This is a genomic window from Labrys sp. HAY1-8F (genome assembly GCF_056754975.1).
Map to the genome: position 1 here is coordinate 1,318,317 of NZ_JBPGWZ010000001.1, position 114,015 is coordinate 1,432,331.

Below are 114,015 nucleotides of genomic sequence, written 5' to 3' on the forward strand. Positions count from 1 at the left end.
CGCTGTCTTTCGAGGTCGACCCGAAAGGCTTCATGGGCGTGAGCGTGAATCCGGCCGCACTGCGAGAATGGCGCGAGGAAGATCGCGCGGTGCTGCTTACCTTCCCTCAAGAGCTGGCTGCCGGGCGGCGCTTGGATGACGTACTTGAGCTAGTCGGTGCTATGGATGGGCGGCTTCTCAGTGAACATCGGCGGCTTCTGTCGAAGCTGAAAGACGAGAAGGTGGCGCTTCGCAGCGGGCTATTCGCCTGCTGCTATGTCGGCAAAGCCTGGAAGCCGATGGGGTTGGCTCAAATATTCGCTCCGATACATAGCGGCTCGCTGTTCGCCGGAGCGGATGACGCGCTGGAGCTCAATCTGAAGCAGCGCCTCTCCTCCGAGAACCTCAGTCATGGTCAGCTCTATCTGCTGTTGCAACTCCATCGGTATGCCCGTCATGACGGTCCTCCGGTCGCGGATATTTTGCCTGGCGTACTGGAGCGGCACTGGCCTTTTGCGCCTTATCACCTGCGGCTGGATCTCATGGAGTGCTGCGGTTTCGCGGGTTGGACCGCCACGGATGAAGATAGGCTGGCGCTCATCAATGCGGTGCAAGCATTGCCGCCCGTCGAAAATACTCTCGTTTCGACCGCCATCATTGATGCGCTGAAGTTCCTTGGCGCACTAGGCGACGAGGAATCTGGCCATCTTGTGACGGTGCGCGCCAATATCGCCGAAGCGCTAGAAGATGAACTCGATCCGGACCGGTGCGCGCTAGCCTGGGGAATTTGGACCGGCCAGTTCGACCATCCCTTCGACGGAGCCTATTGCGAGGCTTGGCGAGAACTCTCCGACGGCGACCGAAAGAGGTTGCTCCGGATGGCGGCACGAGGGGTAGACGACATCTCTATAGGGCTGTTTTTCGTCCCTCTCATGGTCGGCATCGGATCCCAAGGCGATCCTACTGCCGGGGCACTGATCGAACCATTTGCCGCTCTCCCTGCAACCGACGCCTTCATGCCGCAAGATGCCATCCAGAATTTTACCATGGCGCATATCGTGCTAGGCTATCTCGGTTGCGCGCAGCCCGATCGGCCCTCCGAACGACTCTCTGCGGCTGCGACAGCTCTCATGGCCTGCGGTGACATTCTCTATTGGCTCAATCGGCGCGATCTGACGATGGCGCAGCGGCGCGAGAATTGTACTGTACCGCTAAGCGTGCTGTCCGATCATTCGGCCGGGGTCGCGGCAGCCGTGCTCAGTGAATTCGGTCATTCCGACTGGATGTTTTCGGAAAACCTGAAACAACTTCCGGACGCAGAAACAGCAAACGCATCGATAACCGCAGCCTTCCCGGAGGTGACCGCGGACATTCTGCGTGCTGCGCTGAAAGCTCCTGATAGGCAGTGCGGCTATTTCGACTTCTTCAATCTAGAGCACCTGATAGGAGGCTGCCTCTCGGGGCTGGGCCGCTGGGGCACGGTAGACGACATTGATCTGATCCGGCCATGGTCCCTGCATCCAAAGCTGGGTCGATCTGCCATTGCTGCGATCAAGCGGCTAGAGAGCAGACCGCCGTGGATGCAAGAAGCACCGGCGTTGCGAATGATACCATCAGCGCCCGTACCTGACCGGTTACAGTCAGAAAGCTAAATGATGAGCGGTTCAGCGGTTCACTATCTTCGGCGTCCAGGGCTTGGTCATTCGACCGAACTCTGGCGCATTGACGGACGGACTGCGGAAAAGGCCGGTATAGAGTCGGGACCTAGCCTCTTTCGCTACGAAGCACACCAAGGCGAAACTGCCTGGGATGCGATCGCACGCTGTACTCCCTGGCCCAAAGACTCATTTGTGCCTCTTGAGCGAGACCCTGGAACATATCACCCGCGTATCGCCCGGCCCCTCTTGCTTGCGGAAGATCTAACGCTCTGGTCCGCGAGTGGCATATTTGAGTCTGCGCATATCGGGTGCTGTCGCTCGCAGCTGGTTGCGTTAGTCCGGTTGTTGCAAGACATCTGTCGGACGGTCGAGCCTTCCGCGAAGACGCTCGGCGTCTACGGTCATAACATTCGCAATCTTCTAATTATTGCTGCTACCGAAACAGAAATGCATTGGCGGGGCGTTCTGAATAAGAACGGAATATTTCGCGACCGCATGTCGACAAAAGACTATGTCCAGCTCGCGGAAGTCATGCGTCTCAGAGAGTATGTTGTCAGCATCCGCGACTTCTCTAGCCTCCAGCCATTCAAGCCTTTTGAGCGCTGGGGTGTGGCTGGAGCACCGACGAAAGAATTGCCGTGGTACGAGGCTTACCACGCTGTGAAGCACGACCGGGAAAACGAATTCGAGCGCGCGACACTTGTCGCTGCAGTACAGGCGCTTGTTGCGAATGCGATTATGCTTGTAGCGCAATTCGGTATGGCAGCAGCTTTTAACTGGGAGCTTTCGAATTTCTTCCGCTTCGATCAAACGCCGACCTGGCCTGAGGGAGACGGCTATTTGGCTACCGCGGATGGATCCGATTGGGTCTCGGTAAACTACCCTACAATTGTATAGTGTTAAGGGTTTTTGCCCAAACTCTGGAAAATCTGGAATGTCACGCCAGGCCGTTGCCGTCGATTTAAACCGTTCAGGATTTGCCTTTGGCCCATCCGCGGGTCGGAATACTCAAGGACAGCTCTGGCGCCGACGACGGAAGGTCCGTTCTCCGGCCTCAAACGTGGCAAAGCGCCCTGTACGTCGGGTGCATAGACGAACCGAAACTAGGGAAGCCTCGATCTTGGTTCGTGACTCGTTGACCGCATCCGCCAAGCGCAAAAGCGCTTGAAAAAATGACAGTGGATTGGTCATTCGAACATTGCGAACGGCAGAACTGCGTGCCGGCTGTGGATCGCCGACATTTTATCCCTAAACCTGTTCCACTGGAGCGGTATTGTTCGGATCGGCGTCGGCCTTTGCATGAATCTGCAACGGTTCAATCATCATAATGACCGCGTTCTTTTTGCCTGGTGCGTCGAACTTCATGCCGAGTTCCGTGGCTGCCATTAAATTGACCTCGCTATGTGACGAACCTTCCAACTGAATTTCGGTAACGCTGCGTTCGAGGCAGTAAGTTTCGCCACACAAATAGACCGTGCAGCCCACCTTGAAAGCACCTGTCATGGCCCCAATTCCGACCATGTCGCCTTTTAGCGACTCCGTTACTTTGCCTCGCTCCTTCACATGGCTGCACGGCTTCAGCGAATACAATCCAGCGAGTTGCACTCTCTCCGCCAGAGCTTCGCACACAGCTGAAATGAAATCACAGAATTCGATCAACACATTGACATGCAAAATGTCGCCGATATCGATACTGCCGTGAGCTGCATCGTTTCGATACTTAATGAGTTCCGCCATTTGGCTCGCGGCCGACGCCGTTAGACGGTCACCGGATGCAAAGAAGCCCTTGACCGAACGGTGTTGCTCGACCCATGCTGTCACCCCATCGATGCCGCAGGCGCCCATGAAGCGTTGAAGTTCGGGAAGCCGAAGATTTTGCTCCTGCATGAGCATGGCACGCGGCTCAAGCGCATATTCCTTCCCGGTGAGAGCGCGCTCATATCCAGCTATTAGCTGTATCAAATCCAAATCGGCGAACCGGGGACCCTCCTTCTTGTCCAGAATCTTCGCGATCCCCAGTCTGTAAGAAGATCGGATTGACTCCGGGAGATCGGAGAACGAAAGTCTGCTCTGCAGAAGGCTGAGATGCTCCCGGATCATCTCGTGAGCAAACTGCTCATATATGGCGTAGATTCGAGTGACCGCCGCACAATGATCAATGATGCGCCACTCAAGTCTGTCCGGCGCTGTCTCAGTAGAGCCAAACGTAGGATCAAAGCAGGGCGTTCCTGAAACACATTTTAGTGTATCGTCGAACACCACTGCCCGGAACCGATCCGAAGTTTGAATGTGCTTCCCAAGCGCGATGATCGTCTGCTTCGTTCGCTGGAGGAAGGCATTGTACATAGTCAACCCAGGATTTCTGAAAGCATGCCTCGATAGAGGGCGATCCTGTCCTTGATGTCCTGCTTTGTATTTCCCCGACCAGTAAATGTGCCGTCTGGATGCGCTGCGAATAGCTGCTTAGTCGCCTCGATCACATCAATGGAACGCTGCTTCAGTATCAGATCGTCCGAAAGACATTCGGACAACCCAATCATGACCGCATCTTGGAACGCTCGGTGCGGTTTCGAGTCCCACGTCTCCCGTTCAGCCAAATAGGGTCGAAAAACCCAGTCAGAATAGATCTCGCGAGCAAGGTGCAGTGTACGTTGATAAAGATTTTTAAGCTGAGCAACATCCTGAGAGGAGAACTTTGCAGCACGTCTCATGTAAAGGTCGAGGAAGCCTTGCATTCCCCCCCGGTAGTGATCCACATGCCTCAGTGCGAAGAATCGCAGCACGACCTCAGCATCAGCCATCTTTGCAAAGAAGGGATCGGCGACAAGCGATTGGTTGGTCTCTATCTCACCCTCGACCCAGCGGGGCAGGCCCCAGACCTCTCTGAAGTCATCCGACCGGGTGATCTCATGGATCATGTCGTTAAACGAGCCCCGGTAAAGGGCATTCCTTATCTCCTGTCGCTCTAGCTTGACCCCGCCGGTGTTAAGCCGATCGAAAACTGTCTCACGGAGAAGCGAAGCCTCCTCTTCGCTCTCCGTCGATTCCTTGAGCAGTACAATGGAGGTGATTGATCGACGGTCGATCCCGGCGCGAATCTTCTCTGGCAACGTCGCATAAGTACGACCGTTTAGTTCTGGCCAAGTCTCCAAGCCACGCAGCTTAATAGAGTTTGCATAGAAGTCACGGATTGCGGTAATCCGTTGCTGCCCGTCCATGACCTCGTAAGAATTGTAGTCTCGCTCGTACAAAAATACAGGCGGAACAGGAATATTCATGATGAACGACTCAATCAGCAGGCTCTGCGTCCTGGCGTCCCAGCGCGGTCGCCGCTGATAGAAGGGGCGAAGATCCATGTAGTTTGGATCCTTGAGCTGGTTGATGAAGCCTGGCAATTTCTCGCGATTAGACTCGATGACAATGCGCCCCTCGCCGCGGACGTACCGTTCATTTATTGCGCGATCATCTGGGCGCTCAGCCCTTTCGCCGGGATCATCGGACCACATGTTCAGTTCTGAAGGTGAAAAGGGCATTGGCAAAATGTTCCTGACTGCGAGTGCAATATTTCTAGGCTGCTGGAGCGCATACGTCACCTTCTTTGGCGACCAACTGACGCATACGCCTCGACTACCCGGGTAGGGTCGCTCGGCGGTAATCGCCGCGAAGACGACTTCCAACGGTGTCACCACGGTGAACGCTTCAGGGGAAGGGCAAAATTTACCTCGACGGCCGACATTGGGGCGCGTAGGCCACGGTCGAATTTGCGAACCGCAAACCAAATAACCGCCTCCGGGGACCAAGTTTATAAAGCTGATATACTCTCTTTGAGAACAGATTGCGGGACGATTGATGGAATCAAGCACGCTTCGACGTTTCATTACCCCGGCATCATCAATTCATTTGTACTTTACTAAAATTTCTGATTTTAATTCTCTTTAATAAAATGTGGGGAGCATACTGTAGCGGGGGTTGGAGAGATACATATTGTCTAGCAAAGTTCTACCCTCCGCGACGCAGGCGGCTCAATTCGGCGTTCGATTATAGGCAACATCGATGCATACCTGTGAACCGCCAGCCGAAGCAATTGACGAGTGGTTATCATCCAACGCGACGATTAGGGGAGCCTACGGCCATCTGCTGCTTGAACAGAAGGTGGCGGCTGACGGTAACCTGATCGACGCTATGCGTCCCTACTTCGAGTCCGCTCATCTCGATGCGCGCGAGTACTTTCACCGCCAAATCGGCATCGACCTACATCCCGACGCCGACGCTCCGGGAGCACACGCGTGTTACCCCAGTTGCCTACCGTCCACTGCGCGACGCGGGCTCTTCGGGGAAGTGATGGCGGGTATGATGACGGAAGCGTTCCAAGCCAAATTCGTTGGGGGTCATCAGTGGTGCATACCGATTTTCCTTTTTCGACAACACGCCGACGTCGAAGCCTATCTTTGGGACCTAGCACGCAACCCTGACCGCGTTCGGCAGGTCTTTGGCCGCTTTGGCTCTGACTTTTTAGGTTTGTCCCTCAACGAAGCCGGAGAAGTCGTCAGGTTCATTGCCGGAGAGGCTAAGTGGCGCCAGCGGCTAACCAAGTCCGCGGCCGATTCACTCATGTTCGGCCCATGGGAAGAGGATGAGGAAACTGGCGAGCGCACTCGATCTGGCCGAGGGGTTTGGTTTGAGGTCAACAGGGACACCCCGCTTCCTCACGGCCTGCGGCAGCTCCAGCGCCTCCTTGAATTACGCGACTCCGACGGCCATCAAGCGGCGATTCTCTCGATCGATCGAGCTGTCCTTTTGGAAGATGCTCCACCGCTTCCCCGAACCAATCTGATCCTGATCGCCGGCAATGGGGCTCGCGATCGAAAAGCACTAGAGGTGGTTATCGGTTGGGAAAAGATGCCGGAGGAGTACACCGCCCCGCATGACCTCCAGGTCGTGGAACTCATCCTGACCGATGGCGAGCAGTTGATCGACGGTCTCTATTCAAGCCTGTGGCAGGAGGGGGACTAGTGCCCGAGTTCGACGCTGACCGTCTCGATGTTGCCGATGCCCTCCGACGCGCGCTGGCCATCGAGAATGAACTCTCGCGCCCCCAGGCGCGCGCGTATGTACGGTGCCTTCAGACCACCTGGCAGGTCCCCGCGATCCAATGGAGTGAACGCGAGTCAACTCGGCAGTTAGGGGATGCCCGCCGCCTCCTTCACGCAGCGCACATCTTCCGGGAGATCGAGGGACGATCTTCGCCCAGGGCAATCGACTGCTATCGCAGAACCGGTGAAATCTTGGAGTGGTTATCGCGCGCCAATGACAGTCTTCGCTCTGTCGTCCCTATCGAGTTGCTGGCGGCCGCGGCGTATCAACTCGGAGGCCTGCCGGCAATGGCGTCAGGGCTCCTCAGGCAAATCCCAACCGATCACGAGGGAATCGCGCTTTATTCAGCCTTTCTGAGAGCGGATTTCAATGGCGTCATTCGTCAATCATCCGCCTTCTGGATCGCTAATCCCGACTTGACGGAACGGGATGCTTCGCACCGGCTCGCCTCGGCTGGCGTCGAGGAATTCGAGTGGGACGAAGATGACAACCGGGTTACGTGGTTCTTCACCGTCGAACTTGTTCGTAGCCTCGGATTGATCTCTGACAGCCTCCGCCGCGGCGATGACGCAAGGCTAGAGATCGCAATGTCGAAGCTTTACGCACTCGACGAAATGGCAGCGAGGACATTCAGCGACGATGCCTCGCTGGTCGTTACGCTCATGCGGCAGGTCGCAGACAGCTTTAAGACATCGAGCATTTATCGGCCGCTACGTGCCCTTGCTGGGCTGAATCCCGCCCAGACCGGAAAACTGGTGGCATATGCCCGCGATCAGTTCGGCCGCGGCCGCGGAATCCTATGGACATCGCAACTACAGGGTCTTGAGCGTCTATTGCAAGACTCGTCGTTTGCGCTTTGCACGCCAACGGGATCGGGGAAGACATTGGTGGCGAACATGGCCCTCCTGAAAGAGCTTCTACTCCGGGAGCACAATGGCCTCGCTCCCCTTGCAATCTACCTGGTCCCTTCACGGGCGCTCGCAGGCGAAGTAGAAGTCAAGCTCCGCGCCGAACTCGGAAGCGAGATGACCATCACCGCGCTTTACGGCGGCGCCGATTGGGGCATCACTGACTACTGGCTCACCGGTGAGGAGCCCACGGTCCTCATCGCAACCGTCGAGAAGGCTGACGCATTGATGCGATATCTCGGCACAACAATCATGGAGCGGCTGCGGCTCTTGATTCTCGACGAAGCCCATCAAGTCGTGCCCGAAGCCGACGATAATACGCGCGTCAGTTTCTCCGACCATAGCAACCGCTCGATCAGGCTGGAGAACTTTGTCTCTCGGGTGGTTGCCCAGCGACCCAATGTTGTGCGCATCGCGCTCACAGCGGTCGCAGGAGGTGCTGCTCTCCCCGTCGCTCGATGGATCGAGGGCCGCACCGATGCAGATGCAGTGGGTGTCCGCTATCGCAGCACACGGCAAGTCATTGGCATTCTGGAGACTGCCCCCAATGCCACAGGCCAGATCCTCCTCGATATAATGAATGGGCGGACGCTCTACGTGCGTGGTCAAGAGCAACCCGTCTATCTTCCGCTACGCATGCAGCCGATGCCCCTGCTCCCGGCCACCATGCGCAACAGCCTTAATCGCTTCAACTGCCTTAGTGTACTTTGGACTGCGCTGCATCTTGTCGAAGAAGATCAGCGAATTCTAATCTCTGTCGCTCAAGAGCCTGAACAAACGATGCGCTGGTTCAAGGAGGCCCTCGAACTTGCAACCTGGGCCGCCGTCCCTCCATTCATAGCACCCGGTGGCATCGGGCGGGAGCGATTCGACGAAGCGCGAGCGGCTTGCATCGACTACTGCGGCGAAGGCTCTTTCGAACTCTTCCTCCTCGATCGAGGGATCGCTACTAGCCACGGACAGATGCCGCAGCGCTTGAGGCGGCTGATGATAGAGATGATCGAAAGTAGAATTTGCCCGATTACTGTCGCTACCGCGACGCTCACCGAAGGCGTAAATCTTCCCTTCGATCTCATTTTCCTGACGTCGCTCAAACGACGCTCGTGGGATCAGGCGAACCAAGCACAGGTCATTGCCCCGCTGTCGACCGCCGAATTTCGCAATCTGGCCGGGCGAGCCGGAAGGCCCGGCGCAGCGAAAGGGATCGAAGGCATGACCCTCATCGCGCTGCCAACACAAGTCTCGTCCACCGCGACGGCAACGATCCCTGTTCAACGAGGGCAACTTCGGGAGTTGCAGACAGATTATGATCGCTTGCGAGCTTCGCTGCTGATCGAAGAAATGGATGCGGATGAAGTCGAAAGCCCCTTGGCGCTGCTCCTGAAAGCCATCCGCGATCGAGCAGAGCGCCTACTCGGGATCGATCCGAATGACTTCCTCGAGTGGCTGGAAGCAATACTGCCCGCAAATATCAGCGGCCAGGCCGGCGAAGGCGCGTCCGACCCGCGTGCCCGTTTGGCCGATACGCTTGACGAACTTGACGGCGTCCTCTTGACCGCTATCGAAGAAGTCTCGCGCGCCGAGGCTGACGATATGACGGGCGCTAGGGCCGAGGCTCACCTCGTGGACTTGTGGGGAACGACGTTCACCTCCGCCGCAGCAGCTCAGGAACTCTGGCTTGAGCGAGCGTTCGTGCAGCGAGGCCGCGCAATCGTCGAGACCGTCTACCCGGACGCGGAAGAACGCCGACGCCTATACCAGTATGGTTTCTCACCGGTCGTCGGCCGCCGCTTTGAAGCGATCGCTCCTCGCCTTCGCGAGCTTATTGCGGCGGCAACCACATACGGCGAAAGTGACGCCACCGCACGCATTGATGTCTTCGAAGCAGTTGGTGACCTGCTAGCCGCCGATCGCGGCTTCGGCTTTCGTGTGCGCCAGACCAATACGGATCAGTCGCTCCTACGCCGCTGGGCCGACGTATTGGGATGGTGGCTGCATGAACCGGGCGCGGCAACGCCGGAAGCTGATAATCTTCGCGCCTGGCAGCGCTTCGTCGCTGACAATCTAGAATTTCGGCTTGGTGTGGCAGTTGGTGCAGTCGTTGCGCAGGCCTGGTCTGCCGGTGCGGCTGACGCGCTCGCCGTACCATCGCTGGCTGATTGGAAAGCAACCACGGGATTGCCTTGGTTCGGATTTTGGGCGCGTGAGCTTCTGAAATGGGGCACGCATGAGCCATTCGTCGCCTTCGCTCTATCGCAGAATCTCGCGCCAACGCGCGAAGCGGCCGCCGCGCGACGTGAAGAGTTCGAGGTCTGGCTGAATGATAGGTTTGAGAATATCGAATCTGAGGACCTCATCGACCCTCAGCTCTTTCTGCAGTGGCAAGGAACGCTGCCGCGCCGAGCGCGCGAAGCCGCCGTCGCACAACCTCAACCGGCCGCTCTAACCGGTACCGATGGCCGTCGACGGCGATACAACGTCATTCCTATTGCTGACGGCGCGGTCGTGCGCTGGCTCGACCCGGCTGGCTTCGAGCTTGCACGATCAGAAGACATCTTGGGCGAGTACGAAGACCCGTCGCCCACCAATGACTATGAGCTTCGCTCCGACCAGCAGGGATCGTCCATACACCGGACGTTTCCTACGAGATCTCAGGCGTAGGAGCGGTGCGGAAAAATCTGAACAGCGATAAGTTTGTTTCGCATCGTGATTGAACGGGCTCGCCATTTCGCCTAAGTATGTGGAGCTCTTGGCATGAGCATGGCACTCGCCGTTCCGAAGCTGCTGGCAGCATTGCCGTGAAATTTTCTGCAAACCCTTTCAACAAGCATTCGGCTTGAAAGGCGGTTGGCGAGTGACGCTTACGCATTCAAGCCAGGAGAATGGCTATGTTGATTGGTGACGTGCGTCCTACGACGCTCGATGGCGTCAAGAGTCTCGCTATGCAGCTCCGCAAGGAGCAAGGCATCAAATACTCCATTGCACTTGATTTGGCCGCGAAAGCCGCCAACTGCACGAATTTCCGAAATGCACAACGCATGCTCCCCAGGCGGGGAATGGTGTCTCTACACCCGTATGTGCTGTTGACTATTTATTGGTACGACAGGAGGCAACGGCACCAAGTCGGGCGCGAGACGCTCAAGATCGAGCTCTCGAAGCCTATCCTTGATATCTGTAGTAAAGCCTTGCTCAAATATGTTAGGGGCTTTGTCAATCTTCGTATGGTCGCGGACGACCATTTTGTCTGTGACACATTGGCTAATACGCAGAGCTACGCGCGCCAGTATCTTTGCACCGCCGAGCGCTCGCTTCGCTTTATGGAACACTCGGGTCTGCGCCCCTCTCGCGACTATCGAAAAGCCTATCCCAATGGTTCGATCGACGACAAGTTGCCGGGTAACGACCATGCGACTAATTGGGTCGATCCGGTGAGCGGGCAATTCATTCTTGTCGACGAACCCTATAGCGGCGTACCTGAGATGGAACGGTCCGATTGGGCCACCCGGACCGGTTGGCAGATCGTCAAGACCTCCTGGCCAGGTATGTATAGCCCCTATTCTTGCGACCTCTATGTCGCAACCGATGGCAGCTCTGGCTATGACCTCAGCGCCCTCGCGGCAAAGATAGATGCTATGCCCACACCGCTAGTCGAAGAAAATTGGCTCGGCGAGTCGTCACCGTCATGGAATACATTCGTCAGCCCCATGGCCAAGACGCCACAGGATACACGCCGCGCCCGCTGCCGAGACACAATCTATCCAGAGGCGAGCGCGAAAACCATTCCCTACAGCTACAGTCTCGGTTCGCGCCGCCGTCGCCCAATAGGGGAATTGGGAATCGCCGGACACATTGAGGCCGGGCGGATTATTAAGGCCGTACTCTTGTCGAAAAAGCTGTCTGACAGCGTATCTTGGCGTATTAATTCGTTGCGTTCTACGTTGGAGGATTGGATGAATCTCGAAATCGGCCCCGATCAACTTCAAGGGCCAGAGTTCTTCGACGTTTACTATCACGCAGTCGAGGGGGATAGCATTTATCGCGAGGCTGCGAAGTCGCACGGTGGCATGATCACAATGCTCGGTGACCTGAAACAGAAGTTGCGAGCAGCTTATTCCGACTGCGAGCCGCTTCGCCAACAACTCCGTCGCATCGACATGTCAGTGTTGTTTATAGGCAGGTCGAAGCTCGCTGATTTTTAAAGGTCAGAACGGCAGCGCGACTATTGGTGCGCTGTCCCCTTCCCTGAGCCCCGCTAACCGCGGATTCTATCGGATCGAAAAGGCAGGGCCTTTATCATTTTTCCTTGCCTTGGCATAGAATGGGCTTGCATCGGGGGCAGATGGATGAGCTGGCAACAGCACTGGATCAGATCACTAGAGCGTTGGCGATTTCGCTATCTGCCTAGCATAGTCGACATGCTTGTCGCTGCAACGACTTTGCAGGCGCAAAAAACTCTTCGCCAGAAGCGCCTTCGAGTTTTGGTCGACAACAACACGATCGGCAAAGCTGTTACACATGAGACCGGGTGGGTTTCGACCGGCCCCAAGAAGTGGGGTGACCTGGATGCTGAAACGGGCTACGCGGCGCGGATTTGTGTGTACGGTCCCGACAGTGACTCTGTCGATCACCAAAACGTGCTCTTCCTTCCCGGCATACTGTATTTGGCGCGGAAGGGATTGTTGGAGCTTTGCACCTCAGCCGAACTTCAGTACGAACAGTTTCGTCACCCCAGTGGGCGTTTTCATGGCTACGGTAGTTTCGATTATTCGCTGTTCCGGAATATTCAGCTGAAAAGCCTCGATGGTTACAAGATACCGACCATGGGCCCTTCATGGATGGGACTACCGAGTGCAAAAGAGCAACAGCAAGAGAGACTAGCCCGATCTGAAGACCCGCTTTATGCCGCACTGGTGGAGCGTCTTGGTCAGAGAAACAACCTCGACGCCTGGCACATTGCGACGGCGGAGCGGCATAGTGCAGACTATTTCCTGACGATGGACTACCGGCTCAAGCGGTTGACAGATTCATTGGTCAAAAAGCCACCGTTCAACGCGCTTAAGACAATTATTATCACGCCTGCCGAACTGGGAAAGCTCTTGCGCCTGAGGCCAATAAGTCCGCAGTTCTTCAGCTATCATGATGCAAGCTGGTTTGTGCGACCAGACTTGCACTGGCCCGATAATCGTCGCCGACCATTGAGCAGCTATCGAAAGGCTCGAGCAGACCAGAATTAGGGGCCCCTTGGCAGCTCCTGCGATCTGGGAACCACGGATCGCCTGCAGTAAAGCTGTTGCTCAATGGGAAACGCCTCCGCAAGATCGTGCCAGTGGCGGGAAATGGACGGAGTTTGTCCAGCAAGGGCAAAATTTTCGAGGCCGTTAAAGCTGTACCAGGAGCGGCTGCTATTAGAAATGCTAAATGTCGGACGTGGAAAAGATGCGAATCTCACAACGACACGACTCGCTTCCACGCCGTAGTTGGCGCCACAGCCGACTAAGTGGTCCGCCCACCTTCAAGCGCGCACAAACAAAGTTCGAACAATCGGAACGGGGCACCAAGCAGTCATACGTCCACCCCTCACCCACTGCTGTGCCAGCTACCACTGCAACGCAAGAACCGCCCGGGTCGATCAGACCGGGACGGTTAGTGACTTATGACAGAATTGGTTGCGGGGGACCGCAACCAAGTTCTACTCCGCAGCACGGCACAGTGGCCAAAACCACGATTTCCCTCGAGTGACCACGATCGAGGCGATTGGCCATGCGGCCCACATCAAATCCAACTTCGCCTGCCGCCTGGATGTCACAAGTCGGTTCAGCATGACGTCGAGCACCAAGCATGGCTGTTAACGCATGCGCCGTCGCCAATCGCTTGGTGTTTCGCCGGTCAGCTTCCTGAACGCTGCGGCGAAGGCCGTCTGCGAGGCATAGCCAAGCGCCGCAGCGACCGAGACGACTGACTCGTCGGTGTCGCGCAGCATATTCATAGCCTGCTCCAGGCGGTGCTGGCGTAGCCAGGCATGCGGCGAAAGCCCCGTACTCTCCTTGAAGGCACGACAGAAGTGAAAGCGCGACAGGCCGGCCTCCGATGCGAGAGCCGTGAGCGAGACGTCCGTTTCGCTGCTCGAATGTAGGCGATCAATGGCGCGCAGCAGGACCTTAGGCGACAACCCACCCATGGTCGGCTGGGGCGGCGTTGGCAAGCCAGTGTGCGCGGCGAGGAGGCGCGTGGCCAGGAGGTCCGTTATCTGCTGCCTGAAGAGCATATCCAAGGGTCCATTTCCGTCCAGGACATCGGCCGCGCTCAAGAGCAATCGGGATGTAATGGGATCAGGATGTGCCGTTCGCTCCAGCAAATTAACAGGCATGGCCATGTCGGCTTCGAGAGCAACGCGCTCAAGCGTCGTGTGTGGAAGATAGAGCTGAACGACATCGACAGGTTTCGGGATATCCCATCGGGAGCTCGATCCTTCCGGAATGATGATCACAACCCCCGGACGAAACGTTCCGATCGCTACCGATTTTCCCGAGCGCCGCTCGATGCGCTGCACCGTGCCGTTGTAAGCCATGATAACATGATGGGCCATTGGCGCGACCGCATCGTGCAATGGCTCATGTTTCCAGTGGGCGATCCCTCCGCCGGAGGAATCCAAAGTCATGTGAAATGGTGTGGTCCCGAGCACGCGTGCCATCTCCACATCGGGACGCCCTTCGGCAGCGGACACGCCGTTCTGCGGGACCTCGGATGTGACGGGCGAGCGCTCGTGCAGCGGATCGCGCAGGATCGGCTGATTCATGATCCTATACCAAAGTTATGATGGTGAGGGAGCCCACGCCGCGCCGGCGCGAACGAGTAGGTGAGGCGCTCGTTGACCCGGATGGAGCCTATCTCGGCAAACTTCTCGCGGAAACTATCCCGAGGGTTAGTGCGATCTATCCCTGCGGTATAGCTGGAGAAAAATAATTCGCCGAGCTGTCCGGAGAGCCCGCCAAATCCAGCGCAAGTGGCGCAGCCACAGGCCTTAGCAGCAATCGCTCTATAACGAGGGCAATCGCTCTGGCGCAGCAGCCCACCAGGCCCGGTAGACATCGTTGTGCCCACGCTAAGGGGCGGCACACGAACTCAGGGAACCAATCCTATGACCTCCGTTACCACCAACGATGGCGTCCAGATCTTCTATAAGGACTGGGGACCAAAGTCCGCCCAGCCGATCGTTTTCCACCATGGCTGGCCACTGACTGCCGATGACTGGGATAACCAGATGCTGTTCTTCATCAGCAAAGGTTACCGTGTCATCGCCCACGATCGTCGGGGTCATGGCCGTTCGACGCAGGTCGGTGACGGCCACGATATGGACCACTACGCAGCCGACGTCGCGGCCGTTGCAAGGCATCTTGATCTTCGGAATGCCGTCCACATTGGTCATTCTACCGGCGGCGGCGAAGCCGTGCGCTACGTTGCACGCCATGGTGAAGATCGGGTCGCGAAGCTGGTCCTGATCGGTGCGGTGCCGCCACTGATGTTGAAGACACAGGCCAATCCGAACGGCTTGCCCATCGAGGTATTCGATGGCCTGCGCCAGCAGCTCTTCGCTAACAGGGCACAGTTCTACAAGGACTTCGCAAGTGGTCCATTCTACGGCTATAATCGCGCGGGCACGGAAGCATCGCAGGCCGTTATCTTGAATTGGTGGCGTCAAGGCATGATGGGCGGCGCCAAGGCCCACTATGATGGCATCAAGGCCTTCTCCGAAACGGATTTCAGCGAAGACCTGAAAAGCATCACCAAGCCCACTCTCGTCCTGCATGGCGGCGATGATCAGATCGTTCCGGTCGACGACTCCGCTCCTCTGTCGGCCAAGCTGCTGAAGCATGGCACATTAAAGATTTACGATCTTCTGCCGCACGGCCTCTGCACGACACACGCCGACATTATCAATCCCGACATTTTCTCATTCATCTCGGGCTAGTCGGCGCCGATCAGGAACAGCAGAAGGCAAATGTCTCCTGTAGTGACCTCTCTCTCTGGCTGTTGAGCTCGCTGCCACACTGCATCGCGCTTTAAGACCAGCATTCTCATCACCTCTCATGGCGCTGGCGAACGCTGCTCTCACCGGAGCAGCGGCGGACGCGCACAGACTTTCGACATCTGCAATCAAGGAGCAAATCCATGCGACTGGCCATTATCGGCGCCGGCTTCGCCGGCATGTACGCCGCCCTTTCCTCTGCTCGCCTGCGCGACATTCGAGGTGTTTCGCCTGACGATCTCCAAATCGCGCTGATCGCGCCGGAGCCGACGCTGGTGGTCCGCCCGCGGCTCTATGAGCCGGAGCCGAAAACCCTGACCGCGCCGCTGCTTGACGTCCTCAAATCGGTCGACGTTGACTACATCCAGGGCAGCGCCGAGACGATCGACACCGATGCTAGAACGGTGCAGATCATGACTCCAAAGGGCGCGCGAAAGACCCTGTCCTACGACCGCCTCGTGGTGGCCACCGGCAGCCGCCTCTTCCGCCCCAACATTCCCGGCCTTGCTGAACACGCCTTTAGTGTCGACTCGCTCGATGACGCAGTCGCGCTCGACAAGCATCTGCACAGCCTAGCCGACCGACCGGCCAGCAACGGACGCGACACGGTCGTCGTCGCCGGCGGCGGCTTCACCGGTATCGAGGTCGCAACCGAGCTGCCCGCGCGCTTGCGAAATATCCATGGCAAGGAGGCCAAGACGCGCGTGATCATCATCGATCGCAACGTTGCGATCGCCCCTGACATGGGCGAAGGCCCGCGCCCCATAATCGAGGAGGCGTTGCACAGGCTTGGCGTGGAGACCCGCCTCGGGGCCGGCGTCGCCTCGCTCGACAGATCCGGCGTCACCCTGTCGACCGGCGAACACATCGAAACCGAGACCGTGATTTGGGCAGCCGGCATGCGCGCCGCACCGTTGACGGCGCAGATTCCGACCGAGCGCGACAATTTCGGTCGGCTGCTGGTAGACCGGAATTTGCGCGTGCCGGGCATCGCCGGCGTCTTCGCCACCGGCGATGCTGCACGGGCCGCATGCGACGACGAGGGCAACTATGCGCTGATGTCGTGTCAGCACGCCACGCGGATGGGCGCCTTTGCGGGCAACAATGCCGCTGCCGAACTCCTGGGCGTCTCGACCAAGCCGTATCACCAGAGGGCCTACGTTACCTGCCTCGATCTCGGCGAAGCCGGCGCGCTGTTCACGCGCGGCTGGGAGCGCAAGGTAGAGATGGTCGGCGATGCTGCGAAGAAGACCAAGCAGGAGATCAACACTGTCTGGATCTATCCCCCCCGCGCCGAGCGCGCCGCAGCGCTCGCATCGGCCGATCCGGAGCGCGTGACCGACCTCTAGACGCCTAGGCGATGGCGGCCGCACCCCTGGCCGCGCGGCCTGCTCAATCAAGATCGCCCAGAACCAAAACCACCAAACGCTTTGCCATGAAACAGGAGACAGACATGAACCTGCACAACACCTCACACTCTGTTGCAGCCAAACCCGACGACCTCGTGCCGTCGCGCTATGCCGTGCAGATCGGCGAGATCGACGTGCTGATCGTCAGCGACGGCGTGCTGCCGCTGCCGACCCAGATGCTGGGCCACAATGCCGACCCGGCCCAGCGCGCGGCCTGGCTCGACGACATGTTCCTGCCGCAGGACGCCTTCGACTGGGCGCTGAACGTGGTGGTGGTGCGCAGCGGCGCGCAGACCATCCTCATCGACGCCGGGCTGGGGCTCGACCCCGACCTCAACCTGCCGCGGGCCGGCCAGTTGATCAAGCGGCTGGAGGCCGCCGGCATCGATCTCGGCGCCGTGACCGACGTGGTGCTCACCCATATGCATATGGACCATGTCGGCGGCCTGCTGGTCGATGGCGTGAAGGAGCGGCTGCGGCCGGACCTCAAGATCCATGTGGCGGCGGCCGAGGCCAAGTTCTGGGAAGCACCTGATTTCTCCCATGTCGCCATGCCGGAGGGCTTCCCGGACGCACTGCGGGCGACCGCCACGCGCTTCGCCAAGGAATATGCCAGCCAGCTGCGGCTGTTCGAGGAGGAGCACGAGGTGGCGCCCGGCGTGGTCGTCTCCCGCACCGGCGGCCACACGCCGGGGCACAGCGTGGTTCGCCTCGCCTCCGGCGGCGACAAGCTGATGTTCGCCGGCGACGCCATGTTCGCGGTCGGTTTCGAGCATCCCGACTGGTTCAACGGCTTCGAGCACGACCCCGAGGAAGCGGCCCGCGTGCGCGTCCGGCTGCTGCGGGAGCTGGCGGGGAGCAACGAACTGCTGGTCGCCACCCACTTGCCCTTCCCCTCGGTCGGCCGCGTGGCCGTCGACGGCGACGCCTTCCGCTGGGTGCCGGTGTTCTGGGACTACTGACCGCAGGTCAAGGCTGAACTAGGGCGCGCAGGAGTTCGCCTTGGTTCAAGAGTTCGCAACCACTGTACCGTGAAAATCGAAGCGGTCGTCTCCGCCCGCTTTGACCAATTTCCAATTTTACCGCGAGATAGGTCGAACGAACATGAAGAACGAGAAAGTCATCATCATAACAGGCGGCAGCTCCGGCATCGGCCGAGCAGCCGCTCTCCGTTTCGCCAGCCAGGGCGACAAGGTGCTCATCACTGGCCGCCGCGCCGGCCCCATCGAGGAAACGATGGCCGCGCATAGGAACATCGCGGGCATCGTTGCGAATACCGCCTCTGCTGACGATGCCAGACGAACCATCGCCACGGCAGTCGACAACTGGGGCCGAGTGGATGCGCTCGTCAACAACGCCGGCGCAGGCGCCATCCTTTCCTTATCGGATGCAACAGCCGATCGGATCACAGACATCTTTGCCGTCAATGTAGTGGGTCCAAGCCTGCTGGCCCAGGCCGCCCTCCCTCACCTGAAGGCGACGCAGGGCACCATCATAAATATCTCCTCGACCTTTGGTCACCGGCCGGCGGCGGGATTATCCCACTACGCTGCCAGCAAGGCGGCACTGGAACATCTCACCCGCTGCTGGGCGCTTGAGCTCGCGCCGCTGGGGATAAGGGTGAATGCAGTCGCGGCCGGCCCCACCGAATCCGGCGCCCTGACCGGAATGATGGGACTTTCTCCGGAACAGGCAGAAGCCGTCAAGGACGCCGAGCGCGCACGCATTCCTCTCGGTCGGCGCGGCCTTCCCGATGATATCGTGGATTGGATCGTCCAGCTTGCGGGCCCCGCCTCACAATGGCTAACGGGCCAGGTTATCGCCATCGATGGCGGTTTGGGGCTGGCCTAGTTCCCTGGCGAAAATTCCACGCGCGGCCAATCGGTGAGCCGGCCCGGCCTGTTTCAAAGCCACCTGCACTTTAACACGCTCCCAATCTAGCCTTCGGGGCCGGTGAGGCGCCCATGACAGGAGCCCGGACTGAGCTGACACGGCTGCGCGCGCTCGTCGAGCAATTCGACACCGAGCCATTTCATGGATTTCCATGAGATGCGGCAGCCGCGGCAAAGGATAGAATGGGCTCGTCAATTCGACCGCTCGGACAGGCCAAGACGACGAACAGGTGTTAAACGGGGCATCGACAGGCCAAAGCCTATCGCTGCGTCGCTGGAGTAACCAATGCCGATCACTTCTCTCTTTTACGGACAGGCAGGAACGACCTTCGTGGTGGAAAGCTGAACTTCATGCTGCATGTTGGAGTGAAGGCAACGCCATGACTAGCGATGATCCTATCGTCTTCATCGTTGATGACGACATACGCCTACAGGAAGCGCTTGGCGAGTTGCTGGCTTCGCACGGCATGCGGACCATTGCTTTCAAATCGGCCCATGATTTTGTCTGCGCCGATAAGCCCGATATCCCGGCGTGCCTTCTGCTCGATATCAAATTGCCGGATATCAATGGCCTCGATCTGCAGAGGCAGATTGCCGAGGGCGATCATCCGCCAATCGTGTTCATCACTGGGCATGGCGATATTCCCTCCTCCGTGCGGGCGATCAAGCACGGGGCTGTGGACTTTCTCACCAAGCCATTCAGCGATGCAGATCTGATGGCGGCCATCCATGCGGCGATCGCCCAGGACCGGGAAAACCGGTCGACGCGCGCGGAACTTGGTGGATTGAGGCAACGCTATCTCGGGCTGACGCCGCGCGAACGCGAGGTATTCCCGCTGGTGGTGAGTGGCCTGCTCAACAAGCAGGCAGCTGCCGAACTCAGGATCAGCGAAGTTACCCTCCAGATCCACAGGCGCAACGTCATGCAGAAAATGGCGGCCGCCTCACTCGCAGATCTCGTGCGCATCGCGGAGAGATTGGAAATACCGATCACGCGTTCACGCCGAACAGGAGGCAATGGGGTGTGAGCAGGAGAAAACCGGTCGTGGCGATTGTCGATGACGACCCAAGACTGCTTGAGTCGCTGGAAAATCTTCTGGAATCCGCAGGCTACGCCGCCTGTACGTTCCACTCAGCCCGGTCATTGCTCGCGAGCGAACTGATGCAGATCGACGTGCTGATTACCGATATCGGCATGCCCGGCATGGATGGTTTTGAACTGCGCGACCTGGTGAGGGAGGCACGCCCGGGGCTGCCGGTTTTCCTGATCACGGGCCGCCACGAAATAGCAGATCAGGTTCGAGCCCGGGGCATCAGCGGATTTTTCCGCAAGCCTTTTGATGGCCAGGCTTTGCTTACAGCCGTTTATGCCGCGCTATGCGATCGAAAGATGGAGGGGGAGCATGAGAGTTGAACAGCCCTATCTGCTGGGCACGCCGCCATTGCCGCTGCACTGTAATAACGAGACGGAACAGCCCGTTGTCATTATCGTCGATGACGATGTCTCCGTGAGGCAGGCCTTGTCCGAACTGATTGCGTCGGCCGGGTTCAAGCCGATCTCCTTTGCATCGACGGTTGAATTACTCAATGCTGATGAACTGTATAGCCCCGGTTGCATGATCCTGGATGTGCGCATGCCGGGAACGAGCGGCCTCGATCTGCAGCACTATCTGGCCCGGAATGGCAATCCCAAACCGATCGTTTTCCTGACCGGGCATGGCGACATTCCCATGTCCGTTCAAGCCATGAAGGCCGGTGCCGTGGATTTCCTGACCAAGCCGGTGCGGGATCAGACCTTGCTCGACGCCGTCATTGCCGCGATCGCGGTGGATGCCGCGCGCCGAGAGCACGCGGCGGTGGTCAAACACACACTTGAACGCCTCGAAACCTTGACGCCGCGCGAGCGCGAAGTCCTGCATGAAGTGGCGCGAGGCCGGCTCAACAAGCAGATCGCCTTCGACCTTCGCATCAGTGAAGTCACGGTGAAGCTGCATCGCGGCAATGTCATGCGCAAGATGGAGGCCACCTCCATCGGTGAACTCATTCGAGCATGGGAAGCATTGCCCGCGGGAATTAGGCAGTCGCAGATGCCGAAAATTTCGGCATCCCCCGATCGGGCATCGGCCCGACTGAGCCGCTAGCGGCTATCCGAAGACCGTGGGCATGGCAAAGCCATCGCGGGCAGGGTACGACCCGACCTGCGATGGCGGATGAGGCTTGTTCAGCGTGACGCCTCGGGATTGCCTCGCGGCTTGAGCGGTATCTGCTCGCGCTCGCCTTCTTCGCTGACGGTGACATGCTTGGAAGAAAGGCCCATCACGCCAATCAGGGCTCCCGATTCCGTCGGCCCGGCAGCGACGGCCTTGACCTGCGGTCAGTAGTCCCAGAACACCGGCACCCAGCGGAAGGCGTCGCCGTCGACGGCCACGCGGCCGACCGAGGGGAAGGGCAAGTGGGTGGCGACCAGGAGTTCGTTGCTCCCCGCCAGCTCCCGCAGCAGCCGGACGCGCACGCGGGCCGCTTCCTCGGGGTCGTGCTCGAAGCCGTTGAACCAGTCGGGATGCTCGAAGCCGACCGCGAACATGGCGTCGCCGGCGAACATCAGCTTGTCGCCGCCGGAGGCGAGGCGAACCACGCTGTGCCCCGGCGTATGGCCGCCGGTGCGGGAGACGACCACGCCGGGCGCCACCTCATGCTCCTCCTCGAACAGCCGCAACTGGCTGGCATATTCCTTGGCGAAGCGCGTGGCGGTCGCCCGCAGCGCGTCCGGGAAGCCCTCCGGCATGGCGACATGGGAGAAATCAGGTGCTTCCCAGAACTTGGCCTCGGCCGCTGCCACATGGATCTTGAGGTCCGGCCGCAGCCGCTCCTTCACGCCATCGACCAGCAGGCCGCCGACATGGTCCATATGCATATGGGTGAGCACCACGTCGGTCACGGCGCCGAGGTCGATGCCGGCGGCCTCCAGCCGCTTGATCAGCTGGCCGGCCCGCGGCAGGTTGAGGTCGGGGTCGAGCCCCAGCCCGGCGTCGATGAGGATGGTCTGCGCGCCGCTGCGCACCACCACCACGTTCAGCGCCCAGTCGAAGGCGTCCTGCGGCAGGAACATGTCGTCGAGCCAGGCCGCGCGCTGGGCCGGGTCGGCATTGTGGCCCAGCATCTGGGTCGGCAGCGGCAGCACGCCGTCGCTGACGATCAGCACGTCGATCTCGCCGATCTGCACCGCATAGCGCGACGGCACGAGGTCGTCGGGTTTGGCTGCAACAGAGTGTGAGGTGTTGTGCAGGTTCATGTCTGTCTCCTGTTTCAAAAGAATTGGATGGGGAGTTCAGGACGACCGAATGGCTAGCGATCTCACTGCGAGGCCGCGGCTTCTTCGATGAGCGCCGCCACGGTGCCAGGATGCGAAACCATCACGGCATGCGATGCGCCTTTAACGACTACGGTCCTCACAGCATGTGCGCGTTCCGCCATGAACTTCATGGCGGCCTCTGGGATGTTGCGGTCGGCCGAGCCATAAACGGCATATGAGCGAATAGTCTTCCACGATGCGGCGTGCGCGGGTTCGGCGAGTGCCTCCGGCGTGATCGGGCGCTGGGTCGCGGCCATAAGGCTGGCTAGATCCGCCGGTACGTCCGCCGCGAACTGCGCGTGGAATTTTCCAGGCTGGATATAGAGCTCCTGCTTTCCGCCCGGTACGGATATCGGCAGGAGCGCGCCGCCCAACGTGCTGCCTTCGAACCGCCCTGACAGCGTGAGGCTGGATTCGCCGACGTCCGGCGCGAACGCTGCCACATAAACCAGCGCCTTGACATTCTTCTGGCCGTCGGCTGCCTCCGTAATCACGGTGCCGCCATAGGAATGTCCAACCAGGACGACCGGTCCCTGGATCGATTGGACGAGGGCTGAAACGCCAGCCGCATCGCCGGCCACGCTACGAAGGGGATTAGCTGCCGCGATGGTGCGGTAACCCTGTTTGGCTAGATCGGTGATGACACCGTTCCAGCTCGACGACTCCGCAAATGCGCCGTGGACAAGTATAATCGTCGGCCTGTTCGCGATGACCTCGGCTGAGGCATTGCTCGCCGGTACGAGCAATGTGCTAAGAGTTAATATTCTTAAGAGATTTCGCATCGTCTTTCCCGATTTGGCCGATGGCCGATGGTCTGAACAATGCGCAGAAGCGCCAATCAAAACTACGCGCCGGAAGTCTTCCTTGAGTGATGCTAAAGTCCAGAATCACCCCGCCTAAGGTTTGCGTGTGCCGATCTCGACAAGCGGAAAGGGGCAATCGGGCGCATCACCGGATAGGGGCGGCAGGCGCCAATGATACAGAAATGGAAGCAGGGCGCTGAAGCGGAGCCCGAGGAAGAAAATTACTTCATCAGAAAAAGGGACTCGTGGCGGCCTGCCTTTTGAAGCGCCAGACCGACCTATGCCATAGTATAGGTCTTCCCCACCCTTGGTGCTGTCGATCTTTAATAACCAGAAATATAGCGTCTAATTGAAATGAAGGCAGTTGGTCATGGCGGCCTCATACAGGTAATTGCAGCGGCCGGCTTGACGAGGAGACCGTGAAAAGTCTCAAGAGGGTAAGCGCCGGCGATGATTGATGACTCTCGTTTCGTGTCACTGGCGCTGATTGATGTGCTGGGGCTTACCGGTATCGTCGTCTGGCATATTCAGGGGCGCTATCGGCCGACTGCTCGCCTGATTACGCAGATCATATTCTTCACCGGCATGACGGTACTGCTGGCGCTTAACGGCATCTGGCCGCACTCAGTGGCGGAGACGGACGGCCAAGGGGCGAGAGCGATCATTTCCAAGACGGCGAGGGTCTTGTGGTGGACCCACCTGGCGTGGGCAATCATCGGCTTCATGAACATCTATCTTGCGGTCAATCGCAGACCCCGAGAAGCGCGCCTCATCCACGATCTGATCGTCGCCCTGGCATATCTCGGCGTCGTCCTCTCGATCGTGGGCTTCGTCTTCGGCGCTCCGGTCGGCGCGCTGGTTGCGACCTCCGGGGTTGTGGCGGTTATTCTCGGTCTGGCGTTGCAAAACACGCTTGGCGACGTTTTTTCCGGCATCGCATTGACGTTGGGCCGTCCCTACATTGTCGGTGACTGGATCGCACTGAGCGATGGAACTGAAGGCCGGGTGGTCGAAACGAACTGGCGTTCGACGAACCTGCTGACCTCCGCGCATAATGTCGTGGTCCTGCCCAACAGCGTATTGGCCAAGTCAGGATTGACCAATTTCAGCCGCCCTGACGAGACCCATCAGATCGCACTTAGGGTCCGCATAGCAACGACCGAGAAGCCTGAATTTGTCGTGAGCGTCATGGAAAGCGCGTTGCGGGCCAGCGAGCAGATCGCGAAGGGCGTCCCGTCGGGCGTTGCGCTTCAATCCATCGACGCCATGGCGATCGAAGTCGAGTTGTCTTTTCGAGTGGCCAGCCCATCAAGACGATCTTCCGCCAAGAACGAAGTGATCGCGTTGATATACCGTCATTGCCAGGAAAAGGATCTCCATTTGGCCCCGCCGCCGCAAAGCGCCATCGATGTGTGGCGTCGAGGACAGGACAAGGCTGCATCTGCGGCAAGCTTACATTCAGTCCATCCGCGTTAACGCGGCGTTGGCTCCTCCTGCACGACTGGGCCCAAATAAGGTTCCAGCAGCAGCCACAATATCTCATGGATTTCTATAGGGTGAGATGGAAGAAAGGACGATCTAGGGTAGAAAACTACCTCGCCGGATGCCAAGGGAAATGTGCGTCACAACGCGCCGACAGCCCTCGGCGTTTCGTGCCAGGTAGGAGAAGGCCATGACGGCAACGTTCGATACGCTTGGTGAAAGCAATCGCGAAGCCTTGCAGGCGGCGCGGATCATCGAGAACGTGGTCGGCAACGCCTGGGCAGCTGACGACGCCGGCAGATTCATCTATATGACCCCAGCCCTGCTGTCGCTGCTCGACATGACGCTGGCAGAGTTCAATGCATCGTCCGGCGAAGGGGTCTCCGGCTGGAAGCGCGTCATCCATCCCGACGATTATGACGATGCCTTCGCGATCTGGCGCCGGTGCTTGCAAACGGGCGAGCCCTTCCATGTCGAGCACCGCATGCTGCGCCGAAGCGGCGCCTATGGCTGGAGTCGGGGTTCGGGACAGCCGTTGCGTGACGACCAAGGCCGCATCATTGCCTGGTATGGCGCGGTTATCGATGCCGATGTCCCGTCCATTGCCCGGGAGCGCTTTGCCGATGACGCCAGCGCCACGCTCAAGGACAAAGCCGCCTTTGATCGGCCGCTCTCTCTGAGCCGGATCCATCCCAACGACCGGATCGTGGCCGCTCACGCCGCAGCGCGCGCTTTCTGGACGGGCGTTCCGCAGGTCACGCGGGATCGCCTGCGCCAAGCCGACGGCAGCTATCGCTGGACTGAGACCCGCTCGGAGCCGCGATACAGCGTAAGTGTTGATATCGATGACCTCGTTACCGATAGGGAGCCGCTGGCGGCGAAGGAGGCAGAAGCATCGCTCGAAAACGAAGCCGAACCAGTGCGGTCGGCCAGGATCGTCGAAAGTATATTCGGCAATGGCTGGGCCTTCGATGCAGCTGGAAGGTGGATTTATCTGCATCCCTTTGCCCAGAGCTCTCTCGGGGTGACGGTGGATGATCTCAATGCCTCGTTGAAGGAGGGTCATACCGGCTGGAAAAGGCTGCTGCATCCAGACGACTATGAGCAGATCGCCGCCACCTGGCGTCACTGCCTGGAGACCGGCGATCACTTCAATGTCGAGTTTCGCTTTCGGCGGGTGAATGGAACCTATGTCTGGGCTCGCACTGCAGCCCGGCCGACGCGCGACGGCCAGGGTCGCATCACGGGATGGTACGGCATCGCGCTCGACATCGACGTCTATAAGAAGACCGTGGCCGCCATGCGTGGTCGGGAGCGTGAACTCTCACACCTCGTCGATATGGTTCCGGTCCAGATCAGGCGCCTGTCGCCAGCGGGCGAACCGACGTTCTTCAACAAGCGCCTGCTCGACTTCTATGGTTTGAGCGGGCTGGCTGAATTGGACGCGTTCGGCACAAGCCGGCAGACGGCGGCGATGCGCAACCTCGTCCATCCCGACGACACCTATCGCCTGCAAGAGGCGGTGCGCCATTCCGTGACCACCGGCGAGCCCTATGCGATGAAGTACCGCCTGCGCCGCGCGGACGGCACCTATCGCTGGGTTGACGGCCGTGGAGAACCGCTACGCGACCAATACGGTGCAATCACGCAATGGTATGCGATTTCGATCGACATCGATGATGAGATGCGAGCGCAGGAAGCCCTGCGCGTGCGGGAGCGGGAGCTTTCACAACTCGTGGATATGGTACCGAGCCTGCTCTGGCGGCTGTCAGAGACGGGCGAACCGGTTTTCTTCAGCAAACGCATGGTCGAGTTTCTCGGCTTTGACGTCGAGGCATTCAAGCACCTGAAAGCGGAGGGCCTGGGGGGCACCATCGCGGCTATCGTCCATCCCGACGACGCGACCAAGTTCGAGGCGGTGCTCAATCATTCTCTCGTTACCGGTGAGAGCTTCTCGCTGAATTATCGTCTGCGCCGTGCCGATGGTGTCTATCGCTGGATGTCAGGCCGCGCCGAGCCGATGTGCAATGAGGAAGGAGCCGTTGTGCAATGGTACGGCCTCTCCCACGACATCGACGATCAGGCCCGTGCCGAAGAAGAGTTACGGACCAGCAAGCAGCAACTGGAGCAAATGATCGACGCCCTGCCGATCAATATTCTGAGCTTTGATGCTGCAGGCAAGATCACCTATGGCAGCAGGCGTTATCTGGACACGGTCGGCGCGCCGATGGCGCATGTTCAGGACTTTAATGCGCTGGCCGAGGACCTAGCTCATCCTGACGATTTTCCGGTGATGTTTGCCAGGGCAAAGCATGGTTTTGCCACGGGCCAGCCTTTCGTGAACCGGTTTCGCCGTCGCGACAAGCAGGGCATTTACCGCTGGATAGAGGCGCGCGCCCGCCCGTTGAGCAATGCTGATGGCGCGATCGTGCAGTGGTATATTATTTCAATCGACATTGAAGACGAGATGCTCGCACAGGAGGCTTTGCGCGAGCGGGAGCGTTTTCTTTGGCGGTTGGTCGAAACACTTCCCGCCATGATCGACTGCGCCACACCGAATGGAGAGCCAGTCTATCGTAGCCAGCAATTGCGCGAATTCCTCGGCTACAATATCGAGGAATTGGAGGGGACCGGCAAGCCCCGGCTGGACGGCACACTCGATGCCGGCATCCATCCCGACGACCTGGCAAGCTTCAAGGAGCGATACGCCCTTTCATTGGCAACCGGCGAGCCTTATGTGCGCAAGCATCGCCTGCGGCGATTCGATGGCGAATATCGCTGGGTCGAGACGCGGGCCGCGGCGATGCGCGATTCAGAGGGCGCCATCGTGCAATGGAACGTCATCTGCCTGGACATCGACAGCGAGGTCCGCACGCAGGAAGAGCTGCGGCGGGCGCAGGCGAGTCTGGCGCGCGCTAGCCAAGCAGCCAGTCTGTCGGAACTGTCCGCTTCCATCGCCCATGAGGTCAACCAGCCATTAGCCGCGATCGTGGCGAATTCCAGTGCTTGCAATCGCTGGCTCTCCGCCGATCCCCCCAATGTTGAGCGCGCCAAGATCACGGCCGAACGCATCATCCGCGATGCCAATTCGGCGGCCGATGTGGTCAGTCGAATCCGTGCTCTGTTCAAACAGTCGGTCGAGCCCACGAGCAATACGACGCTTTCGAGCGTGATCGCTGAAGCGCACAGTCTCATCGCCGAGGAAGCCCTGCGGCGGCGCGTCCGCATCGAGTTCGATGTCGAACGGGATCTCCCACGCGTGGCTCTGGACCGCGTGCACATCCAGCAGGTTTTGGTCAACCTTATCCGTAACGGTATGGACGCGATGGAAGCCATCACAGGTGATAGAAATATCGCCGTGAGAGCTTGTCGGGTCGAAAATGTCGTCCAAATCGAAATCGCCGACCATGGCGTGGGCGTTGAGTTTCCGGAAAGAATATTCGAGCCATTTTTCACAACCAAAGAGAATGGAATGGGCATGGGGCTCGCGATCTGCCGCTCGATCATTGAGCGGCATGGCGGCCGGCTATGGGCGAAAAATACCCACTCAGGCGGGGCGACCTTTATGTTCACACTGCCCGTAGAGGTGGAAGCAGCGGCTTGATCTCCAGAAAACCTATCGCAATGAGGTTCTTTGCTGGCCCTGCATAGGCTGCAGCCTCCATTTGAGTTCAGGGCCTTCCAACGCAAAACGCCATCGGGGTGGTTAGACCCAGATGGCGAGCGATTTATGACAGAATTGGTTGCGGGGGCAGGATTTAATCATTACTCGCGATCATTGCAGGCGCACTGTGGCGTACTAGAAATCCTGCTTTCCAATGATCCTAGAGGATTATTTCGTACTGTAGCCTAGCATCTTCGTATTCGAATATCGAATGTGGCGGCACACCTCCCCCGTCGGTCGCTTCGCCTGTACACTCACCTGTTGTCAGGCCATCGCAGACCAGGTTGAAGCACAAACTTGGGGTCATCGTGCGGCGGCGAGCAATGACCTACGCAGGGCGGTCTAACGATCTTGTTCACAGCTATGGACTACCCCTATCAACACCGGATTTGCCTGCGCACTACGTCCCCCTTTCGACGGAAATATGCTTCACTTATTGAGCTGTCCGAAACCGGCCGGTATGGCGGCCGCCATCGGACGGCGCCGAAGGCGCCTTGACTGACTAGCTGTCGACCACTGCCGCCGAGGGGCTCTTCTCGCGCGCCTCCCGCTCGCGGCCGAGTATCAATGCCACGTCGTGGATCGTGCGGAACAGCAGGCGGCGCACCAAGCGGCGAACCCACCAATAGACTGTCTGCCAGGGTGGGGAGTTCTTGGGCAACATCCTCCAACCTCCGCCGGAACGGGCCAGATGCCGCAAAGCGTTCTGCACCTCGCTCACGTCAATCGATAGCTTGCGCGCTTCGGCAGCAGTTGCAGCAACGAGGATCGGCCACACGGTGCCATTGGCAACAAGCCGCCGATCCTCCTGCAAAATCCCGGCGGAATACTCAGCTCACCGCCGTGATTGGAAGCCGGAAACTCTACCCTCCGGCGGTCCAGCAAATGGTCACGAATCAGCGGCGCTTGTAACTGACGGGCAGGCTCATGCCACTCCATCTTCACGGACCCTCGCAATCTCCCAATTAACATGACAAGGCCCGTTGAAAGACATCTCTTTGCGGGTCAAGCGTGTCTTGACCCAGGTTTGTCTCCATCAACCAAGCATCACGAATGATGGGCATTCCGGCAGCCGAAGGTCGACGCCAACCACAGCCGGCCTTCTTGTCACCGCCGCCAAGGCCCCGCCGTCTACCGTGCTCGGCTCGCGGCATCAGTCCTGAGCCCATCAGAGCGGAACCACCCATGAAAGCCCAGCCGCACGTCACATCAAATAGCGGCGGGCGAGATCCACTGTCCGCTCAACGAACATCGGCGTCAGTTCCTGAGCGGTTTGGGTTTCCCTACGCGTGTGTACCCAGCTGAGATAGGTGATGCTGCGAAGCAGGAGAAAGAGCGGCAATTGCGCCCAATGCGCGTCAGTAAGGGGGCGGGCGGAGCGATAGCCTGCGACTAAGGCGCTGGAGGGTTCTGTCGCAAACTGGGCGTCAACCTTGTGACGGCATGAGTGTCCGCCTCATTCAGAGGATGACTTCATGTTTTCAGGCCGCCATTTCCACCGCTCGGTGATCCTGCTGTGCGTGCGTTGGTATCTGGCCTATAATTTAAGCCTGCGCGATCTGGAAGAAATGATGGTCGAGCGCGGCATCCGGGTCGACCATTCCACGATCCACCGCTGGGTCGTTCGCTTTTCACCGCTGTTGCTGGAGCGGTTCAACCTGCGAAAGCGCACAGTCACCGGGAAGTGGCATGTTGAGGAGACGTACATCAAGGTTCGCGGCCGTTGGATGTATCTGTATCGCGCGATCGACAGCGTCGGCGACACTGTCGAATTCCACTTCAGCGAGCACCGCGATTTGATGGCCACCAAGCGCTTCATCCGCACGGCATTGAAGCGTCGCGGCAGACCCGAGTGCATCGTCATCGATGGAAGCCAGACCAACCGGCAGGCCATTATCGCCTGTGATAGTGAAAGCCGACTGCGAAGCGAGGGACGGTTGGAGCTGAAGGCTATCGGCATTCGCGCCAGCCAATATCTCAACAACCGCATCGAGCAAGATCGCCGTCGCATCAAGCGACGGACCCGGTCGATGCTTGGCTTCAAATCAATGGTCTGTGCAGTGACGATCACGTCTGGCATCGAGATGGTTCATATGATGCGCAAACGACAAGCGAGGTATTCTTCAATCCAGCACCGTCCCTTGCCGAGCAGTTCGAAATCCTCTCCCTCTGAACCGGATTAGGTCCGCCCATGCCCGTCTACAATCCAACTTTGCGACAGAGCCCGTATGTGTGCGAGGATGTCCGTGGAGCAACAACAGTGGTGGCCCGGAACCCCCATGGCGCACCCGCAACCTGGCCTCGGGCAATTCGATCATTTCCAGAGCGAACCCATCGAACATGATGACTAATTCACCGGCAGGAAACGTGAGCCACATCAGCCGACGGATCGGAGATTTCAATCCACGCCGGTGCATGGTCGCTTGCCTTTGGCCAACCACGTATCTCGCGATCAACGCCAGCGGCTTCTAGCCGATTGTTCGCGGCTGGACTCAGAAGCAAATGGTCGATGCGCAGACCAGCATTCCGTTCCCACGCCCGTCTATAGTAATCCCAGAACGTGTAAATATGCTCACCTGGATGGAGTTCGCGTAGTGCGTCAGCCCAGCCCTGCCTAACTAGATGGTGGAATGCATCGCGGACTTCCGGCCTGAACAGCGCATCATCAACCCATCTCTCCGGTTTATAGACGTCGACTTCGGCCGGCATCACGTTGTAATCGCCGGCGAGGACGATAGGAGCTTTCGTGACCAGCAACTCCAAAGCATGCTCAATAAGATGCTGGAACCATCGGAGCTTATAATCGAACCGAGGTCCTGGCGCTGGGTTGCCCTTGGGCAAATAGAGGCAGCCAATTAAAACGCCATTGACGGCAGCCTCGATATAACGGCTCTGGTTATCGTCAGGGGCACCGGGTAGCCCGCGTCTGGTTTCGATCGGAGTCCCGTTGCGGGCAAGGATTGCAACGCCGTTCCAGCTTTTCTGACCGTGCCAGATTGCCCCGTAGCCCGCTTCTTCGAGTGCGCGTTTCGGGAATTTGGCGTTCGGTGCTTTCAATTCCTGCAGGCACGCAATATCGGGTTGTGTGCGTGCAAGCCATCGCAACAATACCGGCAAGCGGCCATTGACACCATTGATATTGAAAGTGGCGATACGCATGGAGTGTTGTCTCTCTGCGAGCATTTACCATGTTTCTTTTGAGCGGCTGCCTGGAAGCGAGGCTCCGATATCCGCCCAAAACAAACGCTCTTCGACGCCGTAGTGGTGATCCGGAAACACCGCGTCAGGAGTGTTCATGCTCCCGACGGACAAACCCACCTCCTCGTGGTTATCATAAGCAATAAATAGAGGTGTTCCGCAGATTCCGCAGTGTGCTCTCGTCGCGATCGGCGAGGACCGGTACCTCACCGGTGTCCCTCCGCTCCACTGAAGGGAACCAGCTGAGAACCAAGCAAGAGTTGCAAAGCCGCCTCCTGTCCATCGTCGGCACATACTGCAGTGACAGTGATGAACGGACCGGGGAGAAGCCATTGCGGCCCACCCGATCGCGCCACAGAGGCAGTGACCGTCGAACATCTCTGCTCTCCTGTGCGGTGTTCTTTTCTAACTCTGACGTATGAGAAGAAGGGGATGGGCCGCGTGCCGAGGACAGAAGCCGGCAAGCAGCGTGACGTGATGCGAAAGGCGTTCGGCTTCGAACCCTCCGGCGGAACCCGCAGCATGTAGCGCTGTTGAGCGCCTTCTTTTGCAGTGGGCAAAGACATCCTACGCAAGAGCGTCTATCGGTGCCACAATGACAAATGCCAGTGCTGTGGCGAGAATGATTAATCTTGCGGGCATGATCAGCCTATTCTTATCTTGAAACTCCTCTTTGGGGGAGCGGCCCGAGCCGGAAGGCCGCCGAAAGAACAGCGTTGGCATAGCTGTCTGTAATAGGTGCAAAGTGCTGTATTCACTGAACGATGCGGTCTTACCGTTTATCAAAAATGCGCTTTAAAGACCGCCGTAATACGCATCGATGGCGCGAGACCGCGCCGGATCATTCCAGTCCCATTCGTCTCCCGACGAATACTTTGGACCCCCTTGCAATTGACTTTCCGTCAAGTTGGTCTGGTATCCACCCAGATCGGTGTTGTAGACGAGTGAGTTCCAAGACAGCGGGTAGTGGTCAGTACCCATGCCAAGGAAGCCACCAAACCCAAGAACCGCATACGATACTTGGCCGGATTTCTTCTCGATCATGACGCGCTCGATCGAGCCGATCTTTTCTCCGTCCGCCCCATAGACAGCCGTGCCTTCGACTTTGTCGCTACCGATCAGATTGGTGTATTCCGTGCTGTCGATCATCATGGAAGACTCCTTTTTTGCGCGCCTGAAAGAACGCTCGCAACCGGTTCCCAGTTTCAGCTCCAACAGCTCGCCGCACCACAGGGGTCAAACAGTTGCGGCGGGCGGGCGTCATTGGAGCATCATCAAACAATCCACAACGGTGTTCGTTCCGAGGCATGTCCCATCGTCGAACCTGTGCACCTGATCCCGATTTGGCGGCGCTTGGGCGACACCGGGGCGAAAAACGGACCGTTCGGGCGGCGGCGTCCGGTCTTCGGGCGGATCGCGTCCGTACTCCTGCTCCTGGCCTTGGCGCAAGTGCAGATCGGGCAAATGGTCTCACGGCACATGAGAGTACAGCCGTGCATGCGTTATACGTCTATCCACTCGGGGCGTGAGTGCCTCTATCCGGAAGCTGTTGCTATAATCAAAACAAAGGTTCGTAATCGCCCGATCGGCAGGTATAGATCGCCGGAAACAGGCCCGATAGTTGGGGGAGTATACTTACCTGGCTTTTATCATAATAACGCGCGCGCTGTTTTCGTCCCGCCGTTTCAATATGTTAAGCGTCACATCGCTTTTATGGCGATAGACGCGCAAATCGAACTGAGGCGCACCCAGTTTGAGGTTCGAATAGTCACGTCATCGAGAAAGGGCGGAAGGACAGGGTCAGTCAGCTTGATTTCATCTGTCTCCGCGGACAAATGGAGCCCCAGACACGCAGCGAGAAGCGCAAACGGAGCTGCGGCAGCCCAGGCTTGCGGCGAATAGGCTACGGGGGAGGCGATGGGCCCGCGGCGGCGCTTCCGCAAGAAGCCGCAGAAGAGCGCTGGCAAACCTGCTGACTTTGGTAGGTCGCTGTGTCGAAGATCGCCTCGAACACCCGCTCCGCATAGTGTTTCAGGCCGTAATTCCCCAGACCGAGCGCGATCAGCGCATTGTCATGCGGCCACACGGAACCGTTGTAATAGGACATCGGATTGTAGCGGGTCTCGCCGACATTCAACGTCCGGATGCCCCAGCCGCTGAAGCCGCCTTCACCCATCAGGGTTTCGGCCAGCGGAATGGCTCGCTCGGGGCGCGCAATACCAGCAAAAGGGTATATCCTGCGTGGATGAGCGCACCCTGCAGGCATTTTGTTCCCATCGAGCGCAAGCGCGTAACAGTCGATCTCTTCGCACCAGAAGGCTTAGTCGAAACGATCCCGTAACTCAGATGCTTCCTGCCGCCATGCCTGGGCGCGGGCGTCGAGGCCCAAAGCGGCTGCCATGACCGCGCCGGCCTGTTTGGCGGCGTAGACGTAAGCCTGCATTTCGACCACGGCGATCGGACCGTAGGCCAAGGACCCGTCGGCATGCGAAATCGTACTAATCCAAAAGCGGTACAGAGAAGCCCGCCGAGCCCGCATACAAACGTGATACAATTTTTACGTGTGGCACGCTGACGTGGCACATCAACCGGCTTGGCCTGGCGTCCGGCAATGCCAGGCCTTTTTGTGCTTCTCGTTATTTCACGAATTAGCTAGAGCTGCTTCCGATCAAGTTGGGTCATAGGCGTCGTAGCCGGCGGCGGCGAGATAGTTGCGGCACTCGTCAGAGGTGAAGCGGGTAAAGGCTTGCCGGATCGCGGCGCGCAGATCTGGGTCGGTGCGGGCTCCTGCGGTCCGAAGCAGCGATTTCAACAGCCGCCTTTTCGTTACAATATGACGAGTTAACTTAGTGTCACGCGAGACGATGCAGCCGCAGGCATTCGGATGCCGCGGCGGTGGCCTTTCGAGCGGCCAACGGGCGTCAAGCGGCGAGCTGCAGCGGAGCGAGGAGACGGCGATGGCGACGCCCTACAAGATCGAGATTTCCGACGACCGGCTCGCGACCATCGCGCGCAAGGTCGCCGCCTACGACTGGAGCGAGCTCCCCGACGCGGGAGGTTGGCGATCGGGCGTCGGGGTCGCCGACCTCCAGCGGCTCGTCACCTATTGGCGGGATGTCTACGACTGGCGTGCCGTCGAGCGGCGCCTCAATCGGCTTCCGAATTTCATGACGGATATCGACGGCGAGCACCTGCATTTCGTGCATTTGAAGGGCGACGGCTCGAAGCCGCCGCTTCTACTCCTGCACGGCTGGCCAGGCTCGTATCTCGAGTTCGAGCCGCTGCTGGAGCCGCTGGTGGCGGACGGTCACGACGTCGTCGTCCCGTCGCTGCCGGGCTTCGCTTTCTCGAAGCCGATCACCGGCCTCGTCGGGCCGCGGCGGGCCGCGGCGCTGATGAACGGGCTGATGGGCGAGCTTTACGGTGCCGAGCGCTTCATCGTCCAGGGCGGGGATTGGGGTAACGCCATCGCCGCGTGGATGGCGCACGACCGGCCCGACGCGCTGCTCGGCATCCACCTCAACATGGTCAACCTACACGCGGAGGATGCCGCACCGACGAGCGACGCGGAAAAGGCATTCGTCGCCAAACGGGACGAACTCTTGGAGCTGGAGAGCGGCTACAGTCACCAGCAGGGAACGCGCCCGCAAACGCTCGGCGCGGCGATGGCCGACAGCCCCGTCGGCGCGGCCGGCTGGATGCTCGAGAAGATCGGAAAATGGGCCGATCTCCCGGTGGCGCCCGATGGCAGCCCGGACATCTGGAGCAAGTTCTGCGAAGAAGAGCTGCTCACCAACATCATGCTCTACGTCGCGCCGTCCTCGGTCGTCACCGCGACCTGGATCTATCAGGGCAGGCGCTTTGAAAAGTCGAACAAGTTTCCCGCTGGAACGCGCATCGAGGTGCCGACCGGCGTCGCCGCCTTCCCCGACCCCGTATTCATCCCGCCGCCGCGCTCCTTCGCACAGAAGACCTACGACATCGTGCACTGGAGCGACATGCCGTCGGGCGGCCACTTCGCCGCTTGGGAGGAGCCGGACCTGATGCTGAGCGAGCTGCGGGCGTTCGTCGCCCTGGTCCTCGGCAAAAGCTCGTGACGTCGGCAATCTTGGCGACCGCGGAATTGGCAGCTATACTCGCGGCCCTGCCGCGGGCGTGGCGGAACTAGAGCCGTGCCCTCTCAGGTTGGGTCATAGGCATCGTATCCAGCAGCGGTGAGGTAGTTTCGGCACTCATCTGGTCGGATAGCGGCGAACGCGTCCTCGATAGCGATGGTTAGGTCGGCGGCGGTCCGCGCTGCCGCCGTTCGGAGGAGGGCTTTGACCTTGGCAAAGACCTGCTCGATCAGATTGAAGTCGGGACTGTAGGGCGGGTGGTAGAGAACCCGTGCGCCGACCGCCTCGATGGCCTCGCGCACCCCGGCGACCTTGTGGGCGGTCGGATTGTCGAGGATGACGGTGTCACCGGACCTCAGCACCGGAGCCAGGGTGTCGGTGACGTAGGCGCGGAAGCGCATACCATTCGTGGCTCCATCGAAGACGCTCCTGGCGATCAGTCCTGTGGTGCGCAGGGCGGCGGTGATGGTGGTGGTCTTGTAGTGTCCGTGGGGCACGGCGATCCGGCAGCGCTGACCGCACGGAGCACGACCATAGCGGCGGACCATCTTCGTCGTGGCGGCCGTCTCGTCGAGAAAAACCAAGCGCTCCGGATCAAGGTCGGGTTGGCGATCGAACCAGTCCTCGCGCGCGGCCCTCACATCCGACCGCTCCTGCTCGTCCGCATGGACAGCCCCCTTTTTGCGGGTGATCCCATGCCGGGCGAAGAAGCGTGACAGGCTGCTCGTGCTGGCTTGGATGCCGCGTTCCGAGAGCCTGTCGCGCAGTTCCCGCAGGAAGAGGAGCGGGTGCTCTTCGTTGAGCCGAAGGATCAGGGCGGCCTGCGCTTCCAGACGCTGCGAGTTGCGGTCGCCGCCCATGGGCTGGGCGCGATCTGCCCGTCCTGTCGGAAGCGCTCATGCCAACGGACCGCGCTGGCCACCCCGACACCGAAGCGTTTGGCCGCCTGACGCCGCGAAGCACCCGCTTCAATCGCGGCGACCACACGCTCGCTCAGATCGACCGACAGGTTGAAGGCATGGCAATCCCCATCACAAGCCCATCCAGTGAATCACACGCCAGCCAGATCGCCTACCCCAAGCGATTCAACCCGCAAGGGCACGGCTCTAGCTGCGACTCGGTCGGGTTAATTGCGGCTCGTCAGTGGAGCTAATTGGTTCTGAATGACAGCGGAGCGCTGACCCGTCCTGGCCGGCTTTAGCCTGGCATCCGGCAGAGCCGGGGCCTAATCGCGATATTTTGGCTAATGACCTATACAAGGCGGGAACGCCCGTCTCCTTCGTCCGTTTGGTGGTACCGAAACAGATTCCCAGCCTTCTATGTCGCCAAATCAGCCCCGCCTTCCCGTGCTTGTGGTCGAAGACGAAGCGCTCGTGCGTCTCGCGATCGCCGAATTCTTGTCGGACCGGCATCTCGAGGTCCTTGAAGCTGAGAATGCCGACAGAGCTCTCCAGGTTCTGGAGCAGAGACAAGATGTGAAGGTGGTTTTCACGGACATAAACATGCCAGGCCAGTTGAATGGGATCGCGCTTGCTCGTATCGTACTCAAGCGCTGGCCTCGCATTCAGGTTCTCATCACGACCGGAGCGCCTCAAAAAGATAAGCTTCCGACCGGTAGCCACTTCGTACCCAAACCTTATGACCAGGCTCAGCTAGCAGATCGCATTCATTTGCTTGCGCAAACCGACTGAACCTTGCACAGACTGACTCGCAATATCTACATAATGGGCCAACTGCGTTCGCACGCAGGTGCACGAAAGGACGCAGCGGGCTGTGGAGGAGTGACAGTGAATTTGAGGCGCTGGGATGCGGAAGCGTGGCTCGCCGCCATTATCGAAGACGCTGAGGATGCCATCATAAGCAAGGACGTCGGCGGGGTCATCATGACCTGGAACGCCGGTGCACACAGGCTGTTCGGATATAGCGCTGACGAGGCGATTGGACAGAGTATCCATCTTCTCATTCCCGAAGACCGGCGCGACGAAGAGGATGAGATTCTGCGCCAAATTCGAGCCGGCCGGCGCGTGCCTCCCTTCGAAACCGTTCGTAGACGCAAGGACGGAACATTGATCGATGTGTCCCTGTCCATTTCGCCTATTCGTGACCGCAACGGAATGGTGATAGGGGCATCGAAGCTCGCGCGAGACATCACCGATACAAAGCAGCTCCAGGAAAAGCAGGTCCTGCTCCTGCATGAAATGAATCACAGGGTCAAAAACCTCTTCACCCTGGCCGGCACAATCGTGGCCCTGTGTTCGCGCCAGGCAACAACGCCGCAAGAGCTTTCCACGGCTGTCCAGCAACGACTCGCCACCCTCGCTGCTGCACATCAACTTACGCTCTTGAACAGTGAGACGCCCCCCACCTCCGTTGCAAGCGCCACGACGCTTTCTGCGCTGATTCGTGCTATCGTGGCACCCTATCAGAACGAAAAAAATAAGCGTGTCGATATCGTCGGCCCGGATCTTCCGATCTTGCCCTCAACCCTCGTCAGCATCGCATTGCTCTTGCATGAGTTCACGTCAAACTCGGTGAAATATGGCGCGCTGTCATCCTGCACCGGACGCATCATGATCGAACTCAGCACCTCAGACGAGGAGGTAAAAATCATCTGGGCGGAGTCGGGGGGCCCCGCAATTGACCGAGAGCCGGCTGCGTACGGGTTTGGTTCGCGCCTGGAGACGCTCATCAGCAGGAGCCTAGGCGTCGAGATTCGGCGGCAATGGCTACCCGAAGGATTGAAATTGGAACTCACGGGCCCAAAGAGCAACTTTACTCACGAAAATCCTGGTGAATGAAAAGGCCAATAATCTCGTCTCTCGATAATGCGCTCGAGTTGATTGCGACTCCTCGATCGCGATAGCTGCCGCCAAGGCGCGACATTACGAAGAGATGACCTTCAGTTGGAGAACCGGTGTGAATCGGCAAGCGGCGGTGAACTGGTCGTTCGTGAAGAATTGGCAAGCCGCTGATTCAGCGAGAAATTTTTAGCTTGGCAAGTATTCGCGTTTGCCGGATTTCGTCGGTGTGGACGGCGATTTCCGGCAATTTGCATTGTTGTCCAAGGCGTGATTCCATCAGCTTGTCGAGGCGATGGCGGGGGTCGATGATGCGGCCGAAAGAGCGACGAGAGAGTGGACAGAACGACTTGTTCCGCTCGCGGCTTGACCAGATCCTGAACCTGGATCACGCGCTGGTGCAACTGGCGCGCTCGATCGACTGGAGCTTCCTGGAGCAGCGGTTCGGCGCGGTTTATGAGGATGATCCGGGCCGGCCGCCCTTATCGACGCGGCTGATGGCGGGGTTGGCCATCCTCAAGGCGACCCACAACCTGTCCGATGAAGTGCTGTGCGAGCGCTGGATCGAGAACCCCTATTACCAATTCTTCTGCGGCGAGGAGTTCTTCCAGCATCGCCCGCCCTTCGACCGCTCCTCGTTGACACGGTGGCGCCAGCGTATGGGTGAGGACAAGCTCACAGCCCTGGTGCAGGAGCGCATGGCGACGGCGGTTCGGCTCGAAGCGGCCAAGCCGGCGGACTTCACCGCGGTGATTGTCGACACCACCGTGCAGGAAAAAGCGGTCGCCTTCCCGACCGATGCCAAATTGATGCATCGGGCCCGCGAACGCCTGGTGAAGCTGGCGCGCAAGCATGGCGTGAAGCTGCGCCAATCCTATGCCCGGGTCGGCAAGTTCACCCTGATCAAGCACCAGCGCTATGCGCATGCCAAACAGTTCAAGCGGGCCAACAGGGCGTTCAAGCGCCTGCGCACCATGCTGGGCGCGGTGACCCGTGATCTCACCCGCAAGGTCGCCGATCGTCCCGAACTGGCGCAGGTCTTCGCCCTACCGCTCTCGCTCGCCCGACGCGTCAAGGACCAGCGCCAGCGCGAACGAGGCAAGAAGGTCTATTCCTTGCATGCGCCGGAGGTTGAATGCATCGGCAAGGGCAAGGCGCACAAACCCTATGAGTTTGGCGTGAAGGTGAGCCTCGCCACCCTCAACCGCTCGAAGGGCAGCCAATTCGCCGTCCATGCCAAGGCACTGCCAGGCAATCCCTATGACGGGCATACCTTGGCAACCGTCATCCCACAGATCGAGAATAGCATCGGCGTCGAGATCAAGAAAATCGTCGCCGACGCCGGCTATCGCGGCCACAACGCGCCCAAGGACAAGGGCCGGCATGAGGCGAGGCCTGACCGATGCCATCAAACGCGCCTTCCGGCGCCGTGCCGCCATCGAACCTGTTATCGGCCACTGCAAGAGCGACCACCGTAGGGGTCGCAACTTCCTCGCCCACGCCTCGGGCGATGCCGCCAACGCGGTCCTCGCCGTCGCCGGCTACAACTTCAGCCTGATCCTTGTGTGGTTGCCGTCCGTCGTGCAAGGAGTTTTTGACCTTCTGAACGTGCGATCGAGTGCGGTCTTCTGTCAGGCCTTTGAGTACGGCACTTGTTGAAGCCGCTGGCCGGTATGGTGATCTGCGGATCGGGTCCAAATCTCAAATCCGAGCTCTAAAGGTCACAGGAGCAGACTGGTTTCCCCTATCCGGATCGGTTCGATCATACGCCCATTCAGGTCATCGCCTTCTCACGCCCCATACCGAGTTAACCATCCATGCTGCCCAACGGGTCAAGCCACGGCGGCCAACGCCGGATCTCGATAATCTTCCTGTTTCGTCAGCATGGCCCAGATCCTGCGGGCCATCTTGTTCGCCAGCGCGATCGCTACCAGCATGCGGGGTTTCCTCGTCAGCATCCGCTCCAGCCAAGATCCCCGCGCCGGAGGCTTGCGACTCGCCCAATTCACTCGGGCCATCGCGCCGATAATCAATGGCCATCGCGATCATCGGCCCCACGCCCGGCATGGTTTGAAGACGCCGCGCACGATCGTCTTGCCTGGCGAGATCCGCGATCTTCTTCGTTTTGTCCTCGATCCTCACCGTCTTCTCGGCGATCTGGACCAGAAGATCACGGCACTCAATGCCCAGAGGGACGACGTGACCATATTCATAGAGCACGGGGCACCCGCGCGTCAGGGGCGTCCTCCTGGTGGAGGTAAACTGGCTGGAGTTGCCGGTTTCCTGATCGGTGTTGTGGAAGCAAGACCCGACATCACCATGCCGGAACTGGCCGCACGGCTCGGAGAAGTCCACAATTTGCGGGCTGCTCCTGCTGTGCTGTCGCGCTTTTTGTGCCGAAACGGCTTCACATATAAAAAAAGCGCTGATGGCGTCGGAACGCGCACGCGCACACATCCAGGCCGAACGTCATCTGTGGATTGACTATCGCCAGCCGCGCATGCGGCTGGAACCGCATCGGCTGGTGTTCGTGGACGAGACGAGCGTGAACACCAAAATGGTGCGGTTACGCGGCCGCTGCCCGCGCGGCGAACGGCTCCATGCCCAAGCACCGTTCGGCCATTGGCAAACCCAGACCTTCATCGCGGGCTTGCGCTGTCATGGGCTGACCGCACCCTGGGTGGTCGACAAGGCGATGGACCGGCAAGCCTTCGACGTCTGGATTGAAACCCAACTGGCGCCCACACTCTCCAGGGGCGATGTCGTCATTCTCGACAATCTCGCCGTCCACAAAAGCACCAATGCCGCACAATGCCTGAAGCAGGCCGGCGCCTGGTTCCTCTTCCTGCCGCCCTACTCCCCCGACCTCAATCCCATCGAGATGGCCTTTGCCAAACTCAAAGCCCATCTGAGGGCGGCTGCCGCTCGAACTTTCGAACAACTCTGGAACGCAATCGGCGATATCTGCGATCTCTTCACCCCAAAAGAATGCTGGAACTATCTTAACGCCGCTGGATATGCGTACGATTAAATGTCCGATGCTCTAGATCGGCCGGAGGTGGCCTGCATTCGATTTGCCAGTACGGCGGTCAGCTAGAAGCTCGTAGCTCACTTTCTGGCCTTCACGCAGGGTGGCGAGGCCGGATCTTTCCACCTCTCGAATATGGACAAACACGTCGGGGCTGCCGTCATCGGGGACGATGAAGCCGTATCCCTTGTCTGGGTTGAACCACTTGACGACACCCGTGCTCATCAGGAAGCCTTTCCAGTGCGATAGCGTCGGTTTGCAAGGTTCGGCCCCCGAACCATCTTGCCTCTTTTGGCACCAGCACGGTTGAGTGGCTGGAGGTCGCCTAGATCACCAACCCGCTCATCTGGAACAATCTCTACCGTTTCCTCGATGACACGGCCGCCGATGCGACTGATCGCATCCCGGGTGCGCTTATAGCGTGAAACCGACAGGCCACCAGTGTCCGGATCGAAGGTTTCATAGCTGAACACCCTTACCATGGCCGCCCTCATGCAAGGCTTCAGAAGCTGGCATTGTCGCGCCAGCCCGGCATATGTTCAAGAGATGAAACGCCCAGGCTGCAATTAATCGGCTCACTGGCGTGGTGGCACTTCGCCTCGAAATTTTTCGCAACCCGCCCTTGGTCGCGCAGCTATTTCGGTCAGCGAGTCGCAATTAATTCGAGTGAGTCGCATTCATTCGAGAAATGAGAGGCCGGCCGGCACGCTGCGCAGGCTGATAGCTCCGCGCGCCGGCCTCTTGCCACCCACCAACACCAAGGCTCAAATCTGACGTGCCTGACGTGCCCCCGTTGAATCGGACCGTTTTGAGCTGGAATTTTCCAACTATGATCCCTGGATGGGAGAAGGAGAGTTCCATGAAGGCATCGAAGTTCTCAGAGGCGCAAATCGCTTTCGTTCTTCGGCAGGCTGAGGAGGGAACGGCGATCGCTGAGGTCTGCCGGAAGGCAGGTATATCGGAGGCGACGTTCTACAATTGGCGCAAGCGCTATGGCGGCTTGATGCCATCCGAGATGAAGCGGCTGCGCCAGCTCGAAGAAGAGAATGCCAAGCTCAAGCGGATCGTGGCCGACCTCTCGTTGGACAAAGCCATGCTGCAGGACGTTCTGCAAAAAAAGCTCTGAGGCCTGCCGGTCGGCGCCAGCTTGTCGATCAGGTGCGGGAGGCTTGGAAGGTGTCGGTTCGCAAGGCCTGCGAAGCCCTGCGGATCGACCGGTCTCTCTACACCTACAAGTCCCGGCGCGGCGACCAGGCCGCCTTGAAGCAAAGGATCAAGGATATCTGCCAGACGCGGGTGCGCTATGGCTACAGGCGCTTGCACGTCCTCCTCCTTCGAGACGGCTGGCCAATCAACATCAAGAGAACACGTAGACTTTACAACGAGTTAGAGCTAAAGTTGCGTAACAAGACCCCGAAACGGCGTGTGAAAGCCAAACTCAGAGAGGACCGATCGGAGGCGACGAGATGCAACCAAACCTGGGCGATGGACTTCGTGCATGATCAACTCGCCACCGGCAAGAAGCTGCGGATTCTCACTATTGTCGACACCTGGTCACGGTTCTCGCCGGCGCTTGATCCGCGCTTCAGCTATCGCGGCGAGGACGTCGTCACCACGCTCGAGCGGGTGTGCCGTCAGCATGGCTATCCGCAATCGATCCGTGTCGACCAAGGGTCCGAGTTCATCTCCCGCGATCTCGATCTTTGGGCCTACCAAAAGGACGTCGTGCTTGACTTCTCGCGGCCGGGCAAACCGACCGATAACTCGTTCATCGAGTCATTCAATGGCAAGTTCCGCGCGGAGTGCTTGAACGCCCATTGGTTCCTGACGCTTGACGATGCCCGCCAGAAGATGGAGCAATGGCGTAGAGACTACAATGAGTTTCGTCCTCATAGCGCCATCGGCAACAAAGTGCCGATTTCGCTCACAAATGGCTCTGGCGCATCCCATCCGCCATGAGCCTTTCAGCCCGGAAAATCCTCCAGCCGGGCGGTCCAAATTCGGGGAGCACCTCAAATCAACCCAGGACTCTCGTTATGGCTGGATGAGAAATGGGGGTCACGTCACGACGACAGGCTCTCTGTAACGGTCCTTGGCGTCATGATTGCCCTCTTCGCAGGGTTCGAGACAGTTGCCACAGCCGAGTTCAGCGCCTTCCTATGACGTTTCGAGACTGTACTGCGCAAGCGGCACGGTAGTGCCTTCAACGGGTAGCCAACTGACTACCGATGGAGCAATGAGGCTGCCAGCTAGCCCAACAAGGAATTTAATTGCATTCCGGCACCAATCTACGTCTTTTTGATTATCAACATACGTCCTTCGATTGATTCCCAAACGGAAATGCTGTTGAGTTAGGAGAGGTCATTGGTGAGCCATTACGATGCCGCATCCCAGGTTCATTGTGCTGCTCCAGGGACCGGTGGGGCCCTTTTTCTCCGAGCTTGCGCAATCGCTCCTGGCGCGTGGCGACAGAGTCCTCAAGATCAATTTCAATCTCGGAGACCGCATCTATTCCAGGCGGATTCCGTTCGTCATGTTTTCCGACAGCCTGTCGGCTTGGCGTGGCTGGTTCTCACAGTTCCTGCTTGGCCAGAAGCCGGACAAGGTAATCCTGTTCGGTGACCAGCGCCCCTATCACCAGGTGGCCGTGGCCCTGTGCCGGGAGCTTGGTGTCGATGTCTGGTGCCTCGAGGAAGGCTATATCCGGCCCGATTATGTGACCGCCGAGCGAGAGGGCAACAATGCGGCCTCACCCCTACCGCGGGTCCTGTCGGCCTATGACCGCACCAAGGTGACCTCCATCGAGGCGCCGGTGACGATCCCGGCGACGAGCTTCAAGCCCATGGCTTGGTGGGCCTTCAAGTATTACGTGGCGATGTCGGCCGGCAATGTGGTGTTCCGACAATACTCGCATCATCGCGAGCGTTCCTTGCTCGGAGAGGCGATGCTCTGGAGTCGCAATGCCATCCGCAAATACACCGATCGCTGGACCAATGCGAAGAAGATCATCGACCTCGTCGATCATTTCGACCGCAAATATTTTGTTGCGGCCCTTCAGGTCCACGATGATCTGCAATTGCGCGTCCATGGGGCGGGCTGGACCATGGAGCGCATGATCGAAGCCACGATCCGCTCCTTTGCCAAGCATGCACCGCCTGGCACCCGCCTTGCCTTCAAGGCCCATCCGCTCGACCGCGGACATCGGCCCTACCACCGTTTCGTGGCGCAGCTTGCCAAATTGGCGGGGGTGGCGGATCGGGTCTCCCTGATCGACGACGGGCCGACGGGACTGCTGATCCGGCACGCTCGTGGTATGATCACGGTCAACAGCACCACGGGAATACTGGCTCTGCAGCGCAATTGCCCGGTATTCGTGCTCGGGAATGCGCATTATGCCATTGATGGCCTCGTGGCCCAGGGCGGCGAAGACAAGTTGAAACAGTTCTGGAACGCTCCCTTCCTGCCCAACGCAGCGGCGAAAAACGCCTTCATCAGTCACCTGGTGGTCGAGACGCAGATCAACGGCTCCTATTATCTCAGCCGTTACTTCGATCTCACTATCAGCAACCTGATCAGTCGCATCGACGACAATGTGGTGGAACTGCCGAAAAGAAGCCCTGCGCGTGTGCCGAAATCGGCTTGAAATCGCGTTACGGAACTTCGCATTCTCGAATAGTATGGTGAAGCATCCTGATGGCCAGCAGGAACGCAGGGCCGTCCAAATGCGACCATATCCCGGTGCCGCAAAGGCCATGCAGCATTTTATTTAGCCGACTTAGAATGGATGAGAGCATACTCTGATGGTGCTGGCAACGCCCGTCCACTTCGTACGCGCCCGTGTCGTTCTCGTCATTCCAACAAACAAAAACGGGGGCAAAAATGCCCCCGTTTATGCGATGAATCAAATGCAGCAGCGCTAGATCAGAACTTGTAGTTCACACCGAGGCGCACGGCGTGGAAGTCCGGCGAGGCCTTGGAATTGAGGGTGCCGCCGCCGCGTACCGTGTAGCTGCCGAAATTCACATACTGATATTCGATACGGCCCGAGATGTTGTCGGTGAAGGCGTATTCGACACCGGCGCCTGCTGTCCAGCCAACCTTGGTGTTGCTGTCGCTGAAGGAAGCGCCGTTATAGCTCAGCTTGTAGTCGATGTTGCCGTAGGCCAGACCACCGGTTGCGTAGATCAGGAAGCGATCATAGGCATAGCCGATGCGCGGACGCAGCGTGCCGTACCACTTGATGTCCGAGCGAGCGCGACCGGGAGCGCCAGCGACGACGCCATGCACGGTGTCCTTGATCTGGGCACCCTGGAAGTCGGTTTCGATACCGACCACGATGTTGTCGAACTGGTAGTTATAACCGGCCTGCAAGCCACCAAGGAAACCCTTGCCCGTCAGCTTGCCGATGTCGCCGATGAAAGTCGGATTATGAATGCCAACCGTATCGCGGCCGCCAAAGGCATAACCGACGTTCGCACCAGCATAAAAGCCCGTCCAGGAAAACGGCAGGACAACCGGTGCCACAGGCTCAACGGGTGCAGGCGCAAGATCGGCAGCGATAGCGGCCGTCGACGTGAGCAGGAGAGCAATTGCTGCTGCAGAGATTCTCATATGCGTTACTCCTAAAGGTAAGGTCACCATGCCAGTTTTCGAAACACGAGTCTGTAGCTTTGATGCAACAGGTAGCAGGTATTTAAGTTATCGACTTAGGAAAGAAAACGGAGTTATAGTGATTTTCACCTTATAAAAGCATAAATAACTAATATCCATAACTTTATTGGCGCTTAATGATAGCATAGTGCCTTTACGCCTCAATCTGGACGAATCTAAAATGCAACTATCCACCAATTATAGACGATTTTTTCAATTTCTCGCCAATAATAAATAAAAATTTACCTTTCAGCGCAGGAAATGTGGTTTTAAGATTCTAAAGTAATTTCTCCACCCAGCATCAAAATACGCTGAATCAACAGAAAATTTGAAGCTGTCTGAAAAGCATGAAAAACGCGCGTTGAGCGCATCCACGAGGAGAAGGCCAAGCAGAGCGGTCGGCTTTTGTCGCTGGCGACGGCGTTGGATGGAATGAGCTGGGCGGACGCGGCACGGATTGGCGGGATGGATCGCCACACCCTCCGGGACTGGTCCATCGTTTCAACGCGCTTGGTCCGGACGGGCTGAAGGTTATCGGCTCGAAAGACAAGCCGCCCCGCCCGATACCGGCACAGCTTGGCATTCTTGCCGAAATCGTTGAAAGGGACCAGACCCCGCTAAGGACGGCGTCGTGCGCTGGCGACGGATTAACCTGATGCGGGTAATCCAAGAGCAATTCGGCGTGGACTTCCACGAGCACTCGGTCGGCAAAATCCTCAAGCTTGTGGGCCTCTCCCATGTCAGCGCCCGTCCGCGCCATCCTGGCTGAAAGGCCGAGATCATTGATGTATCTAAAAAATTTCCAGGCGACGCTGAAGGCTCATCTGGCCCGTCTGCCCAAGCACAAGCCGATCGAGGTCTGGTTCGAACATAAGACCCGGATCGGCCATAAGAACGGCATCGTCCGCCAATGGGCCAGGCACGGTACTCGCGCCCGCCAACTGGCTGACCTGCGCTATGAAAGCGCCTATCTGTCGGGCCATCTGTCCGACTCGTGGTGTCGGCGCGGCGCTGGCCATACGCTAGGCCGGCACCTCTGCCGTGCAACTCCATCTGGAAGAAATCAGCCAGCACACTTCCTGCGAGTCGCATGCCGCACTCGTCCTCGGTCGCGTGGACTGGCATACAACCGAGAGGCTCAAGGTGCCGAAAAACATCTCCCTGATCCTGCTGCCGTCTCTCAAATCGCGTGTTCGAACCCCGACATTATCGACGCCGCCTGCGATGCATGGAATAAGCTCATCGCACGACCCGCCGTCATTGCCTAGATGGGAACGCGCCAATGGGTCCCAACAGGTCAGCCACAAAGGGCCAATGGTATTAGCCTGAAGAGGCCCTCGCGAAGCTGAACTAGAAAAGCGTTAGCGACCGCCGGAAAGTAAAGAACTTTCGCGCTGAATCAGGCAATTGCCAATCATCTTCTCGCGCGGTTGCCGGTTGCCCTGTTGTGTAAAGTTCACTGCTGCCACAGTCGAATAAGATTCCCTCGCGCCCGCGGTTATTAAGGACACGACTGCTAAGCAAGTGCACGCGAATCCGAACGACCAAACAACAGCAACAATCGCCCAACCAGCACGCACAGCGCTTCTTCTTCTCAGCATCAGCAATGCATTGTTTCTCCCGATTTTAGAATGAAATTTTTTTCCCCGCTCCATTTCCTTAATTTATGAAATACATCATACTGAATACGACAGATCTTCCACCCGTACATCCAAAAACTTCGCCAACTTCTGGTAAGCTATGAACGGTACGCTTTTATCCCCCGCTTCGATCCGCGCAATATCGCTGACAGTTACGTCCGCTCTTTCGGCGAGTGCTTCTCGCGAAAGAAATAGCGTCTCGCGCAAAGACGATAACGAGGGAGCAGGATCGTTGCTTGATCGGCTCACAGATTCCGTAATGATTTCGTCTTTTCGACACGGTTTTTTAAGTTCACGCTGCACATCTGCTCGCATTCTATAGTATGAATCGCTCGTGACCATAAGCGCGCCATTTGACGGGCCTTTGCTATTTTGCAAGATTTTATTTTGTTTCATCGGAATGCTCTTTTATTCTTTATTATTAAATCCAATCTACTGTTGTTTTTGTCTATCGGCTCTCTATTGGTTCAGCAGGTCAATATAAGTCGACGACATCGCCTGGGGGCGTTCTCGCCGCCCGCCGCACAACATCAACCGATGCAGCGACAGGACTTATTTCCCATCTAAGCCGCGGCTGAGGACTTCTTGCAATGCAACTTCTAGTTGTTAGCCAAACCGCTTACCTAGCACTTTGTTCCGTTGACCGGGCATCTAAGAGCCCAACCCGAAAAGAGTTGAGCGGTTTCAGCAGGTTGTAATTCCGTCAGGTTGCGAGACTTGATGGAGAGGGCGTTGTCATGTTAACTCCGGGGTGGCGGCAGTCTGTGTAGATCAGGCTGGCGTGAGCCAGCGGCCCGTCAGCTACAAACGCCATCGGTTTCCGCCTGCGATCATCGCCCGTGCTGTGTGGCTGCATTTTCGCTTTCCTGCGAGTCTGCGCCTGGTGGAGGAGATGCTGGAACCCGGCGTCGTCGTCTCCTATAAGACCTACGGCGCCGGCTCTTTGCGTCGTGACATACTGGGTCTCCTTTCTACCCATTATGCCAGTCCGCACACGGAACCCCTGACAGTCCCTATGTCGCCGCCCGGCGTCCGATTACGCCGGCGACCGAGAATCGCTCACACAAGGGCTTTCAACAAAAGGGCCGAAAATTCGCATTTGCCCTCCCGGCGCAGCGAGCGGGCGATGCAGGGTTTTCGATCCCCGGGAAGCCTGCAGCGGTTCGTCACCGCCTTCTCCACCGTCCGCAATCCCTTCGTCGCGCCCCAGTCCTGCCACTCCGCCGGCCATAGCACAGGTTGAGCCAAACCCGACCATGCACTAACATTCAAACTGGACCAGTCATTGGGACCCGGCCAGAATGGAAAACCCGTCGCCTAAGTGAAAAGCAGTATTCTTTATCCAGGGAATAATTCTCGTGGGTGGCGCTCTCGCGTTGTGGCCGTCGGTGTCTCAAATCTAAGCAAGCTTTTCTGCTAAAAGGCAGAGTACTAATTGACAGTGTACCGTAAGGATCGTGAGACATCCCTAGCTGGATTCCGATTCGTGCCAACTGAAAGCCCCGTATGATGCCCGCCACCGACAAGGACCGCATATTCCAGTCCCTCGAGAAGCTGATCCAGGCCTTTTTCGAAGGACACGACGTCCCTCCCCTGCAGCAGAGCGCCTACCTGGTGCGGATCGCCAAGGCGGTAGCGGTCGAAGAGCCCAGGCCCACGAGGAGACGCAAGCCGGCGCCCTCGCGGGTGGCGATCGCCAGTCAGAGGGACATTGATCGCATGTGGGCCAGGCATGAGAAGGCAAACCGGAAACGAGGAATTGGCAATCTGCCATGACTGTGGACGCTTCCTCACGTTCAGTCGCAGCTATTTCGAGCTTCCGGTAGCAACTATTTCGAGAAATAACTGTTTGGCCCAGTCGGCCCGAAACTGCGATTTTGGCCAAGTTGAAGAACGAAGGTTGAACGTTGGCATTCACCAGGATCGTTCTTCGCCTCCGATCTCGTAGATGTCCGTTTCGATAGAGCACCTGTAGCTCTCCGCGATGTTGAACATCTCCGTTTGGAGGTTTTCGATTTCATCATCCAGGCTGACGCCATCGGGATCGATGTCATAGGCGACGGTCAGCGTATAGTCACAATTGCCGGTCTTCTGCATTTGATAGTCGCGCTCGAGCATCGCCTCGATCCGTTCCCGAGCGGGCTTTCTGCCACGACCATGCTTGTTGAAGTTTTCGATGATCAGATGCAGGGCGATGATGGCAGAAGGCGGCTTTTCCGGCAGCTCGGTCTTTGACGGAATGACGTCGAGCGCCCGATAGACGGTCATTCTTGAGACCTTCAGTTCGCGGGCGACGCTGGCCTTGCTGGCGCCAGCGGCAACGCGGCGTCGGATTTCGTCGTCGTCGACATTTTTCTTGCGCCCCTTATAAATGCCTTCCGCCCGTGCCGCGTCGATCCCGGCGCGCTGACGATCCTTGATGAACTTCAGCTCCATGTCGGCGACCATGCCGAGAATGGTGATCACCATCCGCCCCATGCTTCCGGCCGTCGTGACCTCCGGCTCAAGCACGCGCAACGAGGTTCCCTTTTCTTCAAGTTCGTGCACAAGGTTCAGAACATCGCGTGTCGAGCGGCCGAGCCGATCGAGACGCAGCACGACAAGCTCGTCGCCGGAGCGCAGGAACTGCATGATCGTTTCAAGCTCGGTGCGACCGGTTCGCGATGCGCCGGAGCCCATTTCAGAGCGAACGATTTCGCAGCCAGCCGCCTTTAGTCGGGCAATCTGGATATCGAGATCCTGGTCCGTGGTACTGACGCGGGCATAGCCGACGCGGGTCATAGCAAATCCGTCACATTAGGGTGGTTGTCAACGTGTAACGTCACATTGATCGGAATTCCACCCTTTTGTGACATGCTATGAATGTCACTTTCCTCCGTCACTCTGGGGTGCACCCGAAAGTGACACCCGACTCGCCGCCGTCGCACCCCCTCCGCACGCGGATTTTTGCGAGATCAATCTCTCACGACAAAATTCACGAGGCGGTCCGGTACCGCGATCTCTTTGACGATCTGCTTGCTTTCAAGCGAAGCACTCACGCGCGGATCATCCTTCACAGCAGAGAGGAGCGCTGCGGACGACAGACCTGGAGCGGCAAGAACCTTGTGTCGGAGTTTGCCGTTGATCTGCACCGCATATTCGCGCAGCTCATCCTCCGCCAATGCAGGATCAAATGATGGCCAGCGCTCGTAGGCGAGCGATGTTTTGTGGCCCAGCAAGGCCCACAATTCCTCGCAGATGTGCGGCGCGAAGGGCGCAAGCAGCAGCACGAAGGCCTCAATGACCGAACGCGATTTTCGCTCCAGCGCGATGAGCGCGTTCGACATCTCCATGAGTTTGGAGATCGCCGTATTGAACCGCATCGCTTCAATATCCTCGCCGACCGAGCGAATGGTCTTGTGCATGAGGCGCGTGATCCTGGCTGGTGGCTCGATCTCGCAGATCCGGTCGCTCAGGCCGTCCTTGTCATCCGTGACAATGCGCCAGACACGGTGAAGGAAACGGCTCACGCCAGCCACGCCGGACATTTGCCACGGCTTGGCTACATCGAGTGGCCCCATGAACATCTCGTAGAGACGCATGGAATCGGCACCGTAAATGTCGATCACCTCGTCCGGATTGACGACGTTGAATTTCGACTTCGACATTTTCTCAATCTGCTGGTTGACGGGCTTATCGTCGGCAAACCACTGACCATCACGCTCGCTCACCTCGTCAGGACGGTAATATTTTCCCGAAGCGTCGCTATAGGAGAATGCGAGTATCATGCCTTGATTGAACAGCTTCTGGAACGGCTCCTTCGTTGAGACGACCCCGATGTCGTAGAGCACCTTGTGCCAGAATCGCGCATAGAGCAGATGGAGAACGGCATGTTCTGCGCCGCCGACGTAGAGATCCACGGGCAACCAGTATTTTTCTTTCTCTGGAGCGATCGGCGCCTCGCGATTACCGGGATCGGCAAAACGCAGATAATACCAGCAAGAGCCTGCCCACTGGGGCATGGAGTTGGTCTCCCGCAGTGCTTCCAACCCTGAAGCCGGATCGGTCGTGCGCACCCAACCAGTTGCTCGCGCCAGAGGTGGATCGCCGGCCTCGGTCGGTTTGTAGTCATCCAGCTTCGGAGCCAAAACGGGCAGGGAATCTTCAGGCAGCGGCACAATGGCACCGTCCGACCGGTGCAGGATTGGAAAGGGCTCACCCCAATAACGCTGACGCGAGAACAGCCAGTCCCGCAGGCGGTATTGCGTGCGGCGCTGCCCAATGCCCTGATCTTCAAGCCAGGCGATGGCCGCTTTCCTTGCGGCCAGCGCGTCTAGTCCTGTCAAGGCACCGGAATTGACGAGCCTGCCGTCTCCCTCCCAGGCATCTTTCTGGACATCGTTCCCTTTCGGGCCGTCGATGATGCCGACGATCGGCATGCCGAAAGTGCGCGCGAAGGCATGGTCACGACCGTCATGTGCAGCCACGGCCATGATAGCGCCACTGCCATAGCTCATCAGTACGTAATCGGCGATCCAGACTGGGATTGGCGCACTGGTTGCCGGATTGATTGCATAGACCCCGGTAAACGCGCCGGTCTTTGCTCGCTCCTGTGACTTTTCGACTTCGCTCAGCGAGGCGGTGCGAGCAAGATAGGCATCCACCGCATCGCGCTGGCTGGCGGTTGTGATGACGGATGCCAGCGGATGCTCTGGCGACAGCACGATGAAGGTAGCGCCCCAGATTGTCTCAGGCCGTGTGGTATAGACGGTCAGAAGCTCCTTGGTGCCCTCAATGGCGAAAGTGATCTCCACTCCCTCTGATCGGCCGATCCAGTTTCGCTGCATGGCCTTGATGCCCTCGGGCCAGTCGAGCCCGTCTAAATCGTCCACCAGACGATCGGCATAATCCGTGATCCTCAGCATCCATTGGCGCATGAGGCGGCGCTCGACGGGCTCGCCGGTTTCCACGTATTTGCCGTCCTTGACCTCTTCGTTGGCCAGAACCGTGCCTTGAGCAGGGCACCAGTTGACAGGCACCTCCGCCTGATAGGCCAAACCACGCTCATAGAGTTTCAGGAAGATCCATTGCGTCCAGCGCACGAAGTCTGGGTCAGTGGTGGAGAGTTCACGGCTCCAGTCATAGGAGAAGCCGAGGCGCTGTACCTGGTTTTTAAAATTGGCGATGTTCTTCTTTGTTGTGATCGAGGGGTGGACGCCGGTACGCACTGCGTAGCGCTCCGCTGGCAGTCCATAGGCGTCCCATCCCATCGGATGCAGGACATTGAAGCCTAGCATCCGCTTGTAACGAGCAATTATATCGGTCGCGGTATAGCCTTCCGGGTGGCCGACATGCAGGCCCTCGCCAGAGGGATAAGGGAACATGTCCAGCACGTAAAATTTTGGCTTGGAGCGATCCTCGTTGGTCCTAAATGTCGCGTTTTCGTGCCAATAACGCTGCCACTTGGGCTCAATGCGCTTCGGGTCATAAACCATTTCTGTCTCTATCCGTTGATATGGCCGAGGAGACAGCAACAAAAACCCGCCTCTTCGGCGGGTTGCATCATTCAAAAGCGCACGCGCTAACCCACCATCGACTATGCGACGGTGCTTAGAAGCAGAGCGTGGGTGAAGCTGTAAATCATGCATATATGCTTGTCATAAATTAAACTGACTGTCCAGCCATCGCGAAAATCCCAAAATTAGACTTCTGCGGCAGAGTTTTTGCTCACAAATCTCGCTGACTGCTCATGCGGCGATTTTGCCGAAATCGATCCGGCTATTCAGGTCGAGGTCGAAACGGCCATAAGGATTGACGTGACTGTAGATCAGCGGCGTGAGACCGCGATAATCTTCCGGCGTCATGCGGCCCGCCCATTTCGGCTCCATCAAGACGGTCTGAAGCATGCGGGTGTTCACATAGACGAGCGACGCTTGCAGCAGATGCAGCGAGAGGGCGGAAACCTCCTGCTCGTCAATCCGGTTGGTAGCGATTTCACCGCCCTTGCCGAAGAACACAAACCCGTTGGCGCTGTTCCAGTTCTCCACGACATTCAGCCCTACATGGATTTCCCGGCGGAACCCTTCCTGGCGAAGATAGCGGCACAAGAATATGGTCTTGACCGCACGACCGAGTTCGCTCAGTGCCTTATAGGTCGGGTGCATCACCTCGGCGCGGGCAAACCGGCGCAGGATCGCCTCCGGGTCCGCCGTTCTCGTCTGCATCGCGGCGGCATATTTGACCATCTCGTCATACTGCTGTTCGATCTCCTCCCAGTTGATCGCGCCGGAAAGGATCGGCAGCAGATTTGGCAGCCGCGCACGCATCGCCGCTTCCGGGAGTGCCAGCTTCTGGCGTGCAATCGCTTTCAGGCGCGGAGCCAGCTCGAACCCCAGAAGGCGGCAAAACGCGAAGCCGACCGCGCTCTGGCCATGACTGTCGACGTACTGGCGCTGGATTTCCATGTCGGTGCAATGGCGAAGAACGCCTTCGATCATGGAAGCGACTTCCGAAGACGAGCATCGCTTGAGCTGGGAATAAACGCAGGTGGCGCGTTTTTCGACGTGCCAGTAGATCATGACGCCACGCCCGCCATAGCGAGCATGCCATTCCGTCTTCAGATTGCGGTCCCATGCGCCGAACTTCGTTGAATCGGACGCGCAGGCCGTGCCCGCGTCACCCCAAACGGCGGCGTTGCGGATCGCCAGCGTCGCGTTCGCGACCCGCGCGCACGCCTCTCTCAGGGATGGTGTATGGATAAAGCGACGATGAACATGCAACAATTCCTCGTAGCTCACATCGGGTGTCGCACCCGCAACCCGCTTGATCCCGGCATTCGTGCCGAGCGCATAGAGGCACAACAGAAGCCGTCGATCCAGCGTCCCTTTGACAGGGAAACCCTCGAAGCCGACGTTTCGAAGGCATCCAGAAGGCCGGTATCGAACGCAGCCTCCTTCAGCACGTCAAGCAGCCCCGTCATCGGCCAACGCCCCGCCGATCTCGCCTTTGATTGCGTCGAGGCCCTTCGGCTCTGGCGCGGGTTTGAACGGTGTGATTGAGACACGGTTTTCGCCACGCCACAGCAGCCGGACCTTGTCATTGTCCGGAATATCGGCATTGAGGAGCAACAGTTCCCGCTCAAGCTCTGCACGGATGACGGAGGTGAACGTCCTCGCATCCGGTGTCAGGTTGAGGCTGGAATAGTAGGCGTCACGCCGGATTTCGAAGTCCTTGGGAAGATCGTCGTCCGGATTCCGGTAACGGTCCGCGCCGACAACCCATATTTCCTTGGAGCGAATGCGGTCGCGCAACTGTGTAAGGACACAGAGCTCGTAGCTGATCCGGTTTACACGCCCATCGTCATCAATGACGGAGCTGCGCCACCTGGCTGGAACAACCTCATCGATCGGAACATCCTGCATCGGCACAAACCGGCAGCTATCATACACCTTGCTCCGAATCCAGTCGAGCGCCGCAGCCGCGCGGCACTTCGACTTTGTCCAGGTGTCCGTCCGACCGGAGAGGTAGGGCGCCTCGCCTCGCTTAGAGACAATACCCTCGAGCGAGAGCCGGCATGCGGAGCGCAGGACCGCCTCCCCTCCGGTCTCGAAATGCTCGACAAAGCGCAGGCGAGGGTCAGCACCAGCATCCAACAAAAGTTGCTGGAGCCGCTCCTTGCGTTTCGTCAAAGGAAGAGCCCGCAAATCCTCGCCGCCCTCGAACAGAAGGTCGAAGGCGAAATAAACGAGGGCATCGGTCTTGCCCTCCGACAACGCCGCCTGGAGCGCAGCAAAGTCCGGTGCGCCGTGCTCATCAAGGGCGCAAATCTCGCCATCGATGATTGAATTCGGCAGCTTGCCGGCGGCTCGCTCGATGGCGGCATAGTTGGAGGTCCAGTCGAGGCCCTTGCGGGTCTTCAAGGTTACCGCGCCGTCGACCGTGCGCATCTGGATGCGATAGCCGTCGAATTTGATCTCGTGCACCCATCCGCTCGTTGAGGGGGACGGTCCAGGGTTTGGCAAAGCTGCGGAGCGATAAAGTCGGGAAGCTCGGCAACCGCCGCGCTTGGCTTTTTCGCGCGGCGAGCGCTTGCCTTTCGCTTTTCAGCGGCGAGGCCGGTGCTGCTGTCCCAAATCGCGTCTGCTGTCGCTTTGCCATCCTGCAGCATGAAGGGTTTTGGCTTGCGGCCTTTGCCGGCCGCAATCTCGTCCATCGTTCGGCCGGACGCAACGGAGGTGTCGTTCTCCTCGAGGATTGCTCCGCCATTCGCTTCGACCGCAAATTCATCGCGATGCTTAGTGAGCAGCCAGTTCGTACGTCTGCTGCGTTCCCGATCCTTCGCCATCCGAACCAGCACGAAACTTCCATGCAAGCGCTGGCCATCCAGCGTGAATTTGAAATCGCCCTTGGCCAGCGCCTGTTCAGGGCTCTTCCTGCCTTCCGGTTCCCAATAGCCGCGATCCCACATCATGACTGTGCCGCCGCCATATTGACCCTTGGGGATCGTACCTTCGAAATCTCCATAGTCGAGCGGATGGTCCTCCACTTCGACGGCCAGGCGTTTGTCGTGCGGGTCGAGCGAGGGGCCTCGGGTCACGGCCCACGACTTGAAGACACCGTCGAGCTCCAGCCGCAGATCATAATGCAGCCGCGTGGCATCATGCTTCTGAATGACGAAGCGACGCCGGTTCGAGGGTCTCGCCCCCGCCCCGCCGCTCGGCTCCTGCGTGCGTTTAAAATCGCGCTTCGCCTTGTAGGTCGAGAGCTTGTCGTTGGCTATGGTATCCTCGGCGTAGAACCACGTCTTCCCTTTAACGCTGAATGCCGGGCGACAAGATATGTTCCATGGCGTGCTGGTGGAGAGAGAGCTCGTCGCAATCGGCCATGTGGCTAGGCCTGTTTGTCGACGAAGGCGGGCTACAGCGCGCCAGCCCGCCTTGCCTGCCGCGAAATCCGCTTGTGACGAGGCATGGAACGTTGCTTGAGCCCGACGCGGAGCGAGCTGGCCTCTCGCAAGCGACGCTCGAGCCGGCGCAAATCGATATCGACAGGCACAGGCATGGCGAACCAAGCGCCGGTCAAGAATTGCGAACCTTTTCGCCAGATTGGAGTTGTTAGCTCGCCGCTATGGAGGCGGCAGGAGAAACCGCATGCGGATTGCGCAAGTTGCACCGCTCGCCGAGTCCGTTCCACCCTGGATGTACGCGGCAACCGAACGGGTGGCGTCTTGGCTCACCGAGGAACTCGTCCGGCAAGGACATGAGGTCACATTGTTCGCCTCAGGCGATTCAAAAACTTCGGCCGAGCTCGTTGCCTGCGCGCCGCAAGGTCTGCGACTTGCCGGCATTCGCGATCATACCGCGAGCCACCTTGCCATGCTCGCCAAAGTTCGCGAGCGAGCGCACTCGTTCGACATCATTCATTTCCATCTCGATCTGCTGCAGCATGCCCTCTTTACGGATCTGCGCCATAAATGTGTGACGACGCTGCACGGCCGCTTGGATCTGCCCGATTTCCTTCCGGGCCACGAGTGCTTCCCGCAGATGCCGCTCATTTCGATTTCCGCTTCTCAACGGCGCCCGATGCCGGCTACGACCAATTGGCTAGCGACGATTCCGCATGGGCTGGGCTCTGACGTTTGCCCCATTGGAGAAGGCGTCAGCCTCCGTTCTACGCCCGCAAGCAATAGAGCGCTCTCGGCGTGGCGACCCGATCCGGGACACCGAACACCGACACCGAAAACCACAACCGACCTTATGATGCCCACCCCGATCCGATACGCGCCAAAGATCCACACCGCACGGTTCTTCATACCGCCATGGTCAAGCTCTCGCCCGCACAGATTCAAGCCTTGATCGAATTGGAAAAAGGCGCCGACATGACAATGACTCCAGGCGGCGTGCCGAATGGCGTCCCGCCGGAGTGCGTGCAATCGCATCGTACATTATGGCGCTTGCGCATCCGCGGGCTTGTGGCAATCAAGCCTTATCCCGGCTCAAATCGATGGGAGATTACCGAAGCGGGACGGGCGGCGCTGCGGGAAGTGGGGCGATGAGCAGTCGGCGCGGCATTCGTGGCGTGGACCTCTCCTGCGGCCTGCATCGCATAGAAAGGCTCATGCGGGAGAACGGGCTGCGGGCCCGGCCTCGGCGACGTGGGTTGCCGAAGGACACCGGTCAGCGAGCCGCAGTGTCAGACAACCTCCTCGATCGCACCTTCCAGGCATCGGCACCGAACCAGAAATGGATCGCCGACTTCACCTATATCTGGACCGCCGAAGGATGGCTCTATGTTGCCGCCGTCATCGATCTGTTCTCCCGGCGTGTCGTCGGCTGGGCGATGAAGGCGCAGATGACGGCGCAGCTCGTCGCCGACGCCCTGATCATGGCGATCTGGAGGAGAGGCAAGCCCGACAGCCTGCTGCATCATTCGGATCAGGGATCGCAATACACCAGTGAGCAGTTCCAGCGCCTGATGTCCGACCACGCCATCACATGTTCGATGAGCCGGTCGGGCAACGTCTGGGACAATGCTGCGATGGAAGCTTCTTCTCGTCGCTCAAAACCGAGCGGACAGCCCGCAAGGTTTATAGAACGAGAGACGACGCCAGGGCGGATGTGTTCGATTACATCGAGCGCTTTTACAAACCTCGGCGAAGGCACTCGACACTCCGCTATCTGAGCCCCGTAGAGTTCGAGGAACAAGCTATGCTAGCTTAACCTCGTGTCCGAAAAACCGACAGCAGGCCAAGCCATTACGTGCATATCCGCTTCTTCGCACGCTGCGATGAAGCATTGCTGGCAGCATCGGCTGAAACGGCACCTGAAAGCGCGTCGATACAAGCTTGCTTCGCCTCTGGAAACTTGGATCTGACATCACCCGGCTATTAAGAGAGAAGCAAGCGTGTCGCCTCCTCGGCCGAATGGATGACGTGATAATGAGCGGAGGCGAGCTCGAACTTGACACTCTCTTGCCAATTCTCGGTATCCATCGTTCATCTCCACAAGGAAATGGCAAAAGATCAACCTTCCCAGCTAAGAGAATGTACCGGTGGGCTGCCCGGTAAGAATATCGGCTGCTAACACGCTATCGTAATACCCCTGCCAACGAGGAGCGCGCCAAGTGGGCCTTGCTTCCGCCACTCGGACAATGTGTGAAGCAACAGCCGCCACGATGATGCCATCGGGTAACGACATACGCATTCTGGCGTGTGAAGCGGCCAATTGGGCAGGTCGCACGCCTGCCCATGCGCGGGGCTGGATTAGACAATGACCCACTGGCAACGCGACGTGCAACGCATCGCAACGTTTGACATACTAAGCGCCCTGATTGGCGAGAAGTCCGGCCGGCTCAGGCCTCTTCTTCATCCTCCGGCGCCAGGAGATCGACCAGCAGAGCCACTCTCCCACTGGGCGGCGGCCTTCCCTGATTGGCGAGAGCTTCATCGCCACCGATCCAAGCCCAGGCTTCTTCCAACTCCTGCAGATTGGCACCGGTGGCAAGAATATCGAAGATCAGCTCCCCGTCGGTGGGACCCAGCACGGCCGTAACGTCCTTCGCCGTTATAGTCATGAGTCTACTCCTCATTGGCCAGATTTCAGCGTGAATCATATCTCCGATCCATAATAGATGAGGTTTTCATGTCGAGGTTCAATAGGCCGCCAGTCAGGACAGAGGCAGGTTGCTGAATCGGTGTCGCGGCGGCCCTGCTGCGGCACACCCGCCAGCCAGGGAAGGAGCCTTCCCCGCCTAGCAGGCTGGAATGCGCCCAGGACAAGGGGCGCAAGCTCGAGCCCGGCCGCTCGATTTGGCCAGCAAACCATCGTGGTGCCCGGCCCGAGGTGGAGCGTATGGCGGCTCTCGCAGCTATACTACCCGTTCGCAACTGGCCGTCGCACTATCGAAGCAGCCTGCAGCTATGCGCTGGAGTTCCTGTCGAGCACGCGGATGCGGCTTTCAAACTCACCCCTATCAACGTAGCAGCCCTGCAACTGGCGGAAGCCGGTGGCTGGGTTGAACGCTTCGCGCCCATGAAGCGTTCGTCGATTGTCGAACACAACCATCTCACCACCGTGAAGCCGCGTCGTGATGACGAAGGCCGGGTCACGCGTGCGCTTCATGAACGCCCGGTAGGCTCGGTAGAAGTCCCCTATTTGGTCCACCGGAAGGTCGATGAGGTCCGTCAGATGAGCATTGTAACGGATCTCGTCGAGGCTCCCGTCCGGATGCAACGTAATGACCGGGCGGCGAAGGCGAATGTCATAGGTCCGGTCATGGAAACGGAAGGGCAGGTTGACGGTCGAAAGCACGCGGAATGCGTAGAGGTCTGTCGCTCTCAAATCCTCCGCAATCGCAAAGCTGTCCGCAAAGATGGAGCCTCCGCCCTGGGCTTCGTTTGCGATGCAATGGAGGAACTGAAAACCAGGGGGGATTTCCTGGTTTGCTAGGTCCGTGTGCAGGGCAAGCGCCTGGGCGGTAAAAGCGAGATTGTTGGGGTCGGGTTTCGAGACCACATCGAAAACCTTCCCGAAGTTTGTCTCGCGAAGGAAGCCGATGCGCTGCACGACTTCGAGCCCTTGTCCAGCGGCCAAGCCGTCCACGATGGCGAGGCCGAGGCTTTGGGTGGTCAGAAGGAAGTCGAGGAGGGTCTTGTCGTCCGCGAGGATGTCCGCCCCTGCGAAGCGCGGCAATTCTGGCAAGTCCGCTGCCCGCCAAATCTTGCGAGGCAGAGCGGCGGCATCGGGACGAGGAACGCCCGGCTGGTGCTCCGAGAGCCAGCCCTGGTCGAAACGGCTCACATGTCCATCCGGCCAAGTGATGACCAGTTTGTCGTCCTGGACCTCGAGGCTGGCCGGCTTCAGGTCGTCAGGAACCGACAAGAGATCGAAGTTCCTCTCCTTCGTCTGCGGGTCGAATGCCGTAGGGCAATTGTCGCGAAGCCAGAGGAAAGGGAGAACGATGGGCGAAGCACCATCATGGCGCAATTCAAGGGCTTGATCGCCAAACTGTGCAATCTGCATAGAAGTTATCCTGTGATGTGGGTAAGGGGCGCACGCACGGCCTCACCGTGGCGGCGGCCACCACATCTGAGGTTTGCCGTAGCGAAACCCCTGCAAGCGCAACAGGACGATGGACGTTTCAAGCACGCAAGAAATTCCGTCGATAGACGTGCCAAATTGCTGCCGAGCCTGCGAGGTGTCAAGACACACCGGAGGCCGATGGAACTGAACTATCGGCGGGGTCGTACCGACTAATGACGACTCAGCTTCAGGCATACTTGGCTGGTGTTCACCGGAGGACGAAGACGGAGCGGGTAATTTACCCTTTGTCACACTTCATGCGGAGCATTATCACGCCCATCTTGCCAACGCCCCAAGCACGAAGGCGAACAATATCACGTGGTGTACCCTATCGATTACTTCGGGACATATCGTTCGAGCCTATCTTCCTGTGGTATGAGGATTTCTGTCGCTATCGTGAACCTAAATATAAGATTAAGATCCCTGAAGACTAGGCTCAGGACTTCGGTAACGGGGCCGTCCCAGTCAAGCGATTTTGGGCGAGCGTTATCGTCCGCTTGTAGGCGGGTGTGTTGACGTCTTGATGCTGAGCGGCGCAGTGTGTGCTTAGAGCCGCGGCCTTCCTGTGAGATCACCCGGGTGCATGCTTCGGTCCGTGGTCAGCCCGCGAGCTGCCAACATGATGCTGGTTCGATGCAGTTTCCGATGTGCCCATCTCGTTGGCGTGCTCGACGAAGATCGGCAACAGTCCTGACCTCGGCATCATCGGAATCGCGTCCCTGGGGGACCTCGAAGGCCTGCGGTCAAGCAGGCAACTGTGCGAGGTTCAGCTCGTTAAACCTCTTGCGGGATGACCGGTGCCACTATCTGGAAGGTGGTACCGTCGACCCAAATCCGGTGAAGGATCACTCCGATGCGGCGAGCAAGCGCCACCATGGCGCGCTTCCGACCGCGACGGCGCGCTATCTGTGCTGCCCAAGTTCTGAGCCATGTCGAGCACCCCCGATTCATCACGACGGTCGCGGCCTGACAGAGAGCGCGGCGCAGACTGACGTCTCCGGCCTTTGTGATGCCGCCCGATACATCACGTTCGCCAGACTGATTGCGTGAAGGTGTCAGGCCGACCCAAGGGCCAACCTTTTTCGATGACGTGAAACGGGCGGGATCATCTATTGCAGAGCGGAAGGTCAAAGCCACGACTGCGCCGATCCCGGGCATGGACATTAACCGATGGCATGCCGAGTCATCCTGGGCGAGTTGGCGGACGCATCGTTCCAGTTCCGCTAGTTCGCGCCGCAGAGAGGCCCGCGCTCGCAGCATCGGCTCCGTTGCGGCTTCGAGCATTCGATTGCCGACTGTCAGTTCGCGGATGCGATGCTCGAACTGGCCGCGCGAGATGGCACCTACCTTCAGCCCGAAGTTCCGCAGAAGCCCACGCAGGGACATCTCCAGTGCGATCATACCCTGCTGGACTGCTTTGCGAGCTCCGAGCACGGTACGGACCTCCTGCGCCGAAACGGATTTACAGTGAACCGGCCGGAACCAGCCCAGATGCAGCAGGCGGGCAATTCCTTCCGCGTCGCGCCGGTCAGTTTTGATCGGCATGGCCTTCAAGGCGCCCTTGACCTGCCGAGTTTCCATCAAAACGACGTCCAGGCCCGCCTCGGCCAATCCACGATGCAACCATTGCGACAAGGGGCCGGCCTCGAGGCCGATGGCGGCGATGCTGCCATGCTGTTCTGCGATCCAACTCGCGAGCGCCTCGGGCTCACTGGCGACCTGTGCCTCCTTCACGATCTTCCCATGTTCGCTGATCACGCAGATCGCGGTCTTCGCCAACGACACATCCAAACCGACAAACAGTCTCATCCCGCAGTCCTCCTTCTGGATCCGATACGGGAACAGCGACAGCCTGCCCTGATCTTGCAAGCGGCAACGAGCGGTGCGCGACGCAGGCCCCGTTACGGCATCTCGTTGATCAGAGCCAGAAGATGACGGCGGCGGCGATGCAAATGGCCGAGAAGAAGGTGTGAGCGCATCGGTCGTAGCGGGTTGCGATGCGCCGCCAGTCCTTGAGTTTAGCGAAGAGGTTCTCGACCTTGTGTCGCTGGCGATAGAGCGCCTTGTCGTGAGGGTAAGGGATTTTCCGGCTTCGGCTCGACGGGATGCACGGTTCGATGCCTTTGGCGACCAGCGCCTGGCGGAATGCGGCGCTGTCGTAGCCGCGATCGGCGATGAGGTCTTTGGCGGGCGGGAGGGCGCCGAGCACGAGGCGTGCGCCCTTGTGATCGCTCATCTGGCCTTCCGAGAGCAGCATGACGATCGGACGGCCCTCGCCGTCGCAGACGGTGTGGAGCTTGGAGTTCAACCCGCCTTTGGTGCGCCCGATACGGCGGGGAACAGCCCCTTTTTGAGCAGGCTTGCCGCCGTGCGATGGGCTTTCAGGTGCGTCGCGTCGATCATGATCCGCTCGGGCTTCGCCCTTCGCCGGCGAGCCCTGCGAAGATCCGGTCGAAGACGCCGAGCCGGCTCCAGCGGATGAAACGGTTGTAGAGCGTCTTGTGAGGGCCATAGCCCTTCGGCGCGTCCTTCCACTGCAGGCCGTTGCGGATCACATAAACGATCCCGCTCACCACGCGCCGGTCGTCGACGCGCGGCACGCCATGCGAGAGTGGGAAATACACCTCGATCCGCGCCATCTGACGTTCGCTCAGCAAAAACAAATCATTCATCACGGCATCCTCCCAGACACCGTGAATCACAACTCAAAGCAAATTAATAGGTCCTGAGCCTAGAGCCGTTCGGTCATCCTAGACATGAAGGTGTGAGATGCTACTGTTTTGATATGAAGGTCCAGATGGCGAGGTATCGCGCAGCAACGTTCGACCCCGTCTGCTTCGGCTTTTTGGTCTCCACCACCTGTCGAAAAAGAGAGGCCCACGATGCCTACCTTTTGCCGCTTCGAGCGGGGCCGTGACTTTCATCCCGTCGATGTAAACATAAACCGGATCCGCTATCTGGAGAGCCAGGATCATACGACATCCATTCACTTCGGAGATGGCGAATGCCTCGTGGTTTGCGGCAACGCACTCAGCGTCTGCATGCGCATCCAGGATGCAAGCGAGAGGAAACCTCTGAGGCTGCGGAAGCAGCCAGTCTGATGCCGTTCGAGTTCGATGGATAGGAGCTTTGCAGCCCACCCGCGATGGCAGGCTTTACTGCGGCAATGCAGGCATCTCCGAGCCGGGGCGACAACTGGTGAGACCGAGGCCAAGAACTATCCCGCCGCTCATCGGTTGAGTCCTTCGACTTTAGACAGCCAACTCGCCCGCTGCCTGATAGGCAAGCGGGCTATTCTTTTCCAAGAGGAGAAGGCGTAGAGGGCGCTCGCGAACGCGAGAAGCGACATGAGCTCGATGTCCCCGCCATATGGATCATCACCGCGCCCAACGCAAAGAGCACCTCAGCGATCGAGTGGGGGGCGCGGATCGGTGAAGCGCGCTTTCGCCGGCAAGGCTGGCGTCAGATGATGCCATGCTCTTTTAGAAGCGCTTGCTCGTCGCCTGATACCCAACCGAATATCTTCGCCTCGGAATCCAGTATCTGAACGAAATAGTGGACATCAAAATCGATCACTTTGGGCCCGCGATCCTTCCGGGCATAGGTGGCGGTCCAGGCGACATGAACTAGGCAATGACATTCGTCTATGGAGGAAAGGCGGACATTGCGTATGCGCATCTCCTTCGTCCCGATTGCCCGATAATGTGCATAACCCTGCACGATCATTTGTTTGAACTGATCATCATTCTTTCCAGTCATGACGCCGGTGGGTCCTGCGCCAATGAATTCGGACGCGTATAATAAGGCAGCCTCCTCCATGTCCGGATGGCCACCAAGAGACTGATTGCAGAAGTTCTCGTATCGCTCGAATAGCTTCCTTACAGTCGCCTCCATCACAACGTTCTCCTGGAAACTCGGTGCTGGACGGCCAGAACCGCGGTGCTCGCGATCCGTTCCAGGCACAATGCCGCAACCCAACGCCATCCCCATTCCAGCGGGCAGTTCGAGCCTTCTGCCGGGAACCGAATGCCGTCGAGCGAGTTCGTTAGCTCGCATAGCCGATTGGAGGGCATCGCATCGATCCTGTGCACGGATCGATGTGCAGCTTTCCATACCGGCGACAGAGCGACAACAAGAACATCCTGCAGCAAGGCGGAACAATGAGCGGGACAAAGGGGGACCTCGATCCAAGAGCTGAACGCAGCCCGGCTGTCGAGCCAAGCAAGCCTCGCATACTCAAAGTTCTCGGCCCGGGTCTAATCACGGGTGCGTCCGACGACGATCCCAGTGGAATTGCGACTTATTCGCAGGTGGGTGCGCAATTCGCGTATGGCGTGAGCTGGACCTTGCTGTTTTCCTATCCCCTTATGAGTGCCATCCAGATGATCAGCGCCCGTCTCGGCAGGACCACGGGACGAGGCATAGCCGGTAATCTGCGCAAATATTATCCCAATTGGCTGGTCTATATGGGCGTTTGCCTGCTGGTGATCGCCAACGTCATCAATATCGGGGCCGATATCGGCGCGATGGGTGACGCCGTCAAACTGATCATCGGGGGCTCGGCCCTCATCTATGTCGTGCTCTTCGGAGCCGCATGCGCAATCGCGCAAGTGTTCCTGCAATACAAGAAATATGTCCGTATTCTCAAATGGCTCAGCCTGGCCCTGCTAAGCTATGTCGCCACACTTTTCATCGTCAAGGTCGACTGGACGGCTCTGGCCAAGGGGTTTTTTACACCGCATATCGAGTTTTCCTCCGACTATCTCATGGCGATTGTCGCGATCTTCGGCACCACCATCAGCCCGTATCTCTTCTTCTGGCAGGCCTCGCAGGAAGTGGAAGACCTGAAGGAAAAGCCCAAGCGCGAGCCTTTGAAGGATAATCCGGAACAAGCCAAGGACGCCGATGAACGGATTGAATGGGATACGCTGGTGGGCATGGGCGTTTCCAACGTCATCGCGCTGTCGATCATGGTGACGGCGGCCGCCACGCTCAATGTGCATCACGTCACCGACATTGGAAGTTCAGCACAGGCGGCCGAGGCACTGGAGCCCGTGGCAGGCAAATTTGCGGAACTCTTGTTCGTGATCGGCATCGTGGGAACGGGGCTGCTGGCCGTGCCGGTGCTTGCCGGATCGGCCGCCTACGGGCTCGGCGAAGCGCTACGCTGGCCCACCGGCCTGGCCCGCAAGCCCAAGGACGCCAAGGCCTTCTATGCCACGATAGCGATCGCGACCATGCTTGGCGTGGTCTTGAATTTCGCCCCGATCAACCCGATCCAGGCCCTTTTTTGGAGCGCGGTGGTGAACGGCGTCGTCGCTGTTCCGATCATGGTCGTCATGATGCTGATGTCGACGGACGAGAAAATCATGGGCAGCCAGGTGATTGGCGGCTGGCTGCGGAGCCTCGGCTGGCTCTCCACGGGCGTCATGGCGCTATGCGCCGTTGGAATGGGCGCGTCTGTCTTTTTTTGAGCCAGAGCAAAGCGCGCCCAAGAGCGAACGCTTTTTTGCTCCAACTTTTCGTTCCGCCGCGTCTTTGCAATTCTTGGTGAAATTCATCAAATCAGAAAATGCTCCAGCCATATCATCGAAAGGGCGCCGCCTCGGCCAGACAGGTGTCATGCCTGCCCTGCCGAGCACGTGAAGAGCACGCCGGCTCCTTGAAAGCAGCGGCATCGTCATGTTCTCGGCCAGCAGCGGATTTGGTCGCCGGAGAAACGATTCATGCCGGGCCTGTCCACCCCTCCGCTTCATAGGCCGACCGCACGGTGCTCGGATCGAGCGACGGGAATTTCGCAAGAATCGCCCTTACCTCGCCCTCCCTTGCATCTGCCACCCGGACAGCCACCAGACTGCGTCCGCGCCTCAAGGATTCGGCATATAGATGAGACTCGGAACTCGGAAAGCCCGCCTCGGTCAAGGAGCCTATCGCACTTCCGGCCCCCGCACCGACGACTGCCCCGGTCGTGGCGCCGGCGACCATCGTCGCACCGACAAGCGCCGCGGCAATCCAGCCGGCAGCAACAACCTGCCCGACACCGGGCGCTGTCAGCAGAGCCAGGCCCGCCAGCACTCCTCCCACTCCCCCCAATGCAGCGCCGGCTCCGGTACGGGCAACCACGTCGCGCTCGAAACTATTCGAGGCTTCCACGTCACCGGTGACCAGGGAAATATCCGTATTGGGGATGTTGGCAGCTTCGAGCTGCGATACCGATCGCTCAGCATCCGCATAGGTTTCGAATAAAGCCGAGATAATTTTGGTCATCTCAATGCCCTCCACGGTGCATGTAGAGCCTCAACACCCCGATGGGAGCGATGTTCCCTCCAAAGCCGTTGCCTTGCCTGGCAACCCGAATGGGTGACCGAATACCTTGAAGCCGGCAAACCGCTCAAGAGGAGCGAGGCTATGCCGCTGCTCGACCATTCAGTCCTCCCCGGCGCGGGCGGTGCGGCCCAGTTCCTTCCCAATTCTACGACCGCGCCGCCTTTCCAAAGGAACCAGCCCTTATTGTCGATGTTCGGAAAGCGTGAGACCGATGCCGAAAACGGCTTTGTCATCCAGCGTTGCGGCAGCCCGGCTCTCTGCACGAGCCCCATGCCCAGCAACTCGACCCAACGATGCGCGCGCAGGCGAGGCTACCGAAAGCGCACGAACCCAAGCTCAAGCGACCAATGCAATGTTCTCACGGATGATCTGGAGCGATGTGATCATAGCCTTCATCCTGTTCTGCGGCGCTGTCTGGTGGGTCGGCCGTACCGATCACGCAAAGCAGCGCGGGCAGGAGCAGCCTTCGCCTATCGGCAGAATGGAGTAACCGGCGCACCAGCCGGGCAATCGGCCCGCACGCCGTCATTGCATCGCAGCGAGCGTGGCGAAACGGCGGGAACGTCGGTCGGATCATTTGTCCTGCTGCCAAGTTAGGGCATTCGGAAGCGCGCAACAGGCCAATAAAAGCAGGAGGTCGTTGCTGCTCAGATCGGGAGACGCGCAATGCCAAACAGGAAAACCATCGAGAAAGCCCGCGAGGACGAGCGCGAGGGCAAATCGCCGAGCACCCAGGCCGGCGAATTCGTGCATGAAGAGATCGAGAAGGTACGGCGCGGCCAGCACGGCGCACGTTCGGCCAAACAGGCCATCGCCATCGGCTGGTCCGAGGCTCGGCGCGCTGGTGTAGATTTGCCTCCTCCCAAAAAGGGCAAGGTCAAGGAAAGCACGCGCAAGAGCGCCGAATATGCCTATGAGGTCGGTCAAGGCGAGCGCGTGCCCAAACGCCGCCCGCGTGTCTCCAGAGCCGTTTCCGAGGTCCTGAACCACGAACCGAACACCGCTTCCCATGAGGCGCTTTCCCGGCAGACCCGGCGAGCGGCATCGCATCGCACGGCCGAGGAACGCTCGGACGCTGCCGAAAAAGCCGCCGAGACCAAAGGCGCTTCGAACCGCTCCGCAGCCGCCCGCAAGGCGGCCCGGAAGAAGGGCGCTCATGGGCGAAAGGAAGCCGCCCGGAAAGCCGCCGAAACACGAGCCCACCACAGCTAAAGGCTGTTGTCTCGACAGATCCGAACGACCGGTCCGTTCTCCCGGCCACGATCATCGGTCATCGCGGTGCACACATCAAAACCGGCGCTGCCGATGCAGGAGCGCATTCATGGCCCATCTCGTCGAACCTCGGCACCATGTTTCGCTCGAGGATTACGAAAGCATTGCATCGCTCAGCACGACGGTACGCGAGATGCGGCAAGAGGCTGAGGGCCTGCTTCCCGCGCTGAAGGGACACCGTGTGTGGATGGTGAACCGCACCAGCCATGGCGGAGGCGTGGCAGAGGTGCTGCCCCCATTGCTCGCGCTGCTGCGCGAGCTTGGCGTCGAGGCTAATTGGCTCGTGATGGATTCGGAAAATCCGGCCTTCTTTCGGCTGACCAAGCGACTGCATAATCTGATCCACGGCGAAGGAGATGCGGATTTCGGGGACGAGGAGCGCCGGCTCTATGACCGACGTCAGCCACGAGACCGGTGAAGCGATCGTCCACCACGTCGCATCCGGAGACGTGCTTGTCGTCCACGATCCGCAACCTCTCGGGGCAGGCGCGTTTGCGCGGCGGAAACTAGACGTCGCCACGATCTGGCGTTGTCATATCGGCCTTGACCGGAAGACACCGAAGACCCGCGCCGCCTTGGCCTTTCTTTCGCACGCATCGATGAAGGCCTCGCGAGCATCGTCGGGAGGACAAATGCCGTTGACGACATCGAGACAGGCGCGCCGCGCTTCGATAAATTTTTCACCGGTCTCGATTTGGCTGCTTCCTCCGTGGTGGCAATGGTGCGAGATTGCCCCGCCTCGTCTTTCAGCCTGACCGGGTCGTTCCAGATACGAGTGTGCATCTCCTACCTCCGCTTCCTGATCGAACGCAGGCCTCGTGGCAAAAAAGGAAACCCGAGACCATGGCGGGAACGATGGCCTGCGCTTCAAACATCTTGGCTGATACCAGGATGCGTAAAGGCTGATCCGTCATTGCGAGCGCAGCGAAGCAATCCAGGAGCCGTAAACTCCATGCCTTCAAGCCCCTGGATTGTTTCGCTGCGCTCGCAATGACGGAATGGGTGCGTCAATCTTCATTGCAGTCTGGTATAAGCCATCCGCGACCTACACCTCTCCCGGAGGTGTTGGAGAAGGCTCCGGCGGTGGCTGTGGCACCTCCACCGGTGCAGGCAGAGCTGGGAGTGTCGGCGGAATCGGCATTTCGTTTGGCGAAGGTTGATTTGGCTCGGGAGTTAGCGGCGGGTCTTCCTTCGGCGCGGAATCGGCGGGGCTGGGTTCGTTCGGATCAGGCATGCAGGGTTCCTTTCTGCCTTCCCAAACTCGCGACCGCTTCATGGTTCCCGAGCATAACGGAGGCGCCCTTCCCCGAATCAAAACGCGTTCAGGTTCAGTCACCCTTTCGGACATAGACCGTCTCGATGCCCAGTGTCCTGGCCAGATCGGCCGCGGCTTCGAGTGCCTCATTGCGCGTATGGAAAGGGCCAATGGGATCGGAAGGGACATTGTCGTCCGAAAAAGTGGCGCTATTGACGACCCTGACGGGGCCGGATGCTTCGATCAGGATCCAGTCGCTTTGCGTCGGCAGGTTTTCGTCCGTACGAAGATATCGAACTTCGGTCATCAGCTCTGCTCCGGCATACGGGGAGGACAGATGCTTCGCATCCGTCGCTACCCGCGCTGCAAACTGATTTTTCGGTTCAATGTTCCCGGGAGAGGTCAACAGCCGCCTCATCGCTGTAGCAAGGCCACTGCCGTCGGGATTCACGAAGACATTCGGTGTCGCGACCTGTTTACCATTGCCGCCATGAAACCGAACTCGAATGCCGGCTCGAGACCGGCTTCGCCGAGGGCGTCGATGAACGCATATCGAGCGGCTTTGGCTTTGCTGGCGTCCATCAGGGCTTCGAGACAAGCGTAGCGGGCAGCGATGTAGAGATCGTCACCGACTTCGGGCCAGCGATTGTCGAGAAAATCCAGGGCCTCCTGGACCGATCGGACGACCACAACCTTGCCCCTGCCAAGCCTGAACGAAACCGGGTGGTGGAACGATATTTCTGACATTGAACACCTCAAATAGACCAATAACGTGCATGGGCTGTTCGAGCCGAGACAAAGATTTGGATCCCGTATCAGGATTTCAAGACCGCTCACGGCAAGGAGAACAAGACAGCCATTCCTTGCGCGGCCTCACCCGCCGCCATAGCCGCCGACGATCGGCAAGATTTCGCCGGTGATGAAGCTCGAACAGTGAGGCGAGGCCAGGAATACATAGGCGGGTGCGATTTCCTCCGGTTGCGCGGGCCGCCGCATCGGCGTGTCCTTGCCAAATTTGACAATGTCCTCCGCAGCCTTGTCCGAAGGATTTAGAGGCGACCACACCGGCCCGGGCGCCACCGCATTCACGCGGATCCCCTTTGAAATCAGATTGGCGGCGAGCGCCCTGGTAAAAGCATGGATGCCTCCCTTGGTCATCGAGTAATCGAGGAGGTCCTTGGAGCCGAACATGCCGGTAATCGAGCCGGTGTTGATGATGGCGCCTCGTTCCTTCATATGCGGCACGGCGGCCTGTGCCATGAAGAAGTAGCCGTAGAGATTGGTCTTCAAGGTCAGGTCGAAGTGGTCCTCGGTCAGATCCTCGATGCTCTTGGCATGGACCTGAAAGGCGGCATTGTTGACGAGAACATCGAGCCGGCCATAGTGCTTCATGGTGGCAGCGACAGCGCTCTTGCAGAAGGCACGCGAGCGGACATCACCCTCGATCAGCAGGCATTGTCGGCCTTCCCGACGCACCGCGTCGCGCGTGACATTCGCATCCGATGGCTCACCGAGATGGACGATGACGACATCCGCCCCTTCCCGTGCGAAAAGCACAGCCACCGATCGGCCAATCCCCGAATCACCTCCCGTAATCAGGGCGACGCTGCCTTCCAGCTTGCCCGAGCCGCGATAGAAAGGTGCGTCGAAGAGAGGTGCCGGGTCGAGGTCCGCTTCTTGCCCCGGTTTGGCCTGATGCTGTTGTCCGAAGGGCGGAACCGGATAGGCACGGGCGCCCGTCTGCGGTGCAAAAACGCCACCGTCCTCATCGTGACGCAGATCGGCCTTGGCGATCTGTCTTTGGATCTGTCGCTGGCGCTCGATGGTCCCATTGCTGGTCATGCTCTCGCTCCTGTTGACTATTGTAGCGGCCCCCCATGGCGGCGGCCTATGCCGGCGTATCCGATGCGACGCAGCCTACCCTTCGCCTAACTGAGCCTGCTTGACGTTGTTCCGGCATGCCTGGCGGAACAACATTGCTGGTCGGGTGTTGGGCGAGGCGTTCTGCAAATCGGAGTGGATGCCATGACGACTTCCCATATGACGACCGATCATGCCCTCATCCGGCGTTGGGTCGAGGAGCGCCGCGGCGTGCCGTCGAAAGTCAAAAGCACGACCGATGGCGGCATCCTCAGGATCGACTTCGGCGAGCCTGAGGAGGACTTGGAGCCACTGCCCTGGCCCGCATTCTTTGGCGTTTTTGAGGATCGGGACCTAGCGTTCCTCTACCAGGAACGCACCGATGACGGCGGAATGAGCCGCTTCAACAAATTCGTGCGAAGATCCTGAAGCGGTCTGTGGCTGCTGGAAAAATCCACCCAGCACAGCAGTGTATCGTTCCGGTCCGATAGCTGCGCAGTTTGTCGGCCGTGGGTGGCGGAGCGTGAATGTCGAACTGGGTCCAGCCTTCGGCTCGATAGGATGTTGCGAGTTGGCCAATGTCAAGAGCCCCACATTTGCCTAGCACAGCCTCTGTCTCAGCACTTTTTTCATCGGGCACTGTGGCGTACACCAATGTTCGGGCGCGCCGTACCCTCTCGGCATAGATATTGGCGTCGGCCGGAGCCACGCCGGCATCCGTCATCGCACCGACCAGACTGCCTGTGGCACCGCCGACGACCGCTCCACCGGTCGCGCCAAGCACCGTGGACGTAAGCCAGCCGGCCGCAACGGCAGGGCCTATACCGGGAATGGTCAGCATGCCCAGGCCCGCCAGCAGACCGCCGACCCCACCCACGGCCGTGCCCATGCCGGCACCGGCCACTGCGTCATCGGCGACGGTGTCGTCGTAGAATTATCCGCATTGGAGGCAACCACGCTGATATCGGCGCCAGGGACGTTGATGTCTTCAAGGGCATGTACGGCGCGTGCGGCATCGTCATAGCGATCGTACAAAGCTGAAACCGTACGAGTCATCTGCTCCTCCCGCTGCTGCCATCGTCCGGTTGGATAAGGAGCACTCCAAACCGGCTTTTCCCCGGTTTGTTCCGGCCAATCACGCAGCCACAACAGCGATGGCCGCATGCCTGCGCGAAAAGGATCACAGCTATGGCCCGCTCGGCGCTGGGGATGCCGGCAACGGAACTCCTGGGAGCGAAAATCGGCCGATCACGCCATCAGGCGGGGCGGACGAGAATCTGCCCTTAGATTGCGTTACATTTCGCGCGATCCTGCCCCGTTGGAAAAGGCGGCCTTCGCGTACGGACGTAGATCGTTTTGCTCTGCCGCGTAGATTGAAATTCCGATAGGCGGCAGATTTATCTCCTATCGGCGGGATCTTCCCAGCAAGGTACAATCCCAATCGCTATCGAGTACATTGTAGATACCCGCCGACGAGGAAGCCGTCGGCGGGCAAAATTGAGCGGATCGGGCGTAAGCTTCACGAACTGAATCGGCGCTGTTCCCGTGACTGAGCGTTTCTCATCCAATTTGGAAGCGAGGACCCGTCACGAAGCGTTTTGCATCTGGTCACACTGCGGGCAGATCATCGCGAAGCCTGCCTCCGACCGTTGCCATATAGGAAGCCGACAGGCCTCCAACCAACAGTGCGACGAAAGCCCAGAGGGCAGCATTGATCCCCGCCTTGCGCGCAACTTCCGCAGCTGCTTTTGCCTTTTCGGCTGCTTGTGCAGCAGCTTGTTTGGCCATGGCGACGACTTCGTCAATTCGCTTTGCAGCATCCGACGGGCTAAGGCCGGTTTGGTGAGCGATCAACTGGGCCGCGTAGGCTTTATCGTCGTCACTCAACTGCCCGGCGGCGAGTGAACGAGCTGCAATGCGTCCAATCTCCGCCTTGGCTGTTGTGTCACTGGGTTGTTTCTGCTGCTGCGGTGCGCGGAACAACATGTCCGTGAAATAGGCGTTCCATCCACCATTCTCGGAATTTTCGACGGAGGAGGTTACAGCGCTGGTGGCTGCCGTCGTCGCAGCACTTGCTCCGGCCTGTGCTGCGCCTTGCGCCGCCCAGGAAAGAACCGTTCCCAACAGACAAGCCGAGAACAACGTTCCGACCGCCCACACCAACAAGCCATGGGCAGTGTCACGAAAGAAGACTTCGTCAGAGTGGACGCCGACCCATTGGGTCCGCAGTCGGCCGGCCAGATAGCCCCCGACCGCATATGAAAACAGCGGGACTGCAATCGACCAGGCGATGGCAAGCAGGCCGACAGTCTTTACCGAAGCGCCGCCGTTCTGCCATGGGGAAACAAAGGCAAGACCGATGCCGGTCCCAACGACGATGAGTATCAACGACAGCACCGCGGCACTGGCAGCTCCCGCAAGTATCGCAGCCCAGGAAACTGCCGATCGGGGTGACTCCATCCTTTCGACGATGCCTGAGACGGTCTCAGCCATTTCCAATCTCCTCCAATGATAAAGAAGAGCTATCAGGATAATGATCGGGATAGGGCCCCCCGAGAAGCCAAAGAAGAATTCCACGGCCCCTGGCGTTGTCTCCAGCTGGGTTGGTGCTCAGTTGCGCCGATGCCAATTAAACTAAAGAAAAAACGAGTTGTTCCGCGCAAGGCCTTGTCATTACACAAGCGTCCTCTCGCGAGATCTAAGGCAACGGTAATTGCAGGGTGTATCGTTCCCGGCGTCGCCAACCGGTCACTTGATGTGCCGCGTTCACTACGCCCGGTGGCCGGCTTGATTGGCGCCATATACGAAGGAGTAAGACGCATTCGATGACGGAGCGGCGCAGCCCTCCGCAAATAATTGCTACCGGCCGGCCTTAAGATAGTTCCTTGCTCTCAGACGCGAGACGTCAGGAAGGTATGAGCTCAGCCCCGATGCGCCACGAGGAACCAATGCGTCCCTCCGCCGTTCGGAGCGCGCAGCAGCACTCATTTTCGAGAGATTGCCGGCATGCCCGCAAATACATTGAAGTCAAATGTCGTGATTGGTCGGCGTTCCCTACAAGGATGGCTCCTTCCAATTCCGGTCGTGTGTTTCATCGGCACCCTCCTGACGGATGTCATTTACTGGCGTACTGCAGAAATGATGTGGGCCGATTTTTCATCCTGGCTCGTGACCGTCGGTGTGATCGCGTGCCTGCTTGCGGTGATCGCGGGGCTTTTCGATCTTGCGTTGAATAGGCGGCGGGATATGGAGCGACCTTTCTGGCTAAGCACAGCTGGTTACACGCTCGTCCTGGTAGTGGCCGTCTTCAATGCCCTCGTTCACAGCAGGGATGCCTGGACGTCCGTCGTTCCATCGGGACTGATCCTGTCGGCGGGCACGGTCTTGCTCCTGTTCGCCATCAAAGGAACGGATCTTCTCTCACGGGGCGCCCGCCATGATTAAGTGCCGGCAGATCTGCGTAAGGCCTGCTCTTCTCGTTTTGGTCATTGGGGTATCCAGCTGTAGCGACGGCGGCGGAAACCCAGCCGATCAAATTGGACCCAATCCCAAGCTACCGGAGCAATCCGAATATCTCTTCCCGCCGATGCATCTGGCCTCGGTGTCGGGCTGGAAACAGGGCGAAAAACCCTCAGTGCCCAAGGGATTGCAAATTCAGGCCTTCGCCACCGGCTTGGAGCATCCGCGGTCAATTTACGTGTTGCCCAACGGCGATGTGCTGGTCGTACAATCGAAAGCACCTCCGGCCGCAGCTCCCAAACGGCCAAAAGACATCGTCATGGCCTGGGTGGAAGCGCTAGCCACCTCGGCTGCAAGTGAAGGCAACGACAAGCCTTCTAACAAGATCACCCTGCTTCGTGACACGAATGGCGACGGGATGCCCGATCTTCGCACGACATTTCTTGAAAACCTGCATTCGCCTTTCGGCGTGGCGCTTGTCGACCACGATCTCTATATCGCCAACACCGATGCCATCGTTCGATATCCCTATCATGAGGGCGATACCAGGATTACCGCTCCGGGTCAGGTGCTGACGCTGCTGCCCGGCGGCCCCATCGACCATCATTGGACGAAGAGCCTAGTTGCGAGCAAAGATGGCTCACTGCTCTATGTCGGTGTCGGCTCCAACAGCAACATTACCGAAAACGGCCTCGAGGCCGAAAAGAACCGCGCCGCGATCTGGGAGGTCGACCGGGCAACCGGGCGTTCCCGTATCTTTGCCAGCGGCCTGCGCAATCCAAACGGATTGACCTTCGAGCCCCAAACCAACGCCCTCTGGGCTGTCGTGAATGAACGCGACGAACTCGGACCAGACCTGGTTCCAGACTACCTAACCTCCGTGAGAGATGGTGGTTTTTACGGCTGGCCCTATAGCTATTACGGCCGGCATATTGACCCGCGGGTCAAACCGCAACAGCCGGATCTGGTGGAAAAAGCCATTGTCCCGGACTATGCCTTGAGCTCGCATGTCGCCCCATTGGGCCTCACCTTCTACACCGGAACAAATCTCCCGCCCCAATATAGGGGTGGAGCATTCATTGGCGAGCATGGAAGCTGGAATCGGCCGAAACTCAACGGCTACAAGGTTATCTTCGTGCCGTTCAAGAATGGTCGCCCGGATGGCATGACGCAGAACGTCGTCACTGGCTTTCTTGGTCCGAACGAGGATGCCCGCGGCCGTCCGGTGGGATTGGCAATTGATAGAAGCGGCGCTCTTCTGATCGCCGATGATGTCGGCAACACTGTATGGCGGGTCAGCGCATCATCTCAACAGGCGGAGGCGAACTGAAATCCGTTGGGATGCCGCTCTGAACTTTATGGCTTGAATGCGATTCAGCCCCCTCCTGGAATGCCGTGATGGGCGACATCGTCGCTGGTCCGATCATGGTCGTCCTGGCGCTGATGTCGGCAGACGAACAAATCTGAGCTCAGCAGTTCGTTCGTGACGGGTTGCGAAGTTCCGCTGCACGTTCCGGCCTGACCGCGAAACCAAGGCCTCACGCCAGTGTTAGGTACTGGCTTCATCAGGAGTTGGCTAAGCGATGCAGAAACCACGCGACGAACGCATTCAGAAGCGCGCCTATCAGATTTGGGAGGCAGCAGGCCGCCCGATCGGAAAAGCCATCGAGCATTGGGCCCAGGCGCAGGGGCTTCGCCGGGCCTGAGGGCTTTGGCGGGCAGGAAATAAGAGCTTTGCTGGCCCTGTTCCTGGCTCCAGTGACCACCGAACTCAAATCCTTCCAGCCGCGCGAGCTGGTGAGCCAGCACCACCCGGCTCATGCGCTCGTGGTGCATGGTGAAGTCGCATTTGTCCGGCGCGTAGATGAGAACCCGTCGGCATCGGCCCGGTACACAAGTCGTCATGCCCCAGCCTCCTCAATAGCCGGCGGGTTCCTGCCCACCGGCTCGGCTTCTCCTAACCTCCTAGGCGCGATTGTGTTTCCACCGTTGTTATCAAGCGCCTGCTTGCCGGCATGCACCAGCACCGGGTGAAAGGACCCGCTTGCCGCTGTTTCCGCAGGAACCGAATGATGCGTTCGGCTTGAGCAAGCCGGCGGCGATACCGGGCTTACGCTCAGGACATTCGCCACCAAGCGAAGGACAGGATGCAGAGGGCGGCAAGGACGAAGACAACGATGAGGGGGCGCATCGCGAACAGCGTCGTCGTGCAGTGGCGGACATAGTCGTGGGTCATGGTGCCGGCGCGTCCCGGCTTCATCGGCAAGCCTGGCTGGGTGCGGTCGAGCGCCTGGATCTGGCTCTTCTCGTCGACCGACAGCACCACCGCATGGGCGGGGGGATCGACATAGAGCCCGACCACGTCATGCAGCTTGGCGACGAAGGCGGGATCGTTCGAGAGCTTGAAGGCGCGCCAGCGATGCGGCACCAGCCCGTGCGCCTTCCAGATCTCCTGCACCGTCGAGACGGCGAGACCGCTGGCCTTCGCCATGGCCCGTGCCGTCCAGTGGGTCGCCTCGTGCGGCGGGTTGCTCTGGGTCAGGCGCACCACTTCGGCGACCCGACCAGACCCAATAGGGGCGCGGCCGGGCGGCCGCGTCTTGTCACGTAGGAGGCCATCCACGCCCTCGGCCATGAAGCGCTCCTGCCAGCGCCATACGGCCGTCTTGGAGACGCCTGCCGCCCGCATGATGGCGTTCGTGCCGGCGCCGTCCGCGGTGAGAAGCACGATCCGCGCCCGCCAGACATGCTTCTGCGCCCTGGCGGTCCGAGACGATCGCCTCTAGCCGGCGGCGATCCTCGGGGCTCACGCTGATGGAAATTCCTGTGCGCATTCCACACATTAGATAAGATTCATAGTTCTCGCGCGCATTGCGGGAGGTCTTGTGCTTTGCGCCGCCGGAGAGCGCCATTCGCTGGGATCGATTTCCGGATATCCCATTTATAAAATTATAGTTCGTGTTCATCGAAGTCCTGGGTCACTAGATGACGCCGTCCTGAGTTGATCAACCGAGCTGGTCGGCAACGATTTTGCGCAATTCCTCGCGACTAAGGCCGCAGGGCTCCGGTTGCCGGGCTTTCTTTGTTTTTGGGAGAACCGGAGCAGTTGTATTCTTGATACAGCGGGGTTGCTCCCCCGCCATTGAATGTCGATTGATGATGTTCTTCATGATTTCCCGTCGGGCTGCTTCAAGGTGAAGGCGATGCCCTGATCTACGCGCCCCTGGCAGAGGGCTCTCTACCGGCCCGTTCCGCTGAAATGAACGGTAGGGAGCGCATAGCGTCCGACGTTGAACGCAGCCCCATTGGGGTAAGTTCCCTGCAGGCCAAAGGCGGATATTTGAAAGGGCGAAAGGTCATATGCGGATCAAATCACGCTAACTCGATCACACCGCTTTCCGAACGGAAGATAGTCATGCCGCCGATGAATTTCAACCCTGAGGAGAATATCGTTTTCGATTCAAACCGGGACGATGCCCCGCCAGTGTTTGCGCAGTTCTGGTCTAGTCACCGCCACTTTTCCAGAATTTCCTCGCTGCTCGAAACCTCGATCTGTTCCGAAAACCGTGTGAGATAGAGCCGCATGAGAGCGTCATGCGTCTCATCCGAGGAGCTGCAGAGAGCATCTATCGCGAGCACGACGCGATAGTCTCGGTCGATCGCCCCGAGGACCGTCGCCAAAACACATACGTCCGTCTCCCCGCCTGAGATGACGATGGTCTCGGTGCCAGTGCCCGTCAAAAGACGGTCGAGATGTCCCTCTGTCCAAGGCGAATAGACCGTCTTGTCCAAAACCCGCCCGGGAGGCACGAACCGCTCCAGCGGGGCGACCAGCCGGACAGCGTCGCGGCCGATTTCATCCAGGGTGACACATGCCCAGCGGCGATAGTAGCGCTCCCAACTTCCCCTCCCCTCTCCGGCCCGGGCAGCCGGTATGAACCTGGTGAAGATCGTTTGAGCCGCGTGGTACGCACAAAGAATCTCTATCACCGGCGCCACCTTCCCGAGCCAGGGCACTGCCCATGGATAACCCGGTCCGAACAGACGTTGCATGTCGACGCAAAGGTGAAGGCAGTTGGGCCCAAGCGGCCCATGAACGAGACCCTGCGCAGCCATCCGGTCGCACTCTTTCAGAGCTTGACGCTTGCTTCGCGTGCCCAAAGGCGTAGCTGACGGCAAGCCTTTACGAAACGGGCGATCGAGCCCGCATCGGTGAGATAAACGAGGCCTTCGTCAGCATCGAGAGCGACACCGGATTTGAGCAACAGGGCCTCGGCGCCATTGCTGAAACCGATGAACTTGCAGTGTGCAAACGCATCCGCCACGAAATCTCGAGCGGCCGCCTCGGCTGTCAATGCTTCTGCCGCTTCGTCCGACAACAGCAGAGCCACGGCATCGAAAAGGACGGAGGGGCCGCCATCGATCATGTGTTTTGCCGGAATGAGGCTACCGTCCCTGGCCTTTACGCCGCCCACCTTGGGAGCAACCACCTCCAGAACCGCGCCCTCCTTTCCGAGGGCGGCCCGCAACGTCTCGAGCATTGCTGCGTCTGAGCCATTGCCCACGAGAACGCCAACCTTGCGGCCGGCAAAGCTTGCGGATCCGTTCCGGACGATGCTGAGCGCCGGCGACGGCGGGAGATCCCGTCGCGGCACGACAGCCGCATCGGCCGGCTTGGGCATTTTGGTAATTCCAAGCTTGCCCGAGACCTTCGCGCCGAGCTTTTCGTCGATATTCAGCAGATGCGAGATGACCCGCTCGCGGATGAGCGGATTTTCGCACTTGCTCAACTCGAAGGTCAGCGCCATTGCGATGTGCTTCTGCTCGGGAGCCGTTTGACTGATGTAGAATTGCCGTGCCTGGCTATAGTGATCGGCAAAGCTCTCGGCTCGCAGGCGGACCTTCGGCGCATCTATGGCCTCGCGGAAGGAACGGAAGCCACGGATGGGATCTTCTCGCGGCCCCTGCCCCCAGGAGTTCGGCTCATAATTGGCGCGGCCGACCGGATTGCGCATGGCCATATGCCCGTCCTGCTGGAAATGTGCGAACGGACATTTCGGGGCGTTAATCGGGATATGGGTAAAATTCGGACTTCCCAGCCTCTTGAGCTGGGTATCGAGATAGGAAAAGTTGCGGCCTTGCAGCAAGGGATCGTTCGAAAAGTCGATCCCCGGCGGCACATTCTGCGTCATGAACGCGACCTGCTCGGTTTCGGCGAAGAAATTGTCCGGCATCCGATCCAGTACCAGTCTTCCCACCGGCATGGGCTTGATGATTTCCTCCGGTATGAGCTTGGTCGGATCCAGCACATCGAAGTCGAAGCTATCCGCGAATGCCTGATCGAAGAGCTGCACGCAGAGTTCCCATTCGGGGTAGTTCCCGGACGAGATCGCGTCCCAGAGATCGCGCCGGTGAAAGTCTGGATCGGCGCCATTGATCTTCACTGCCTCGTTCCAGACGACAGATTGCAGGCCGAGTTTCGGCTTCCAGAGGAATTTGACGAAAGTGGATTTGTCTTCGGCATCGAGAAAGCGGAAGGTGTGAACGCCGAAGCCTTCCATGAAGCGGAATGATCGCGGGATCGCCCGATCGGACATCACCCACATGATCATGTGCATGGATTCTGGCGTCAGCGAGATGAAATCCCAAAAATTGTCATGCGCCGACTGGGCCTGCGGAAAGGCGCGGTCTGGCTCCGGCTTCACCGCGTGAATGATATCCGGAAATTTGATAGCGTCCTGGATAAAGAAGACCGGAATGTTGTTGCCAACGAGATCCCAGTTTCCCTCCTTGGTATAAATCTTCACCGCGAAGCCGCGGACATCACGAGCCAAGTCGAACGAGCCCTTCGAGCCGGCGACCGTCGAGAACCGGACAAAAGCCGGCGTCTTCTCGCCAGCCCGCTGGAACAGGTCGGCACGCGTATACTTCGAGAGGGACTTGTAGGTCTCGAAATAGCCGTGCGCCCCATACCCACGTGCATGGACGACACGCTCCGGAATGCGTTCGTGATCAAAATGGAAGATCTTCTCCCGGAAATGGAAGTCCTCGAGAAGGGTCGGACCGCGCTCGCCGCCCCTGAGGCTGTTCTGGTCATCCGCGACCGGACCTCCCTGGGCCGTTGTCAGACGGTCCGTACCGCCCTCCGCAATTTGGTGCAACTCGCCACCGTTGCCGCGCTGCAGCAATTGCTCGTGGATCTTCGCTGTCCCGTTTTTGGCCTTCTTAGCCATGCTGGTATCTCCGAGAGTTCGCTCTCACCCAGCCGTCCGTCAACGGACGCCTGCCGTGCCATGAGATTTCTGCCGCAATCGTCACCAAGGCTTGGCGGAACTACCCGCGAGCCTTTTTCTTCCACGCCAGCCTGCTCGACGGCTCGTTGCCTCTTCCTCAAGGGCGGCAGGAGAACAAGCTGTCCGCCTCGACATTGGGCAGGGGGAAGCCGGCACCGGTGTTCCGGCTTCCCTGGCCTGCAAGAGTGCTATGGGCGCTGGTCCAGCCTCGGGTCGAGGGGGTTGGCGCCCCAGAGGGTGCCATAATACGCATCCACTGCCCTGGGGCGATCTGGGTTGTCCCAATCCCAGTCACTGTCGGAACTGTATTTCGGACCGCCTTTGAGTTGGTCCTCTGACAAATTCGTCTGATAGCCGCCGAGATCGGTGTTGTAGGTCAACGTATTCCAAGAGAGCGGATAGTGATCGGTTCCCATGCCGAGGAAACCTCCAAACCCCAACACGGCGTAGGAGACTTGCCCTGTCTTCTTGTCGATCATGACACGCTCGATCGAGCCGATTTTTTCTCCGTCGGCGCCGTAAACGGCCGTGCCTTCAACCTTGTCGCTGCCGATGAGGTTGGCATATTCCCTGCTCTCGATAGTCATGAAAAACTCCTCCTTGCGTGCGCCTTCAGAAAGGCGGCGACGAAACATCCTGGTTCAGGCCCTCCATCCCACCGGAGTAATCAAGCGGACACGTCGATCGGTCAGCCTCAGCGGGCGTTGGAGGCCCCCAAACTGCTCTCAATGTCATTGGTTCCTCAGGCTGCGATTTGCATGTCAGGCCAGCAATTTCGGGCTGCCTGATCAAACCAGAGAATTATGCCGATTAGGGTGGAACTGGACGGGACAACGCCGGTTAGGCAGGCACGAAGGGTCCGACGCCTTCGTGGCCAGCGGCGCGGAAAATCGCTGACCTAGCGACCCGGCCGATGCCTTCCGTCCCCTGGGCAATCCGGCCGGGCCGCAGCGTTCCCGAGATATCACATTCCCTCTATGGGGGCGGAGGACGCTTCTCAACGCCTCGGCTCGGCATCTCCGGTTCCCCGGGATACCGGCCGTACCGGGATGGCAAGGCCTGCTTCCCAACCGCAAGGCCTGCAACTTTCAATCAACCCTTGCGCAGCGCCGCAATAACCCCAGAGACGAGGGAGCGTCATAGGCATGTGGCAATTACTCGATCCGATGACGGTTTTACCGCTCGGCTTTGGGATTGTCGTCTGAGACCCCGAGTGGCTTTGCTGGTTGGCCTATGAAGTATTCTGGTGACTGTCGACATTGCAGGCAATGTGGAATGAACGATTCCCGGAGCTCCGAGGTTGGCAGCAAATGGGGGGCAGGAAAAAACCACCACGCCAGCACCATACGCAACGGAACTTCTCGGGCACCCCGAGGTTCGGAAGGCTCCTTGAAAACACATCGCGAGGAGATACCGATGCGCAGATTGCTGATGGCAGCTACCATCATCCCTTTGCTGGCAACGCCGGCGCTTTCGCAAACAGCGACAACGACGACGACGCAGACTTTCGTCACCGCAAAGCCGACGGACGTGCTCAGCAGCAACGTGATAGGGCTGAACATCTACAATGCGGCGGACGAAGAAATCGGCGAGATCAAGAATCTGGTGATTTCCGACGGGCAACTCACTGGCTATGTGGTTTCTGTCGGTGGTTTCCTGGGTATCGGCGAGCACTACGTCGTCGTGTCGCCTGCAAGCGTGAAGGTCAACTATTCCGACAGCGACAAGAAATGGTCCGCCAAGATGGAGGCCTCCAAGGACCAACTCAAGGCCGCCCCGCCATTCAAATATGAAGGGCGATGGAAGAAGTAATGCGCACCATTCGCGCAAAGCACGTTTCGACCACGAGAGCTGACATGGCCGGCAGATGATCGATGAGGCCGGGCTCGCATCCGGTGCTGCCACTCACCCTTCGGAGAAAGGATGGGTGGCAGCAATACAGCCGAAGCTCGATCGAGGGCGGGCTAAAGCCCGGGAGAGGTCTTGATGAAATCAAAAAAACTCTCGAGTGGCACCACGCAAACGACTTTCGTCCTGGTTCTAGAGGACGGTGAAGAGGCTTTTGCGACGATTACCGATTTCGCTAGGCGCGAGAATATTAGTGGTGCATCACTGACGGCGATCGGCGCCTTCAGCCGGGCAACGGTCGGCTGGTTCGACTTCGGCGACCGCACCTACCGCAGGATTGCGGTTGACCAGCAGTGCGAGGTCCTGAGCCTTCTAGGCGATCTTGCCGAAGGGGAAGGCGGCAAGCCGAGTTTGCATATCCATGCCGTTCTCGGCCTGTCGGATGGCACCACGCGTGGCGGACATTTTCTGGACGGTATCGTACATCCCACCCTCGAGGTGACTCTCGTCGAGACTTCAATCAATCTGCGCCGTCGCAGACATGCGGATCTGGGTATTGCGCTGATCGACCTTTCAGCCTGAGCAGATGCCAGTCACAGACGTCCCGAGCCGAGGCCGATCCAATCTGGCGTCTCCTTTCGACTTGCCCGAACGACAAAAACTTCACGCCCCTTGTTGCGCCCGGTCACGAAGCTGGATCGTTTGAGGACCATACCCGGGCAAGATTCTAGGAAACTTCTATTTGTTAAGCCGCTTCGAGTGACAGTCCGAAGGACGATTGCTGACGCTCCATGCCCTGCAGCAACATAGCTAGGCCCGGCTCTTCGACCAGGAGGCATGCATCAGTGAGCAACACCCAGCGGACCTGCCTTTGCCCCATTTCCTTCCAGGTCTGCAACCTGGAGTGTACCCGCAGCAGATATACAAAGACCGTGATCCGATCGAAGCCTTCCAGCTGTCGCTTCCAGTATACAAAGCTTCCCACCGGCAGCCTTTCTATCCTACCGATGAGGCCTGCCTCTTCTTCAGCTTCAAGCTTTGCAGCTATGAAATCTTTTGCCCCTTCATTGGCCAGCCTTTGGGAATGACCCAGCGTCTTGTCTCACGAGTGGTAATTAGACACACCTGAAGCCGGCCATTGCTGACGCGCACCGGCAGCGCACCAACCTGATGCAGATTTCCTCGCGGGTTTTTCTTGTCGGTATTGTTCGGCATCGCTGAGGTACTTGGTCCGTTTCATGAAACGCTGGCATGGACGGCTGCGCGACAGTGGCGCTTGGAAAAGCCTTTGCCGCTTGTGCAACGTGAGGCAGCCGATGGCAGCGAATAGAAAGCCCCACCCGCGGCGTTGAGACGCTCGACGTCTACGGCACCATGCCCAGGGATGATCGAGATGACGGCATGCAGCGGTATCCGACGAGCCCGCTGCACGCCTTCTCGTTATGAGTACAGGATGGGACATCCCTCCTGCTTTCCAAGTCAAGCACGACCCTACTGGATCACCTCGACCACGGCGCGGCTGCCGGGATCGACCAGCACCACGTCGTCATTCTGGTCGACGAAGAAATCATAGCTCCTGACGTCGGGCACCTCGGTAATCACGGCATCCGGCATTGGCACCAGTTCAACGTCGGCTGGCACGCTTACGCCCGACTGGGCGTCGAAACTGCGTTCCACCTTGGCCGCATGACGTTCCCGGGCATAGTCGCGGATGATCCGACGCTGCTCGGCCGTCAGCCTGATCTTGCTGGCGGCGCGGGCGTGAGTGGCCCCTCCGCCTTTACGAATGACTTCGACCACCTTGCGTGAACGCGGCTCCACGATGACGATCTCATCGCGGACGACAACATAGTCATAGTTGCGATATTCCGGGACGATTTCAACAATATCAGGCGGCAGCGGCCTTGGCCGCACTCGAGCGGGCAGGGCTCGACCGACATCGATATTGACATCGATGTCGGCATTGCTGCGTTCGCTCGAGCGGAACAGCATGTCACGCACTCGGCCTGCTTTTTCCTTGGGAACATTGAGGTTCCCGGTTACATCGACATCCGTGCTGCCTGGCTGGGTCTCTCCCGTCTGCTGGTTTGGTTTCGTCTCGGGCGTCACGGGTCGCGCATTATCTTGCAGTGGCTGTTTTCCTTGCGGCTTGGACTGGTCGGCCGGCTGTGGAGTGCTCTCGTCAGCGGGACGCTTTTTCTGGCGCATAGGCTGTTTTTCAGGTTGCGCCTGATCGAGGTTTTTCTCGGGCTTCAGCTTCTTTGAAGGCTGCTCATCGCCGGTCTTTTGAGATTTTGAAGGCGTGCAATTGGCGTCCTCGGCCGAGCATTTTGTCCTATCGGTCTGTTTGCGCTCTGCGGGTTTCGCCTGATCCGCATCGCCGGCGGGATTCGCAGCAGGATCTCCAGTTTGGACGGCGGGTTTCTTGCGCGGCTGCTCGGCGGTCGGTTCCTGCTCGGACTGCCTCGGTTTTTTGCCAGGTGCCTCCATTTTGTTGGCGGGCTCCTGTTGCATCGCCGGGGCCTGTTGCGGTTGTTGGCGTTTGGGCAAGATTTCATCCTGCGCGAAGCCAGTGCCGGTAGCCAGTGCAGCGGTAAACGCTGCAGCGGCGACCGTTACAAACAATCTGGTTCTCATCGGATACCTCTATTGCTCTGGTATTGAGGTTCGCACCCTCCCAAAGCACGGCGACCAATGGTTGTTCCCTACCTTGCCGACACATTTGACGCGTGAGGACTGCCGAACGAAAGCGCCCTATATGGATCCTATTGGCCTCATCAGGCAGAGCGGATCGCGGCGGCATGGCAACGCTCGCACTTGCGAGCGAACATTTGTCTTGCAGCGATGTTTGGGGGGATGGTAGCCGCGCGATCAGCATCAGACACTCGAATCCCTGCGGGCAGCGTCACCGTGTTCGGAGGCTCAGGCTTTCTTGGGCGCAGGATCGTCAAGCACCTCTTGAACTGCGGCATTGCCGTTCGCTCGGCCTCCCGCCACCACAAGCGCGCGGGCGAGGAAGAAGCCCGTGCCGGCGGATCTCTTGCCGAGGTCGAAGCGGACATATGTGACCAGGCGCAGGTCGCCACGGCCGTTTCTGGAACCCGGGCCGTCATCAACGCAGTCAGTCTTTATTCCGAACATAGGCATGCAACATTCGAGCGCGTGCATGTTGTCGCGGCATCCCAATTGGCAAGGGCGGCAAGAGAAGCAGGCGCCGAGCGATACATCCAAATATCGGGCATCGGCTCAGACCCGTGCTCCAAGTCCGCCTATATCGGGGCGCGAGGACGAGGTGAAGAAGCGGTCAACGCCGAATTTCCTGGTGCGATCGTCGTCCGCCCTGCGGTGATGGTGGGAAAAGATGATGCATTCCTGATGGCGATCACGAGGATGATGCGCTCACTTCCCGCTTTTCCGCTCTTCGGAGGCGGCGATACCTGTCTCCAGCCAGCATTCGTCGAAGATGTTGCAGAAGCTGTCGCACGGCTTGCGATCACAGAGATCAAGACCGACGCACGATTATTCGAGTTCGCAGGGCCACGTGTCTACACCTACCGCAATTTGGTCCGGGAAGTGGCCCGTTTGCTTGGAGTCCGCATACGCCTGATCCCTATTCCGTTTCTCGCATGGTACGCGATCGCGACATTATGCGAATTCATCCCTGCGACACCGCTCACACGAAACCAAGTCGAACTCATGCAGATCGACAATGTTGCAGATAACGGGTGCCCCGGATTCCCGGATCTTGGAATGGAGCCTCACGACCTCGACCAGGTGATACTCGCAATTTATGAAAAGTCCTGATGCGTAGTTGATATCGAAGGGAGATAATCCATGGCGAAATGTGATCAATGCGGCAACGACTACGCCAAGTGTTTCTAGGTATATTTAGGAGAACGGACGTATACGTTCGATAGCTTCGAATGCGCGATTCAGAAACTCGCTCCTATCTGTCCTCATTGCCAAGTCCGCATAATCGGACACGGCGTCGAGCAGGGCGATATGATCTACTGCTGCGCGCACTGCGCCGAGCGAGAAGGCGCAAGAGCATTGACCGATCGCGCTCCCTGAGCATGTCAGCCTTTGGATTGGCTTTCCATAGTCCAGCGCAGTTTGTTCTTTGCATTCCGCACTTCCTCGACGTCGGAACTGTCAGCGAGCAACGAAAAACAAAGGTGTGCCATGAAGGAGCATGACCAACACTCGAAATCGCACCCGGACGCACATCATTATTTCATGTTTGCCGTCAACATTGTGCTCAGCCTGGCCGTCATGTATTTCGCCATGTTCTCGATGATCGATGGCTGGAGCGATTTTCGTAACAACCTCAACACCGCCTACATGGCGCTGACAATGGTGGCTCGCTGGCGACCATGGCGAGCATGTACAGGAACATGCGACTGAACATGGCCCTTTATGTCGGTCTGGCCGTTTTGTTGGCCGCGGCGTTTGCAGGAACCCGCAGCCAGGCGCTCATCAGCGATCGTCAGTTCATCGCGTCAATGATCCCACATCACTCGGGGGCCATTCTGATGTGCCGTGAGGCGAACCTCAAAGATCGGGAACTGATCGATCTATGCAGCCGGATTACTGGAGGGCAGCGCTAGAGCAGATGAAATCAATCCAAACCAGATTATATGGCCCCAACTGAAGGATTTTTCCCGGGCGCGCTCTGATAATTTTGTACGCTTAGATGCTGAATGAATGATCCTCGACTTTTCCAGAAATATTCCTGCCCTCAACAAGTTTGGGATCGGCCGATACTGCAGTTATTATATCATACAACAACAAACCTAGCATAATTATTTGTTTATCATTGATTTCAACATGAAATTTCAGTAAGTATTTCTTAGGTCCATAGTTGACTCCCTCGTCAATTCTTGCGTTCCACGCAATTCTTTCCTGGAACAAAAAGCCGCTCCTCGCGTTGCTCCTTGTCCCTTGTGCGTGTCGCCGCCCGAAAAAGCCCGTGTTCCAATTCGGCTGATTTAGGCACACGTAGCCGGCATGGTGCCGATTACCGCCTTCGACGCCTGCAGCCGACAAACGGACTGTCATGCACGATCATGTGCTGACGATGAACACGGGAGGAGCTCGGCATGAGCACCGGAACGGTTAAGTGGCTCGATGCCCAGAAGGGCTATGGCTTCATCACACCCGACGACGGAACACGGGATGCCTTCGTCCACGTCAGGGCTTTTGAGGATGCTGGGATCCAAACCTTGTTCGAGGGTCAAAAGATCACATATGAACTCCTGCATGATCGTAAGACCGGCAAGACCAAAGCAGAAAAACTGCACCTGATATGAACTTATTGTAGGGACGCTCGTGAGAACGATGGCCCAACCACCATAGGGCATGTCTATGCCAACAAAGCATCGTTTGCGACAAGAAGCCCGACCTTCGGCCGGGACTTCATTTGCTTGAGAAGCAATGCCTTCGAGAAATCTCAAAAGACTCGGGATTATCGGTCAATCTCGCCGAAGACGATATGGAGCGAACCAATGACAGCGGCGATATCGGCCAGCAGATGATCGTGCGAGATTTCGTCCATCGCTTGCAGATGGGCAAGGGACGGTGGGGTGAAGTCGCGGATTTCAGCTTCGGCCATCATGATCTTCCGTATGTTGACGGGATTTCACCCATGGGCAACGACGATGATCAGGCAGACACGATCAACGTCAACACTCCATCACTATCGAGATTGACGGCCACGACCTGGGTGGAAGTTGCACCATATTCCTTGAGGGATTGGGATAGTTCAGGGGTCTGATCGATACTCTGGCGCAACTGGCGCATATCGTCGGGACTGGTCGAGGCGATCTTCTCATCCACCCCCTTGCGGATAGGCGGCGGCAATTGGTTGATGTTGACGACCTGCACCTGGGTGATCCGGGCAGGGACATTGCCGGGCACCTGGCTATCGGGTGCAGCATCATTTGGGAGCGCCTCGCTATGCGGAGCAGCGTTCCGTTCGGGCGAAGACTGATTTGCCGTCACCGTCATGGCGAGCGAACTGTTCATGGCGAACAACGAAACCGCCACGGCGGCGCATATCGCTTTCTTCATGCCGTTTCCTTTTACATGGCTTTCGTTATGGCCGAATATGCCGGCCGGTGACGAGAGCGCCTCGGTTGAGCGCTCGCTTGTGGAGCTGGAGGGCACTCATACGAATGTTGGCGCTGCAGCCCGTGGCCGTCGCACGCCCAAAAATTCAACGCTGATGGAGCTCGAAACTCGAGCAGGACTATGATCGATTTCAGCAGAAGGCAGCCCCCTGGACATCCCCGGAGGCGGCCTTGTTTCCAGGCCTCGCATTTGCCGGCCTCGCTGTCGTCCGATCTCGGGTTACCGGTGGAAAACCCAGTTCAGTACGTGCCGGAAGATGCCGCCATGCTCCGCAGCACGCAATTTGGCTGCGACCTTCGGTCCGGTCATCGTGCCGCGATAATGGCAATCGCACAGCAGACGATGGGCCAATCCCGGACTAAGTTCAAAATAGGTACACGCATCGCCTAACCTGTCGCCAGCCAGGCCATCGGCGCGCAGAACCGGGTCGTCATAGGCAAGGGCGACGGGACCATGGTCCACCCGCAAGCTGCAGCGGGCCGTTTTCGAATAGGTTTCGATGCGTTGGAAAGGTATAAGCGGAACGTCATGCCTGTCCAAGATTTGGGCCCAGCGTTCCCGGCGTTCGGCGCGCGTCAGCACCCGGGGCGCGGATTGAAGCGGGACGATGTCGGCCTTGAGCCGGAGTTCGTCCAGACTTTGATGCAGCATGGAAACCTCCATTGGCTTCGTAATAGCGGAAGCAGCGATGCTTCACACCGGAACCGCCAAGGAGAAGCGCTGGAGACCTTCGCCCTCCTTGACCCTGCTGTCATGCCTGCCCTTACGGCTTGGGCATGGAATGTCGCTCGACCAGCCCACGTTTTTCTTCCACCCAGGTGCACGCGCGTTCTGAAGAATACCCGTAGAGGTCGAAGACCACGACTTCGCGCACCAACACCGATCGCTCGGCGGCAAGCGTTGCATCCGCATTCGTCGAGACTGAATGAATCCTGCCTGCACCGGCCGGAACGAGCCGGCCATTCCTGGAGCGGCCTGGGCAATTGGGAGTTGATCGATCGCCCGTCTGAGGAGCGGCGAGAGGATCAACGGGCGCGCCACCAAGCCAGTACCCGCACATCGGAAATCCTCCAGAACGAGATAGTTCGGAATGGCTCGGCGTCCGAACACCGGCGAAGGCATTTCGTTCCTTGTTTCTGCTCCGTGGCATTGAAATTTCTGTGCAGGGCGCCGAAACTGACCGACCAGGGCTCTTTCACAAAACTGGACCCTGCACCTCATTCGGCTTCTCCCGGGCAATCGGTTCGAGCGAAAAGAGCGCGAGCGGCGTTTGGCGCCTCGGCCCGGCGCACCGATGGAGCTTCGCGACTGGAGATAGGCCGACGGCCCGGCTCTCGCGATGCCTCGTTTCAGGAAGGACCGCCGCGCGGAACAATTACAGCACTGGCTCGTTCGGAACGAGCGGCCTACGGAAAGGCGGCGGTGAGAGAACGAGCTCCATCGCTGCGCCGTTTTCGAAATTCCAGCAAAGGAGATCGCCATGCAGGTGAGTCATGCAATGACGCGCGATGTGCGCGTGGCCAATGCCGGAGAAACTATCGCTCAAGCCGCCCAGTTGATGGCCAAACTCGATGCCGGCGCGCTACCGGTCGGTGAGAACAATCGCCTGGTCGGGATGATCACTGATCGAGATATTGCAGTGCGTGCGGTAGCCCATGGGAAGGGGCCTGATACGAGCGTACGCGAGGTGATGACCAAGGACGTGAAGTATTGTTTCGCCGATCAGGAGATCGACGAAGTGACCCGCAATATGGGCGACATTCAGGTGCGACGCCTACCCGTGGTCGATCGCAATAAGCAGCTCGTCGGCATCCTTTCACTGGGTGACGTTGCAGTAACGACCGGCGATGGGGCCGCGGGTGAGGCATTAAGCAGCATCTCGCGTGCCGGTGGCGCCCATACTCAGACAGGGTAGCAAGGATACTCCCGCTCCACAGATCGTACGCCCGGAAAGGACGTTCGAGGCTCGCCAGTGGGACTCGACGATAGGCAGCGAACAAAAGCTCACCAGCATTGGATATGCGGTGCGCTTGACGCTTCCGTTGCGCGCAAACTCCGGGTTCCCGCTGCGACGAACTCGCGATGGGCGCAATCGCAACTGCCAATGTGCGCGTGGCGAAATCGCCAGCAAGCTGGCAGTCCCGTCATCCGTCATCGATAATGTCGCGGCCAAGGAGCAAACAGCACTCAAGCGTCGCGAGCAGCACTATCACGGGGCCAGGCGCCTCCTGCCACAGGATCGATGATCCACGCAACAATCGAGGCGCTACGACAAAGACGACCGGCTCGTATCGTCGCGGTCATACCGGTCGGCGGCCCGGACACCTACAGGTGCAGCTATTCCGGGAGGATGGAGAGAGGGAGACTTGGTTCACCACCATATCCTACCGGGCCAGCATGAACGCGATGACCGCCTTCACAAAAGGAGAACCGACAAAGGTTCACCATCTCGATCGGAATGCTGAATTTCTCATCGAATTGCCCAAACGGATCGAGATCCATCGCATTCTCGTCGACAAGCAGGGCCTGCGCTGACATTGCTCCGACCTGTGCGGGACGGCACATGCCCTAGCTAATCCAAGCAGAGAGAAAGTAAACCAACGCCGAAACGATAGCCGCGGCCGGGAGCGTCACGACCCAGGCGACGACAATGTTGCTCGCCAGCCCCCAGCGGACGGCCGAAACCCGCCGAGCGGCGCCAACACCAACGATGGCGCCGGTGATCGTATGCGTGGTCGAGACCGGAATGCCCAGCCAGGTCGCACCGAAAAGGGTCAAGGCACCCCCTGTCTCCGCGCAGAACCCCTGCATTGGATTGAGCCGCGTGATCTTCGATCCCATCGTATGCACGATCCGCCACCCGCCGGCCAACGTACCGAGTGCCATTGCCGCCTGGCAGGACAATACGACCCAGAACGGCACGTAGAAGCTCGAGCCGAGATAGCCTTGCGAAAACAGCAGCACCGCGATGATGCCCATCGTCTTCTGCGCATCATTGCCACCGTGCCCCAGCGAATAGAGCGAGGCGGAGACGAATTGCAGAATGCGGCAGGTACGGTCGACGGCGAAAGGCGTTTGGCGAACGAAGATCCAAGACACGACCAGGATCAGCAGCAACGCCAGAAAAAAGCCGATCGCCGGCGAGAGGAAAATGGCCGAGACCGTCTTCGCGAGGCCTGAAAATACGATGGCGTTTCCGCCCGTCTTGGCCAGACCTGCGCCCACCAGGCCGCCCACGAGTGCGTGCGAGGAGCTCGACGGAATGCCAAGCAGCCAAGTGAGCACGTTCCACACAATCGCGCCCAACAGGGCCGCAAAAATCACCGCCGGCGACACGATGGCGGGGTCGACGATGCCGGTACCAAGCGTCTCGGCCACGTGCAGGCCGAAGAAAAGGAAGGCGATGAAATTGAAGAATGCCGCCCAGAATACGGCATAATGCGGCCTGAGCACACGCGTCGAAACGATGGTGGCGATCGAATTGGCCGCATCGTGCAGACCGTTGAGAAAATCGAAAATGAGCCCGACGACGATGAGTCCGACCAGGAGCGGCAAGGCGAGAGCTGTTTCCATCAGACGTTCTCGATGACGATGCCGCTGATCTCGTTGGCAACGTCTTCGAAGCGGTCGACGACCTTCTCCAGTTCGCCATAGATTTCGCTGCCGATGAGATAGGCCATGGCATTGTTGGTGCCATTGATGCGGAAAAGGTTCTTCAGCCCCTCTTCGTAGAGCTCGTCCGATTTGCCCTCAACCCGCGTAACCTCTTCGGCGAGTGCACTGAGCCTCGCCGAATTCGGCCCGATCTGCGTGAGCAGCGGTATCGCCTCGGCGACCAGATGCGCAGCCTCGGCGATCAGCACACCCATTTCCCGCATGCCAGGCTCGAATGTGCGTTGTTCGAAACGCCGGATGGTCTTCACTGTCTTGTTGAGCATGTCGATCGCATCATCCATGGACTGGATCAGATCCTTGATGTCGCCGCGATCGAACGGCGTTATGAAGCTGCGGCGGGTTGCAAGCAGCACCTCTCGGGTGATTTCGTCCGCCTCGTCTTCGAGTTCAACGATGCGGTTGCAGTGCTTCTCGATATCGCCCTTGCCCGCCAGCATCGCCTTCATCGCTTCGGCCGCGCCGACCACTGTCTTCGAATGACGCTCGAACAAGTGGAAGAACTTGTCCTCGCGCGGCAGGAGCTTCTTGAACCAACTGAGCATGCTTCGAATCCGGCTGCAGAATTGTCACATAACGGTCATAGATAAAAACCGTCGTACGTAAAGGTCGGAACTAATGAGAGAAGTTGTGACGTACGCCTGGAGCCCCTTTCGTCACAATGCCCCAGCACGTCCGGCACGGTGAAAATCATCGTGCGACCGCCTTGACCAAACAAAGGCTTTATCTCGTTGTCGATCTGCCAACGAGTGTGCCGTCCGAACGCGATGGCTAAACACGAGGCTCTGAAACCGGTCATAATCTGGTTATCGACGCGGAAAAATTCATGCGATCGGCGGGGCATCGTCAGGTTCCCCGAGGCCAGACGATGCGCCAGATTGTTCGGGTATCCTTCAGGCTCGCCTCGAAACCGGCAACTTGCGTGCCTGCGCCTCATCGAAAGATCAACAAGAGCGAGGTTGCGCTCTGGTGCGCCCATCCCCTCGCCAACTTCCTCGTGAACCTCCTCGATGCCGGTGCAATAAAAGTAAATTGGCGTTCTCACTGGCGGGGATATTCATCTGAGGCGACAGCCGGGGCCAATATCATCGCTTCGGCGACCTCAAAGCATTTGGCAGGGTGACAACACGAGCCCGGAACGGCCATCTCCAGTTCATCGGTCCCGTCAATGGGAGTGGCAAAAACCAACCTTCTGCAGACGAAGCATACCCAGCTGATTTTTACGAGTTCCACCTCGAGGTCTTCGGTGCCCATCAGCATTCTCCACCCGAGTATCTGTTCAAACTGCTCTGGTAGAATGACGTTCCCCGGGACTCGTCGAAGATTGTCGCGATCTAGGCCTGTGCAAGAGTCGGTAACGATATCGTTCGCCGCCTATGGGGCGAAACTGCCCAGTTGCTCCCAGGCGCCTGAAGGACTGCAATCCCAGCTTTACAACGAATCCGGGAGAAATCCGGCAGGATGGACGGGCGAATAGGTTCGCTAACGACAAGGCGGGTATCGAAAGCCGCGCTAAAAACCTGTGCGACGAGGCCACCGGCGCGACGGCTTTCAGCGATCCGAACGCTTGAGGCGATGAATCTCGACGCCGTCCTTTGACGCTGCCTCTGCCGATCCCAGACTCTCGTCATCGAGCCCGACTCCGATCGCCGCCAAGCCTTCGCCGAGCAAATCCGGCAGATTGGGGGTAGCAACCAGATAATTTCCCAGGTGAAGAGAAGCCGCATCCCGCTCGAGCGCCAAGCTGCGCGCAGCATTCCATTCGCTGGCGCTGAAATCGCCGCGTCCGATATAAAGAAGCGTGAGAAGATCGGCGCGTTCATCGACATTCAGGCCGGCGATCAGGCCTCGAAATTCATGCTCACTGGCTTCCTCAGGGTTGCTGTCCGAAAGCGCGTCAACGTTGCGGTCGTCCAGTGCGTCGGAACCCGATTGCGGATCATTGTCACCGTCTTTGACGTCGAGCTGACGGGCTTCGACGATGAGGGCACGAACCTTGTCGATGGCGATATCCATGGGAAGGCTCCTCCAAATTTCATACATTTCAGGGCCGCAGGCAACGCCCACAGCACAGATTTTTCGGCGCCCTTCTATAGGACTCTGGTTGGGCCGAATGGTTCCATCCAGTGTTGCGGAGGCGAAGTCGCCCACCGTCTCGATGAATGCCAGCCGGTCGGACCCGGCGTGATCTACTCAGCAATGGCGGTGAAAGCAGCCCTCCTTTCGGAACCCACTTTCGGCTCCGTTGTTCCGAAGGCGAACCTTCAGCCACGTGCGCGATGGCCACGTGCGCGATGGCAGTGCCCCCTCCCCTCGGAATCGTCGTCTAAACGGCTGAATAGCTAAACAAATGAAAGCAAGAAGAGCGGCGTGAAGATATCATTCCGAGCCCTTCGCCCTGGATGTGGCGAGCTCGAATCTCGATGGACCGGTGGCGATCAAGGAATTGCGGAAGTCCGCTGGCCTCCATGTCGTCGCCACTGCCGAGCTCGTGGGCACGTTTGAACGTGGGTGACCCCATGCCCTGCAAGCACTATCGCGCCGATGAGCAGCACTCAGCCTGCAACGGCCAAGACCACCTTGCCTCTGACATGTCCATTCTCGAGCCGACCTTCGGCGCTTGCCGCATCGGCGAGCGTGAAGACGGAATCGATCTCCGCACGCACCTGGCCGGCATCGATCAACCGGGCGATTTGCATCAACTGGGTACCGCTCGGCTTGGCCATGTAGTGGACACCGCGGGCCCCGTATTCAGAGGCCTTGTCAGTTGATGGTTCTTGCAGCGTCGACACCATGATGCCGCCCTTTTTCAGAACCTTCCAGGAGCGATCCTGCGTATCACCGCCAACCAGGTCAAAGACCAGATCGATATTGCTGACGATGGACTCGAAGCGCTCGTTCCGGTGGTCGATTGCCTCGACCGCGCCGAGGCGATGTACGAAGCCAAGGTCTGCCTTGGAGCAGGTGGCGTAGTTCGGCAAAAGATTTTCCCAATGCCACAGAGGCGCTGGCTTTCAACCGGGAGGGCTCGCAGGATTCGATTGGAGTTTTTTTGCTCACTCTTTGCGTTCTGGTGCCCCCGATCGGCACTGGGGCATTGCGCTATCACCGACGACGTCCTCCGGAATCTCGCGCAGAAAACTCTGCCCTTTCTGCAACCGCTTGCCGAGGATCTCGACAAAACCCTCAAAGCGCTCCCGCCCCTTGGCCTGGGCGGCAGCCTGTGCCTCGGCCGGCAGCGGCGGGGTGATCGCCAGCCAGAAGCGAACGAACAGAGCCAGTGTCTCGGCGGTGACGCCGACGTCACGCTCGATGCGCTGCACCTGGCGGGTGAGCCGGTCGAGGCGACGCGTGAACGCCGCTTCCCGCAGATCGGCATTGTCAGGCGAGAGGAAGGAGGCTACCGCCGCCTCCACGATGGCGGAACGCGTTAAGCGTTTGCGCTCGGCAAGCTCGTTGATCCGGCCGATCAGCTCGGCTGGCAGACTTAGATTGAGACGGTCGCGCATGACTCAGAGCTCCATGCCGTCATTCGGATCGAGCGAGACCTGCCGCACCAGTCCCGCCGTCTTCCGGCGCAATGCCTGACGCTGGCGAGCAAGGGTCTCCGGCTCGTCGTCGAGCAGGGCGGTGAACTCCTTGGCGGGCTATTCCTCCTGCGTTTCCTTGGCAATCGCGACATGGTCCGGCAGTTCCGGCTCACGGCGCAACCCGGCATTGGCCTCGTCGCGATTGGCCAAGGCCGCTGCCTCCAGCGTCGGGTCGGGCACCTGTGGCTCGCGCTGCGACCAAGCATCGACGCCCTTGGTTCGTTCGAACCGGCGAGGATCTGGCGCCACCAACAGGCGCGCACGGAAACGCTCGTCCTCATAGTATCGCACTTTCCGCGCCCGGATTGGTGGTGTGCCGGCGAGCATAACGATCTCCTCGTCCGGCGGCAGTTGCATCACCTCGCCGGGCGTGAGCAAAGGCCGGGCCGTCTCCGAGCGCGAGACCATGAGATGACCGAGCCAGGGCGACAGGCGATGGCCGGCATAGTTCTTCATCGCTTTCATCTCGGTGGCGGTACCGAGCGCGTCCGAGACACGCTTGGCCGTGCGCTCGTCATTGGTGGCGAAGCTCACCCGGACATGACAATTGTCCAGGATCGAATTGTTGGCGCCGTAGGCCTTCTCGATCTGGTTGAGGCTCTGGGCAATCAGAAAGCTCTTGATGCCATAGCCGGCCATGAAGGCGAGCGCCGACTCGAAGAAATCGAGGCGGCCGAGCGCCGGGAACTCGTCCAGCATCATCAGCAGGCGGTGGCGGTTGCCCGTGGCGTCGAGATCCTCGGTCAGGCGCCGGCCGATCTGGTTGAGCACGAGGCGGATCAGCGGCTTGGTGCGCGAGATGTCGGAGGGCGGCACGACCAGATAGAGCGTGGCGGGACGCCGGTCGGCCGTGAGGTCGGCAATACGCCAGTCGCATCGGCTCGTCACCGCCGCAACGACAGGATCGCGGTAGAGGCCAAGGAAGGACATGGCGGTCGAGAGCACGCCCGAGCGTTCGTTGCCCGACTTGTTGAGCAATTCACGCGCCGTCGAGGCGACGACGGGATGCGGCCCTGTCTCGCCCAAATGTTTTGTCGTCATCATCGCCAGCAACGTTGCCTCGATCGAGCGTTGCGGGTCGGAGAGGAAGGCGGCGACACCGGCCAGCGTCTTGGCCTTCTCGGCATAGAGAACATGGAGGATCGCCCCGACCAGGAGTGCGTGACTGGTCTTCTCCCAATGATTGCGCCGCTCGAGCGAGCCTTCCGGATCGACCAGCACATCCGCAACGTTCTGGACGTCCCTCACCTCCCAGTCGCCTTGGCGTACCTCGAGCAGGGGATTGTAGGCAGCCGAATCCGGATTGGTGGGATCGAACAACAGGACGCGGCCATGTCGGGCGCGGAAGCCGGCGGTAAGCCGCCAGTTCTCCCCCTTGATGTCGTGGACGATAGCCGAGCCCGGCCAGGTCAGCAGCGTGGGCACGACAAGGCCGACGCCCTTGCCCGAACGGGTTGGAGCGAAGCACAGCACATGTTCGGCCCCGTCATGGCGCAGATAGGAGCGCTCATGCTGGCCGAGGATGACGCCATCGGCGCCGAGCAGGCCCGCGGCAGCGATCTCTTTTCTGTCGGCCCAGCGCGCCGAGCCATAGGTCTCCACCTTCTTCACTTCACGGGCTCGCCACACCGACATGGCGATGGCAACCGTGATCGACAGGAAGCCGCCTGAGGCTGCGATGAACGCGCCTTTGTTGAAGATCGCCGGCGCATAGGCGTCGTAGAAATACCACCACCAGAAGAAGGCGGGCGGATGATAGACCGGCAAGCCCAGCAGGCTGAACCAGGGCATTCCCAACTGGCTCTGGAAGCCGAGTTGCCAAGCGACATATTGGGTGGCGGCCCAGATCGTCGCGAGGACGATGAGAAAGACCACCGTGATCTGCCCCCACAGGATCCGGGTCGCGGGCATGGCATGGTCCTTTCTGCTTGTGGGTGTTGGGGGTTTGTGGAGCTCAAAGGCCGAGCCCAAGGTCGCGCTTGCGGCCAAGGCTCCATTCGATGCCACCGCCTTCCTTGGCAACGCCGGCAACGTGCTGGCCAAGCTTGCGGTCGAGCTCGCGCGACCAAGGCACAAGTTGGAAGCCAAGACCGTCGTCGATCACGGCAAAACGGCCCGACGAGAGGCTGAGGCGCTGGCGAAGCGTGCCGGCGATGGATGTGCCGGCCTCCGCCTTCACATGCGGTAGGCCTGTTTCTACCAAAAGCTGATTGCCGACAGCGTCAAGCTCCCGGCGCCGTAGGGTCGAGAGCAGGTTGCGCTGCAGCACGAGGCGCTGGCCATCCCGTTGCGCCAGCCCTTGGTCGGCCAGATGTTCGGCGCGCGCCAGCATGGCCTCACGCACTTCCTGGCCAAAGCCGGCCGACGCCAGCGGCATGGCCTCGCGCTCGACCAGGCGATGATCGAGCCAGGTGGCGCCGGGTGCCGTAACCTGCGCCGCAAGATCGAGATCGGAGCGCAGGGCGAGGACCAGCATCGATCGCCGATCCTCGGAGCCGCCGAAACGGCGCACCTCGACGACACCGCCATCGGGTGGCGCCTGCTCGAAGGCTTCGATGCCATGGAAGCGGACATGGTGCGCCCGGCCATCGGTGCCATCGATGACGGCGTAGGCCTGCCCAGTCAGTTCATCGTGCAAGCCTCTGTCGACGAGACGGCCGACGATCGGCGAGCCACTGCCGACATCATCGATGACATAGTCGGTCACGCTACGCTCTGCGCGCTCCCCTCCCCGCTCGGCAAAGGCGCGATGCATGGTCTTGATGATGGCGCCGCGCGCTCCCAGATCGCGCAGCGTGCGCTCGGCCTCGAGCCCAACCAGCCATTCGCCTGAACTTGATTGAACGGCGAGGCCCATCTTCTCGACATGCTGGAGGCGGCCGATCATCAGGCGCCGCAGCTCAGGATCGGCGAGACCGGTACTGCCTGGGCGCAGGTCTATATAGCCCACCTCATCTGCAGCGCGCTGGATCTCGACGTCGAGGCGTGTCCAGCGCTCGGCCGTGATCTCCTTCTCGAGCGCATTGCGGATCTCATGCTCAGGCTTGGGACCGAGTTCGAGGGCAACCAGATCCTCGGCGCGCGAGCGCAGGCCACGGCTGACATAGTCGCGCGCGATCACCAGATCCGCGCCGGCGTCGTCGACGCCGCGCACGATGAGATGCACATGCGGGTTATCGGTGTTCCAATGATCGGCGGCCACCCAGTCCAGGTGGGTACCAAGATCGGCCTCCATCTGCCGGGCGAGATCGCGGGTGAAGGCCTTGAGGTCGCTCATCTCGGCCGCGTCCTCGGGCGAGACGATGAAGCGGAAGTGATGGCGATCGTCTCGGCAGCGCTCGGCGAAGGCGAAGTCATCGGCGCGATCGGTGCTGGCGTCGAACATCACGCCCTTGCCGCCCTCGCGGCTGACGCCCTCGCGCTTGAGATAGGACAGGTGCGCCGAGACCGGGGCCGAGCGGAAGGCCCGGCCCTTGTGGCGGGCGATACGAGCCTTGACCACGACGCGGCGCGTGGGGGTGAACAGGCGTGAGCGGCCGAAGGTGGTGCGCCCCCGCCCGAAGGTGGAATGGCCGGGCCGGCCTCCCACTTTCCTTGCCGATCCGGTGCCGGCGACGTGCCCGGCCCTCTGCGCGGCCCGCAGCACCTTGTTGATGAAGCTCTTGGCCTTGGGTGCCCGGGTGGAACGGATGCGGCCCGGCCGGATGCGAAGGTCGCTGTCCCGCAGGCTCATGGCCAAGCTTCCGGCGGGATTGCCAGCGGGCTGTGCATACGGGAGCATTGAAAACTCTCACAAAAACCGGGCAGCATGCCCGCGACCGACCGGCATGCACCGGAAAAGGCAAGCCACGTCAGTGACTTGGCGCATTCCGGGCAGGCGCTTTTATCTCGCCATCCTCCGGTCGCCTCCCCTGGCTTCCCTCTGCGCTCCCTCCAAATCACGCCAGAGCCCGAGACAGCGCGAAACCCCACCGGCACGCTCATGGCGCCCTCCTTCCACCTGCGCGCGCGGCAAACAGGCTCTCCGAACGCGTTGCGGTGGCTGCAATGCTGAGCGCTTCGAGTGCAGCGGCACTGTCATTTGAGCGACGATCGACTGGCGGACCCATGGTGGCCGATTGGCCGCCCAACTGGGCGATGAAGAGCGGTGCGCGCTTCCAGGCCCTGGGATCGACCGTCGCAAAAGCGAAAGGGCGCAAGTGCTTGTCGACGCCGATGATCGGCGCGAGCATTGCGACATAGGAACGGGTCTCGGCCGGCAAAGAACGCCCGGTGAGATAGGCCTCATAGCGCGCTGGACCGGCATTGTAGGCGGCCAGGAAGCCGGGCGAACCATAGCGATCGTAGAGCTCGCGCAGATAGGCGACGCCCGCCAGGATGTTGTCGCGCGGATCGAAGGGATCGCCGCCAAGGCCATGCCGCAGGCGCAACTCGGCCCAGGTGGCGGGCATGATCTGCATCAGTCCGCGTGCACCCTTGCGCGAGACGGCGGCACTATCTCTGTCGCTTTCGGCGCGCATGACGGCACGGATCCAAGACGCTGGCAGGCCAAAACGCAGCGCCGCCTCGCTGACGTGATTTGCATAGAGATCACCGGGCGACGGCCGTTCGACTGCGGCGGGTTGCGCATTGGCGGTGAGCGATATCGCAGTCGTGACAGTCAGGCCGGTAAGGAGAAGGAGGGCCCGATGCCACGCAACGTGGCGCAGCCCAGCGGCGGCCAATTGGTTCGTCGAAAGGCGGCGAGACGGCATCGATCAGTCCCTCTCGACGCGGTCGCGCTGACGGTTCCAGTGCAGTGACCAGGACGTTTTGTCGTTGCCGTTCTGGAACAGGTTGGCGCGGATTGGCTGCGGCAAAGCCGGATCGTCGATGGACACGGCAATGTAGGCACCTGCCTTGTCACTGGAGCGCTTCCAGCCAGCACCCACCTCAGGGCCTTCCTCACCGCCGACATGCAACCGGTAGTCTGGCGCGTTTTCAGCATCGCTCGGTTCGGTGGGAAGGACGGCCAACTCGGTGTCGACCAAGAGGGTGTGAATGCGTCCGAAAAATCCCTTCTTCTCGCGCGTGAATTGGCCGATCTGCGTCATGTCGGGCTCCTGGATGTTGGTGGCTTGGGGACGGAAACGGGTAACGGCGGGCAGGCCGCCGGCGAGCGCTCAGTGCATCGTCGGGCGCCAGATGAAGTGGCCGTCGCCGCGCTCGTCGATGAACAGCGGGATGGCGCGGCCGATGACGGTACTCGCCGGTACTGAACCGAAGTAGCGCCCGTCGAAGCTGTCGCGGATGTTCCGGTTCATGACGAACACCTCGTCGTCGGAGAGCCGATGGCAGCCCTGCCAGACCGGCAGGGCGCGGTCATGCCGATCGCGATCGAGCGCCTCGCCGATCTGCACCCCATCGACCTTGATGCTGCGCCCGCGTCGGCACACCACCTGCCCCGGCCGGGCTGCGATATGTTTGAGGAGCGGCACGCCTTCGCCGACATAGCCGCGCCTGACCATGAAGCGGGCGACCGGCTCGGGTGGCCGCACCGCTACCAGGTCATCGCCAACGAGAGCATCCGGCGCTGCGATACGATACAAACCGATTGGCACGCTGGCCGAAGCATTCCAGACCAGCTTCAACGGCATCGAGACAGCCGACGCGATACCGATCCCGAGCACTGCGAGTGTCGTCGCGGCGATATAACCAAGGCGGGTCATCGCTCGATCTCCTGCCGTTTGAGCCAAGCTTGGTGACGGCCAATCGCGTAGGGACGCGGCAACAGTCCGGCACTCATGCGGTTGTGAACATGCCGCCAATGATCGGGAGCGACCTCGCTCGGATCGATGCCGAGCTGTTCGATCGCATCGATATGTTGGAGCACACGCTCAACCTTGGGCCAGCTTTCGATCGTGAGGAGAATGTCGCCGCCGGGCCGCACGAAGGGAAGCGTCTGGTAGGCTTGCCCTGGCTCGATTGCGCGCACGATATCGATGCGCGAAAGGATAGTGCCATAGTCGTTGGCGGCCCAACGCAGGAAGGCAAAGAGGCTGCCGGAACGGAAGGAAAGAACGCGCCGCTGCCGATCGATTGTCTGTTCCTGCACCGCGTGGCCGAAACGGATCCAGTTCTCCATGCGCTTTTCGATCCAGGTCATTTCGACATGGGTGAGAGCGTCTTCCTGCACGGTCGACCGACGGTCGCCGCGCGGGCCATGAATGGCTGCGCCGGTCATGTTGGTTCTCCTGGCTTGGATGGAAATGCGTGCGTGTGCACGACACACAGTGCGTTGGCGGCGTTGCCCAGATGCAGTGCTCGAATTACGGCGCCAATGACACGACCCGGCGTATCGGCGTGTGGATCACAGGCGAGGCCGAACACAGGCGAGATCGGCGTTACGGGCTGCTGCGGCGCCCTAAGCTTTGAATGAAGAGAAGGCTTACCGTCGTGCAGTCGCACAACTGGTGGAAAGCGGATCTCCAATCTGAGAAAGGCAGAGAGGTTTTCCGCAGGCTTGCAAAAGCGCGGGTCCGTTAGAAAGATTCCGAAGGAATCTAAGTTATATAAGTTACGGGCACCGTAAGCTCTTGAGACCATGTCAGGAAATGGCAATTTCGGTCCCTGATGGCACGTGGTTCGGGTCCCCGATAGCACGCCAGGGAGGGTCCCTGATGGCACGAGACAATTCACAGCTTGTCCCCAGGATGCAGTCGGCGGGACCGGCACCGGTGTGACCGGGTGAAAAACAGACGATCGGCGGAAGTGAAGGAGAGAATCTCGAGACCGTCGGAACGCCGCTCGATTGTCAGCTCATAGCCAGGCAACGCCTGCCGGCGGACGATGTCGCGCAGGTCATAGGCAAAATGCTTGAGGGGCGAGAGCGTGCCGGATTTTCGATGGAGCTGCGAAAAATCGAAGCTCCAGCCATATTCCTGACGGCCGCCGTGCTTGCGCACCAGGCGATAAAGCCAGCGCTTGAGGCCGCCAGTCAGCCCAAAATAAGCGCGGTCGATGGTGAGCACGAAGGCATCGTCGAGGACGGCCTGGTAGAACCAATCCGGCAGGATGAGTTCGATGCCCAAGGCACGCTCACGCTGATCGATGCGTTCTTGCCATTCGTTGATCCAGGAAAAGCGGTGCCGCCTGCCCTCCCTCGGCTGGCGGATCGAAGTGCACACCGTGGTCGACTGAAGACGGTCGAGCGCAGCCTTGAGACGCTGGTAGTCGCGCAGGCAGGTGCCACGTCCGATGAATTTGAGGATTTCATAGGGCGTGGCAGCCATAAGCCGCGACGTGCGCAGCCCGGCATCGCGTGCCTCGACGATCTGGCTCGCGGCCCAGATCAGGATGTCGGCATCCCAGATCGTGGCCATGCCATGCTCGGGCACGGCCTCGACCCGGATCGAGACGCCGCCGGCGGCAAAATCGATGGGCGCAGCCCGATGCGACTTGAAGAGCGAAAAGAAGGGATAGGCCATGAGATCCTGCGCGTCTCGGGGCGCGACGTCACCGGGGCGAGAACGGAACAGGTCGAGTTGCCCGCGCTCCGAAGGTCGATGCAGCGCTGTCATGAACAAGCCGCCGATCAGCGGGGAAATCGACTGGCGTGGAGCGGCGAGGCATGCCGCTTGGCTGGCAGGACCGATCCGCGCGGATCGCTGGTCGAGGTGACGGCGCCCCGATCGGTCCAGGCCAGAAGATCGTCGATGGCATAGACGACACGTCCGCCGAGCTTGCGATAGGCAGGACCGGTTCCGTAGGTGCGATGCTTTTCCAGCGTACGGGCGGACAGGCTGAGGAACTGGGCGGCTTGCTTGGTGCGCAGGAAGTTCGGCGGCAGGGCGGTTGGATCTGATCGCATGGAACGGGCCTTTCGTGGCATTTGGGCCGCCACTGACGACCAGCGGCGAACACGAGACCACGATGGCGAAGTGAGAGCGTCGAGATGCAGTGCGAATTTAGGGGGACCCAAAATCGCACACCGGCGTCAACGGCGGACGCGGCTAGGATCGACGACGATGACGAAGCAGTTTGCGATAGCCGCCAGCGATCATGGCGTGGGCCTCACGCAGCAGGGCCATGACGACAAAACGGGTCGAGGCGGCCTGCCAGTCGTCACGCCCGAGTGGCGCCTGGCGCAACACGACCTGGGCGATATCCTGCTGGGTGGCGCCGTGGCGCAAACCATCCCAGGCCTGCAGCATGCGGCGAGCCCGGGCCCGTTGCTGGGGTGTCAGGCGGCTATCGGGCGGTACGCGCCGGCGATGCAAGGCGGCCAGGAAACGATAGAGCGCTTCGAGGCGATCGAAGCCCTCGAGGCCGAGCGGCACAAGGGCCGCCAGCGCCCCTCCCCGCTCGCTATGCCCGCGACAGAGAAGTTGGATGCGCCGTTGCGTGCCGAGCTCAAAAAGGAGGTGCGTTCCCAGCTCATCGGTTCGCATCACCTGTCCCGTGAGCTGTGCTCGAATATCGCTGGAATTGATCAGCCCATCCGGGGTCGGCGCCAAAAGGACCGTGCTCGTGTCTTCGAGCGGCGACCAGAAGACAGAAGATCGGCCATGGGAAGGATCGGCCGGGAAATTGCAACCTCCAGCGTTCGCGGATCCGGTTGCCAAGCGAATGGCGGTCGGCGCCGGTCGTGGCAAACGCAGCATAATCCTGGCGATACGCCTCGTTACGGCGCAGCCACTCCCAAGCGAGATCGGACGCGGTCAGCTCATTGACATGATCGTAATATGCGGCGGCGCGCCACCGGGATGAATCTGGGCCCATCGCTCCCCCAATCTGCCCCTATCAGGGCAGGAGAAGGATTCCGGGATCGGCGGCCCCCGGGTAGTCCGAGAATGGGCAACAGGTGTTGCCGTTTCGGCATCACGCTATCTGCAATCCGAGCGTGGCCTGACATCCCTGCAAGGACAGAGCGTGACCAGTCTCCCAATATTGGGGAATCATTTCATTCCGAAGAGGTCGTCCGGCGTCTCGCCATAGCGGCCGAGGATCTCAGCATCGTCGAAGTAGCCGATGTCGGGATCCCCGCTACGCGAGAAGGCAATGGCCCCGACAATCTCGTCGTCACCTCGCCAGCGACCGATAATGGCCGCAGCTTGAGTGCACGCCATATCGCGGGAGACAGCATCCTCGCCATCGATAGCCAGCAATGCGCCATCCTGCGTCCGAACGAAGGGCAGAACGACGTAGTAGGTTGAGCGGGCCATGGTCACACGACCTTCAGATTCCCGGCTTTGGTCTTGCCTGTCTTGCGATCGGTTGCAAGTTCATAGGCGACCTTCTGTCCTTCGTGAAGGCCATGAATGCCGGCTTTTTCGATCTCGCTCACGTGCAGGAAAACATCGCCCCCTCCGTCATCGGGCTGAATGAAGCCATATCCCTTCTGGGCGTTGAACCATTTGACGGTACCGGTGGCCATCCAAAGATCCTTCCCTAAACGAGAGCGGCGAACGCTACCCCGCGAGGCATAGTAGGCCAACACGGATTTTGATGGGCCACGAATGGGCTCGATGCCCATGAGTGGCCTTGAGCAAAGGAAAAGAGAGACAGGCGCATCCACGCCTGTATCTCGAAGCCTCAGAACGGGATGGCTACGGCCGGGACCGGTTCGGCCGGCGCGAGGAAGGCGGCCCAGAAGCCCTCGGCTTCCGCGGCAGCCAGGGCCTTGTGGGCTTCCTGCAGGGCGTTCCCAATCGCCTCGCGTTCGATGGGATCGAGGCAGGTTTTGTATTCGGCGCGCAATTCTTCGATGTGCTGCTCGAGGGTGATTTCGTAGGTCATGGCGTCCTCCTTGGTCTTGATGACGGGAGGCGGGCACGGTCGCAGCGAAGACAGGGTCAAGGAGCGCGAAGCGGCCGACGGAGTCGGCGAGTGGGGGAGCCGAAATTCGCCAGAATTTTGGGGGAACCGCTCGTCCTTGAGGCTGGCTCAGCCAGCAGTAGACTGGGGTGTCAGAAAGAGAAAGAGAGTGCGGCCCCATCAGCGCCGGCAGGCGCGGGGCCGCTCCGTTCCGGCTGGCAAGCCGGAGTGTTGGACGCGATGATCGCAAGAACCCGGCGGCTTGCGCCACCGGGCTCCTGGTACTCGGCTCAGAATGGGATATCCGAGTCGTCGTCCTGCCGATCCTCGCCGTTTTCGGTCTGTTTAGCCCGGTTCAGGAAGTCGACCGTCTCGGCGATGATCTCGCAGCCGTAGCGCTCGACGCCGTCCTGGTCGGTCCACTTGGTGTAGTGGATGCGCCCGCGAACCAGAACCTTCATGCCCGCCTCGCAATACTGCTGAATGGTCTTGCCGAGGCCGTTGAAGGCGGTGATACGGTGCCATTCGGTGTCCTGGACCCGGAAGCCGTCCTTGTCCCGGATGACCTTGCCTTCGGCGTAGCGGGGACGCGAGGTGGCGAGGGTGAAGTGGATGATGGCGGTTCCGTTCTGGGTGGTGCGAGTTTCCGGGGCCTGGCCGATGTTGCCGGCGAGAATGACGATGTTCTGCATTGTAGGTCTCCGTTGCTTCTCGAAGGGACCATTCCCTCCGACGAGACCCGGCCGCGGCCGTCGAGAGACGCCTGCACTGTCGCCTCAGGCGGCAGCTTGACCCCCAAGGTCCGCAGTGGTGCGGGCAGGCGCTTGCGCCAACACGGTACGGAACCGCGGGGGTTGCTGGACGATCTCGAACGGACTTAGGGGATCCGTCAGTCGGAGGGATTGGTGCTTTCGCAAGCGCGACCTCGGGGACACACGGCAAAACCTTCGTCTTGCCGGAGTAGTGATCGCGTGCGTTCAAGGCTGCACAGCCCGGACCGATATCCAATCATTCGCTCACCAACCACAACGCACATGCTCCGACAAAGCTGAATGAGACGAAAGCGCACGAGCTATGGCATCTTGTGGCATTGCATAGCGCTGCACCTATTCAAGCGGCAGCTATTCGACCCAATCGGATTGAGGATAGCGCTATGACGATGTTCGCCAATCGCGTTCACAGCGCGAATTCGACCGATAAGCGGAGCACGGGCCTCCGATACGGGAGGGAGGCTCACCTGCGACCGAGCTGCGCGTTAGCAATACCGGTAACGTGCCAATCTAATGACGTCGATCTACTAAGGGTTTTTGAGTCGCCGCGGCAAATCTCGGTCAAATAGAGTGCTCAGCTCAAGCTGCAGCGCAACTGCGATCGCTTCTATTGTGTCAAGCGTCGGCGAGTTTTCTTCACGCTCAAGCTTCCCAATATAATTGCGATCGAGACCAGCAAGACCTGCCAGTTGCTCTTGCGACAGATCCGCCTGGTCGCGCAAGAGCCGCAAATTTCGGGCAAAGATCGCCGTCAGCCTCATGCCCCGAATGGGCCAGAAGCCATGTTGACGCTCCACCTACTATAGTAATCATTCGTGCACTCGTTCCATGATTAGCGCAGGGATCGCGTCCAGACCTATTCGCAGCGCAAGCGCCGACATAAGTTCGCTTGAACCTAGGCGCCACTGGGGACAGCAACACATCGTTAAAATCAAAACCGCGCGATACTACGATAGAGGCGCCCTCGCCATAGTGCGCGTTTCAACGATACAATACCAAACCCTTGCGAGTGACGTCATCTAATAGATACTTGCAGATTAGCTGTTGCATTTTCCAATTGGGAGAAGGCAATGGTCAGCGAGCAATCTTCCCGTCGGCCTGCCGGCACAACAAGTGTCGGCAACGAGCCGAAGCATGCACTTCAAGTGGCAACCGCTGAAGCGATCGCCCATCATGGCGAGCTTCTACAGGGTGTTTTCGAGGGATCGGATGGGCGCCTTCACCGCGGCCTTCTAACCCTTCCCTTCCCGTCGCAATATACGCGGGCAACACTTTGGCCGAGCCTCGAGCCCGGTGTCCGCACACGACCCCTCGACCGCAACAAGGCTCGGCGAGCTGTGGCGCTTACTTTTGATCACCTTCGTGTTTCGCCGGTTGGCGGCGATCTTACGCTCGAAAGTTCCATTGCGATGGGGCACGGCTATGGTTCGTCCACGGCGGATGTCGTGGCCGCCATCCGGGCGGCGGCAATGGCGGCCAATGTCCAATTGCGCCGCTCGACCGTCAGTCGTTTAGCGGTTGAAGCAGAAGACGCGAGCGATGCCATTATTTATGAGGATCGACCGGTACTATTTGCTCATCGAGAAGGCTTTATCCTTGAACATTTCGGCGATGAATTCCCGCCGCTTATTGTTGTTGGCTTTCGCGATGGTGCCGCCAGCACAGTCAATACACTCAGTCTACCTCCCGCCCGTTATGATAGCGAAGAGATAGAGCTCTTTCGCGTGCTGCGCGGTCTCGCCTCCAGATCCATCCGTTATCAGGATCCAAGTTTGCTTGGGCGTGTCGCGACACTGAGCGCACGGATCAGCCAGCGCCATCTGCCGAAACCAGGTTGGCAGCGAGCTTTAGAACTCATGGAGGCCGCGAATGCTTGTGGCCTGCAAGTCGCCCATAGCGGGACATTGTTCGGGATTCTCTTCGACGGCGAGGCGGCAGGCGTCAGAGCACAAGCATCGAAGCTCGTCACGCTGGCACAGCAAGCCGGGTTTGCGCAGGTCCAATCGTTTGCTCTGAACCTAGAAAGGAGCGCCCTCGAATGAAAGAAGAAAAGGACTATCTGCGGGACTTTGAAACGCCACGCTTTGCACGCCTTGCCTCCAATCTCCACGCAGCGAGCTTCTCGTTGATGAAGCTCCTGCCGGCTCGTTTCATGATCGATCGAGCAGAGGCAGACGGGCGTCTTGCTCCGGGTGGACACGTTGTCGAGACGACGTCAGGTACCTTTGGGCTTGCCATGGCTATGGTTTGTGCGATTCGCCGCTACAGACTGACACTGATTACTTCTTCGACCCTCACCGACGATCGCTTCACCCGTCGCCTGGAGGGGCTTGGGGCCACCCAAATCGTTGTCGATGATCCAATCGGCGATGGCAACCAGCGGGGACGACTCGAAAAACTTGCTGAACTCATTAGTACCAGCGATGAGATCTTCTGGCCTGAGCAGTACGACAGTCCACACAACCCCCTCGCCTATGGCAGGTTCGCCGAACTGGCTCTTAGATCATTTGGCCGGATCGACTGCCTGGTTGGATGTGTTGGCACTGGTGGGTCTTTGTGCGGCACCGGATCTGTGCTTCGCTCACTGTTTCCCGATCTCAGGATTGTGGTGGTAGATACCCATCACAGCGTACTGTTCGGGCATCCCGCTGGCAGACGCACTCTGCGTGGGCTCGGCAACAGCGTTCTACCGAGGAATGTGCGTCATACCATGATCGACGAAGTGCATTGGGTCGGTGCCCTGCCAGCCTACGCCATGGCACATACCCTCGTGCGCGAGCATGGACTATTCGTCGGCCCTTCAAGCGCGGCAGCGGCTTTGGTGGCGTCATGGTTCGCCAAGCGGAATCCGCACGCCAATACCCTGGTCATCATGCCTGATGAAGGACATCGATATCTGGACACTACCTACAACGACCGATGGCTGGAGGCCCTTTCGGGCTGGCCATGCAAGCTACCGATCGAGCCGACCATGCTCAGTAGGCCAACGCCTGCGGATGAGGTGGCCTGGACGTGCTTCGCTTGGAAACAAAGGACATTGGAAATGGTCCTAAAGCAACAAAAAGCCCATTCCACCTTTTGAGGCGACGGTGAACCTTCGGACAGTAAAGCTCGCAGAAAAGAAAGGCATCAGATTTGGTGTGTCACGCGTCGGAGGAAGTCGCGGGTACGATCGTGTTTTGGATTGCAAAGTAACTCTTTTGCATCACCCCCTTCGACGATGCGACCATCATCAAGAAACAAGGCCGCATCGGAAACTTCGCGGGCGAATTGAATTTCGTGTGTCACGATTAGCATGGTCATGTGTTCTTTGGTCAAGGATCGTATGACCGAGAGGACTTCACCCACCATCTCCGGATCGAGAGCTGACGTCGGCTCATCGAACAACAAAACCTGGGGACGCATTGCCAGCGCCCTGGCGATCGCCACTCTTTGCTGCTGCCCGCCTGAAAGCGAAGCTGGATATGCATTGGCTTTTTGCGCTAGGCCTACACGCTCCAAAAGAGCCCAGGCGCGCTGGCGTACCTCGCTCTTGTCCTCCTTGAGAACATAGAGTGGCCCTTCCATCACGTTCTCCAGGGCCGTACGGTGGGGGAAGAGATTAAAACGTTGGAACACCATCGCTGCCCTTGCCCTGATCGTGTGTATCGTTGTCGAACGAGCGTCGACCTTTACACCGTCCACGGTGATGCGACCGACCTGGTAACGCTCCAAGCCATTGACGCAACGCAGCAGCGTCGACTTGCCCGAGCCTGATGGTCCGATCAGACTAACGACCTGGCCCCTGGCGATTTTGGCATCGATACCCTTAAGGACTTCGATGTCTCCGAAAGACTTGCATACACCCTCAAACCTGATCATCGCCCCTCCGAGAGTGAGGTTTCCACTCGCCGCATCAAGAAGTTGAGAGGCATGGTCAGAGCCAGATAGAACAGGGCCACCAGTGTGAAGACCGTCATATTGTCGAAGGTCGTGGAAGCGAGCATCTTGCCGCGCATGGTAAGGTCAGCCACCGATATCGTCGAAACGAGCGATGAATCCTTCAACAGCAAGACGATATTATTGGCGTAGGGCGCAAGCGTGATCCGTAAAGCTTGTGGCAGGATGACCCGGCGCATCATCAAAGGACGCCGCATACCGATTGATCTGGCAGCTTCAAACTGCCCCTTGTCAACGGCCAGAATCCCAGCACGAAAGATTTCACTCAAATAGCAAGAATGAGCAAGAGCCAGTGCAATCACGCCAGCCTGAAATGCCGTGAGGTCGATGCCTGCATCGGGTGCGACGAAGTAGATGTAGAGAAGAACAACCAGAAGGGGAATGCCCCGTATGAATTCAACGGCAATGCGGGTCGGCAGTTCCAAGGATCCGACGCCAGATGTCCTCAACAGCGCCCAGACCATGCCGAGCATTGTCGCAAGCACCAATGCCAGAATGGTGACCCAGACAGTGGCCCATAGGCCAGTGAGTAAGAATGGTATGTATTCTGTAGATCTGACTATGAAATTGTTCACGCATTCACTCCGCAAATCCGTCGAAATCGGATCGACGCCTCCCTCTTTCATTCAAGAAGAAGGCGCCTGCGCTTGCCTAAAGGCCGTATTGGGCAAAAATCTTTGCAATATCGCCGCGCCGTTGCAGCTTCTCGATTGCAGCATTGATACGCTCCAAAAGCGCCGCGTTGTGCTTGCTAACAGCAAGCGCAACCTGCCCCACAAGCAAGGGTTTGTAACCCTCAACCAACCGCACTCCGAGGTCGGGCTTGCGTGATAGTTGATAGGCCACAATCGGCCGATCGGCGAAACCGGCCTTGATCCGGCCCAACCTGACATCTCGGACAATATCGGCGATAGAGTCGTATTGGCGAACTTCAGTGAACAAACCGGTTTGCTGTAGATCCTCAGCAATGGTTGAACCGATCGGCGCCCCGACCGTCTCTTCCTTCAGGGCTTCGCGCGTGTAATCGTTGGAATCGTTCGCCGCCACGAACATAGTTTCGCCGAATTCATAGACCGGTAAGCTGAAATCCACGACCTCCTTACGCTTTTGCGTCACGAACATCGCCGCGGAAATCAGATTGATCTTGCCGGTCGTCAGCGCTGGGATCAGGGCGGGAAACGCAGATACTTCATACTCGACCCGCATGCCGCACTCGGTGGCAATGCTTGCGGCTAAATCCACCATTGCGCCGGTTGATTTCGACGACAGCGTGTCGACGAATGTGAGCGGCACTCCGGTCGTCGTGATGCCAACCTTCAAGACCTCCTCAGACTTCGCTTGGCCGAGCAGCACGCACGATGTCACAGCTAGAGCGGCGATCATCTTCAAGACGAGCATCTCGTCCCTCCTTGTTCCTTCGTTCGAATGAAAGTTTGGGACGTACCGTTACCCGTCCCTCTCGCCTCCAAGGCACTGGCCCGTCACTTGGGCCGCGTTTCCCTTCTTTCCAAAGCGAGGAGGTCAAAATCCAACTTGTGGCTTGGCCTCTAACCGTTCTCCATCCCTCAGATAGTCAAGTGCCTCAGCCTGAGATTGGAAGACATGTGGCGCGTTTCGATCTGGAATGGATCGATCAAAATCTTTAAGGCCGCTGCCGGTTACAACTGCAACGACGCTTTGTGAATCCAAGATGACGTTCTGGCGCCGTAATTGCGCAATTGCCGCGAGCGGAGTCACCGATGCAAGTTCCGCCAGTATGCCCTCCGTGCGAGCGAGCTCTTCCTGGAGGACAATAAGGCCGTGATTGGAAACAGGTACGGCAGCCCCGCCCGAAGCGCGCAGAGCGTGAAGTGCCTGGAATGTGCTTCGGGTCGTGCCAATGGAGACAGCAAGAGTGTCGAAAGCAGCCGGCATTTCCGCTATTGAATCTGTTCCTGCACTCAGAGCGGCGGCCAGCGAACCGTGCACTTCTGCCGCAACCAAACGCGGCAATCGTTCAATGCGGCCGTTGGCGAACATATCCTCGAACCCCTGCCACAAACCCGCCAATGCATCGCCATAACACACCGGCAAGACGCACCAATCAGGCACCGCTCCCTGCATTTGGTCGATGATTTCATAGGCGAGGGTCTTGTATCCCTCGATTCCATAGGGATGGCTGCCGATGACTGGCCCATGGAAAGGTGATGTGACGAACCATCCGAATTGTTCCGCGCACTTCGCCAGCAGCGGCCAGCGCTGTGCCTTGTCAGCCAGTGACAGAACCGTCGCGCCATACTTGCCAATCTGGTCCAGCATGGCACCTGCTGTTCCGGCAAAAGTCACCACTACACATCTTATTCCGGCGCGTGCGGCATAAGCGGCAAGCGACGCGCCGGCATTTCCCGACGACGCAGTGGCAATCACACTCGCGCCATCCAGACATGCCATGGAAACGGATACTGTCGAGAAGCGATCCTTATGGGACCAGGTGGGGTTCTTGGACTCGTCCTTGATTAGGAGGTTCGGAACCCCGAGGCGCTCACCGATAGCCCGTGCAGGCAGAAGTGGCGTCAGCCCCTCACCAAGACTTATGGCATCGTCCTTCGAACAGGGAAGCCAATCCGCATAGCGCCAAAGAGACGGCAGGCTGCTTCTTTCCGCGCGGGCCGCGTCATTAGCGGAGCCTTCGTTGCGCTCGTACACGACCTTGAGATTGGCAGGCGCTTGCGGTCGGCAAGTGGGGCATCCGCGTGCATCGATCTTAATATTCAGTGGAAATCGACCGCCACACCGAAGACAGGAAAATCCTGAAAGGCGCTTCATGGCGTCACCTCAATAAGGCTGCCATCTGTGGCCATGAGCCGTTCCACTCCATCGGAGCGCACGACAATCATATCCTCAACCTGCAGACCCCATCGTCCCACTTCGTAGTACGGCGTCTCAACACAGAGGACCATACCTTCCTCCAGCACTTGGTCACTCGAGCCGGAGAGCAAAGGCAGGTCATAACCATCAAGGCCTATGCCATGGCCGACGTGGTCTCGCTTATAGTGGGGAATGCCTTCGCGGC

100 protein-coding genes and 16 pseudogenes (2 of these 116 running past the window's edge) are annotated in these 114,015 nt (G+C 59.2%); 47 read left to right on the forward strand and 69 right to left on the reverse strand.

What is annotated here, in order from left to right:
* On the forward strand, positions 1-1,631 hold the final stretch of the coding sequence (locus ACR9ZN_RS05980) for an NACHT domain-containing protein (protein ID WP_481271606.1). 1,771 nt of this gene lie to the left of the window's left edge; the window shows 1,631 of its 3,402 coding nt (coding positions 1,772-3,402); its start codon lies off the left edge, out of view; its stop codon occupies positions 1,629-1,631.
* A gap of 348 nt (positions 1,632-1,979) precedes the next feature.
* Positions 1,980-2,534: a hypothetical protein gene (locus ACR9ZN_RS05985; protein WP_481271607.1), complete on the forward strand. Its 555-nt coding sequence runs from the start codon at positions 1,980-1,982 to the stop codon at positions 2,532-2,534.
* 351 nt (positions 2,535-2,885) lie between these two features.
* Here ACR9ZN_RS05985 and ACR9ZN_RS05990 read toward each other — a convergent pair whose 3' ends face one another.
* Both ACR9ZN_RS05990 and ACR9ZN_RS05995 read right to left on the reverse strand, forming a co-directional pair.
* Positions 2,886-3,983 (reverse strand): HEPN domain-containing protein, encoded by a 1,098-nt coding sequence (locus ACR9ZN_RS05990; protein ID WP_481271608.1) that lies wholly within the window; start codon positions 3,981-3,983, stop codon positions 2,886-2,888.
* A 2-nt stretch (positions 3,984-3,985) separates the two neighbouring features.
* A complete protein-coding gene (locus ACR9ZN_RS05995) occupies positions 3,986-5,314 on the reverse strand; it encodes a GmrSD restriction endonuclease domain-containing protein (protein WP_481271609.1) in 1,329 nt (442 codons plus the stop codon).
* A gap of 376 nt (positions 5,315-5,690) precedes the next feature.
* Here ACR9ZN_RS05995 and ACR9ZN_RS06000 point away from each other — a divergent pair, with 376 nt between their 5' ends.
* The 4 genes from ACR9ZN_RS06000 to ACR9ZN_RS06015 all read left to right on the forward strand — a co-directional run bounded on the left by ACR9ZN_RS06000 (position 5,691) and on the right by ACR9ZN_RS06015 (position 12,873).
* Complete coding sequence (locus tag ACR9ZN_RS06000) at positions 5,691-6,650, forward strand: aminotransferase (RefSeq protein WP_481271610.1); 960 nt, start codon at positions 5,691-5,693, stop codon at positions 6,648-6,650.
* The gene (locus ACR9ZN_RS06005; protein WP_481271611.1) at positions 6,650-10,300 is read left to right on the forward strand and encodes a DEAD/DEAH box helicase; all 3,651 of its coding nucleotides are present in this window, start codon (positions 6,650-6,652) and stop codon (positions 10,298-10,300) included. The genes ACR9ZN_RS06000 and ACR9ZN_RS06005 overlap by 1 nt, the downstream gene beginning before the upstream one ends.
* A gap of 227 nt (positions 10,301-10,527) precedes the next feature.
* Positions 10,528-11,838: a DUF5623 domain-containing protein gene (locus ACR9ZN_RS06010; RefSeq protein ID WP_481271612.1), complete on the forward strand. Its 1,311-nt coding sequence runs from the start codon at positions 10,528-10,530 to the stop codon at positions 11,836-11,838.
* Between the two features lie 216 nt (positions 11,839-12,054).
* On the forward strand, positions 12,055-12,873 hold the full coding sequence (locus ACR9ZN_RS06015; protein ID WP_481271613.1) for a PIN domain-containing protein: 819 nt from the start codon (positions 12,055-12,057) through the stop codon (positions 12,871-12,873).
* Positions 12,874-13,484: 611 nt separating this feature from the next.
* On the opposite strand, the gene ACR9ZN_RS06020 is transcribed toward ACR9ZN_RS06015, so the two are convergent.
* A complete protein-coding gene (locus ACR9ZN_RS06020; RefSeq protein WP_481271614.1) occupies positions 13,485-14,435 on the reverse strand; it encodes a helix-turn-helix transcriptional regulator in 951 nt (316 codons plus the stop codon).
* Positions 14,436-14,777: 342 nt separating this feature from the next.
* Between ACR9ZN_RS06020 and ACR9ZN_RS06025 the strand changes: the two genes are divergently transcribed.
* The 7 genes from ACR9ZN_RS06025 (at position 14,778) to ACR9ZN_RS06055 (ending at position 21,107) form a co-directional block, all read left to right on the forward strand.
* Positions 14,778-15,608, forward strand: a complete 831-nt coding sequence (locus ACR9ZN_RS06025) for an alpha/beta fold hydrolase (protein WP_454818948.1) — start codon at positions 14,778-14,780, stop codon at positions 15,606-15,608.
* Between the two features lie 200 nt (positions 15,609-15,808).
* The gene (locus ACR9ZN_RS06030; RefSeq protein ID WP_454818950.1) at positions 15,809-17,014 is read left to right on the forward strand and encodes an NAD(P)/FAD-dependent oxidoreductase; all 1,206 of its coding nucleotides are present in this window, start codon (positions 15,809-15,811) and stop codon (positions 17,012-17,014) included.
* Between the two features lie 86 nt (positions 17,015-17,100).
* Positions 17,101-18,036 carry an MBL fold metallo-hydrolase gene (locus tag ACR9ZN_RS06035; protein WP_454818951.1) on the forward strand — a complete coding sequence of 312 codons (936 nt, stop codon included), beginning with the start codon at positions 17,101-17,103 and terminating at the stop codon, positions 18,034-18,036.
* Positions 18,037-18,178: 142 nt separating this feature from the next.
* Complete coding sequence (locus ACR9ZN_RS06040) at positions 18,179-18,925, forward strand: SDR family NAD(P)-dependent oxidoreductase (protein WP_481271615.1); 747 nt, start codon at positions 18,179-18,181, stop codon at positions 18,923-18,925.
* Between the two features lie 421 nt (positions 18,926-19,346).
* Entirely contained in the window at positions 19,347-19,994 is a 648-nt protein-coding gene (locus ACR9ZN_RS06045) for a response regulator transcription factor (RefSeq protein ID WP_454819365.1), read from the forward strand.
* Complete coding sequence (locus tag ACR9ZN_RS06050) at positions 19,991-20,380, forward strand: response regulator (RefSeq protein ID WP_454818954.1); 390 nt, start codon at positions 19,991-19,993, stop codon at positions 20,378-20,380. The genes ACR9ZN_RS06045 and ACR9ZN_RS06050 overlap by 4 nt, the downstream gene beginning before the upstream one ends.
* Positions 20,370-21,107 carry a response regulator transcription factor gene (locus ACR9ZN_RS06055; RefSeq protein WP_481271966.1) on the forward strand — a complete coding sequence of 246 codons (738 nt, stop codon included), beginning with the start codon at positions 20,370-20,372 and terminating at the stop codon, positions 21,105-21,107. Before ACR9ZN_RS06050 ends, ACR9ZN_RS06055 begins: the two co-directional genes overlap by 11 nt.
* A gap of 233 nt (positions 21,108-21,340) precedes the next feature.
* On the opposite strand, the gene ACR9ZN_RS06060 is transcribed toward ACR9ZN_RS06055, so the two are convergent.
* Positions 21,341-22,258 (reverse strand): MBL fold metallo-hydrolase, encoded by a 918-nt coding sequence (locus ACR9ZN_RS06060; protein WP_454818958.1) that lies wholly within the window; start codon positions 22,256-22,258, stop codon positions 21,341-21,343.
* Positions 22,259-22,320: 62 nt separating this feature from the next.
* A complete protein-coding gene (locus ACR9ZN_RS06065; protein ID WP_481271616.1) occupies positions 22,321-23,100 on the reverse strand; it encodes an alpha/beta fold hydrolase in 780 nt (259 codons plus the stop codon).
* 471 nt (positions 23,101-23,571) lie between these two features.
* Here ACR9ZN_RS06065 and ACR9ZN_RS06070 point away from each other — a divergent pair, with 471 nt between their 5' ends.
* Both ACR9ZN_RS06070 and ACR9ZN_RS06075 read left to right on the forward strand, forming a co-directional pair.
* A complete protein-coding gene (locus ACR9ZN_RS06070) occupies positions 23,572-24,597 on the forward strand; it encodes a mechanosensitive ion channel family protein (RefSeq protein WP_481271617.1) in 1,026 nt (341 codons plus the stop codon).
* Between the two features lie 196 nt (positions 24,598-24,793).
* The gene (locus ACR9ZN_RS06075) at positions 24,794-28,207 is read left to right on the forward strand and encodes a PAS domain-containing protein (RefSeq protein ID WP_481271618.1); all 3,414 of its coding nucleotides are present in this window, start codon (positions 24,794-24,796) and stop codon (positions 28,205-28,207) included.
* A gap of 562 nt (positions 28,208-28,769) precedes the next feature.
* Here the strand turns inward: ACR9ZN_RS06075 and ACR9ZN_RS06080 are convergent.
* Positions 28,770-29,045 (reverse strand): transposase, encoded by a 276-nt coding sequence (locus ACR9ZN_RS06080; RefSeq protein ID WP_481271967.1) that lies wholly within the window; start codon positions 29,043-29,045, stop codon positions 28,770-28,772.
* A 697-nt stretch (positions 29,046-29,742) separates the two neighbouring features.
* On the opposite strand from ACR9ZN_RS06080, the gene ACR9ZN_RS06085 reads away from it, so the two are divergent.
* A protein-coding gene (locus tag ACR9ZN_RS06085; RefSeq protein WP_481271619.1) for an IS6 family transposase occupies positions 29,743-30,440 on the forward strand; the annotation gives its coding sequence in 2 pieces (ribosomal slippage) (positions 29,743-30,406 and positions 30,406-30,440; 699 coding nt in all).
* 52 nt (positions 30,441-30,492) lie between these two features.
* Here ACR9ZN_RS06085 and ACR9ZN_RS06090 read toward each other — a convergent pair.
* The 7 genes and pseudogenes from ACR9ZN_RS06090 to ACR9ZN_RS06120 form a co-directional block, all read right to left on the reverse strand.
* Positions 30,493-30,609 (reverse strand): annotated as a pseudogene (locus tag ACR9ZN_RS06090) (alpha/beta hydrolase); the annotation flags it as partial.
* A 10-nt stretch (positions 30,610-30,619) separates the two neighbouring features.
* Positions 30,620-31,426, reverse strand: a complete 807-nt coding sequence (xth, locus tag ACR9ZN_RS06095) for an exodeoxyribonuclease III (RefSeq protein ID WP_481271620.1) — start codon at positions 31,424-31,426, stop codon at positions 30,620-30,622.
* Positions 31,427-31,450: 24 nt separating this feature from the next.
* Positions 31,451-31,843: a GFA family protein gene (locus ACR9ZN_RS06100; RefSeq protein WP_481271621.1), complete on the reverse strand. Its 393-nt coding sequence runs from the start codon at positions 31,841-31,843 to the stop codon at positions 31,451-31,453.
* A 417-nt stretch (positions 31,844-32,260) separates the two neighbouring features.
* Complete coding sequence (locus ACR9ZN_RS06105) at positions 32,261-32,617, reverse strand: PRC-barrel domain-containing protein (RefSeq protein WP_481271622.1); 357 nt, start codon at positions 32,615-32,617, stop codon at positions 32,261-32,263.
* A 751-nt stretch (positions 32,618-33,368) separates the two neighbouring features.
* The gene (locus ACR9ZN_RS06110; protein ID WP_481271623.1) at positions 33,369-33,731 is read right to left on the reverse strand and encodes an MGH1-like glycoside hydrolase domain-containing protein; all 363 of its coding nucleotides are present in this window, start codon (positions 33,729-33,731) and stop codon (positions 33,369-33,371) included.
* A gap of 54 nt (positions 33,732-33,785) precedes the next feature.
* On the reverse strand, positions 33,786-33,938 hold the full coding sequence (locus ACR9ZN_RS06115) for a hypothetical protein (protein ID WP_481271624.1): 153 nt from the start codon (positions 33,936-33,938) through the stop codon (positions 33,786-33,788).
* Between the two features lie 195 nt (positions 33,939-34,133).
* Positions 34,134-34,277, reverse strand: a pseudogene (locus tag ACR9ZN_RS06120) (IS630 family transposase); the annotation flags it as partial.
* A gap of 145 nt (positions 34,278-34,422) precedes the next feature.
* Between ACR9ZN_RS06120 and ACR9ZN_RS06125 the strand changes: the two are divergent.
* Positions 34,423-35,562, forward strand: a complete 1,140-nt coding sequence (locus ACR9ZN_RS06125; RefSeq protein WP_481271625.1) for an epoxide hydrolase family protein — start codon at positions 34,423-34,425, stop codon at positions 35,560-35,562.
* 83 nt (positions 35,563-35,645) lie between these two features.
* On the opposite strand, the gene ACR9ZN_RS06130 is transcribed toward ACR9ZN_RS06125, so the two are convergent.
* A protein-coding gene (locus ACR9ZN_RS06130; protein ID WP_481271968.1) for an IS630 family transposase occupies positions 35,646-36,589 on the reverse strand; the annotation gives its coding sequence in 2 pieces (ribosomal slippage) (positions 35,646-36,451 and positions 36,451-36,589; 945 coding nt in all).
* 310 nt (positions 36,590-36,899) lie between these two features.
* Here ACR9ZN_RS06130 and ACR9ZN_RS06135 point away from each other — a divergent pair.
* The 3 genes and pseudogenes from ACR9ZN_RS06135 (at position 36,900) to ACR9ZN_RS06145 (ending at position 40,037) form a co-directional block, all read left to right on the forward strand.
* Positions 36,900-37,271, forward strand: coding sequence for a response regulator (locus tag ACR9ZN_RS06135; RefSeq protein ID WP_481271626.1), 372 nt, complete (start codon positions 36,900-36,902; stop codon positions 37,269-37,271).
* Positions 37,272-37,367: 96 nt separating this feature from the next.
* Positions 37,368-38,378, forward strand: coding sequence for a PAS domain S-box protein (locus tag ACR9ZN_RS06140; protein WP_481271627.1), 1,011 nt, complete (start codon positions 37,368-37,370; stop codon positions 38,376-38,378).
* A gap of 308 nt (positions 38,379-38,686) precedes the next feature.
* Positions 38,687-40,037 (forward strand): annotated as a pseudogene (locus ACR9ZN_RS06145) (IS5 family transposase).
* A 173-nt stretch (positions 40,038-40,210) separates the two neighbouring features.
* Here the strand turns inward: ACR9ZN_RS06145 and ACR9ZN_RS06150 are convergent.
* Positions 40,211-40,411: pseudogene (locus ACR9ZN_RS06150) on the reverse strand (IS110 family RNA-guided transposase); the annotation flags it as partial.
* A 190-nt stretch (positions 40,412-40,601) separates the two neighbouring features.
* Here ACR9ZN_RS06150 and ACR9ZN_RS06155 point away from each other — a divergent pair.
* A pseudogene (locus tag ACR9ZN_RS06155) lies at positions 40,602-41,409 on the forward strand (IS630 family transposase); the annotation flags it as partial.
* Between the two features lie 12 nt (positions 41,410-41,421).
* Here the strand turns inward: ACR9ZN_RS06155 and ACR9ZN_RS06160 are convergent.
* Entirely contained in the window at positions 41,422-41,631 is a 210-nt protein-coding gene (locus ACR9ZN_RS06160) for a cold-shock protein (RefSeq protein ID WP_481271628.1), read from the reverse strand.
* Positions 41,631-41,888: a hypothetical protein gene (locus ACR9ZN_RS06165; RefSeq protein ID WP_481271629.1), complete on the reverse strand. Its 258-nt coding sequence runs from the start codon at positions 41,886-41,888 to the stop codon at positions 41,631-41,633. Before ACR9ZN_RS06165 ends, ACR9ZN_RS06160 begins: the two co-directional genes overlap by 1 nt.
* A gap of 377 nt (positions 41,889-42,265) precedes the next feature.
* Here ACR9ZN_RS06165 and ACR9ZN_RS06170 point away from each other — a divergent pair.
* Both ACR9ZN_RS06170 and ACR9ZN_RS06175 read left to right on the forward strand, forming a co-directional pair.
* Positions 42,266-43,365 (forward strand): IS3 family transposase gene (locus ACR9ZN_RS06170; protein WP_481271630.1). Its coding sequence is split into 2 segments (ribosomal slippage): positions 42,266-42,518 and positions 42,518-43,365, totalling 1,101 coding nucleotides; the frame shifts between segments, so codons are not numbered across the junction.
* Between the two features lie 421 nt (positions 43,366-43,786).
* A complete protein-coding gene (locus tag ACR9ZN_RS06175; RefSeq protein WP_481271631.1) occupies positions 43,787-45,049 on the forward strand; it encodes a capsule biosynthesis protein in 1,263 nt (420 codons plus the stop codon).
* 278 nt (positions 45,050-45,327) lie between these two features.
* On the opposite strand, the gene ACR9ZN_RS06180 is transcribed toward ACR9ZN_RS06175, so the two are convergent.
* A complete protein-coding gene (locus tag ACR9ZN_RS06180) occupies positions 45,328-46,017 on the reverse strand; it encodes an outer membrane protein (protein ID WP_454811223.1) in 690 nt (229 codons plus the stop codon).
* 367 nt (positions 46,018-46,384) lie between these two features.
* Here ACR9ZN_RS06180 and ACR9ZN_RS06185 point away from each other — a divergent pair.
* Positions 46,385-47,324 (forward strand): annotated as a pseudogene (locus tag ACR9ZN_RS06185) (IS630 family transposase).
* Positions 47,325-47,732: 408 nt separating this feature from the next.
* Here ACR9ZN_RS06185 and ACR9ZN_RS06190 read toward each other — a convergent pair.
* The gene (locus tag ACR9ZN_RS06190) at positions 47,733-48,092 is read right to left on the reverse strand and encodes a helix-turn-helix transcriptional regulator (RefSeq protein ID WP_481271632.1); all 360 of its coding nucleotides are present in this window, start codon (positions 48,090-48,092) and stop codon (positions 47,733-47,735) included.
* A 385-nt stretch (positions 48,093-48,477) separates the two neighbouring features.
* On the opposite strand from ACR9ZN_RS06190, the pseudogene ACR9ZN_RS06195 reads away from it, so the two are divergent.
* Together ACR9ZN_RS06195 and ACR9ZN_RS06200 are read left to right on the forward strand one after the other, a co-directional pair.
* A pseudogene (locus ACR9ZN_RS06195) lies at positions 48,478-48,600 on the forward strand (IS6 family transposase); the annotation flags it as partial.
* A gap of 602 nt (positions 48,601-49,202) precedes the next feature.
* Positions 49,203-49,472, forward strand: a complete 270-nt coding sequence (locus ACR9ZN_RS06200; RefSeq protein WP_481271633.1) for a hypothetical protein — start codon at positions 49,203-49,205, stop codon at positions 49,470-49,472.
* Positions 49,473-49,610: 138 nt separating this feature from the next.
* Here the strand turns inward: ACR9ZN_RS06200 and ACR9ZN_RS06205 are convergent, their stop codons facing one another.
* From ACR9ZN_RS06205 to ACR9ZN_RS06220, 4 genes and pseudogenes are all read right to left on the reverse strand, one after another.
* Positions 49,611-50,477, reverse strand: coding sequence for a recombinase family protein (locus ACR9ZN_RS06205; RefSeq protein WP_481271634.1), 867 nt, complete (start codon positions 50,475-50,477; stop codon positions 49,611-49,613).
* A 173-nt stretch (positions 50,478-50,650) separates the two neighbouring features.
* On the reverse strand, positions 50,651-53,170 hold the full coding sequence (gene leuS / locus ACR9ZN_RS06210; protein ID WP_481271635.1) for a leucine--tRNA ligase: 2,520 nt from the start codon (positions 53,168-53,170) through the stop codon (positions 50,651-50,653).
* Between the two features lie 252 nt (positions 53,171-53,422).
* Positions 53,423-55,150: pseudogene (locus ACR9ZN_RS06215) on the reverse strand (Tn3 family transposase); the annotation flags it as partial.
* Between the two features lie 3 nt (positions 55,151-55,153).
* A pseudogene (locus ACR9ZN_RS06220) lies at positions 55,154-56,454 on the reverse strand (DNA polymerase ligase N-terminal domain-containing protein); the annotation flags it as partial.
* 370 nt (positions 56,455-56,824) lie between these two features.
* Between ACR9ZN_RS06220 and ACR9ZN_RS06225 the strand changes: the two are divergent.
* The 3 genes and pseudogenes from ACR9ZN_RS06225 to ACR9ZN_RS06235 form a co-directional block, all read left to right on the forward strand.
* Positions 56,825-57,319 (forward strand): annotated as a pseudogene (locus ACR9ZN_RS06225) (glycosyltransferase); the annotation flags it as partial.
* A gap of 56 nt (positions 57,320-57,375) precedes the next feature.
* Positions 57,376-57,729, forward strand: a complete 354-nt coding sequence (locus ACR9ZN_RS06230) for a hypothetical protein (protein ID WP_481271985.1) — start codon at positions 57,376-57,378, stop codon at positions 57,727-57,729.
* 29 nt (positions 57,730-57,758) lie between these two features.
* Positions 57,759-58,393: pseudogene (locus ACR9ZN_RS06235) on the forward strand (IS3 family transposase); the annotation flags it as partial.
* Between the two features lie 631 nt (positions 58,394-59,024).
* Here the strand turns inward: ACR9ZN_RS06235 and ACR9ZN_RS06240 are convergent.
* The 5 genes and pseudogenes from ACR9ZN_RS06240 to ACR9ZN_RS06260 all read right to left on the reverse strand — a co-directional run bounded on the left by ACR9ZN_RS06240 (position 59,025) and on the right by ACR9ZN_RS06260 (position 64,648).
* Positions 59,025-59,246, reverse strand: a complete 222-nt coding sequence (locus tag ACR9ZN_RS06240; RefSeq protein ID WP_481271636.1) for a hypothetical protein — start codon at positions 59,244-59,246, stop codon at positions 59,025-59,027.
* Between the two features lie 344 nt (positions 59,247-59,590).
* Positions 59,591-60,694: a TauD/TfdA family dioxygenase gene (locus ACR9ZN_RS06245; protein WP_481271637.1), complete on the reverse strand. Its 1,104-nt coding sequence runs from the start codon at positions 60,692-60,694 to the stop codon at positions 59,591-59,593.
* Positions 60,695-61,528: 834 nt separating this feature from the next.
* Positions 61,529-62,563: an IS110 family RNA-guided transposase gene (locus ACR9ZN_RS06250; RefSeq protein ID WP_481271969.1), complete on the reverse strand. Its 1,035-nt coding sequence runs from the start codon at positions 62,561-62,563 to the stop codon at positions 61,529-61,531.
* Between the two features lie 109 nt (positions 62,564-62,672).
* Positions 62,673-63,426, reverse strand: a pseudogene (locus tag ACR9ZN_RS06255) (IS5 family transposase).
* Between the two features lie 790 nt (positions 63,427-64,216).
* The gene (locus ACR9ZN_RS06260; protein WP_481271970.1) at positions 64,217-64,648 is read right to left on the reverse strand and encodes a nuclear transport factor 2 family protein; all 432 of its coding nucleotides are present in this window, start codon (positions 64,646-64,648) and stop codon (positions 64,217-64,219) included.
* Between the two features lie 266 nt (positions 64,649-64,914).
* Here ACR9ZN_RS06260 and ACR9ZN_RS06265 point away from each other — a divergent pair, with 266 nt between their 5' ends.
* A complete protein-coding gene (locus ACR9ZN_RS06265) occupies positions 64,915-66,228 on the forward strand; it encodes an Nramp family divalent metal transporter (RefSeq protein WP_481271638.1) in 1,314 nt (437 codons plus the stop codon).
* A 250-nt stretch (positions 66,229-66,478) separates the two neighbouring features.
* Here the strand turns inward: ACR9ZN_RS06265 and ACR9ZN_RS06270 are convergent, their stop codons facing one another.
* Entirely contained in the window at positions 66,479-67,021 is a 543-nt protein-coding gene (locus tag ACR9ZN_RS06270; RefSeq protein WP_481271639.1) for a hypothetical protein, read from the reverse strand.
* Between the two features lie 726 nt (positions 67,022-67,747).
* On the opposite strand from ACR9ZN_RS06270, the gene ACR9ZN_RS06275 reads away from it, so the two are divergent.
* The 3 genes and pseudogenes from ACR9ZN_RS06275 to ACR9ZN_RS06285 all read left to right on the forward strand — a co-directional run.
* Positions 67,748-68,293, forward strand: a complete 546-nt coding sequence (locus ACR9ZN_RS06275; RefSeq protein ID WP_481271640.1) for a DUF6496 domain-containing protein — start codon at positions 67,748-67,750, stop codon at positions 68,291-68,293.
* A gap of 109 nt (positions 68,294-68,402) precedes the next feature.
* Positions 68,403-68,771, forward strand: a complete 369-nt coding sequence (locus tag ACR9ZN_RS06280; protein ID WP_481271641.1) for a hypothetical protein — start codon at positions 68,403-68,405, stop codon at positions 68,769-68,771.
* Positions 68,743-68,886: pseudogene (locus tag ACR9ZN_RS06285) on the forward strand (hypothetical protein); the annotation flags it as partial. The gene ACR9ZN_RS06280 and the pseudogene ACR9ZN_RS06285, both read left to right, overlap by 29 nt.
* Here ACR9ZN_RS06285 and ACR9ZN_RS06290 read toward each other — a convergent pair.
* The 4 genes from ACR9ZN_RS06290 to ACR9ZN_RS06305 form a co-directional block, all read right to left on the reverse strand.
* On the reverse strand, positions 68,886-69,224 hold the full coding sequence (locus ACR9ZN_RS06290; protein WP_481271971.1) for a DUF982 domain-containing protein: 339 nt from the start codon (positions 69,222-69,224) through the stop codon (positions 68,886-68,888). The pseudogene ACR9ZN_RS06285 and the gene ACR9ZN_RS06290 overlap by 1 nt on opposite strands.
* Positions 69,225-69,681: 457 nt before the next feature.
* Positions 69,682-69,915 carry a hypothetical protein gene (locus ACR9ZN_RS06295; RefSeq protein ID WP_481271642.1) on the reverse strand — a complete coding sequence of 78 codons (234 nt, stop codon included), beginning with the start codon at positions 69,913-69,915 and terminating at the stop codon, positions 69,682-69,684.
* A gap of 140 nt (positions 69,916-70,055) precedes the next feature.
* The gene (locus ACR9ZN_RS06300) at positions 70,056-70,355 is read right to left on the reverse strand and encodes a DUF982 domain-containing protein (RefSeq protein ID WP_481271643.1); all 300 of its coding nucleotides are present in this window, start codon (positions 70,353-70,355) and stop codon (positions 70,056-70,058) included.
* A gap of 126 nt (positions 70,356-70,481) precedes the next feature.
* A complete protein-coding gene (locus ACR9ZN_RS06305) occupies positions 70,482-71,450 on the reverse strand; it encodes an SDR family oxidoreductase (protein WP_481271644.1) in 969 nt (322 codons plus the stop codon).
* A 183-nt stretch (positions 71,451-71,633) separates the two neighbouring features.
* Here ACR9ZN_RS06305 and ACR9ZN_RS06310 point away from each other — a divergent pair, with 183 nt between their 5' ends.
* On the forward strand, positions 71,634-71,897 hold the full coding sequence (locus ACR9ZN_RS06310) for a hypothetical protein (RefSeq protein ID WP_481271645.1): 264 nt from the start codon (positions 71,634-71,636) through the stop codon (positions 71,895-71,897).
* Positions 71,898-72,302: 405 nt separating this feature from the next.
* On the opposite strand, the gene ACR9ZN_RS06315 is transcribed toward ACR9ZN_RS06310, so the two are convergent.
* Both ACR9ZN_RS06315 and ACR9ZN_RS06320 read right to left on the reverse strand, forming a co-directional pair.
* Entirely contained in the window at positions 72,303-72,524 is a 222-nt protein-coding gene (locus ACR9ZN_RS06315; RefSeq protein ID WP_481271646.1) for a hypothetical protein, read from the reverse strand.
* A gap of 552 nt (positions 72,525-73,076) precedes the next feature.
* The gene (locus ACR9ZN_RS06320) at positions 73,077-73,961 is read right to left on the reverse strand and encodes a hypothetical protein (RefSeq protein WP_481271647.1); all 885 of its coding nucleotides are present in this window, start codon (positions 73,959-73,961) and stop codon (positions 73,077-73,079) included.
* 513 nt (positions 73,962-74,474) lie between these two features.
* Between ACR9ZN_RS06320 and ACR9ZN_RS06325 the strand changes: the two genes are divergently transcribed.
* The 3 genes from ACR9ZN_RS06325 to ACR9ZN_RS06335 all read left to right on the forward strand — a co-directional run bounded on the left by ACR9ZN_RS06325 (position 74,475) and on the right by ACR9ZN_RS06335 (position 76,633).
* Complete coding sequence (locus tag ACR9ZN_RS06325; RefSeq protein WP_481271648.1) at positions 74,475-74,912, forward strand: DUF2231 domain-containing protein; 438 nt, start codon at positions 74,475-74,477, stop codon at positions 74,910-74,912.
* Complete coding sequence (locus tag ACR9ZN_RS06330) at positions 74,905-76,257, forward strand: PQQ-dependent sugar dehydrogenase (RefSeq protein WP_481271649.1); 1,353 nt, start codon at positions 74,905-74,907, stop codon at positions 76,255-76,257. The genes ACR9ZN_RS06325 and ACR9ZN_RS06330 overlap by 8 nt, the downstream gene beginning before the upstream one ends.
* Before the next feature lie 253 nt (positions 76,258-76,510).
* Positions 76,511-76,633, forward strand: coding sequence for a DUF2934 domain-containing protein (locus ACR9ZN_RS06335; protein WP_481271650.1), 123 nt, complete (start codon positions 76,511-76,513; stop codon positions 76,631-76,633).
* 485 nt (positions 76,634-77,118) lie between these two features.
* Here ACR9ZN_RS06335 and ACR9ZN_RS06340 read toward each other — a convergent pair.
* From ACR9ZN_RS06340 to ACR9ZN_RS06355, 4 genes and pseudogenes are all read right to left on the reverse strand, one after another.
* A pseudogene (locus tag ACR9ZN_RS06340) lies at positions 77,119-77,761 on the reverse strand (IS630 family transposase); the annotation flags it as partial.
* A 673-nt stretch (positions 77,762-78,434) separates the two neighbouring features.
* Positions 78,435-79,043 (reverse strand): cysteine hydrolase family protein, encoded by a 609-nt coding sequence (locus ACR9ZN_RS06345; protein WP_481271651.1) that lies wholly within the window; start codon positions 79,041-79,043, stop codon positions 78,435-78,437.
* 14 nt (positions 79,044-79,057) lie between these two features.
* On the reverse strand, positions 79,058-81,160 hold the full coding sequence (katE, locus tag ACR9ZN_RS06350; protein WP_481271652.1) for a catalase: 2,103 nt from the start codon (positions 81,158-81,160) through the stop codon (positions 79,058-79,060).
* Positions 81,161-81,408: 248 nt separating this feature from the next.
* Positions 81,409-81,807, reverse strand: a complete 399-nt coding sequence (locus ACR9ZN_RS06355) for a PRC-barrel domain-containing protein (protein WP_481271653.1) — start codon at positions 81,805-81,807, stop codon at positions 81,409-81,411.
* A gap of 829 nt (positions 81,808-82,636) precedes the next feature.
* Between ACR9ZN_RS06355 and ACR9ZN_RS06360 the strand changes: the two genes are divergently transcribed.
* Positions 82,637-83,032 carry a PRC-barrel domain-containing protein gene (locus ACR9ZN_RS06360; RefSeq protein WP_481271654.1) on the forward strand — a complete coding sequence of 132 codons (396 nt, stop codon included), beginning with the start codon at positions 82,637-82,639 and terminating at the stop codon, positions 83,030-83,032.
* A 174-nt stretch (positions 83,033-83,206) separates the two neighbouring features.
* On the forward strand, positions 83,207-83,650 hold the full coding sequence (locus ACR9ZN_RS06365) for a PPC domain-containing DNA-binding protein (RefSeq protein WP_481271655.1): 444 nt from the start codon (positions 83,207-83,209) through the stop codon (positions 83,648-83,650).
* Positions 83,651-84,559: 909 nt separating this feature from the next.
* Here ACR9ZN_RS06365 and ACR9ZN_RS06370 read toward each other — a convergent pair.
* Entirely contained in the window at positions 84,560-85,705 is a 1,146-nt protein-coding gene (locus ACR9ZN_RS06370; protein ID WP_481271656.1) for a DUF1236 domain-containing protein, read from the reverse strand.
* 273 nt (positions 85,706-85,978) lie between these two features.
* On the opposite strand from ACR9ZN_RS06370, the gene ACR9ZN_RS06375 reads away from it, so the two are divergent.
* The 4 genes from ACR9ZN_RS06375 to ACR9ZN_RS06390 all read left to right on the forward strand — a co-directional run bounded on the left by ACR9ZN_RS06375 (position 85,979) and on the right by ACR9ZN_RS06390 (position 88,377).
* Positions 85,979-86,872, forward strand: a complete 894-nt coding sequence (locus tag ACR9ZN_RS06375) for a complex I NDUFA9 subunit family protein (protein WP_481271657.1) — start codon at positions 85,979-85,981, stop codon at positions 86,870-86,872.
* Positions 86,873-87,250: 378 nt separating this feature from the next.
* On the forward strand, positions 87,251-87,472 hold the full coding sequence (locus tag ACR9ZN_RS06380) for a hypothetical protein (RefSeq protein ID WP_481271658.1): 222 nt from the start codon (positions 87,251-87,253) through the stop codon (positions 87,470-87,472).
* A 2-nt stretch (positions 87,473-87,474) separates the two neighbouring features.
* Positions 87,475-87,675: a DUF305 domain-containing protein gene (locus ACR9ZN_RS06385; protein WP_481271659.1), complete on the forward strand. Its 201-nt coding sequence runs from the start codon at positions 87,475-87,477 to the stop codon at positions 87,673-87,675.
* Between the two features lie 492 nt (positions 87,676-88,167).
* On the forward strand, positions 88,168-88,377 hold the full coding sequence (locus tag ACR9ZN_RS06390; RefSeq protein ID WP_481271660.1) for a cold-shock protein: 210 nt from the start codon (positions 88,168-88,170) through the stop codon (positions 88,375-88,377).
* A 155-nt stretch (positions 88,378-88,532) separates the two neighbouring features.
* Here ACR9ZN_RS06390 and ACR9ZN_RS06395 read toward each other — a convergent pair.
* The 3 genes and pseudogenes from ACR9ZN_RS06395 to ACR9ZN_RS06405 form a co-directional block, all read right to left on the reverse strand.
* Positions 88,533-88,646, reverse strand: a pseudogene (locus ACR9ZN_RS06395) (NADH-quinone oxidoreductase subunit D-related protein); the annotation flags it as partial.
* An 83-nt stretch (positions 88,647-88,729) separates the two neighbouring features.
* On the reverse strand, positions 88,730-89,137 hold the full coding sequence (locus tag ACR9ZN_RS06400; RefSeq protein WP_481271661.1) for a hypothetical protein: 408 nt from the start codon (positions 89,135-89,137) through the stop codon (positions 88,730-88,732).
* A 279-nt stretch (positions 89,138-89,416) separates the two neighbouring features.
* Positions 89,417-89,848, reverse strand: a complete 432-nt coding sequence (locus ACR9ZN_RS06405; protein WP_481271662.1) for a hypothetical protein — start codon at positions 89,846-89,848, stop codon at positions 89,417-89,419.
* Positions 89,849-90,677: 829 nt separating this feature from the next.
* Here ACR9ZN_RS06405 and ACR9ZN_RS06410 point away from each other — a divergent pair.
* Positions 90,678-91,112, forward strand: a complete 435-nt coding sequence (locus tag ACR9ZN_RS06410; RefSeq protein WP_481271663.1) for a CBS domain-containing protein — start codon at positions 90,678-90,680, stop codon at positions 91,110-91,112.
* 410 nt (positions 91,113-91,522) lie between these two features.
* A pseudogene (locus tag ACR9ZN_RS06415) lies at positions 91,523-91,732 on the forward strand (hypothetical protein); the annotation flags it as partial.
* 33 nt (positions 91,733-91,765) lie between these two features.
* On the opposite strand, the gene ACR9ZN_RS06420 reads toward ACR9ZN_RS06415, so the two are convergent.
* The 21 genes from ACR9ZN_RS06420 to ACR9ZN_RS06520 form a co-directional block, all read right to left on the reverse strand.
* Entirely contained in the window at positions 91,766-92,770 is a 1,005-nt protein-coding gene (locus ACR9ZN_RS06420) for an inorganic phosphate transporter (protein ID WP_481271664.1), read from the reverse strand.
* Positions 92,770-93,414 carry a DUF47 family protein gene (locus tag ACR9ZN_RS06425; RefSeq protein ID WP_481271665.1) on the reverse strand — a complete coding sequence of 215 codons (645 nt, stop codon included), beginning with the start codon at positions 93,412-93,414 and terminating at the stop codon, positions 92,770-92,772. The genes ACR9ZN_RS06420 and ACR9ZN_RS06425 overlap by 1 nt, the downstream gene beginning before the upstream one ends.
* 496 nt (positions 93,415-93,910) lie before the next feature.
* On the reverse strand, positions 93,911-94,123 hold the full coding sequence (locus tag ACR9ZN_RS06430) for a hypothetical protein (RefSeq protein WP_481271666.1): 213 nt from the start codon (positions 94,121-94,123) through the stop codon (positions 93,911-93,913).
* Between the two features lie 297 nt (positions 94,124-94,420).
* On the reverse strand, positions 94,421-95,020 hold the full coding sequence (locus ACR9ZN_RS06435; protein WP_481271667.1) for a DUF3775 domain-containing protein: 600 nt from the start codon (positions 95,018-95,020) through the stop codon (positions 94,421-94,423).
* Positions 95,021-95,424: 404 nt separating this feature from the next.
* A complete protein-coding gene (locus ACR9ZN_RS06440; protein WP_481271668.1) occupies positions 95,425-95,850 on the reverse strand; it encodes a zinc-binding dehydrogenase in 426 nt (141 codons plus the stop codon).
* Between the two features lie 75 nt (positions 95,851-95,925).
* Complete coding sequence (locus ACR9ZN_RS06445) at positions 95,926-96,378, reverse strand: ribbon-helix-helix domain-containing protein (protein ID WP_481271669.1); 453 nt, start codon at positions 96,376-96,378, stop codon at positions 95,926-95,928.
* Positions 96,379-96,516: 138 nt separating this feature from the next.
* Complete coding sequence (locus ACR9ZN_RS06450; RefSeq protein ID WP_481271670.1) at positions 96,517-98,370, reverse strand: conjugal transfer protein TraG; 1,854 nt, start codon at positions 98,368-98,370, stop codon at positions 96,517-96,519.
* A 43-nt stretch (positions 98,371-98,413) separates the two neighbouring features.
* A complete protein-coding gene (locus ACR9ZN_RS06455; RefSeq protein ID WP_481271671.1) occupies positions 98,414-100,192 on the reverse strand; it encodes a relaxase/mobilization nuclease domain-containing protein in 1,779 nt (592 codons plus the stop codon).
* Positions 100,193-100,439: 247 nt separating this feature from the next.
* Positions 100,440-101,213, reverse strand: a complete 774-nt coding sequence (locus ACR9ZN_RS06460; protein ID WP_481271672.1) for a lytic transglycosylase domain-containing protein — start codon at positions 101,211-101,213, stop codon at positions 100,440-100,442.
* Positions 101,214-101,216: 3 nt separating this feature from the next.
* The gene (locus ACR9ZN_RS06465; RefSeq protein WP_481271673.1) at positions 101,217-101,552 is read right to left on the reverse strand and encodes a DUF736 domain-containing protein; all 336 of its coding nucleotides are present in this window, start codon (positions 101,550-101,552) and stop codon (positions 101,217-101,219) included.
* A 69-nt stretch (positions 101,553-101,621) separates the two neighbouring features.
* Entirely contained in the window at positions 101,622-102,167 is a 546-nt protein-coding gene (locus ACR9ZN_RS06470; RefSeq protein ID WP_481271674.1) for a S26 family signal peptidase, read from the reverse strand.
* Positions 102,164-102,682, reverse strand: a complete 519-nt coding sequence (locus ACR9ZN_RS06475; RefSeq protein ID WP_481271675.1) for a DUF2840 domain-containing protein — start codon at positions 102,680-102,682, stop codon at positions 102,164-102,166. The genes ACR9ZN_RS06470 and ACR9ZN_RS06475 overlap by 4 nt, the downstream gene beginning before the upstream one ends.
* 451 nt (positions 102,683-103,133) lie before the next feature.
* Positions 103,134-104,018, reverse strand: coding sequence for a replication initiator protein A (locus tag ACR9ZN_RS06480; RefSeq protein ID WP_481271676.1), 885 nt, complete (start codon positions 104,016-104,018; stop codon positions 103,134-103,136).
* 14 nt (positions 104,019-104,032) lie between these two features.
* Positions 104,033-104,308, reverse strand: coding sequence for a helix-turn-helix transcriptional regulator (locus tag ACR9ZN_RS06485; protein ID WP_434960196.1), 276 nt, complete (start codon positions 104,306-104,308; stop codon positions 104,033-104,035).
* A gap of 142 nt (positions 104,309-104,450) precedes the next feature.
* Entirely contained in the window at positions 104,451-104,888 is a 438-nt protein-coding gene (locus tag ACR9ZN_RS06490) for a DUF2285 domain-containing protein (RefSeq protein ID WP_481271677.1), read from the reverse strand.
* Complete coding sequence (locus tag ACR9ZN_RS06495; protein ID WP_434960194.1) at positions 104,875-105,219, reverse strand: transcriptional regulator domain-containing protein; 345 nt, start codon at positions 105,217-105,219, stop codon at positions 104,875-104,877. Before ACR9ZN_RS06495 ends, ACR9ZN_RS06490 begins: the two co-directional genes overlap by 14 nt.
* Before the next feature lie 176 nt (positions 105,220-105,395).
* Positions 105,396-105,662 (reverse strand): hypothetical protein, encoded by a 267-nt coding sequence (locus tag ACR9ZN_RS06500; RefSeq protein ID WP_481271678.1) that lies wholly within the window; start codon positions 105,660-105,662, stop codon positions 105,396-105,398.
* A 2-nt stretch (positions 105,663-105,664) separates the two neighbouring features.
* On the reverse strand, positions 105,665-105,874 hold the full coding sequence (locus ACR9ZN_RS06505; RefSeq protein WP_434961327.1) for a cold-shock protein: 210 nt from the start codon (positions 105,872-105,874) through the stop codon (positions 105,665-105,667).
* 158 nt (positions 105,875-106,032) lie between these two features.
* Positions 106,033-106,236, reverse strand: coding sequence for a hypothetical protein (locus ACR9ZN_RS06510; protein WP_434960192.1), 204 nt, complete (start codon positions 106,234-106,236; stop codon positions 106,033-106,035).
* 308 nt (positions 106,237-106,544) lie between these two features.
* A complete protein-coding gene (locus ACR9ZN_RS06515; protein ID WP_481271679.1) occupies positions 106,545-106,946 on the reverse strand; it encodes a single-stranded DNA-binding protein in 402 nt (133 codons plus the stop codon).
* 605 nt (positions 106,947-107,551) lie between these two features.
* Complete coding sequence (locus ACR9ZN_RS06520) at positions 107,552-107,785, reverse strand: helix-turn-helix domain-containing protein (protein ID WP_434960190.1); 234 nt, start codon at positions 107,783-107,785, stop codon at positions 107,552-107,554.
* Between the two features lie 309 nt (positions 107,786-108,094).
* On the opposite strand from ACR9ZN_RS06520, the gene ACR9ZN_RS06525 reads away from it, so the two are divergent.
* Together ACR9ZN_RS06525 and ACR9ZN_RS06530 are read left to right on the forward strand one after the other, a co-directional pair.
* The gene (locus ACR9ZN_RS06525) at positions 108,095-109,066 is read left to right on the forward strand and encodes a GHMP family kinase ATP-binding protein (protein WP_481271680.1); all 972 of its coding nucleotides are present in this window, start codon (positions 108,095-108,097) and stop codon (positions 109,064-109,066) included.
* Complete coding sequence (locus ACR9ZN_RS06530; RefSeq protein WP_481271681.1) at positions 109,063-110,106, forward strand: PLP-dependent cysteine synthase family protein; 1,044 nt, start codon at positions 109,063-109,065, stop codon at positions 110,104-110,106. Before ACR9ZN_RS06525 ends, ACR9ZN_RS06530 begins: the two co-directional genes overlap by 4 nt.
* A 47-nt stretch (positions 110,107-110,153) precedes the next feature.
* On the opposite strand, the gene ACR9ZN_RS06535 is transcribed toward ACR9ZN_RS06530, so the two are convergent.
* The 5 genes from ACR9ZN_RS06535 to ACR9ZN_RS06555 form a co-directional block, all read right to left on the reverse strand.
* Entirely contained in the window at positions 110,154-110,885 is a 732-nt protein-coding gene (locus ACR9ZN_RS06535; protein WP_481271682.1) for an amino acid ABC transporter ATP-binding protein, read from the reverse strand.
* On the reverse strand, positions 110,882-111,538 hold the full coding sequence (locus ACR9ZN_RS06540; RefSeq protein WP_481271683.1) for an amino acid ABC transporter permease: 657 nt from the start codon (positions 111,536-111,538) through the stop codon (positions 110,882-110,884). The genes ACR9ZN_RS06535 and ACR9ZN_RS06540 overlap by 4 nt, the downstream gene beginning before the upstream one ends.
* 76 nt (positions 111,539-111,614) lie before the next feature.
* A complete protein-coding gene (locus ACR9ZN_RS06545; protein ID WP_481271684.1) occupies positions 111,615-112,361 on the reverse strand; it encodes an ABC transporter substrate-binding protein in 747 nt (248 codons plus the stop codon).
* Positions 112,362-112,484: 123 nt separating this feature from the next.
* Positions 112,485-113,768, reverse strand: coding sequence for a threonine synthase (locus tag ACR9ZN_RS06550; RefSeq protein WP_481271685.1), 1,284 nt, complete (start codon positions 113,766-113,768; stop codon positions 112,485-112,487).
* Positions 113,765-114,015, reverse strand: partial view of a M24 family metallopeptidase gene (locus ACR9ZN_RS06555; RefSeq protein ID WP_434960183.1) — the 3' end only. Its footprint extends 943 nt past the window's final position; 251 of the gene's 1,194 nt are visible here — the last part of the coding sequence; the start codon falls outside the window, past its right edge; its stop codon occupies positions 113,765-113,767. The genes ACR9ZN_RS06550 and ACR9ZN_RS06555 overlap by 4 nt, the downstream gene beginning before the upstream one ends.

Bases quoted from the DNA above. Each gene is read 5' to 3' on its own strand.
- ACR9ZN_RS05990 (WP_481271608.1), bottom strand. From the start codon at position 3,983: ATGTACAATGCCTTCCTCCAGCGAACGAAGCAGACGATCATCGCGCTT.
- ACR9ZN_RS06000 (WP_481271610.1), top strand. From the start codon at position 5,691: ATGCATACCTGTGAACCGCCAGCCGAAGCAATTGACGAGTGGTTATCA.
- ACR9ZN_RS06010 (WP_481271612.1), top strand. From the start codon at position 10,528: ATGTTGATTGGTGACGTGCGTCCTACGACGCTCGATGGCGTCAAGAGT.
- ACR9ZN_RS06015 (WP_481271613.1), top strand. From the start codon at position 12,055: ATGCTTGTCGCTGCAACGACTTTGCAGGCGCAAAAAACTCTTCGCCAG.
- ACR9ZN_RS06020 (WP_481271614.1), bottom strand. From the start codon at position 14,435: ATGAATCAGCCGATCCTGCGCGATCCGCTGCACGAGCGCTCGCCCGTC.
- ACR9ZN_RS06025 (WP_454818948.1), top strand. From the start codon at position 14,778: ATGACCTCCGTTACCACCAACGATGGCGTCCAGATCTTCTATAAGGAC.
- ACR9ZN_RS06030 (WP_454818950.1), top strand. From the start codon at position 15,809: ATGCGACTGGCCATTATCGGCGCCGGCTTCGCCGGCATGTACGCCGCC.
- ACR9ZN_RS06035 (WP_454818951.1), top strand. From the start codon at position 17,101: ATGAAACAGGAGACAGACATGAACCTGCACAACACCTCACACTCTGTT.
- ACR9ZN_RS06040 (WP_481271615.1), top strand. From the start codon at position 18,179: ATGAAGAACGAGAAAGTCATCATCATAACAGGCGGCAGCTCCGGCATC.
- ACR9ZN_RS06045 (WP_454819365.1), top strand. From the start codon at position 19,347: ATGACTAGCGATGATCCTATCGTCTTCATCGTTGATGACGACATACGC.
- ACR9ZN_RS06055 (WP_481271966.1), top strand. From the start codon at position 20,370: ATGAGAGTTGAACAGCCCTATCTGCTGGGCACGCCGCCATTGCCGCTG.
- ACR9ZN_RS06060 (WP_454818958.1), bottom strand. From the start codon at position 22,258: ATGAACCTGCACAACACCTCACACTCTGTTGCAGCCAAACCCGACGAC.
- ACR9ZN_RS06065 (WP_481271616.1), bottom strand. From the start codon at position 23,100: ATGCGAAATCTCTTAAGAATATTAACTCTTAGCACATTGCTCGTACCG.
- ACR9ZN_RS06070 (WP_481271617.1), top strand. From the start codon at position 23,572: ATGATTGATGACTCTCGTTTCGTGTCACTGGCGCTGATTGATGTGCTG.
- ACR9ZN_RS06075 (WP_481271618.1), top strand. From the start codon at position 24,794: ATGACGGCAACGTTCGATACGCTTGGTGAAAGCAATCGCGAAGCCTTG.
- xth (WP_481271620.1), bottom strand. From the start codon at position 31,426: ATGCGTATCGCCACTTTCAATATCAATGGTGTCAATGGCCGCTTGCCG.
- ACR9ZN_RS06100 (WP_481271621.1), bottom strand. From the start codon at position 31,843: ATGTTCGACGGTCACTGCCTCTGTGGCGCGATCGGGTGGGCCGCAATG.
- ACR9ZN_RS06105 (WP_481271622.1), bottom strand. From the start codon at position 32,617: ATGATGATCGACAGCACGGAATACACCAATCTGATCGGTAGCGACAAA.
- ACR9ZN_RS06110 (WP_481271623.1), bottom strand. From the start codon at position 33,731: ATGCCTGCAGGGTGCGCTCATCCACGCAGGATATACCCTTTTGCTGGT.
- ACR9ZN_RS06125 (WP_481271625.1), top strand. From the start codon at position 34,423: ATGGCGACGCCCTACAAGATCGAGATTTCCGACGACCGGCTCGCGACC.
- ACR9ZN_RS06135 (WP_481271626.1), top strand. From the start codon at position 36,900: ATGTCGCCAAATCAGCCCCGCCTTCCCGTGCTTGTGGTCGAAGACGAA.
- ACR9ZN_RS06160 (WP_481271628.1), bottom strand. From the start codon at position 41,631: ATGAGCACGGGTGTCGTCAAGTGGTTCAACCCAGACAAGGGATACGGC.
- ACR9ZN_RS06165 (WP_481271629.1), bottom strand. From the start codon at position 41,888: ATGGTAAGGGTGTTCAGCTATGAAACCTTCGATCCGGACACTGGTGGC.
- ACR9ZN_RS06175 (WP_481271631.1), top strand. From the start codon at position 43,787: ATGCCGCATCCCAGGTTCATTGTGCTGCTCCAGGGACCGGTGGGGCCC.
- ACR9ZN_RS06180 (WP_454811223.1), bottom strand. From the start codon at position 46,017: ATGAGAATCTCTGCAGCAGCAATTGCTCTCCTGCTCACGTCGACGGCC.
- ACR9ZN_RS06190 (WP_481271632.1), bottom strand. From the start codon at position 48,092: ATGAAACAAAATAAAATCTTGCAAAATAGCAAAGGCCCGTCAAATGGC.
- ACR9ZN_RS06200 (WP_481271633.1), top strand. From the start codon at position 49,203: ATGATGCCCGCCACCGACAAGGACCGCATATTCCAGTCCCTCGAGAAG.
- ACR9ZN_RS06205 (WP_481271634.1), bottom strand. From the start codon at position 50,477: ATGACCCGCGTCGGCTATGCCCGCGTCAGTACCACGGACCAGGATCTC.
- leuS (WP_481271635.1), bottom strand. From the start codon at position 53,170: ATGGTTTATGACCCGAAGCGCATTGAGCCCAAGTGGCAGCGTTATTGG.
- ACR9ZN_RS06240 (WP_481271636.1), bottom strand. From the start codon at position 59,246: ATGACTATAACGGCGAAGGACGTTACGGCCGTGCTGGGTCCCACCGAC.
- ACR9ZN_RS06245 (WP_481271637.1), bottom strand. From the start codon at position 60,694: ATGCAGATTGCACAGTTTGGCGATCAAGCCCTTGAATTGCGCCATGAT.
- ACR9ZN_RS06250 (WP_481271969.1), bottom strand. From the start codon at position 62,563: ATGAGACTGTTTGTCGGTTTGGATGTGTCGTTGGCGAAGACCGCGATC.
- ACR9ZN_RS06260 (WP_481271970.1), bottom strand. From the start codon at position 64,648: ATGGAGGCGACTGTAAGGAAGCTATTCGAGCGATACGAGAACTTCTGC.
- ACR9ZN_RS06265 (WP_481271638.1), top strand. From the start codon at position 64,915: ATGAGCGGGACAAAGGGGGACCTCGATCCAAGAGCTGAACGCAGCCCG.
- ACR9ZN_RS06270 (WP_481271639.1), bottom strand. From the start codon at position 67,021: ATGACCAAAATTATCTCGGCTTTATTCGAAACCTATGCGGATGCTGAG.
- ACR9ZN_RS06275 (WP_481271640.1), top strand. From the start codon at position 67,748: ATGCCAAACAGGAAAACCATCGAGAAAGCCCGCGAGGACGAGCGCGAG.
- ACR9ZN_RS06280 (WP_481271641.1), top strand. From the start codon at position 68,403: ATGGCCCATCTCGTCGAACCTCGGCACCATGTTTCGCTCGAGGATTAC.
- ACR9ZN_RS06295 (WP_481271642.1), bottom strand. From the start codon at position 69,915: ATGACCGAAGTTCGATATCTTCGTACGGACGAAAACCTGCCGACGCAA.
- ACR9ZN_RS06300 (WP_481271643.1), bottom strand. From the start codon at position 70,355: ATGTCAGAAATATCGTTCCACCACCCGGTTTCGTTCAGGCTTGGCAGG.
- ACR9ZN_RS06305 (WP_481271644.1), bottom strand. From the start codon at position 71,450: ATGACCAGCAATGGGACCATCGAGCGCCAGCGACAGATCCAAAGACAG.
- ACR9ZN_RS06310 (WP_481271645.1), top strand. From the start codon at position 71,634: ATGACGACTTCCCATATGACGACCGATCATGCCCTCATCCGGCGTTGG.
- ACR9ZN_RS06315 (WP_481271646.1), bottom strand. From the start codon at position 72,524: ATGACTCGTACGGTTTCAGCTTTGTACGATCGCTATGACGATGCCGCA.
- ACR9ZN_RS06320 (WP_481271647.1), bottom strand. From the start codon at position 73,961: ATGGCTGAGACCGTCTCAGGCATCGTCGAAAGGATGGAGTCACCCCGA.
- ACR9ZN_RS06325 (WP_481271648.1), top strand. From the start codon at position 74,475: ATGCCCGCAAATACATTGAAGTCAAATGTCGTGATTGGTCGGCGTTCC.
- ACR9ZN_RS06330 (WP_481271649.1), top strand. From the start codon at position 74,905: ATGATTAAGTGCCGGCAGATCTGCGTAAGGCCTGCTCTTCTCGTTTTG.
- ACR9ZN_RS06335 (WP_481271650.1), top strand. From the start codon at position 76,511: ATGCAGAAACCACGCGACGAACGCATTCAGAAGCGCGCCTATCAGATT.
- ACR9ZN_RS06345 (WP_481271651.1), bottom strand. From the start codon at position 79,043: ATGGCTGCGCAGGGTCTCGTTCATGGGCCGCTTGGGCCCAACTGCCTT.
- katE (WP_481271652.1), bottom strand. From the start codon at position 81,160: ATGGCTAAGAAGGCCAAAAACGGGACAGCGAAGATCCACGAGCAATTG.
- ACR9ZN_RS06355 (WP_481271653.1), bottom strand. From the start codon at position 81,807: ATGACTATCGAGAGCAGGGAATATGCCAACCTCATCGGCAGCGACAAG.
- ACR9ZN_RS06360 (WP_481271654.1), top strand. From the start codon at position 82,637: ATGCGCAGATTGCTGATGGCAGCTACCATCATCCCTTTGCTGGCAACG.
- ACR9ZN_RS06365 (WP_481271655.1), top strand. From the start codon at position 83,207: ATGAAATCAAAAAAACTCTCGAGTGGCACCACGCAAACGACTTTCGTC.
- ACR9ZN_RS06370 (WP_481271656.1), bottom strand. From the start codon at position 85,705: ATGAGAACCAGATTGTTTGTAACGGTCGCCGCTGCAGCGTTTACCGCT.
- ACR9ZN_RS06380 (WP_481271658.1), top strand. From the start codon at position 87,251: ATGAAGGAGCATGACCAACACTCGAAATCGCACCCGGACGCACATCAT.
- ACR9ZN_RS06385 (WP_481271659.1), top strand. From the start codon at position 87,475: ATGGCCCTTTATGTCGGTCTGGCCGTTTTGTTGGCCGCGGCGTTTGCA.
- ACR9ZN_RS06390 (WP_481271660.1), top strand. From the start codon at position 88,168: ATGAGCACCGGAACGGTTAAGTGGCTCGATGCCCAGAAGGGCTATGGC.
- ACR9ZN_RS06400 (WP_481271661.1), bottom strand. From the start codon at position 89,137: ATGAAGAAAGCGATATGCGCCGCCGTGGCGGTTTCGTTGTTCGCCATG.
- ACR9ZN_RS06405 (WP_481271662.1), bottom strand. From the start codon at position 89,848: ATGCTGCATCAAAGTCTGGACGAACTCCGGCTCAAGGCCGACATCGTC.
- ACR9ZN_RS06410 (WP_481271663.1), top strand. From the start codon at position 90,678: ATGCAGGTGAGTCATGCAATGACGCGCGATGTGCGCGTGGCCAATGCC.
- ACR9ZN_RS06420 (WP_481271664.1), bottom strand. From the start codon at position 92,770: ATGGAAACAGCTCTCGCCTTGCCGCTCCTGGTCGGACTCATCGTCGTC.
- ACR9ZN_RS06425 (WP_481271665.1), bottom strand. From the start codon at position 93,414: ATGCTCAGTTGGTTCAAGAAGCTCCTGCCGCGCGAGGACAAGTTCTTC.
- ACR9ZN_RS06430 (WP_481271666.1), bottom strand. From the start codon at position 94,123: ATGGGCACCGAAGACCTCGAGGTGGAACTCGTAAAAATCAGCTGGGTA.
- ACR9ZN_RS06445 (WP_481271669.1), bottom strand. From the start codon at position 96,378: ATGCGCGACCGTCTCAATCTAAGTCTGCCAGCCGAGCTGATCGGCCGG.
- ACR9ZN_RS06450 (WP_481271670.1), bottom strand. From the start codon at position 98,370: ATGCCCGCGACCCGGATCCTGTGGGGGCAGATCACGGTGGTCTTTCTC.
- ACR9ZN_RS06455 (WP_481271671.1), bottom strand. From the start codon at position 100,192: ATGAGCCTGCGGGACAGCGACCTTCGCATCCGGCCGGGCCGCATCCGT.
- ACR9ZN_RS06460 (WP_481271672.1), bottom strand. From the start codon at position 101,213: ATGCCGTCTCGCCGCCTTTCGACGAACCAATTGGCCGCCGCTGGGCTG.
- ACR9ZN_RS06465 (WP_481271673.1), bottom strand. From the start codon at position 101,552: ATGACGCAGATCGGCCAATTCACGCGCGAGAAGAAGGGATTTTTCGGA.
- ACR9ZN_RS06470 (WP_481271674.1), bottom strand. From the start codon at position 102,167: ATGACCCGCCTTGGTTATATCGCCGCGACGACACTCGCAGTGCTCGGG.
- ACR9ZN_RS06475 (WP_481271675.1), bottom strand. From the start codon at position 102,682: ATGACCGGCGCAGCCATTCATGGCCCGCGCGGCGACCGTCGGTCGACC.
- ACR9ZN_RS06480 (WP_481271676.1), bottom strand. From the start codon at position 104,018: ATGACAGCGCTGCATCGACCTTCGGAGCGCGGGCAACTCGACCTGTTC.
- ACR9ZN_RS06485 (WP_434960196.1), bottom strand. From the start codon at position 104,308: ATGCGATCAGATCCAACCGCCCTGCCGCCGAACTTCCTGCGCACCAAG.
- ACR9ZN_RS06490 (WP_481271677.1), bottom strand. From the start codon at position 104,888: ATGCGAACCGATGAGCTGGGAACGCACCTCCTTTTTGAGCTCGGCACG.
- ACR9ZN_RS06495 (WP_434960194.1), bottom strand. From the start codon at position 105,219: ATGGGCCCAGATTCATCCCGGTGGCGCGCCGCCGCATATTACGATCAT.
- ACR9ZN_RS06500 (WP_481271678.1), bottom strand. From the start codon at position 105,662: ATGGCCCGCTCAACCTACTACGTCGTTCTGCCCTTCGTTCGGACGCAG.
- ACR9ZN_RS06505 (WP_434961327.1), bottom strand. From the start codon at position 105,874: ATGGCCACCGGTACCGTCAAATGGTTCAACGCCCAGAAGGGATATGGC.
- ACR9ZN_RS06510 (WP_434960192.1), bottom strand. From the start codon at position 106,236: ATGACCTACGAAATCACCCTCGAGCAGCACATCGAAGAATTGCGCGCC.
- ACR9ZN_RS06515 (WP_481271679.1), bottom strand. From the start codon at position 106,946: ATGCAGAACATCGTCATTCTCGCCGGCAACATCGGCCAGGCCCCGGAA.
- ACR9ZN_RS06520 (WP_434960190.1), bottom strand. From the start codon at position 107,785: ATGAGGCTGACGGCGATCTTTGCCCGAAATTTGCGGCTCTTGCGCGAC.
- ACR9ZN_RS06525 (WP_481271680.1), top strand. From the start codon at position 108,095: ATGGTCAGCGAGCAATCTTCCCGTCGGCCTGCCGGCACAACAAGTGTC.
- ACR9ZN_RS06530 (WP_481271681.1), top strand. From the start codon at position 109,063: ATGAAAGAAGAAAAGGACTATCTGCGGGACTTTGAAACGCCACGCTTT.
- ACR9ZN_RS06535 (WP_481271682.1), bottom strand. From the start codon at position 110,885: ATGATCAGGTTTGAGGGTGTATGCAAGTCTTTCGGAGACATCGAAGTC.
- ACR9ZN_RS06545 (WP_481271684.1), bottom strand. From the start codon at position 112,361: ATGCTCGTCTTGAAGATGATCGCCGCTCTAGCTGTGACATCGTGCGTG.
- ACR9ZN_RS06550 (WP_481271685.1), bottom strand. From the start codon at position 113,768: ATGAAGCGCCTTTCAGGATTTTCCTGTCTTCGGTGTGGCGGTCGATTT.